Below are 115,343 nucleotides of genomic sequence, written 5' to 3' on the forward strand. Positions count from 1 at the left end.
CCTTTGACGTCGCCTACACCTCCGTGCTCAAGCGCGCCATTCACACCCTGTGGCACGTACTGGATGAGATCGATCAGCCGTGGCTTGCGGTTGAAAAATCATGGAAGCTCAATGAGCGCCACTACGGCGCCCTGCAGGGGCTGAACAAGGCGGAGACCGCGCAGCAGTACGGCGACGAACAGGTCAAGCTGTGGCGCCGCGCCTTTGCCATCACCCCACCGGCTCTGACGCCGGACGATCCCCGCTATCCCGGCCACGATCCGCGCTATGCGGCCCTAAGCGCCGACGAGCTCCCGCTGACGGAGAGCCTGGCCACCACCATTGAGCGGGTGATCCCCTATTGGCAGCAGCAGATCGCGCCGCGCATCGCCGCCGGCGAGCGGATCATCATCGCCGCCCACGGCAATTCGCTGCGCGCGCTGGTCAAGCATCTGGATCATCTGAGCGAAAGTGAGATTATCGAGCTGAATATCCCGACCGGGGTTCCGCTGGTGTATGAGTTTGACGCCGATATGCAGCCGCTGCGCCACTACTACCTTGGCGACGCCGACGAGATTGCCGCCCGCCAAAACGCCGTCGCCAATCAGGGCAAGGCGGGCTAACCGCCTCCCCCGCTTACGCCGCCGCGGTGCGCTGAGCCCCGCGGCGGTCAACGCGCCTTAGGCGGTCAGCCGGGCCCGGCGCGCGCGTACCGCGTCGGCCAGCTGGCGCAGGGCGCGCTCGCTGTCCTCCCAGCCGATGCAGGCGTCGGTGACGCTCTGCCCGTAGCGCAGCGCCTCGCCGCCGTCCGGGTTCTGATTTCCCTCCACCAGGTGGCTTTCGATCATCACCCCCATGATAGCCCGCTCACCAGCGGCCATCTGGGCGCAGACATCCTCGCATACCGCCATCTGACGCTTGAACTGCTTGCTGCTGTTCGCATGGCTGAAGTCGATCATCACCTGCGGCGGCAAACCGGCCTGACGTAAACCCGCCGTCACCGCCTGTACGTCGGCGGCGCTGTAGTTGGGGGTCTTGCCGCCGCGCAGAATGATATGGCAGTCGCCGTTACCGCTGGTATTGACGATGGCCGAGTGTCCCCACTTGGTCACCGACAGGAAGCAGTGCGGGGCCCCGGCGGCGTTGATGGCGTCGATAGCCACCTTGATGGTGCCATCGGTGCCATTTTTAAATCCCACCGGGCAGGAGAGCCCCGAGGCCAGCTCGCGGTGCACCTGCGATTCGGTGGTCCGCGCCCCAATGGCGCCCCAGCTCATCAGATCGGCCAGGTACTGCGGGGTGATCATGTCGAGAAACTCCCCGGCGGTTGGCATCCCGCTGTCGTTGATCTCCAGCAGCAGGCGGCGGGCGCTGCGCAGACCGTCGTTGATGCAGTAGCTGCCGTCCATGTGCGGATCGTTGATCAGCCCCTTCCAGCCCACGGTGGTCCGCGGCTTCTCAAAGTAAACTCGCATCACAATCTCCAGCTCGCCGGCCAGCGCGCTGCGCAGCGCCAGCAGGCGGGAGGCATACTCCTTCGCCGCCTGCGGATCGTGGATGGAGCAGGGACCGATGATCACCAGCAGGCGATCGTCCTGCCCCTGTAAGATTCGGTGAATGGCGCTACGGGTCTGCGACACCGTGCTGGCCGCGCAGGCGGTAGCTGGAAAGGCCTCCAGCAGCGCCACCGGCGGCAGCAGTTCCTTGATCTGTGTAATCCGTAAATCGTCGTTCTGATAGCTCATAGTGCATCCATCGTGTCGTAGAAAAGGCGTATAGCGATACTTTTCAATCTATCCGCTTTCTCACGCCGTTGTAAACGATGAGGCCTATCGCCGCCTTTTTATATAATTAATTGATATATATAAATAAAAAAATAACTCCGAAATATCACTCTACGTTTATCGGTGCATTTGACATATCAAAATGATGAAAGCGCTGAGCGACAGACTAATTCACTGGCGCCATCGCCGCCGCGCCGGTATCGAAGCACGATGGACATTCGGGAAATAAAGGCTGGCCGAGCGCGCTCGGTGAAGCGTGGTGCCAGAATGGAAAATGTGCGCGGCGTAAGCAAACCCAGGGTAACGGACGGTCTGGCACGGAGCAGGATCGGGGGAGCATCATGGAGGTGCAGGATGACGCGGCTCACGCCTGCCCAGAATGGGCATCGCTAGGCGAGATTATCCGTCACGCTAAACATCGATTTTTTATCGCGGAGAATGGTGGGTCGTGCAGGATTCGAACCTGCGACCAATTGATTAAAAGTCAACTGCTCTACCAACTGAGCTAACGACCCGCGTCGTGAGGTACGACCTCGTGCAGAGTGTCGCTCGTCGTATGGGAAACGCGGAGATCGTGCGGAATGACGCGGCGGATGCCTCACCCTCGCGGGCCATCGCCAGGCGATGTTGTCCTTACACGCTGAATACCGGTTTCTCATCGCGAGAATGGTGGGTCGTGCAGGATTCGAACCTGCGACCAATTGATTAAAAGTCAACTGCTCTACCAACTGAGCTAACGACCCGCTCGACACGATAATGCTATTTAGTTGCCATTCGACACTGGAATGGACGCTACAGGAAACGGGACGTCTCCTGGACGGGATACACCGGTACGCATCAGGAATGATGGTGGGTCGTGCAGGATTCGAACCTGCGACCAATTGATTAAAAGTCAACTGCTCTACCAACTGAGCTAACGACCCGCTCGATGTGTCACCTTACTCTGTTTCGCCACCTAAAATCATGGTGGGTCGTGCAGGATTCGAACCTGCGACCAATTGATTAAAAGTCAACTGCTCTACCAACTGAGCTAACGACCCTTACAGAGTAGTGCCAACAGAAAAACCAGACGGCTAAGATAGCCTGAGAAATGCGTGTGTTACCACACCTTACTCGCCGTGCGTCACCCTCGAAATGGCGGCCGGTGCAGGATGATAATGCCATCGCTAAGCGACGTTATCCTTCACGCTGAATACCGATTTCTCATCGCGAGAATGGTGGGTCGTGCAGGATTCGAACCTGCGACCAATTGATTAAAAGTCAACTGCTCTACCAACTGAGCTAACGACCCGCACCGTGGTTTACTGCTCATTACAGAATGTCACTCACCAAAATGAGCGGTGGCAGTGCAGGATGATGCGGCTGACGCCTTGCCCTCACGGGCCATCGCTAAGCGATGTTATCCTTCACGCTAAACACCGTTATCTCATCGTGAGAATGGTGGGTCGTGCAGGATTCGAACCTGCGACCAATTGATTAAAAGTCAACTGCTCTACCAACTGAGCTAACGACCCATTCTGTAAGCCACCGCGACTCGGTTTACACTTTGTCTTGGCAACGGCGGCATATATTACCCATTTATCCGGACAGCGCAACCAAAAATTCTCAGAATCCGGTCAATTGCTTGCGCTTCATACACTCGGGCGCGGAAAACAGGCAATGCGCCTGATTTCCGTCCCGTTTAGGGCTATCCCATGCGTTTTTGCGCCAGCTTGGCCGCATCGCTGTTCGGATATTGTTTGATCACCTGCTGGTAGACGGCGTTGGCCTTATCGGTCTGCCCTTTCTCCTGCATGATCACGCCGACCTTATACATAGACTCCGCGGCCTTGGGCGATTTGGGGTAGTTTTTTACCACCACGGCATAATAATAGGCCGCATCGTCCTTTTTCCCCTTGCTGTAAAACAGCTGCCCCAGCCAATAGTTGGCGTTGGGCTGATAGGTAGAGTCCGGGTACTGTTTGATAAAGGTCTGGAAAGCCGAAATCGCCTGATCGTTCTGCTTCTTCACCAGAACCAGATCGACGGCGCGGTTATAGTCCGCGTTGGCGTCACCGCCGCTGGCGGCCGCCTGCGGGGTCGCCGTCGCCGGCGCGCTGGCCTCCGCCGCCGGGGCGGGTGCTGCCGCTGCCGTCGAAGACGCTGCCGCGCCCTGAGCCGCGCTGCCGCTGCTCAGACTGTCTATCTGCTGATAGATCTGTTTCTGGCGTTCCACGATCTGATTCAGTTGATATTGGTTTTCCTGGATCTGCCCGCGCAGGGTGTCAATATCACGCTGGTTGTCGGAAAGCTGTTGCTGAAGCTGAGTCAACAGCTGGCCCTGAGCGTTGGTAATACGCTCAAGGGAGGTCACTCGGTCTTCCACCGAGCCGGAGCCGACGCTACTGATTGGCGCTTGGGCAGTAGCGACCCAGGGGGCCGCTACGCCAACCAGTAACGACAGACCCATCATATGACGTCTGAAGTTACTGCTCATTCGCTACTCGTCTAGGTAACAGAATTAGTAGACCAGTACGGCACGACGGTTTTTAGCGTATGCCGCTTCGTCGTGACCCAGTACCGCAGGCTTCTCTTTACCGTAGGAAACGATATCGATCTGATCGGCGCTAACGCCTTTACCCTGCAGATACATCTTCACCGCATTGGCGCGACGTTCGCCCAGCGCGATGTTGTACTCCGGCGTACCGCGTTCGTCGGTATGGCCTTCTACGGTGACTTTGTAGGACGGGTTGCTGCGCAGGAACGCCGCGTGGGCATCCAGCTCCTGCATGTAGTCCGGGGTCACATCGTATTTATCCAGGCCGAAGTAAACGATGTTGTTTTTCTGCAGCTCCTGCATCTGCAAACGAGCCTGTTCATCAGAAGAGAGATTGCTGCTGCTGTTTTCCATACCGTTGGCGCCCATGCCCATACCGGACTGATCGTCATTGGTGTTTTTCTTTGAACTACAGGCAGCTACGGCCATGATCGGCAGTACCAGCATCAGCCCCTTGAGAACTTTGTTCAGTTGCATCTTATTGATCCTTTTAAATTTATATAAGTATAGTTTTATTCATGCATCACAGATACGGCGACCAGGCAGGGAACTTCACCTGACCATCGGTAGCCGGAAGACGCGCTTTAAAACGCCCGTCTATCGATACTAACTGCAGCACGGAGCCCAGTCCCTGGGTAGAACTGTAAATCACCATGGTGCCGTTCGGCGCGATACTCGGCGTTTCATCCAGGAACGTATCCGTCAGAACCTGAGTGGCATTCGTTCCAAGATCCAGTTTAGCGATATGCTGCGCGCCTGCATTGCTGCTCACCATGACCAGGAATTTCCCGTCAGGGCTCACTTCGGCATCCTGATTCTGGGAACCTTCCCAGGTCAGGCGCTGCGCGGCACCGCCGTTGATGTTCATTTTATAAATCTGCGGCCGGCCGGCCTGGTCAGAGGTAAAGGCCAGGTTTTGGCTGTCCGGGAACCAGGTCGGCTCCGTGTTGTTGCTGCGACCGTCGGTCACCTGACGGATGGCGCCGGAGGCCAGATCCATCACGTACAGGTTGAGGCTGCCGGTCTTGGAGAGCGCAAACGCCAGCTTGCTGCCGTCCGGAGAGAAGGCCGGAGAGCCGTTGTGACGCGGGAAGGAGGCCACCTGACGGATCGCACCGTTGGACAGGGTCTGGATCACCAGCGCCGAGCGACCGCTCTCAAAGGTCACGTAGGCCAGCTTGCTGCCGTCCGGCGACCAGGCCGGCGACATCAGCGGCTCAGCGGAGCGATGCACCACAAACTGGTTATAGCCATCGTAGTCGGCCACGCGCAGCTCATAGGGGAACTGACCGCCGTTGGTCTGCACCACATAGGCGATGCGGGTGCGGAAGGCCCCCTTGATACCGGTCAGCTTCTCAAACACCTCGTCGCTGGCGGTATGGGCGGCGTAGCGCAGCCACTGCTTGGTCACCTTATACTGATTCTGCGCCAGCACGCTGCCCGGATTCCCGGAGGTATCCACCAGCTGGTAGGAGACCAGATAGCTGCCGTCCGCGCCAGGCTGTACCTGACCGACCACCACGGCGTCGATCCCCAGCGCCGTCCAGGCCGCCGGGGTGACCTCGGCCGCCGTCGACGGCTGCTGCGGCATCCGGCTGGCATCGATCGGGTTAAACTTACCGCTGTTGCGCAGATCGGCGGCGATGATTCCGCCGATATTCTCCGGCGCCGCACCCGGCCCCATCCACTTAAAGGGAACTACGCCAATCGGGCGGGCAGAGTCTACCCCTTGGGTTATCACGATTCGGACTTCGGCATGGAGCACGCTGGCCCACAGGACGAGAAGCCCCACCATCAAACGAAACGCCTGCTTCATCTTATCTCCCTTATCCGACCCTCTGGCCACGATAAATTAGCAGAATTTTAACAAATCAATGTCAACAACACTACATGCCGCCGCAGAAGGCCATCGGCCGAATCCGATAACGATCCGCCGATTACCGCCGCGGCGCCGAGTTCATCACTGCGGCTGGAACACCACCGGCGCGTTTTTATACACCTGGTACACCGCGTCGCTGGGCGGCTTAGGATAGCGCGCCTGACGCGCGGCGGAGAGCGCCGCCTGGCACAGCGCCGGATCGCCCCCTTCCGCCTTCACATCGAGCAGCAGGCCATCGGGCGCCAGCTTGATGCGCAGATCGCAGGTTTTTCCAGCATAGCTTGGATCAGTATAAAACTTCGCCATGATTGCGCTTCTAATTTGATTCCCATAGCCGCTAATTTCTGCGCCGGAGGCGCCGGAAGCCTTGCTATTGCCTTTACCGTCCGGGCCCGCCTTACCGCTGTTGCCCGGCGTACCGCCGTTGGCGGTGCCTTTCGGCGCATTCTTCGACGACGCCAGGCCGCCAAACAGATCGTCCACCTCGTCAGCCTGCTTCGCGGCGGCGGCGGCGGCCGCTTTCTTCTTCGCCTCGGCGGCTTTCTTGGCATCCGCCTTGGCCTTGGCCTCAGTATCGGCCTTAGCCTTGGCTTCTGCCGCCGCTTTCGCCTTGGCCTCCGCCTTCGCGTCCGCCGCGGCCTTAGCCTCCGCCGCTTGCTTCGCCGCTTCCGCCGCCTGCTGCTTCGCGGCCTCGGCGGCCTTCTTCGCCTCTTCTGCGGCCTTCTTCGCCGCCTCGTCAGCCTGTTTCTTCGCGGCGAGAGCGGCTTTTTTCACCTCTTCCTCGGCCTGTTTCTTGGCCTCGGCGGCCGCTTTCGCCGCCTCTTCTTTCGCCTGCTGCACCGCCAGCGCGGCGGCCTTCTTCGCCTCTTCCGCCGCCTTCTTCGCCTCTTCCGCGGCCTGTTTTTTAGCCTGCTCTGCGGCCTGCTTGGCCTCTTCCGCCGCCTGCTTGGCATCTTCCTGCGCCTGCAGGCGCTCTTTCTCCAGCGCCTTCAGGCGCTGTTGCTCTTCCGCCTGCTTACGCTGCATCTCCTGCGCCTGCTTTTCCGCTTTCTGCTGACGCTGCTGCTCCGCGCGCTGGGCCGCGTTCTGCTGCTCCTGCTGGCGGTTGTACTGCTGCACGACCGCGTTCGGATCCACCATCACCGCGTCGATCGCCGAGCCGCCGCCGCCGCCGTCACCGCCCTCGCTCATCGGGTTATCCTGCATCAGGGAGCCCCAAATCAGCAGGCCGATCAGGACAATGTGCAAAATCACCGAGATGATGACAGAGCGATTCAGCTTATCTTTTTGCTCAGTTGCATTTCCCACAATTCGATTCCAACCGCTAGTCGCTTCCAAGATCCTGCCGTGCCGGGCCACTACCCGCCGCGCTGTAAAATAAAGACACGCAGCCCGTACAGGCTGCATGTCTGCTTACGCTACGCGGCGGCGAATCCCTTAAATCGGCTGCGTCATCAGTCCCACGGAGGTGACTCCGGCCTGATGTAATAAATTGAGCGCCTTAATAATTTCATCGTACGGCACCTCTTTGGCTCCCCCGATCAGAAACACCGTTTTCGGGTCGGCCTTGAGCTGCGCCTGCGCCTCGGCGATCACCTGCTCCGGCGGCAACTGCTCCATGCGATTATGATCCACCACCACCGCATACTGCCCTACGCCGGAGACCTCCACGATCACCGGCGGGTGATCGTTGGTGCTGACGGTTTTCGACTCCGTCGCATCCGGCAAATCCACCTCAACGCTTTGCGTAATAATCGGCGCCGTCGCCATAAAGATCAGCACCAGCACCAACAGCACGTCGAGCAGCGGAACGATGTTGATTTCCGACTTGAGATCGCGCCGTCCACCTAATCTTGCCATGCTATCCTCAACTTACTTGCCGTCAGCGGCAAAGGCCTGGCGGTGCAGAATGGCGATGAACTCTTCCATGAAGTTTTCATAGTTCTGCTCCAGCTTATTCACCCGCAGGCTGAGGCGGTTATAGGCCATCACGGCCGGGATCGCGGCGAACAGGCCGATCGCCGTCGCGATCAGCGCCTCGGCGATACCCGGTGCCACCATCTGCAGCGTTGCCTGCTTCACGGCGCCCAGACCGATAAAGGCGTGCATAATCCCCCAAACGGTGCCGAACAGGCCGATATACGGGCTGATAGAGCCGACGGTGCCCAGGAACGGAATGTGGTTCTCCATCGCCTCGATCTCCCGGTTGAGCGAAATGCGCATCGCGCGCGATGCCCCTTCGATCACCCCTTCCGGCGCATGGCTATTCATGCGGTGCAGGCGGGCAAACTCCTTAAATCCGGAGTAGAAGATCTGCTCGGAGCCACTCAGGGCGTCGCGCCGGGTCTGGCTTTCCTGATACAGGCGGGATAGCTCGATGCCGGACCAAAATTTATCCTCAAAAGCCTCGGCATCACGCGTAGCCGCATTCAGGATACGGGTGCGCTGGATAATGATCGCCCAGGAGGCAATCGAAAAGCATATCAATACCAGCATGATAAGCTTTACCAGCAGGCTTGCTTTCAGGAATAAATCCAGAATGTTCATGTCAGTCACTGCTTAAACTCCGCGACAATAGACTTTGGAAGCGCAATTGGCTTCATTAGATTTTGATCGATACATGCAATCAGCACATCGGCCCGGCTGAGAACCAGACCGTCAGAATTGACAATGCGCTGCGCAAACGTAAGGGAAGCCCCCCGCAGTGCGGAAATCTCGCTCTCCACCACCAACAGATCGTCCAGGCGGGCGGGAGCCAAATAGTCCACGGTCATGCGACGGACCGCAAAAGCGACATGCTCAGCCAGCAATTGTTGCTGACTAAAATGATGTTGACGCAGCATCTCCGTGCGCGCTCTTTCATAAAAGGCGATGTAGCGTGCGTGATAGACTACACCCCCGGCATCGGTGTCCTCAAAGTACACCCGTACCGGCCATTGGAATACCATATGACTCACTCTACATCCCAGTATAGCTAAACAACGCGGATACTATACGCAACTGAAATGGGGTTTGGAATGGGGGAGAAACCTGAGAGCTAAAATAATTATGGGTCGATGGATGACCCATAATGGAAGTGAACGATCACTGACGCATCGATAGGCGGGCGGCGCTAGAGGCGAGCCGACCAGCGCGCGCCCGATAGCGCCGTGCTCAGCGCGGCGTCGGCCGCATCGCCCCGATCGGGCGGCGCCGATCTCAGCGGAAAAAGAACAGCAGTCCGGCGATCAGAATGATCAGCGCCGGCAGCGGTGAAAAGAACGCACGCCAGCGCAGACGACGGGGACGGAATCCGACCCCGTGCACCACCCCGCTGCAGACGGCCCACATCAGCAGCAGCCCTTGCCAGATCGCCAGCGAGCTGGTTTTCGCCGCAAAGCGGGTCGGATCCCAAAAGATACAGCCCGCCAGCGCCAACGCCAGAATCAGGGAAAGGGCCCGCAGCGGGCCCTTATCCATCAGGCTATACAGCCTGTCTGCCAGTCCGGTCATCATTTACCGTCTTGTGCCGCCTTGGTCTCGCGATTCTCAATCGCCATCGCGGTGATGATAGCGAAAAAGCAGGCCATAAGCGTTCCCAAAATCCAGGCAAAATACCACATGCTTAAGCTCCCCAGCGGATCAGTACAGTGAGTGTTTATTGTCTTCGATAAAGTTTTTGTCCAGTCGGCCAAACATCTTGTAGTAGCACCACAGGGTGTACAGCAGCACGATAGGAACAAAAATGATCGCCACAATCGTCATCACCTTCAACGTCAGCAGGCTGGAGGTGGCGTCCCACATGGTCAGACTCATGTTCGGGTTGGTGATGGACGGCATCACGAACGGGAACATAGTCACACCGGCGGTCAGGATCACGCAGGCGATGGTCAGCGAGGAGAACAGGAATGCCCAGCCGCAGCGATCCAGACGAGAGGTCAGGATAGTCAGCAGCGGCAGCACCACCCCCAGCGCCGGAATCAGCCACAGGATCGGATGCGCATTAAAGTTCACCAGCCAAGCGCCGGCCTGATGCGCCACCTCTTTATGCAGCGGGTTGGACGGCGCCGCGTGGTCGAGAACCGAGGTGATGAGATAGCCATCGATCCCCTTCACCAGCCATACCCCGGCCAGTAGGAAGGCCACCATCATCACCAGCGCACAGATCTGCGTCGTGGCGCGGGCGCGCAGGCGCAGCTCGCCGGCGGTCTTCATCTGCAGATAGGCCGCACCCTGCACCAGCAGCATGGTCAGGCTGACCACGCCGGCCAGCAGGGCAAACGGATTGAGCAGCTGGAAGAAGTTGCCGGTATAGAACAGGCGCAGATACTCATCGATATGGAAGGGGACGCCCTGCAGCAGGTTACCGAACGCCACGCCAAAGACCAGCGCTGGTACGAAGCTGCCGATAAAGATGCCCCAGTCCCACATGTTACGCCAGCGCGGATCGGCAATCTTGGAGCGGTAGTCAAAGCCCACCGGGCGGAAGAACAAGGCGGCCAGCACCAGGATCATCGCCACATAGAAGCCGGAGAAGGCGGCGGCGTACACCATCGGCCAGGCGGCAAACAGCGCGCCGCCCGCGGTGATCAGCCATACCTGGTTACCGTCCCAGTGCGGCGCGATGGCGTTGATCATCACGCGCCGCTCGGTATCGGTTTTACCGAGGATGCGGGAGAGAATCCCGACCCCCATATCGAAACCATCGGTGATCGCAAATCCGATCAGCAGCACACCGACCAGCAGCCACCAGAGAAAGCGCAATACTTCATATTCGAACATAGTGTGGACTCCTGTTTACCGTGCGTCTACCGCATTCGTCTGTTCAAAGTGATAGCGGCCGGTCTTCAGGCTGCTCGGCCCCAGGCGGGCGAACTTGAACATCAGATACAGCTCAGCGACCAGGAACAGCGTATACAGACCGCAGATCAGAATGATCGAGAACCACAGATCGCCTGCGGTCAGCGACGAGTTGGCGACCGCCGTCGGCAGCACATCGTTGATCGCCCACGGCTGACGGCCATACTCAGCCACGAACCAGCCCGCCTCACAGGCAATCCACGGCAGCGGAATGCCCAGCAGAGCGCCGCGCAGCAGCCAGCGCTTCTCGCCGATGCGCCCGCGCACCACGCTGTAGAACGACGCCAGGATCAGCAGCATCATCAGCACGCCGCAGCCAACCATGATACGGAAGGCAAAGTACAGCGGTGCCACTTCCGGAATGGAGTCTTTGGTTGCCTTGGCGATCTGCTCATCGCTGGCCTGAGCCGGGTTATCGGTATAGCGCTTCAGCAGCAGACCGTAGCCCAGATCCTGCTTGCTGTGGTTAAAGGCATCACGCACCGCCGGATCGGTATTGCCGGTGCGCAGCTCCTGCAGCAGCTGGTAGCTCTTCATCCCGTTACGGATGCGCCCCTCGTTCTCCTTCATCAGATCTTTCAGGCCGATGACCTGCTGATCGAGAGAGCGGGTGGCGATCAGGCCCAGCAGATAGGGAACCTCAATCGCGTAGTGGTTGCTCTCCGTCTGCTGATCTGGGATGGCGAACAGGTTGAAGGAGGCCGGCGCTGGCTGGGTTTCCCACTCGGCCTCAATGGCCGCCAGCTTGGTCTTCTGCACGCTGCCCATCTCATAGCCAGACTCATCGCCCAGCAGGCTCACCGCGATCACCGACGCCATACCAAAGGCGGCGGCGATAGCGAACGAGCGCTTGGCAAAGGCAAAGTCACGGCCCTTCAGCAGATAGTAAGCGCTAACGCCCAGAATGAACATGGCACCGGTGACGTAGCCGGCGGAAACGGTATGCACGAACTTCACCTGAGCTACCGGGTTCATCACCAGCTCAGAGAAGCTCAGCATCTCCATGCGCATGGTTTCAAAGTTAAAGTCGGAGGCGATCGGGTTCTGCATCCAGCCGTTGGCCACCAGGATCCACAGCGCGGAGAGGTTAGAGCCCAGCGCGACCAGCCAGGTCACCATCATGTGCTGCACTTTGCCCAGGCGATCCCAGCCAAAGAAGAACAGCCCAACGAAGGTAGACTCAAGGAAGAACGCCATCAGCCCTTCGATGGCCAGCGGCGCACCGAAGATATCGCCGACGTAGTGAGAGTAGTACGACCAGTTGGTCCCGAACTGGAACTCCATGGTCAAACCGGTAGCGACCCCCAGGGCGAAGTTGATACCGAACAACTTACCCCAGAACTTGGTCATATCTTTATAGATTTGCTTGCCGGTCAGCACATATACCGTTTCCATGATGGCCAGCAAAAACGCCATCCCCAGCGTCAGCGGGACAAACAGGAAATGGTACATCGCCGTTAAGGCAAACTGTAAACGCGACAGTTCGACAATATCAAACATCTTGACTCCTTGCTCCTCGCAGGAAGACTCCGACTTGCGGCAACCCGGCTTCCGTTTTTACGGAAGTCACATAACAACCAGCAATGAATGCCCTTCACCCACAAATGCACCCTGTCCCAATTCTTAACGGCCTACGCTCTCCGCGGCAGCGCCGCTTTAGCAAGCATAGCGCAGAAAACGTTCGCAACTAAGAACCGAAAAAAGATAACAAATATAACAATAGGTCTGACCATGTATTACAGTCTGACAAATATTACCCTCACAGCCAGACACAATAAATCATTTTTTACGTGATGCTGATTGGATTTCCATTGTTAGGTCAATATTTGCCTACATATACAGCGCTCGCGAATATTGATCTGACGCAAGATTAACAAAAAATTACATTACAAGCATTATTTACAACGCCAAATGAGATCAAAGAGCGCAAAATTCAATCAATTAGTAGGCTGGGTGAAAATGTATTGATTGTGTTAAATAATATCGCGCTAATTGTTTAACTATCATCCTGGGTGATATATTCCGCTGCCGAGGATCTCTTTCCGGCGCGGTAATATTTCATTTGTCATCTATTAGGCCAATAAAAAAGGCCACCCGTCGGTGGCCCGTATTGGGTGGCGCGATACGTCAGGCCAGAGCCCGCAGCGCCGCTTGACCGATATCGGCCAGGCTGCGCACCGTCACGACTCCGGCGGCCTCCAGGGCGGCAAACTTCTCGTCTGCGGTGCCCTTGCCGCCGGCGATGATCGCCCCAGCATGCCCCATTCGCTTCCCCTTGGGCGCCGTCACCCCGGCGATATAGCCGATCACCGGCTTGGTCACATGTGCCTTGATATAGGCCGCCGCCTCCTCTTCCGCGTTGCCGCCGATCTCACCGATCATCACGATGGCCTCGGTCTGCGGATCGGCCTGGAACAGCGCCAGAATGTCGATAAAGCTGGAGCCGGGGATCGGATCGCCGCCGATACCGACGCAGGTGGACTGCCCCAGCCCGACGTCGCTGGTCTGCTTCACCGCCTCATAGGTCAGGGTGCCGGAGCGCGAGACGATGCCGATGCGTCCCGGACGGTGAATATGGCCCGGCATGATGCCGATCTTGCAGGCGCCCGGCGTGATCACCCCCGGACAGTTCGGACCGATCATCCGCACCCCGGGGCTCTGATCCAGCTTGGCCCGGATCACCAGCATGTCCTGCGTCGGGATCCCCTCGGTAATACAGATAATCAGCGAAATACCGCCGTCTATCGCCTCCAGAATGGAGTCTTTACAGAACGGCGCCGGTACATAGATCACGCTGGCGCTGGCGTCGGTCGCCAATACCGCCTCGCGCACCGTGTTGAACACCGGCAGGCCGAGATGTTCGCTGCCCCCTTTGCCCGGCGTTACCCCGCCCACCAGACGGGTACCGTAGGCCAACGCCTGCTCGGAGTGGAATGTCCCCTGGCTGCCGGTAAAGCCCTGGCAGATGACCCGGGTTTCGTGATTGATCAGTATCGACATTATTTCCCCTCCACGGCGCTAACCACCTGGCGCGCGGCATCCGTCAGACTGGTGGCCGCAATGATGTTCAGGCCGCTGTCGGCCAGTATTCGGGTGCCCAGCTCGGCGTTGTTGCCCTCCAGCCGTACCACCACCGGTACGTGAACGCCCACCTCCGCCACGGCGCCGATGATGCCGTCAGCGATCAGGTCGCAGCGCACGATACCGCCGAAAATGTTGACCAGCACCGCCCTCACGTGCTCGTCGGACAGGATGATCTTAAACGCCTCCGTCACCCGCTCCTTGGTAGCACCGCCGCCCACGTCCAGGAAGTTAGCCGGCGCACCGCCGTGCAGTTTGACGATATCCATGGTGCCCATCGCCAGACCGGCGCCGTTCACCATGCAGCCGATATTGCCCTCCAGCGCGACGTAGTTCAGCTCCCACTGCGCCGCATGCGCCTCACGCGCATCGTTCTGCTCGGGATCCTCCATTTCGCGCAGCGCCGGCTGACGGAACAGGGCGTTGCTGTCGACGTCCAGCTTACCGTCCAGGCACAGCAGATCCCCCTGCGGGGTGATCACCAGCGGATTGATCTCTGCCATGGTCAGATCGCACTGCAAAAACAGCGTCGCCAGCCCCATGAAAATCTGACCAAACTGCTGGGCCTGCTTACCGCTCAGCCCCAGCTTAAACGCCAGCTCGCGCCCCTGATAGGGCTGTGGCCCGGTCAGTGGATCGAGCGCCACCCGGTGGATCAGGTGGGGCGTCTTTTGCGCCACCTGCTCAATCTCCACGCCCCCCTCGGTCGACGCCATGAACACCACGCGCCGGGAGCTGCGATCGATCACCGCGCCCAGATACAGCTCGCGCGCAATCTCGGTCGCTCCCTCCACCAGAATCTGGCGCACCGGCTGCCCCTGGGCATCCGTCTGGTAGGTCACCAGCCGCTTACCCAGCCACTGTTCGGCGAAGGCGCGGATCGCCTCTTTACTCTCCACGCACTTTACGCCGCCCGCTTTACCTCGTCCGCCGGCGTGCACCTGACACTTGACCACCCAGGGGCCGCTGCCGATTTTAGAGGCCGCCTCTTCCGCCTGACGCGGCGTGCTGCAGGCGTACCCCACCGGCGTTGGCAGTCCATAGCGGGCAAACAGCTGTTTTGCCTGATATTCGTGTAAGTTCATGATGTTCTATCCCTATAGGGGCTGACTCTTATTGTTAGGAGCAGGCCCGCCGGCGCGGGCCTGTGCATAGCACGGATCACACGGAGTTACACATCCAGCAGCAGACGCGCCGGATCTTCCAACATCTCTTTGACCGTCACCAGGAAGCCCACGGACTCACGCCCGTCAATCTGACGATGGTCATACGAAAGCGCCAGGTACATCATCGGCAGGATCACCACCTGGCCGTTGACCGCCATCGGGCGATCCTTGATGGCATGCATGCCCAGGATCGCGCTCTGCGGCGGGTTGATAATCGGCGTGGACATCAGGGAGCCAAATACGCCGCCGTTGGTAATGGTAAAGTTGCCGCCGGTCAGCTCCTCGACCGTCAGCTTGCCGTCGCGCCCCTTCAGCGCCAGCGCCTTAATCTGTTTTTCAATATCCGCCATGCTCAGGGTATCGACATCGCGGATCACCGGCGTCACCAGCCCGCGCGGCGTCGACACCGCAATGCTGATATCGAAGTAGTTATGGTAGACCACCTCTTCGCCGTCAAGGGCGGCGTTCACCTCCGGATAACGCTTCAGCGCTTCCAATACCGCCTTGATATAAAAAGACATAAAGCCCAGGCGCACGCCGTGGCGTTTTTCAAACGCCTCACCGTACTGGCTGCGCAGATCCATGATCGGCTTCATGTTCACTTCGTTAAAGGTGGTCAGCATCGCGGTGCTGTTCTTCGCCTCCAGCAGGCGTTCGGCCACCCGCTTGCGCAGACGGGTCATGGGCACCCGCTTCTCACGCTCCGCGCTCAGCGGCGCGGCGGCCTGAGGCGGCGCGGCGACCGGCGCCGCGCTCGGCTGCCCAGCCAGATGCTTGGTCACATCCTCTCGCGTCAGACGCCCGCCGACGCCGCTGCCCTGCAGCGACGACGGATCCACGTCGTGCTCGGCGACCAGACGACGCACCGCGGGGCTCAGGGCATCGCTGCTGCCCGTCTCCAGGGCGGCGGTATGGCGCTCGGCCGGCGTCGCCTGCGCCGCCTGCGCACCGGCGCTAATCGCGACGCCGCTCACGTCGGCCGGACGCAGCCGTCCCAGCAGCTGGCGCGCCGTTACCGTTGCTCCCTCCGGTTCCAGAATAGCCTCCAACACGCCGGCCTCCGCCGCCGGCACCTCCAGGACCACTTTGTCCGTCTCGATCTCAACGATGACCTCATCGCGAGCGATGCTGTCGCCCACCTGCTTATGCCAGGTAGCGACCGTGGCGTCGGCGACGGATTCAGGCAGATCGGGAACCAGAATTTCTACGCTGCTCATTGTTTATCCTTGTATTAATGCGTGTCGCGAATGCGGGCGACAGCGCCCGCACCCTTTATTCCACATTCAGGGCATCGTCCACCAGCGCCTGCTGCTGCTCGCGGTGAACCGACAGATACCCCACCGCCGGTGAGGCCGACGCCGGACGGCCGGCGTAGCGCAGCACTGCGCCAAAGGGGATCACCTCACGGAAGTTATGCTGACTGCAGTACCAGGCCCCCTGATTGAGCGGCTCCTCCTGGCACCAGACAAAATCGCGCGCCTGGGTATAGGGCGCCAGCACCGCCTGCACCGCCTGATGGGGGAACGGGTAGAGCTGTTCGATACGGACGATCGCCACGTTGTCCTGGCCATTCTTCCGCCGCTGCTCCAGCAGATCGTAGTACACCTTACCGGAGCACATCACCACCCGCTTCACCCGCTGAGCATCGAGAGGATCGATCTCCCCGATCGCCGGCTGGAAGCAGCCCTGCGCCAGCTCATCCAGCGAAGAGACCGCCAGCGGATGGCGCAGCAGGGACTTAGGCGACATCACCACCAGCGGGCGGCGCATGGCGCGCAGCGCCTGACGGCGCAGCATGTGGTAAACCTGCGCCGGCGTCGAGGGAACGCAGACCTGGATATTCTGCTGGGCGCACAGCTGCAGGTAGCGCTCCAGGCGGGCGGAGGAGTGCTCCGGCCCCTGTCCCTCGTAGCCGTGCGGCAGCAGCATGACCAGGCCGCACAGGCGTCCCCACTTCTGCTCGCCGGAGCTGATGAACTGGTCGATCACCACCTGGGCGCCGTTGGCGAAGTCGCCAAACTGCGCCTCCCAAATCGTCAGGGTGCGCGGCTCCGCGCTGGCGTAGCCATACTCAAAGGCCAGCACCGCCGCCTCGGACAGGACCGAGTCCCACACCTTAAAATCCCCCTGGCCGTTGTGCACGTTCTCCAGCGGCACATACACCGCGCCATCCCTTTGGCTGTGGATCACCGCGTGGCGGTGGAAGAAGGTGCCGCGGCCGCAGTCCTCGCCGGAGATACGCACCGGAATGCCCTCGTCCACCAGCGTAGCATAGGCCAGATTTTCCGCCCCGCCCCAGTCGAAGGGCCGCTTGCCCTCGGCCATTTCGGCGCGATCGGCGTAGATTTTGGCAACCCGCGCCTGCATCTCTACCGCCTCCGGCACCCGGCTGATGCAGCGCGCCAGATCCTGCAGGCGCTGCGGCGCTACCGCATGGGGATAAGGCTCATCCCATTCGTGGTGCAGATAGGGATCCCAGGTCACGCTGTGCATGGTCATCGGGCGCCACTCCGCCACGACGCAGCCGCCGCCGTCCAGAGCATCGCGATAGAGGTTGACCATCTCGGTGGCGTCCTCCAGGGTGATCACCCCCTGCTCCGTCAGGCGATCGGCGTACAGCTTGCGCGGCGTCGGATGCTTTTTGATCTTCTGATACATCACGGGCTGGGTGGCGCTCGGCTCATCCGCCTCGTTATGGCCGTGGCGGCGGTAGCACACCAGATCGATAAAGACGTCGCGCTTAAAGCAGTTGCGGAAATCGAGCGCCAGCTGGGTGACAAAGGCCACCGCCTCCGGATCGTCGGCGTTGACGTGGAAGATCGGCGCCTGCACCATCTTGCCGATGTCGGTGCAGTACTGGGTCGAACGGGCGTCCAGCGGGTTTGAGGTAGTAAAACCGATCTGGTTATTGATCACGATGCGCACCGTGCCGCCCACCTCATAGCCGCGCGCCTGGGACATGTTCAGCGTCTCCTGAACGATGCCCTGACCGGCGACGGCCGCATCGCCGTGAATGGTGATCGGCAGCACGATGTCGCTGCGGGTGCGATCCAGGCGATCGCGGCGCGCGCGCACCGATCCCATCACCACCGGGCTGACGATCTCCAGGTGCGACGGGTTAAAGGCCAGCGCCAGGTGCACCGGGCCGCCCTCTGTTTCCATATCCGACGAGAAGCCCATGTGGTACTTCACGTCGCCGGTGCCCAGATGATCCTTGTGCTTGCCGGCAAACTCATCAAACAGCTCACCCGCGCACTTGCCCAGTACGTTGATCAGCACATTCAGACGTCCGCGGTGCGCCATCCCCAGCACCACTTCACGGGTGCCGTTGCGCCCGGCGTGGCGGATCAGCTCTTTCAGCATCGGGATCAGCGCATCGCCCCCCTCCAGCGAAAAGCGCTTGGCCCCCGGGAACTTGGCGCCCAGATAGCGCTCCAGCCCCTCGGCGGCGGTCAGCTCCTGCAGAAAGCGGCGCTTCTCCTGCGGGCTAAACGCCGGCTGCCCCATCACCGACTCCAGCCGCTGCTGCAGCCAACGCTTCTCGTCGGTGTTGGTCAGGTGCATATATTCTGCGCCGATGGTTCCGCAGTAGGTCTGCTGCAGCGCCCGGTAGAGATCCGCCAGGCGCAGGGTATCGCTGCCGATGGCGAATGAGCCGACGTTAAAGGTTTCGTTGAAATCCTCCGGCGTCAGATGATGAAACGCCGGGTCGAGATCGGCGACCGACTCCTGTTTCCACAGTCCGAGCGGATCGAGGTTGGCCTGCTGATGGCCGCGGAAGCGAAAGGCATTGATCAGCTGCAGCACCTTCACCTGCTTGGCGTCGGTCTGCGGATCGTTGAACGCGAGGCCGAAGCGCGTCGGATCTTTGGCCAGGCGGCGGAAGTACTCCCGGGTCTGGGAGTGCAGCTGATCCGGCGGCAGTCCATTGACCGGAAGTTGTTGAAAAAGGGTTTTCCAGCTCCCCTCCACTGAATCGGGGTCGGTCAAATAGTCCTCATACAGTTGTTCTATGTACGACTGGTTCGCGCCCGCCAGATAGGAGGAATCCAGCCAGGCCTTCATGGTGCCGTTCTGCATTGTGATCCCTTAAGCTTGTAAAGCCTGTTATTCGCCGTGGTGAATATCTTATTTTTAACAGATATTCTTGTATTAACTGAATGTTATTAAAAAAAATTATCGAGACAGCCAGCGCGGGCGTCACCCGGTGATAACCCCGCTGACATTCTGAGCACCTCTGTGGGTGCCTTATCGCTTTCCTGGCGCTCCCCGTCGCGATCGACCGGGATAGCGCGAGACCATTATCCGGCGTATCGCGCGGAATTCTATGCTTTTATGCCCCTCAGGCTCCGCGCTGCAGCAGCATAGATTTAATGTGACCAATCGCCCGCGTCGGGTTTAACCCCTTCGGGCATACGCTGACACAGTTCATGATGCCGTGGCAGCGGAATACGCTGAAAGCGTCGTCCAGCGCGTCGAGGCGCGGCGCCGTCGCCGTGTCGCGACTATCGATCAGGAAACGGTAGGCCGCCAGCAGTCCGGAAGGGCCGACGAACTTGTCCGGATTCCACCAGAAGGATGGGCAGGCGGTAGAGCAGCAGGCGCACAGGATACACTCATACAGCCCATCCAGCCTGGCGCGCTCCTCCGGCGACTGCAGATACTCGCGCGCCGGCGGCGTTCGACCATCGTTAATCAGGTAGGGTTTGATCTTCTCGTACTGGGCATAAAACTGGCCCATGTCCACCACCAGATCGCGCACCACCGGCAGCCCCGGCAGCGGGCGGATGACGATTTTCTTTCCCCCCCGGCGCAGGGCCGAGAGCGGAGTGATGCAGGCCAGGCCGTTTTGGCCGTTCATGTTGACCCCATCCGAACCGCACACCCCCTCGCGGCAGGAGCGGCGAAAGGCCAGGGTCGGGTCCTGCTCTTTCAGCTGGATCAGCGCATCCAGCAGCATCATGTCACGCCCCTCTTCCGCCTCCAGGGTGTAATCCTGCATGCGCGGCACGCTATCCACGTCCGGGTTGTAACGGTAAATAGAAAATTCGAGTTTCATTACCTGCTCCTCGGCAAATCAGTAAGTACGCACCTTCGGCGGGAAGGCCGCGCGCAGCCGGGGCTGCATGTTGACGCGGCGTTGCACCATGCTCTCACTCTCCGGCAGGTACAGGGTATGGCACAGCCAGTTGGCGTCATCGCGCTCCGGGAAGTCAAAGCGGCTGTGCGCCCCGCGGCTTTCTGTGCGGTAGTTGGCGGCCATCGCGGTGGCGAAGGCCGTCGCCATCAGGTTGTCCAGCTCCAGACACTCGATACGCTGGGTATTGAATTCACTGGAGGTATCGTCCAGACGGGCGTGATCCAGGCGCTCGCGGATCGTCTTCAGCTCGGCCAGGCCCTGCGCCATCGCCTCCCCTTCACGAAAGACGGAGAAGTTGTGCTGCATGCAGGACTGCAGATCTTTGCGGATCTGTACCGGATCCTCTCCGCTGCGGGTGCCGTTCCAGCGCTCAAGCCGCGCCAGGCTGGCCTCGATGTCTGACTCACCGGCGTCGCGCAGCGGCCCCTGCTCACGCAGGCTCTCCTCCAGATGCAGGCCGGCCGAGCGGCCAAACACCACCAGATCCAGCAGCGAGTTACCGCCCAGACGGTTGGCGCCGTGCACCGAAACACAGGCGATCTCACCGACGGCGAACAGCCCGGGGATCACCCGGTCGGCGCCGCTGGCGTCCAGGGTCAGCGCCTGTCCGCTGATGCGGGTCGGAATGCCCCCCATCATGTAGTGACAGGTCGGGATTACCGGTATCGGCTCCTTGACCGGATCGACGTGGGCAAAGGTGCGCGACAGCTCCAGGATCCCCGGCAGACGGGACTCCAGCACCTCTTTCCCCAGGTGGTCGAGCTTCAGCTTAGCGTGGGGCCCCCAGGGGCCATCGCAGCCGCGCCCTTCGCGGATCTCTATCATGATCGACCGCGCCACCACGTCGCGACCGGCCAGATCCTTGGCGTTGGGCGCATAGCGCTCCATAAAGCGCTCGCCGTGCTTGTTCAGCAGGTAGCCCCCCTCGCCGCGGCAGCCTTCGGTCACCAGCACGCCGGCGCCGGCGATCCCGGTCGGGTGAAACTGCCACATCTCCATGTCCTGCAGCGGCACCCCGGCGCGCAGCGCCATGCCGACGCCGTCGCCGGTGTTGATGTGGGCGTTGGTGGTCGACTGATAAATGCGTCCGGCGCCGCCGGTGGCCAGAATGGTGGCGCGCGCCTTGAAGTAGACCACCTCGCCGCTCTCGATGCACAGCGCCGTACAGCCGACGATGGCGCCATCCTGATTTTTCACCAGATCCAGCGCGTACCACTCGGAGAAGATCGTGGTGTGATTCTTCAGATTCTGTTGATACAGGGTATGCAGCAGCGCATGACCGGTGCGATCCGCCGCCGCCGCGGTGCGCGCGGCCTGCTCCCCGCCAAAGTTTTTCGACTGGCCGCCAAACGGCCGCTGGTAGATGCGCCCATCCTCCAGGCGTGAAAACGGCAGCCCCATGTGCTCCAGCTCCAGCACGGCATCCGGGCCAGTTTTACACATATATTCAATCGCGTCCTGATCGCCGATATAGTCTGACCCCTTCACGGTGTCATACATGTGCCATTCCCAGTTGTCTTCATGGGTATTGCCCAGCGCGACGGTGATCCCGCCCTGCGCCGAAACGGTATGGGAACGGGTCGGAAACACTTTGGACAGCAGGGCACAGCGAAACCCCGCCTGAGAAATCTGCAGCGCCGCACGCATGCCTGCTCCACCGGCGCCGATCACGACGGCGTCAAACTCTCTGACTGGCAGCTTCATCTATATCCCCCACACAACCAATGTTCCGTAAACCAGATAGACCACCAGGACCACCACGATCGCCAGCTGTAGCACCAGACGCAGCGCCAGCGGCTTGACGTAGTCGGTCAAGACCTGCCACATCCCGATCCAGGCATGGATCAGGATGCACAGCAGGGTCAGCAGGGTAAACACCTGGGTGATCCGCGAAGAGAAGAAATCAAGCCACAGCGTATAGGTGAGCGGGCCTGCGCCGACCACGAAGGCCAGCAGATAGATAACGTACAGCGTGATGATGATGGCGGATGCGCGCAGCAGCAGCCAGTCCTGAATACCGTTGCGCCCCAGCGCCGATGCGTTGCTTACCATACCAATACCCCCGCGCAAACGGAGAGCAGCACGGTCGCGGCAAACGTCAGCTGCGCCGAGCGGCAGCCCACGCTAAAGCTCTCCTCGAGATAACCAAAGTCCATCAGCAGGTGACGGATCCCGCCGCAGATGTGATAGGCCAGCGCTGTCAGGATACCCCACAGCACCAGCCTGGCCAGCGCGCTATCCAGCAGCGCCGCGGCCTGTGCAAATCCGTCGGCGGAGGAGAGGGAGAGCCCGAGCAGCCACAGTAGAATACCGATAGCGATGAAGACGGCGACGCCGCTGACGCGGTGCAAGATCGACGCAATCGCGGTGACAGGAAAGCGGATTGTTGGCAAATCCAGATTGACAGGTCTTTGTTTTTTCACAATTTTGCCCACATAGCTCTTATTATTTTCCTCCTCCGGACCTGGGGCGGTATCAAGCAGCGATGCCAATCCCACGGAACTAACGCAGCGGACCGACGGCGAACGGGCCTCACTGCAACGGGGGTTGGCTGCTGGGTGCTCCACTGCAGGTACGCTTACCCGAGGGTAAGTCCCGGAGACCTGGCGGCAGTATAGGGTCGATACAAATTGATTACAATTACAACACAAAATGATGAATAACATTTAACTAGAACAGTGACAACGGTCACGCATTCACCAGAGGTTAATAAATAAACTGGATTTATAGACAAAACAGTAACATTTTAGCAACAATGAAAGGATTAAAACTGTGCACTATGATTAGATGTTGCCCACGCGGCGTTCCTATGAGAAAACGTTAGGCGGTCGATCTGGAAACCCTTTTCCATACCGTCAACATAATAATCATAATCAGCACGCAGTTTTGGAAGCATATTTTTAACAACGAGTAACGGCAACAGCGTGGCTATCGTGACAGAGGCTGACCCCGCAGGGTCTGACGCCGTAGGGCCGGATGCCGATCATCACATGCCAGGAAAGCTTACCGCGCTGCACCCTGTGCATCGTTAATGAGTCTAAAAATAGCAGTACCCAAGGAGGCTGTATGGCAGAGAAGAAAGCAACGCTGACGGTGGGCGCAGAGCATATAGAGCTCGATGTCCTCGCGGGGACGTTAGGAAATGAGGAGATCGATATTCGCAAACTGGGTAGCCAGGGCTACTTCACCTTTGACCCGGGATTTACCTCCACGGCCTCCTGCGAATCCAAAATTACCTATATTGACGGCGATGAGGGGATCCTGCTGCACCGCGGCTATCCCATCGATCAGCTGGCCAAAAACTCCTCTTTCCTCGAGGTGTGCTACATTCTGCTGTACGGCGAGGCGCCTGAGCAGGCGGAATACGATGTCTTCAAGAGCACCGTCACCCGGCACACCATGATCCATGAGCAGATCACCCGTCTGCTGCAGGGGTTCCGCCGCGACTCCCACCCGATGGCCGTCATGTGCGGCGTTACCGGCGCGCTGGCCGCGTTTTACCATGACTCGCTGGACATCAGCAACGAGCGCCACCGTGAGATCGCCGCGTTCCGCCTGCTCTCCAAGATGCCGACCGTCGCGGCCATGTGCTACAAATACTCGCTGGGGCAGCCCTTTATCTACCCGCAGAATAACCTCTCCTACGCCGGCAACTTCCTGCGCATGATGTTCGCGACGCCGTGCGAAGAGTATGTGGTCAACCCGGTGCTGGAGCGCGCCATGGATCGCATCCTGATCCTGCACGCCGACCACGAGCAGAACGCCTCCACCTCGACCGTGCGCACCGCCGGCTCCTCCGGCGCCAACCCCTTCGCCTGTATCGCCGCCGGTATCGCCTCGCTGTGGGGACCCGCCCACGGTGGCGCCAACGAGGCCTGCCTGAAGATGCTGGAAGAGATCCGCAGCGTGGAACACATTCCAGCCTTCATCAAGCGCGCCAAGGATAAGAATGATGCGTTCCGCCTGATGGGCTTTGGCCACCGGGTCTATAAAAACTACGATCCGCGCGCCACCGTGATGCGCGAAACCTGCCATGAAGTGCTCAATGAGCTGGGTATGAATGACGATCTGCTGGAGGTAGCCCTGGAACTGGAGCACATCGCGCTGAACGATCCCTACTTCATCGAGAAAAAGCTCTACCCCAACGTCGACTTCTACTCCGGCATCATACTGAAGGCCATGGGGATCCCCTCCAGCATGTTCACCGTCATCTTCGCCATCGCGCGCACCGTCGGCTGGATAGCCCACTGGAATGAAATGCACGAGGACGGCCTGAAGATCGCCCGCCCGCGCCAGCTGTATACCGGCTATACGCGCCGCGACTTCAGCTCACGGCTGGACCAGCGTTAATCGCCTCCCCGGCGGGAGTCACTCCCGCCGGTTTCCCCCGCGTCCAGCCCCTCCTGGCAGCGCGGACAGCCGTAAAACGGACGCGACGCCGCCTGCGCGCGGACGAGCGTCGTCCCGCAGCGTTCACACGCCTCCCCCGCGCGGTGAAATACCCGAAAGCGGAACAGCGCCCCGTGGTGGCGCCCCTCATCGACCTGACCACGCGTTGCATAGGAGAGGCGCGGCAGCGCCAACAGCGCATGGCAGAGCGATGTCAGCTGCGCCGGACTCAGCTCCGTCGCCCGCCGCTGCGGCGACACGCCCGCCTGCCACAGGATCTCCACCCGCAGGTAGTTCCCCAGTCCGGCCAGAAAGCGCTGATCCAGCAGCAGGGCCCCCAGCTGACGACGGCAAAACGCCGGCGAGCACAGACGCTCGCGCACCTGCGCCTCCGTCAGGGCAGGATCCAGCACGTCGGGGCCGATGCGCAGTAAAAAGGGGTGGCGGAGGATCTGCGCCCGCGGCGCCAGCTGAATATCGGAGGCGCTGTAGAGCAGGATAGCCCGCTCGGCGGTCTCCAGACGCACGCGCAGCGAGCGCGACGTCGGCGGCGTCTCGCCGGCGGCGGCCACGCGCCAGACGCCGTACAGCTGATTATGGCTGTACATGCTCATGCCGTTGGAAAAGTGGATCAGCAGCGCTTTGCCCCGCGTCTCGATCGCCGTAATCTGGCAGCCAACCAGCCCGGCGGCGTAGCGCTGCAGCGACGGTGCGCCAAACCAGACCCGGGTCAGCGTCCCACCCCCGACCGCAGCGCGCAGTCCATCTGCCGCCCGGCGAATTTCTGGTCCTTCCGGCATAGATGCCCCCCTAATAGCGTATGCTTGGCCGCGAGGCCGAAAATGGATCTCCCCTTCCTGCGCAGGCGTGAGCGTCATATCGCCACGCCGCGGAGTCGGATCTACCTAAGTGGCGGCGCGGCGCTCGTTTTCAACCCCGCCGCACGGCGGCGCCTTTTGGTTGCCCCGATGCCGTCGGCAAGCGCTATACTGACAGGCCGACGGCGCGCCGCGCTCTGGCCGCGCCCCATACAGGAGCTCCCATGTATCACACCGTCCTGCAGGCCGGGCCCGATCTGGCGCTGATCCCGGCGCATCCGCGCTTTGCCCGCGCCCTCTTCGCGCTGGTCGATACCAACCGCGATCACCTCACTCGCTTTATGCCCTGGCCCCACAGTATGGTGCATATCGATAACACGCTGCAGACCCTGCGTGCCCAGGCCGATGCCCACCGAGCGGGCAGCGCGCGCCACTATGTCCTGGTTTACCGCCAGCGCTGCATCGGGCTCATCTCCCTTAACAGCATCGATCGCGAGCGCCGCTGTGCGCCGATCGGCTACTGGATCGATCGGACCCATCAGGGAAAAGGGCTCATGTCCGCCGCCCTGCAGGCCCTGATGTACCACTGCGTAGCGCAGGGACTGGTTACTCGCTTTGTCATTCAGTGCATGGTCATCAACCAGCGCAGCAACGCCGTCGCCCTGCGCAACGGCTTCACGCTGGTCGAGACGCGCCGCCGCGGCGAGGAGCTTGATGGCGTACGCTACGATCAAAATATCTACCTGCGACGCTTTGACTGATCAGGAAGCAGCGTATTTCGGCGTAATGAAGTGTAAAGCGAATATTTACACGGTAATTTGCAATTAATAAAAACAACATATTGATTTTAATATCAAAAAATATAAACCATCGCCATGGAAACAGACTTTCATCCAACGCATATAGGCTGGATGAAAAGATTTTCCAACAAAAATAATGATAAATGGGTTATAATACGGTCGTATCGTTTGTTTTCACTTCTTTTTACCGCCCGGCGCTCCTGTCACTCAGGCACTATTCCCGGCGGTTTTTACTTTTGCGAGGCCATAACATGCAACTGCCACACTGCCCGAAGTGCCACTCTGAATACACCTATCAGGACAATGATATGTATGTCTGCCCGGAGTGCGCCTATGAATGGAATGACGCCACCGCCGAAAGCGCGGAAGAAGAGACCCTGATCGTCAAAGACGCCAACGGCAACCTGCTGGCGGACGGCGACAGCGTCACCGTGATCAAAGATCTGAAGGTCAAGGGCAGCTCCTCAATGCTGAAGATCGGCACGAAGGTCAAAAACATTCGCTTGGTCGAAGGCGATCATAACATCGATTGCAAAATCGACGGCTTTGGCCCGATGAAGCTCAAGTCAGAATTCGTCAAAAAGAACTAAGTCAGTCCCGTGGTGAATAGCGGGCGATAATACCATTAGTAGACAATTAAATAAGATCATCCGTAAATGGGTGATCTTTTTTTGTACTTAATTAATAAAAATCATGATTTTTTACTATATCTTTACATCAAAGATGCAATATTTCATGGTGAATAACATGCAAATCATTCGCTGATTTTGATGACGAAAGCTGACACTTTTATTATTAAAGTCTTTTAATATCAAATAGTAATAATAACTATGTTCTAAAAATCGTCAGTGGAAAGGGGGATAATCGTAAGCTTTATTTCTGTTACTTTGTAAATTACAGAAAAAAAGATAGCGAGGGGTCTATATTCCGCAGCGGTTTTTATGTAAGCTATCTGTGACAGTGCAGAGCAGAGCAGAAACAGAATGAGGATATATTTCACGTAACTGAATATATATGCGTAGCGCTGATTGCGATATGCAGTGAGTCAATCAGGTGTACCTTCTCTCTTTATATGACACGGAAAGTATCAGCCTGATTGTATCGTTTTCCCTGGTGTTGGCCGAAATTGGCAACCTGATTCAGCGATGAATCAGGTTTTTTTTTACCTTTTCGGCCTGGTTCTAATTCTATTGACATCTGCCGATAGCGTCTAGTTAGACTAAGGTATAGCTATCATGCGGATACCGTTCAGTTACCTATGTAAAATTCCCGTTGACACGCAAGATAGAGGATGTAATTAGCCGCGGAACGTATTACTGTATATCTTTCGCGATAAGGTGATTGGGAGAAGGAACGAGCGTGTTTGCTGATAATGAGAGCCTGACAAGAGAGATCAAGCAATTTATCGATCGGTCACTGGTCGCTTACGGCCACACTCAGTTTGCCTATTTATTGCTCAATAAGAAAAACCCATCGGACATTATTATCATCTCCAATTACCCAGATGAATGGGTAACGCTGTATAAAGAACACCATTATCAGCACATCGATCCGGTCGTGATCTCTGCCCTGCGCCGGGTATCGCCCTTCCTGTGGGATGAGAAGATCACCGTCAACTCGAAGCTGAACCTCTCGAAAATTTTTAATCTTTCCAAGAAATACCAGGTGAGCCGAGGCTACACCTTTGTGCTGCATGATGCGGATAATCAGCTGGCGATGCTGTCTCTGATGGTCGACGATCGCGGACTGGCGGAGATTGAGCGCAGCAGAGGCGTCCTACAAATGCTGCTGATCGATGCCCATGAGCGCTTTATGAATGGCCAGCGCCACATTACCGCACAGCACTACTGCAGCAAAAAAGAGCCAATAGAGAATATTTTCTCCACGCGTGAAAATGAAATTCTTTACTGGGCCAGTATGGGGAAAACGTACCAAGAAATTGCGCTGATCCTCGGTATTAAAACCGGCACCGTCAAGTTTCACATTGGCAACGTTGTCAAAAAGCTGGGGGTATTAAACGCCAAGCACGCGATCCGGCTTGGCGTTGAGCTGCAGTTGATTAAGCCGATTGAGGGCTGAGCGTATCGGCCTTCAGTACCAGAGGCCAACTCTGCAGGGCCTCCTCATCAAAAGGCTGATCCTGATTAATACGCTCTATCAGCAGACGCTGGTTCGCCGCATCCGTCGGTAAATAGACTAGATAGATATCCTGCGCTTTCTCCGAGACGCCGCGCTCCACCACGGTAATATTCCAGCCGGAGCGGGTCAAAATCCGCAGCATCGAATGGCTGACAATCGTATAAATACCGCGGTGACCAGAGGCCATCGTATAGTTAATCATGGCGAGAAACAGGAGATGACACAGCGGATATTGATTGCCCAGCAGAGTTCGGGCGCGGCGCTTATCAACAAAGAAGCGGCTGGATTCAAAAAACTGGCTGCTGGCCGGGATCTCGCCTTTCTCAAAGTAGCGGAAAAACGTGCCGACAATCATGTTGTGATGACAGGTTTCAATTAAGCGTACGCTGCACACCACATCGTTATCCTTCACCCCCAACAGATAGGTTGTATGCTCGCTGTCATACTCATCGAACTCCATCCCATCGCTGCAGGTTACCGCCCAATTGAGCCGATCCTTAAACGTCCCCTTGCGCAGGGAAAATAGCTCTGTTGATGTCGTTCTTGACAGAGACTGGTAGTCAACATCAAAAATCTCAAACATTTTCTGTCCTTTAACGCCCCGCCTGTGTACACACCACCACGTAACCCAGCGTAAGCCAAACGGTGCCTTACCCTACGCTGACGCGTGCCACTATAATCCTATATTTCATTTACTAAGAAAATATCCGAATACAGTCCAGCGGAGAGATTAACTCCGCTGCGAATCCATGTTATTGACCATAACATAATAACCCCGCCCAATATACTGAGATTTTATCATCTGCGACGGTACGTAAGGCTGAAAGCGCGGCGGCAGTGCGTTCGTCTGACGGGGAAAATAAACACTTTTTTGTTTATCGACAGAAGGTTAAGCGGGACATGGATTCTTTGGATTATGCTTCAGCGTCAGCGGAAATGCAACGATGAGGCTCTAGGAATAACCTAACGTCATACGCGTAATCATTGGGAAAATAATAACTCTCATAATGTTATTTTTATCATCCTGACGATACTCTCAGGCGCCGTCGCTGCCTGCATCGGGCGATCGGCTAGCACCGTTTACGCTAATGACGGAATAGCGCGGCCGATTATATTAGGGCACGGCGCTATGGTATTGGTTTGGTATTATGGCGGCGATCGCGCGGCGAGAGCCCCCCACCGCGCAGCCCCGCTAGGCGGGATTGGCAATATCGATAAAGGTGACGTCCAGATCATGCTCTCGGGCCAGCCACTCCCCTAGCGCCCGAACGCCGTCGCGCTCGGTGGCGTGATGGCCGGCGGCAAAGAAGTGAATCCCCATCTCGCGGGCAACGTGGATCGTCTGCTCCGACACCTCACCGCTGATAAACGCATCCACGCCAAAGGTCGCCGCCTGCTCAATAAAGCCCTGCCCACCGCCGCTGCACCAGGCCACCCGCCGGATCAGCGCGGGCCCGCTATCGCCGCAGTGCAAAACGCCGTGGTGCAGCTTACGCTCCAGACGCCCCGCCAGCTCTCCGGCGCTGCAGGGCGTTTGGAGCTCGCCATAGGGCAACAGCGGCGCAATCAGCCCATGCGGAGTGATCTTTAGCCTCTGCGCCAGCTGGGCGTTATTGCCCAGCTCGGGATGGGCGTCCAGCGGTAGATGGTAGGCGTATAAATTGATGTCGTTAGCCAGCAGCGTTTTCAGACGCTGCCGCCGCATCCCGCGCACCGTCGGTGCCTCGCTCTTCCAAAAGTATCCGTGGTGAACCAGCACCGCGTCGGCCTCGGCCGCCACGGCGGCATCCAGCAGCGCTTGGCAGGCGGTCACGCCGGTAACGATGCGCCGCACCTCACGACGCCCCTCCACCTGCAGGCCGTTGGGGGCGTAATCCTGCATACTGTCTACGTCAAGCAATCGGTTAATCCGCTGCTCCAAAACCAAATTATCCATGGGGTCTCCCGGGCAGGTCGCCTGCCGCCGTCATCGATCGTGCTGCGGATAATACGCTACTCGTCTCCTCCGGCAAACAGCGTCCGCTCCCCCTGACGCAGATGGCGAAACGCCACGCCGCTGCGGTTCCCGGCCGCCAGCTGTGCCATGATCTGCTGCTCCGCCGCGACGCCGGCCCGCAGCGACGGCTTGATATGCGATATCACCACCGGCAGTCCCGCCAGCGCCGCCGTACCGCCGCTGTAGCGGGACAGATTGATCATCTCCTGGTTCAGCAGCGCCGGGGTCAGGTGCCCAAACAGCTGCGTCTCGGGCACCTCATCGCTGAAGGAGGTCTCTATGATGATCCCCTTTAGCGCCCTACTGGCCACCAGCGGCCCCAGTCGGCGCCAGACGCTGTCCAAGCGCTGGCTGTTCTCTACCCGATCGGCGCCGGTATCGCCAAAGTACGCCACGTATTCTCCCTCTCGCTCCAGCAGGATCATCGACGACGTCTCTCCGCCGTGGCTGAGCGGGTAGACAACCCCGCTCAGACCGCTGACGCCCAGCGTAAAGCGCTGCCCCGGGCGGACGCTGTGGATGCGGTAGGTGCCCAGCCGCTGCCCTTGCCCGGCATCGCTGAAGTTAGGCCAGCTCTTCCAGTTAAAATAGTGATTGCGCAGGGTGTCGGCGCTGTCCGCCAGGGTGTAGATCGGCTTACGGCTATCCTCCGGCGCCGCCAGCAGCAGGCCGGCGACGTGATCCAGATGGGGATGGCTGATGAAATAGGCGGCGATGAGCTCTCTCAGCACATAGCCCTGTGGCGTCCAGGGCGCGGCGCGCTCCGCGCTCACCGTAGGAAACGCTCCCTGCTCAAGCGCTCGAGCGATCCCCGGCAGGGTGGTACCAGCGTCCAGCGCAACATAGCGCGTATCGCGCTCATGGCGGATAAGATAGGCGTTCAGATTATCGCCGCTCAGCCCACCGCCGCTGCCCAGCGCCACCAGCTCAAACGCGGCCTGCGCGGGACACATCGCCAGCCCGCACAGCAGCGCGCCGCCGGCCACCCATCTACGCCACATCCTCTGCGTCATGTACCACTCTCCCTGTCTTTGCCATGTTTTCGGCGCCAGCGCCTTATGCCGCGCCGTCGTCCCCTGCGCGGGCGCGGGCAAAGGCCAACAGCGTGTCCTGCCGCGCGCGGGCGTGATCGACCAGCGGGTCGGGATAGTCTAGCACGCGACGCTGCCGCAGCGCCCAGCGCTGAGGGTGATGAATGTCACTGTCCGGAACCTCTCGCAGTTCAGGGAGCCAGCGGCGGATAAACTGCCCCTGCGGATCATAGCGCTGCCCCTGTACACGCGGATTAAAGATGCGGAAATAGGGCGCGGCATCGCTGCCCGTAGAGGCGGCCCACTGCCAGCCGCCGTTGTTCGCGGCCAGATCGCCGTCGATCAGCTGACGCAGAAAATAACGCTCGCCCAGACGCCAGTCGATCAGCAGATCCTTGACCAGAAAGCTGGCCGTCAGCATGCGCAGCCGATTATGCATCCAACCGCAGCGGTTCAGCTGGCGCATGGCGGCATCCACCAGCGGAAAGCCGGTCATCCCCTGCTGCCAACGCTGCAGTCCCGCCGGATCGTCCCGCCAGCGGATCCGCGCCGTCCAGGGAATAAAGGGACGATGGCGGCAGAGATCCGGCCAGGCCACCAGCAGATGGCGGTAAAACTCACGCCAGATCAGCTCATTTAACCAGGCCTCGGCACCGCTGGAGGGGCTGGGGGAGGCCAACGCCTGCGCCTGCAGCGCCGCCAGACACTGGCGCGGCGATAGCACTCCCAGCGTCAGGTAGGGGGAGAGCTGACTGGTTCCCGCCTGCGCCGGAAAATCGCGCCGCGCCGCATACGTCGCCAGCGCCCCGTGACAAAACTGCGCCAGGCGCACCTGGGCCGCCGTCTCACCGGCGGGAAACAGCGCGCTATCCACCGCGGCGTCCGGATAATCGACGCGCGCGACCGGCGTCGGGGCCGCCGCGATCGGCTGACGCGGCGACGGCGCGGGTAGCACGCGCAGATCGGCCGAGGCCAGACCGCGCAGAAAGGCGCGCTTAAACGGCGTAAAAACCTTAAACATCGCGCCCGCGCCGGTCAGCACCGCCCCCGGCGCCAGCAGCAGCGCGTCGTCAAAAAAATGGCAGGGAAAGGGCAGCGCGGCGGCCAGCGCATCGTCGCGGCGGCGCTCATTCAGCTCATACTGACGGTTAGCAAACAGCGCATCGGCGCGCTCGCGCAGGCACACCTCGCGCACCGTCCGCGCCTGGGCCGCATAGTCGTCCACGCTCAGGCAGTACAGCGGGATCTGGCGCTGCCCCAGCGCCTCCTGCAGCGCCGACAGATTCTGCCAGATAAACTGCGCCTGACGCGGCGCCATCTCCTGCGCCAGCCACTGACGCGGCGTCGCCACATACAGCGCCACCACCCGCGCTCGGGCATCGGCACAGGCCGCGTGCAGCGCTCGGTTATCCGTCATGCGCAGATCGCTGCGCAGCCACACCACGTGCGTCCTCATCGCACCCCCTAATGGCCATAGCGCAGACGCAGAGCGTCCGGATAGGGGGAGAAATAGCGCTGCGACGCCAGGTAGTCGTCCGGGTACTCCCGCAGGTAGTGGTTGATCAGCGTCAGCGGCGCCAGCAGGGGCTGTACCCCCTGGCGATACTGTAGGATCAGCTGGCTCAGCTCGGCACGCTGGGCAGGATTGAGGCGTGGGCTGAAGTAGCCCTGTACGTGCTGCAGCACATTGGTATGGTTACGGCGTGAGGCGGGCTGTCGCATCAGCGCCATCAGCCGGTGACGGTATTCTGTGGCAAACGCCGTCGTCGAAGGCCACTGGCCTATCTCCGCCACCATCCGCCCCAGCGCGCGGTAGGCGGGCTGAGAGTGGGCCAGCAACAGCAGCTTATAGCGGCTGTGGAACGCCACCAGCGCCCCGCGGCTCAGCCCCGACGGCCACAGTTGGTTAAACTCGTGCAGCGCGTATACTCGGGCAATAAAGTTCTCCCGCAGCGCGCCGTCGCTCAGGCGCCCATCCTCCTCGACCGGCAGCCAGGGCATCACCGTCATCAGGGCGGCGGCGAACAATCCCACTCCGTTTTTACGCGCCTCGTGCGACGTATACACCTTCACCCGCTCCATGCCGCAGCTGGGCGAGCGGGCGCAGAGGATAAACCCGCACAGCGACTGCAGCTGCGGCAGCTGACGCGCGGCGAAATCCTCCATCGCCGCCGTATAGTCCAGCGTCGGATCCCGGCTGTTGACCAGCGCCACCGACGACGACGCATCGTGGCGAATCAGGCGCAGCGCTGGGCGCGGCGACGGCAGGCCGATGCCCATCTCGGGGCACAGCGGCAGGAAGTGGAAAAACGGCGCCAGGGTATCGGCGGCGAAGGCAAAGCGCCGGTGACCGCCGTCAAAGCGCACCGTCTGACCGAGCAGGCAGGCGCTGATCCCGACGGGAATGGCAGAAGACATGGCGTACCCTCCGTTGTTCTATCCCCGTGACCACGAGGAGTCGGTACGCCAAGTGTAGATTGCCGAATGGGGTTTGCCAGGTATCGTGACGCGCACGGGCTCAGAAGAAGTCGGGCCGAACCTTTTCTGACTCCGCCAGCCACACCGGCTTGTCGCTGGTTTTCGACCAGACCCGGTGCAGATAGCTATAGAAGCGTGCCCGATCGTGACGCAGCAGCATCACGGGAAAGGCCAGGGTACCCACCAGAATCACGCCGCTGCGGCGCAGCCAGATACGCGGCCAGGAATAGCGCTGATACATCGTGACCTCCTTGCAAATACGTCCGCTGGCGCCGGCGCCGGGAGCGTCAAAAAACGGCCGAAAACGGTGGCCGAAACAGCCCCAACATAGCCCCTGAGCGCACAAAGATCAAGCACACCTCCGACCACTTGTTGCGTCAGCGTACGCCGCAATGCGATAGAGGACAGCAACGATAATGCCGATCGCGCTGGCGCATCGTCAGGCGTGACGAGCGTTCACGACATGGGCGAGAGTCTCCTGGCTATCCTCCCCTTTCCCGCCGCGCATCTAACGCACGGCGCGCCCCACGCCAGCCCCGCCATTTTTATACTTTTTTTACAGCGATGACGCCGCTTTTTGCCTCATTTATACCCGAGAGCGCCTATCTTGATACTGTCATCGCGCTAAAGGAGATAAAAAATGACGCTGGGACTGATCGCCTGTGCCGTACTGGTGCTACTCCTGTTGGTTTATCTGGTGTATGCACTGTGGCATGCGGAGGACTTCTGATGTTTACCCATGCCTTGATGCTAATCGGTCTGCTGATGCTGCCGCTGCTGATTCTGGCCCCACCGCTGGGCAGCCTGCTGAGCCGCCTGATCGACGGCGAGCCGTACCGCGCCATGGCGCGTACGGAGAACGCCCTGTGGCGCCTGTGCGGCGTGACGCCCCATGAAATGGACTGGCGTCACTATCTGCTGGCCATCCTCGCCTTTAACCTGTTGGGGATCGTGCTGCTGTTCGCGCTGCTGATGGCGCAGGGGCTACTGCCCCTCAACCCCCAGGGATTCCCCGGCCTGCGCTGGGATCTGGCCCTCAATACCGCCGTCAGCTTTGTCACCAATACCAACTGGCAGGCCTACAGCGGCGAGAGCAGCCTGAGCTACCTCAGCCAGATGGCCGGACTCGGCGTACAAAACTTTCTGTCGGCGGCCAGCGGCATCGCCGTTTTGTTTGCCCTGATCCGCGCCTTCGCCCGCCACGCCGATCCGATGCTGGGCAATGCCTGGGTCGATCTGTGGCGCATCACCCTGTATGTCCTGCTGCCGCTGTCGCTGCTGCTGAGCCTATTTTTTGTCAGTCAGGGCGTGCTGCAGAATTTTAGCGCCTATGTCAGCGTGGCACCGCTGGAGGGGGGCACACAGCTGCTGCCGATGGGACCGGTCGCCTCCCAGGAGGCCATCAAGCTGCTCGGCACCAACGGCGGCGGCTTTTTCGGCGCGAACTCCGCTCACCCGTTTGAAAACCCGACCGCGCTGAGCAACCTGCTGCAGATGGTGGCGATCCTTCTGCTACCGACCGCCCTGTGCTTCGCCTTTGGTCGCAGCGTCGGCGACAGCCGTCAGGGCCACGCCCTGCTGTGGACCATGTCGCTGATCTTTATCGTTGCCGCGGGCTCGGTGATGTACGCCGAGCTGCAGGGTAACCCGCACTTGATAGCGCTGGGCGCCGACGACAGCGCCAACATGGAGGGTAAGGAGAGCCGCTTCGGCATCCTCTCCTCCGCCCTGTATGCCGTGGTCACGACGGCGGCCTCCTGCGGCGCGGTGAACGCCATGCACGACTCCTTCACCGCCCTGGGCGGCATGGTGCCGATGTGGCTGATGCAGATAGGCGAGGTGGTCTTCGGCGGCGTAGGCAGCGGCCTGTACGGCATGCTGCTGTTCGTCCTGCTGACCGTCTTCATCGCCGGGCTGATGATCGGTCGCACCCCGGAGTACCTGGGGAAAAAGATCGGCGTCTATGAAATGAAAATGACCGCCCTGGCCATTCTGATCCCGCCGGCCCTGGTGCTCACCGGCAGCGCCATCGCGCTGCTGTGCGACGCCGGACGCAGCGCGATCCTCAACCCGGGCGCCCACGGCTTCAGCGAGGTGCTGTACGCCTTCTCCTCCGCCGCCAACAACAACGGCAGCGCCTTCGGTGGCCTGAGCGTCAATACGCCGTTTTACAACCTGCTGCTGGCGCTGACCATGCTGCTGGGACGCTTCGGGGTGATCGTGCCGGTCATGGCGATCGCCGGCGCGCTGGCGCTGAAAAAGCGTCAGCCGGCGGGCAACGGCACGCTGCACACCCACGGCGCGCTGTTCGTCGGCCTGCTGGTGGGCACCATTTTGCTGGTGGGCGCCCTGACCTTTATTCCGGCGCTGGCCCTCGGCCCGCTGGCGGAACAGTTACAGATGACGCTGAGCGGCGTACGGCCATAAGGGAAGAGAGAGTTATCATGAGTCATAAACAGCGTGCACTATTCGAACCGGCCCTGCTGAAAACGGCGCTGCGCGATGCGCTGCGCAAGCTGGACCCCCGCGTCCAGTGGCGCAACCCGGTGATGTTCGTGGTCTACCTGGGCAGCCTGCTGACCAGCTTTATCTGGCTAATGATCCTGTGCGGCCAGACCGACGGCAGCGCCGTCTTCACCGGCAGCCTGGCCCTGTGGCTGTGGTTTACCGTGCTGTTTGCCAACCTGGCCGAGGCGCTGGCCGAAGGACGCAGCAAGGCGCAGGCCGAGAGCCTGAAAGGGGTGAAGAAGAGCGGCTGGGCCAAACAGCTGTCGCAGGCGCAGTACGGCGCCCCGTGGCAGAAGGTGGCCGCCGAAAGCCTGCGCAAAGGCGACCTGGTTCTGGTCGAGGCGGGCGATACCCTGCCCTGCGACGGCGAGGTGCTGGAGGGCGGTGCATCGGTGGACGAAAGCGCCATCACCGGGGAGTCGGCGCCGGTGATCCGCGAGTCCGGCGGCGACTTCTCCTCGGTCACCGGCGGCACGCGAGTACTCTCCGACTGGCTGGTGGTGCAGTGCAGCGTCAACCCCGGCGAAACCTTCCTTGACCGGATGATCGCCATGGTTGAAAGCGCCAAGCGGCGCAAGACGCCCAACGAAATTGCGCTAACCATCCTGCTGATCGCCCTGACGATAATCTTTTTACTGGCCTGCGCCACTCTGTACCCCTTTTCGCTGTTCAGCGCACAGGTCAGCCAGATGGGAAGCCCAGTGACCGTGACCGTGCTGGTGGCGCTGTTAGTCTGCCTGATCCCCACCACCATCGGCGGCCTGCTGTCCGCCATCGGCGTCGCCGGCATGAGCCGGATGCTGGGCGCTAACGTGATCGCCACCAGCGGCCGGGCGGTCGAGGCCGCCGGGGATGTCGACGTCCTGCTGCTGGACAAGACCGGCACCATCACCCTGGGCAACCGCCAGGCCTCCGAGTTTCTGCCGGTCAGCGGCGTCAGCGAGCAGGCGCTGGCCAGCGCCGCGCAGCTGGCCTCCCTGGCGGACGAAACCCCGGAGGGACGCAGCATCGTAGTGCTGGCCAAGCAGCGTTTTAACCTGCGCGAGCGCGACCTGAACAGCCTGAACGCCACCTTCGTCCCCTTCTCCGCCCAAACCCGCATGAGCGGGGTCAACATCCAGGGCCGCATGATCCGCAAAGGCTCCGTCGACGCTATCCGCCGCTACGTCGAGTCCGCCAGCGGCCACTTCCCCCGCTCGGTGGAGGAGGCCGTCGAGCGCGTGGCGCGCAGCGGCGCCACCCCGCTGGTGGTGGCGGAGGACGCCCGCATCCTCGGCGTCGTCGCGCTGAAGGATATCGTCAAGGGGGGGATCAAAGAGCGCTTCGCCGAGCTGCGGCGCATGGGGATCAAAACGGTGATGATCACCGGCGATAACCGCCTGACCGCCGCCGCCATCGCCGCCGAGGCGGGGGTAGACGACTTCCTGGCCGAGGCGACGCCGGAGGCCAAGCTGGCGCTGATCCGCCAGTATCAGGCCGAAGGGCGTCTGGTCGCCATGACCGGAGACGGCACCAACGACGCCCCGGCGCTGGCCCAGGCCGACGTGGCGGTGGCGATGAACTCCGGTACCCAGGCGGCCAAAGAGGCCGGCAACATGGTCGATTTGGACTCCAACCCGACCAAGCTGATCGAGGTGGTGCACATCGGCAAGCAGATGCTGATGACGCGCGGTTCGCTGACCACCTTCAGCATCGCCAACGACGTGGCCAAGTACTTCGCCATCATCCCGGCCGCCTTTGCCGCCACCTACCCGCAGCTCAACCAGCTCAACGTGATGCACCTGAGCTCACCGGCATCGGCCATCCTGTCGGCGGTGATCTTCAACGCGCTGATCATCGTCTTCCTGATCCCGCTGGCCCTGCGCGGCGTCAGCTACCGCCCGCTGAGCGCCGGCGCGCTGCTGCGGCGTAACCTGTGGATCTACGGCGCCGGCGGCCTGCTGGTCCCCTTCGCCGGGATCAAGATTATCGATCTGTTTTTAACGCTGTGCGGCCTGGTCTAAACGCCGCTCCAAGGAGAAGATGATGGCGCTATCGCTGTTACGCCCCACCCTGATGATGATGCTGATCCTGACGCTGATCACCGGCGTCGCCTACCCGCTGCTGAGTACGGCGCTGGCGCAGCTGATGTTCCCCCAGCAGGCCAACGGCTCCCTGCTGCTGCGCGATGGCCATCCGGTGGGCTCTGCGCTGATCGGTCAATCATTCCAGCGCGACGACTACTTTTGGCCGCGCCCGTCGGCCACCGCCGAGCGTCCCTACAACGCCATGGCGTCGGGCGGTAGCAATCTGGCGGTCAGCAACCCGCTGCTGACCCAGACGCTGGCCGCGCGCGCCGAACGCCTGCGCCAGCGCGACGCGCAGGAGCCCGTCGGCGAGCCGATACCGGTCGATCTGCTCACCAGCTCCGCCAGCGGCCTCGACCCGGATATCTCGCCGCAGGCCGCCCATTATCAGGCGGCGCGGATCGCCGCGGCGCGCGGCGTGCCCCCGGCGCTGATCGATGTCCTGATAGCCCAGAACACCGAGCCGCGCTGGCCGGCCTTTATCGGCCAGCCGACGGTGAACGTATTGAGGCTGAATCTGGCGCTGGATCGGCTATCATCGGATCCGGCGCTACGCCACCCCTCATCGCCCTCTCAATAAGGATACGTCATGGTCGACGACGAACAACGCCCGGATCCGGACGCCCTGCTGGCCCAGGTCAACGAACCCGCGCGCGGCAGGCTCAAGGTCTTCTTCGGCGCCTGCGCTGGCGTCGGTAAAACCTACGCCATGCTGCAGGAGGCGCAGCGCCTGCGCGCTCAGGGGCTGGACGTGGCGGTCGGCGTCGTGGAAACCCATGGCCGCAGCGAAACCGCCGCCCTGCTCGACGGGCTGGAGCTGCTGGCGCAAAAGCGGATCCACCACCGGGGACGCCAGATCCGCGAATTCGACCTCGACCGGGCGCTGGCGCGCGCCCCGGCGCTGATCCTGATGGATGAGCTGGCGCATACCAATGCCCCCGGCTCGCGCCACCCCAAGCGCTGGCAGGACGTCGAGGAGCTGCTGTCGGCCGGCATCGACGTGCTGACCACCGTCAACGTACAGCATCTGGAGAGCCTGAACGATATCGTTGGCAGCGTGACCGGCGTACAGGTGCGCGAAACGGTGCCGGACCGGCTGTTTGACGCCGCCAGCGAGGTCGTGCTGGTCGACCTGCCGCCGGACGACCTGCGCCAGCGTCTCAAGGAGGGCAAGGTCTATATTCCGGGTCAGGCCGAGCGCGCCATCGAGCACTTTTTCCGCAAGGGAAACCTGATCGCCCTGCGTGAGCTGGCCCTACGCCGCACCGCCGATCGGGTCGATGATCAGATGCGCGCCTTTCGCAGCGGCCCCGGCGGCAGCCGGGTCTGGCACACCCGCGATGCCCTGCTGCTGTGCATCGGCCAGTACGCCGACAATGATAAGCTGGTGCGCACCGCCGCCCGCCTGGCCGGTCGACTGGGCTGCGTCTGGCACGCCGTCTACGTGGAGACGCCGCATCTGCACCGCCTGCCGGAAAACGAGCGGCGCACCATCCTGCGCAGCATGCGCCTGGCGCAGGAGCTGGGGGCGGAGACGGCCACCCTCTCCGATCCCGCCCCGGAGCGCGCCATCCTACGCTACGCCCGCGAACACAATCTGGGCAAAATTCTGCTGGGTCGCCGCCAGCGCGAGTCCCGGCGTCTACGCTGGCCCGGCGCCAGCTTCGTCGACCGTCTGGCCCGCCTGGGCCCCGACCTCGACCTGCTGATCGTCGCCGTCGAGGATCGCCCCAGCGGCCCGCGGGAAAACGATCCGCGCCCGTTCGGCGAAAAGTGGCGGGTGCAGATCCAGGGGTTCCTGGTGGCCGCGGCGCTGTGCGCGCTGATCTCGCTGTGCGGCAAGCTGATGCTGCCCACCTTCGATCAGGTCAACCTGGTGATGGTCTACCTGCTCGGCGTGGTGGTGGTGGCGCTGTTTTTTGGCCGCTGGCCGTCGGTTTTCTCCGCCTGCATCAGCGTCGCCAGCTTCGATCTGTTCTTCGTGCAGCCGCAATGGTCTTTCGCCGTCAGCGATGTTCAGTACCTGGTCACCTTTGGCGTGATGCTGATCGTCGGTATTCTGATCGGAAACCTCACCGCCGGCATGCGCTATCAGGCGCGGGTGGCGCGCTACCGCGAACAGCGCGCCCGCCACATGTATGAAATGTCCAAGGCGCTGGGCAACGCGTTGAATCACGACGCGGTGGTACACAGCGCCTGCGCCTCCCTGAATCACAGCTTTGGCGCCCGCACCACGCTGCTGCTGCCGGACGGCGACGGCCTACTGCGTCCCCGCCACGGCGATGAGGCCGGGGTCACCAACGTCGATCTGGCCATCGCCCAGTGGTGTCTGGATCGCCGCCAGCCCGCCGGCGCCGGCACCGATACCCTGCCCGGCGTTCCCTATCAGCTGCTGCCGCTCTCCAGCGCCCAGAACACCTTTGGCGTACTGGCCATTGAGCCGACCAACCTGCGCCAGCTGATGGTGCCGGAGCAGCAGCGCCTGCTGCAAACCTATACCGTCATGATCGCCAACGCGCTGGAGCGCCTGCACCTGGCCCACAGCGCGGCGGCGGCCCGTCTGGAGGCCGAGCGAGAGCAGCTGCGCAACTCGCTGCTGGCCGCCCTCTCTCACGATCTGCGCACTCCGCTGACGGTGCTATTCGGGCAGGCGGAGATACTGACGCTGGATCTGGCCAGCGAACGCTCGGCCCACGCCCCGCAGGCGGAGGAGATCCGTCAGCAGATCCTCAACACCTCCCGCCTGGTCAACAACCTGCTGGACATGGCCCGCATCCAGTCCGGCGGCTTCCGTCTGCGCAAGGCGTGGCAGTCGCTGGAGGAGATCGTCGGCAGCGCCATCCATACGCTGGAGCCGATGCTGGCCGGCCATCCCCTCGCCCTCAGCCTGCCGGCGGATCTGCCGCTGGTGAACTGCGACGGGGCGCTCATCGAGCGCGTCCTGCAGAATCTGCTGGAGAACGCGGGGAAATACGCCGGCAGCGCGGCCCGCATCGCCATCGGCGCGCGGGTCGGCGCCGATGGGCTCGAGGTGGAGATCAGCGACAGCGGGCCGGGGATTCCCGCCGACCAACTGCCGCATATCTTCAACAAGTTTACCCGCGGCGATAAAGAGTCCGCCATTCCCGGCGTCGGCTTGGGGTTAGCGATTTGCCGTGCCATTATTGATATACACGGTGGTAGAATCTGGGTCGAAAGCCCACCGCAGGGCGGCGCCCATTTTCACTTCACCCTGCCGCTGGAAACCGTGCCGGAGATCGACCCGGAAACCGATGAGGAGATGACAGACAACCCGTGACAGCCGCCCCCATCACTATTCTGATCGTCGAAGACGAACAGGCTATTCGCCGCTTTGTGCGCGCCGCCCTGGAAAACGAAGGCTGGCGCGTCGCGGACGCCGATGGCCTGCAGCGTGGCCTGATCGAGGCCGCAACCCGCCAGCCGGATCTGATCATCCTCGATCTGGGGCTGCCGGACGGCGACGGCGTGGAGTTTATCCGCGATCTGCGCCGCTGGAGCGCCATTCCGGTGATCGTGCTCTCGGCGCGCTGCGATGAGGCCGACAAAGTTGAGGCCCTCGACGCCGGCGCCGAGGATTTTCTGAGCAAACCCTTCGGCGTCGCGGAGCTGCTGGCGCGAGTGCGGGTGGCGCTGCGGCGCCATACCCGCCAGCAGCAGGAGAGCCCGCTGGTCTGCTTCGCCGACGTCCAGGTGGATCTGCTGGCGCGCAGCGTCACCCGGCGCGGCGAGCGGCTGCACCTCACGCCGATCGAGTTTCGCCTGCTGGCCGAGCTTATCGCCAACAGCGGTAAGGTGCTGACCCAGCGCCAGCTGCTCAGCAGCGTCTGGGGACCCAACTACGTCGAGCACAGCCACTACCTGCGTATCTATATGGGACACCTGCGCCAGAAGCTGGAGGCCGAACCGGCCCGTCCGCGCCATCTACTGACCGAAACCGGCGTCGGCTACCGCTTTATGCCGTAGAGGACGAGTTCGCTTCTCCCCGGCGTTCCCCCATAAAAAACGCCGCGCAGTGCGCGGCGTTGCGGAGGGGAATGGCGCGTTTACGCGTTAGCCAGTACGGCGCTCACGATATCAACCGCCTCTTTCTCGATACGCTGGCGATGCTCCGCACCCAGGAAGCTTTCACAGTAGATCTTGTAGGCCTCCTCGGTGCCGGACGGACGCGCGGCGAACCAGCCGTTGTCGGTCATGATCTTCAGCCCGCCGATCGGCGCGTCGTTGCCCGGGGCGCGGGTCAGACGGGCGGTGATCGGATCCCCCGCCAGCCGGTCCGCCTGCACCATCTCCGGAGAGAGACGGGAAAGCGCCGCCTTCTGGGCATGGGTCGCCGGCGCCTGCAGACGGTTATAGCTCGGGGAGCCAAAGCGCGCCGCCAGCGCATCGTAATGCTGCTGCGGGTTCTTACCGGTCTGGGCGGTGATCTCTGCCGCCAGCAGGCACAGGATGATGCCATCCTTATCGGTAGACCACGGCGTGCCGTTGAAGCGCAGGAACGATGCCCCGGCGCTCTCTTCGCCGCCAAAGCCAAGGCTGCCGTCAAACAGACCATCGACAAACCACTTGAAGCCGACCGGCACCTCCACCAGGCGGCGATCCAGCGCCTTAACCACCCGATCGATCATCGCGCTGGAGACCAGCGTCTTACCCACGGCCACCTCGGCCCCCCACTGCGGGCGGTGGCGGAACAGGTAGTCGATGGCCACGGCCAGATAGTGGTTCGGGTTCATCAGCCCGGCCGGCGTTACGATGCCGTGACGGTCATAGTCCGGGTCATTGGCAAAGGCCAGGTCGAAGCGATCGCGCAGCGCCAGCAGCCCCGCCATGGCGCTCTCCGAGGAGCAATCCATGCGGATCACGCCGTCGTGGTCCAGATGCATAAAGCGGAAGGTCTGATCGATATGGTCGTTGACCAGCGTCAGATCCAGGCCGTAATGCTCACCGATGCGCTGCCAGTATTCGATACCGGAGCCGCCGAGCGGATCCACGCCGAGCTTCAGACCGGCGCGCTGAATCGCCGGCATATCGACGATATCGCGCAGATCTTCAACGTAGGGCTGCACCAGGTCGCGCGCGTGGATATGGCCGCTGCGCCAGGCCGCGTCCAGCGTCAGACGCTTCACGCCGGCCAGATCCTGCGCCAGCAGCTGGTTGGCACGCTGCTCGATAACGCAGGTCAGATTGGTATCCGCCGGGCCGCCGTTGGTCGGGTTGTATTTGATGCCGCCGTCTTCGGGCGGGTTATGGGAGGGCGTAATCACGATACCGTCGGCCAGCGCGCCGCCGCGACGGTTATGGGTCAGAATGGCGAGTGACACCGCCGGCGTCGGGGTAAAGCCATTGTTCTCCTGCACCACCACCTCAACGCCGTTGGCGCTCAGCACCTCCAGCACGCTGACGAAGGCCGGCTCAGAGAGCGCATGGGTATCTTTACCGACAAAGCAGGGCCCCTCGACGCCGTTGGCCTTGCGCACCTCGGCGATCGCCTGGGCGATCGCCAGAATGTGCGCCTCATTGAAGCTTTGGCGCTGCGCGCTGCCGCGGTGACCGGAGGTGCCGAACTTCACGGCGTGGGACGGATTATCCGCCTGCGGACGCAGGCTGTAATACTGTGCAACCAGCTGAGCCACATTGATCAAATCGCTCTGCCGGGCAGGCTGCCCGGCGCGCGGGTGATTTGCCATCTGCGCTTCTCCCTAACGCTTGTTATTTATCAAATGGTGCCGCAAACCTTCTCGATCAGCTCCACGGGGAACTGCATCGCCAGCATGATGTGTTCGATCATCGCGCGCTTGCGGCCTGAGTTGGTATTGGTGATCACCCAATAAGGGGTGCCGGGTACCTGCTTGGGCTTGGTGTGATTGCCACTCTGCAGCAGCGTATTGCGATCGCCGGCAAAGTAGACGCGGGTGCGCCCGTGCAGGGCATCCGTTGCCGCCGCAAACCCATCGGCGTCAATGGCGTACAGCGTGGTCAGAATCAGCATAAAGCGACTGACCGCCCTGTTCTGTTCAGCATACTCATCCGACAGCAGCAGTTCGCGCATGGTGCGCACGCGATCCTGCGGCCGGGATACCGCCGCGGCGGGAGGGGTTACCAGCGCAGGAAGCGCCGCGCCAGCGACGGCGGCCGTCTTGCTCTCCATACCGACTTTCAGCAGCCGGCGCAGAATGTCGGAAGCACTCTCGCCAATCCGCTGAGTGTGGCTGGCAATATAGCGGTAGAGCTCCTCGTCGACTTCAATCGTTTTCATCGTTATCCAGTACTTTTGCTACTTGGTCAGATTGGATTATAAGGTTAAACGCCCTGAGCGGATAGCGTTTAGCGCCACGGTGGGGTGATTAACGTCCATTTTGGCGCCTCCGTCGGTGCGGCGCCAACGCGGCGCGGGCGCTTAAGCGTCGGCGCTGACGGCCAGCCCGAGGGGGTCACCCTCGCCGGCCCCTGCGCAGGCGCTCGGCCGGCGGACACGTCGCCGCCGCCGTGGTAACCTGTACATAACATTAGCTGAACAATTTATCTCACCATGATCCTGACCCTGAATCATCTGCTGCTGCGGGCGCCGCAGCCGCCGAGCCAGCCGCCGCTGCTGCTGATCCACGGCCTGTTCGGTTCGCTGGACAACCTGGGCCAGCTCGCCCGTGCGCTCAACGCCCAGCGCGACGTGCTGCTGGTCGATCTGCGCAACCACGGCCAATCCCCCCATACCCCCGAGATGGACTATGATCTGCTCGCCGGGGATCTCATCGCGCTGATCGACGCCTACAACCTGGCGCCGCTGGACATCATGGGCCACTCCATGGGCGGCAAAGCGGCGATGCGTCTGGCGGCGCTCGCCCCGCAGCGTCTACGCCGCCTGGTGGTGCTGGATATGGCGCCGGTGGCCTATCCCACCCGCCGTCACGACGCGGTCTTTGCCGCCCTGAACGCGGTGCAGACGGCGGCGGTGCCGACGCGCCCGCAGGCCGCGCAGATCCTGCGCCGCTTTCTGCAGCAGGAGGGGGTGGTGCAATTTCTGCTCAAGTCCTTTCACCAGGGACGCTGGCGCTTTAATCTCGCGGCCCTGCAGCAGCATTACCCGCAGATCCTCGGCTGGCAGCCGCAGGCGCCTCATCTGGGGGAGACGCTGTTCATCAAGGGCGCGAACTCACCCTATATTCTCGATGACTATCGAGAGGCGATCGCCCGCCAGTTTCCCCGCGCCCGCGCCCACGTGGTCAGCGGCAGCGGCCACTGGCTGCACGCTGAACAGCCAGATAACGTCCTGCGCGCGGTGCGCCGCTTTCTCGATACCCCCTCCGGCGCCGCGGCATAAAGATCCGAGCGCCGCGGATCGAACCCGCGTCGGTGCGGGAACGCGCGCCGACGCCGATAAGGGATTGTCGCTGCTCCACTCCCTGGGGTATGATGGCGCGCTAAAATGGGCGGCGCGTCCCCGTACGGTGCCGTCGGGGGAAATCCCGTATATATGTTAATCGGAGTCCGGGGTTCCCGTGCTCCCTTCTCCTTGCAGTACCGCTACCTGAATATGGCCAAAGAACAAACGGACCGCACGACGCTCGATCTGTTCGCGGAAGAACGTCGTCCAGGTCGTCCCAAAACCAACCCGCTTTCCCGGGAAGAGCAGCTGCGGATTAACAAGCGTAACCAGCTGCGGCGCGATCGGGTTAAAGGGCTGCGTCGCGTCGAGCTGAAGATGAATGAAGAGGCGGTCGATCTCCTCAACCGTCTGGCGCAGGAGCGCAACATCAGCCGCAGCGAGCTGATCGAGCAGATGCTGCTCAGTCAGCTACCGCTGGATACCTGACCCGCCCGGCGCAGCGCACAATGACGATAAAGCCGCGACGCCAAAGATGTTATAGTATTCGACTGGTAGGTAGGCTGGGTGTGTGACCGCGCCCCGTTGGGCTCAGCGCCTATCCCGTCCGTCGCCCGCGGCGGTCGGGGCACAGCCTGATTTAATTTCTGAGATAAAAGGTAAATTCGCGATATGGCAATCGTAGGTATTTTCTTTGGCAGCGACACCGGCAACACGGAAAACATTGCTAAGATGATCCAGAAGCAACTGGGTAAAGACGTTGCTGAAGTTCATGACATTGCCAAGAGCAGCAAGGAAGACCTTGAGGCGTTTGATATTCTTCTGCTGGGTATCCCCACCTGGTACTACGGCGAAGCGCAGTGCGACTGGGATGACTTCTTCCCCTCCCTGGAGGAGATCGACTTCTCCGGTAAGCTGGTAGCGCTGTTCGGCTGCGGCGATCAGGAAGACTATGCCGAGTACTTCTGCGATGCAATGGGCACCATCCGCGAGCTGGTTGAAGCGCGCGGCGCGACCATCGTCGGCCACTGGCCGACCGCCGGATACCACTTTGAAGCCTCCAAGGCGCTGGTCGACAGCAACACCTTCGTCGGCCTGGCCATCGATGAGGATCGCCAGCCAGAGCTGACCGCCGAGCGCGTAGACGCCTGGGTCAAGCAGCTCAGCGCAGAGATGCATCTGGCCGATATCCTGGGCTAATGCCTATCGCCTGCCGGCGCGGATCCCCGTTTAATAGCCGGCAGGTATTTCAGCCATCAATAAAAACGATAGTGCGCAGTTCGCTGCGTCATTTGTTTCTATCTTCCTCATTATTCGCGAGTTATATCAGATCTGCGCCGCAGACACCCCGCGCTGACCACGCCGCGCCACGGTTCCCATTTAGGGATATCGGCCTTATAATGAATCTCACTATTATTTTCCGTTCGGTAACGGCCCCAGGGCGCTGCCGGGCGCTGTGACAGGACAGAATCCGAATGACTGACAACAACACCGCGTTAAAGAAAGCTGGCCTGAAAGTCACGCTTCCCCGTCTCAAGATTCTGGAAGTACTGCAAGATCCTACGTGCCATCACGTCAGTGCTGAAGACTTGTACAAGAAGCTGATCGACATGGGCGAGGAGATCGGTCTGGCGACCGTATACCGCGTGCTCAACCAGTTTGACGATGCCGGCATCGTTACCCGCCATAACTTTGAGGGCGGTAAATCGGTCTTTGAGCTGACCCAACAGCACCACCACGATCACCTGATCTGCCTGGACTGCGGCAAGGTCATCGAGTTCAGCGATGAGTCCATCGAGAAGCGTCAGCGTGAAATCGCCAAAAAACACGGCATCCAGCTGACCAACCACAGCCTGTATCTCTACGGCCACTGCGCCGAGGGCGACTGCCGCAGCGATGAGGCCCTGCACGACGAAAAGGCCTAAGCGGCCCGACCTCCAGCGTCAGCGAAGCGGCCCATCGGGGCCGTTTTTTTTACCCGCGCGCCGACGAACAAAAAAAAGCCCTCAGAGACCGAGGGCAATTACTGCTCACTACTACTCAGATCGAAACCGGAAGAGGGAGAGGATGAGGCCGCGCCGCGGACGCTCATCCTAAGGCCCCCGCGCGGGGCGGGGGAAAATGAGGGTAATGCCCCGTCAGGACTTGACGGACTCCACGCGGCTAAAGCGCTTGCCGTCCGGCGATGCGGTACGCACCTGTACCTCACCGTTCACGCTCGGCTTCGCCTTGGCATCATAGCGCTGCCACTGCTTACCGCCGTCGACGGAGTACTCCACGATCAGGCCCGGCATCGCAACGTTGGTCTCCAGCGTGCCGTTCACGACGCGGGCACCCGGCTGCGGTACGCGGTAGGCCACGCCAGACTTGTCCATCTTGGCCAGCTCACGCTGCCCCATCAGGTTGGCAAAGCGCTGCCAGTCCTGCAGCAGGGCCTGCTGATCGACCAGGTGGGTTTCGCCGCCCTTGTATTCACGCCCGGCCTGATACGGCTGTTCCCAGCCCGCCTGATGCCACGCACGCTCAGCGACGGCCATGATGCGCGGATAGATCTTGTACTCCATCATCTCATCGGTACGCACCACTTCGCTCCACAGCTGAGCAGAGAGGCCATAGGCGCCCGGCCACGGCTTGTCGCTCTTGGCGCTGAAGTAGTTACCGTCGCGATCGACCGACGTTTCGGCGTTCTGCGGCAGGTTGTCCGGCGCGAAGGCAAAGATCTTGCGCTCATCGCTGAAGCGGGTGCCCCAGTAGTAGCCGTTCTCCTGCGGATTGACCTCGTACGGGAAGTCCATATAGACGTAATCCGGGTTGGAGATCACCACCTCATAGCCTTTATTGGCCCAGTCGTTGGCCGAGTCAAAGCCACCCCAGTACAGGGTATCCCAGAAGTTAACCCCGACGCGCGGCGTCGCAAATGCCTTGGCATCCTTGGCATCCTTCAGGCCATCCTGCCAGGCCTGCATCTTGCCGATGCCGTGGTCCTTGACCATCTTGCTGACTTCGACCGCGAAGTAGCTCGGCAGGTGCTCCATGTCGGCAACCTTGCCCTCTTTGATCATCGCCTGGCACATCTGAGACTTCGCCCACGGCTTGTCCTCTTTGCTCAGGTCGATCATCCCCTTGCCCGGCTCCGGCTTGTTCACGTCGGTATAGCCCGGCCCTAAGCGGATGTTCTTCGCCTCATCGCCGCCAAAGTGCCAGGTGGTGAGCGGCTGACCGGCTTCGCGGTGCATCTGGGCCATCTCGCCAATCACTTTGTCGACAAAGCGCTTGGAGGAGTCCAGGCACGGGTTGAGGTAGCTGTGACGATCGTAGAACTGCACCGAGGTGGTGTTAGAGTCATCGGTCGGATCCAGCAGGCGGTACTCGTTGGCGCCCTTCTCGTTACCGGCGGCCTTCAGCTTGTTGTAACGCGCCTCCATCGCCACCACCGCCGCACGGGCGTGGGCCGGCATGTCGATCTCGGGGATCACCTCAATGTGGCGCGCCTGGGCATACTTCAGCAGCTTGATATAGTCGGCGCGGGTAAAGTAGCCGCTGCCGTTGTTGTTGCTGTCCGGGCCAGAGCCCAGCTGCGGCAGCAGGCACTGCTGCTCGCTCAGGTCATGACAGCGCTTGCCGCCGACTTCGGTCAGCTCCGGCAGGCCCGGGATCTCAATACGCCAGCCCTCATCGTCGGTCAGATGGAAGTGGAACTTGTTCAGCTTGTACGCCGCCATCTGATCCAGCAGGCGCTCGACAGCGGCCAGGGAGTGGAAGTTACGGCCCACGTCCAGCTCAATGCCGCGGTACTGGAAGCGCGGCGCATCTTCGGCGTCCAGCGTGGCTATCTTAGCGCTGCCGTTGGCCGGCAGCAGCGACAGGATAGACTGCAGACCGTAGAACACCCCGGCCTGATCGTAACCGGTCACCTCCGCGCCCTTGGTGCCGATCTTCAGCTGGTACGCGCCCGGTACCGCCATATCGCCTTTAAAGGCTTTAGTGGCGATCTGCGTCTTGATCGGGTAGCCCTTCTGGGCCTGCTTCACGCCCAGCTGGCCCAGACGCTGCTTGATAACATCGGCGCTGGCGGTGTTCAGCACCGTCAGATCCAGGCTAACGCCGCGCGCCAGATCGGCGTCCTGCTGATGCACTTTCAGCTTCAGCGGCGTCGGCATGATCTGGCCGCGCAGGCTGGCCGCCGACAGGGTCTTCACATCGGCGTTCTTGGCAAAGCGGTTCTCCGGCGTCATCAGAACGTTTTTATCGTCCTTGATACGCTTCCACAGGTCGCCCGCAAACGGCGTCACGAACTGACGCAGATCTTCGGTATCGGTGTTGGCGATCACCTTCGGCTTAGCGTCCCGCGAGGTCACGTACCAGCGCGGCATCACGTCGCTTTCAAACAGCTGCCAGTATTCGCCGACGATGGGGATCTCGATGCGCTCACCCGCGGCAAAGCCCTTGAACTTATCCGTCGGCTCAATCTTGTGCAGATCGCCGGTCACAAAGGTGATCTTGAACTGATCGTTGCCGCTCTTCAGGATCTGACGGATGTTATGGAAGTAGATGGCCCAGTCTTTCCCCTCGATGGCGCTGCCATCGTTGGTCAGGCTGATCACCGCCTGGTTGCAGGAGGCCCAGTCGGCGCCCAGCGCCGCACAGTTGACGCCGTTCTCCGCGCCGCGGTTGTCGGTGACGGCGTAGTTCACCTTCACCTGGCTGCTGATGCTGTCCACCAGCTGCTGATCGGCCTGCGCTACGCCGGAAACGCCCAGCATACCCAGTGCCGTGGCGACTACGCTCAGTTTATATCCTTTCATCATCTCGCTTCCCTTTTCTCAGTTCGCGTTACTGGCGCGGATTTCCTGCCACAGTTTGCCGCAGCGGGCCGTATAGTTGTCACCGGCGCCGCTCATCGCCGCCTCAATACACTGCTGGTAATTCAGCACGCTCACGCTCTCTTTCTGCGCGAACGCGGCGTGAGCCTTGCTCTGCTTCATTACCTCTAGAATGGTCTGGCAGGACGCCACCTTGTCATGTTTGCCGTCGGCATCCTGAATACACTTGCTGTAGGCCTGCTTCAGCAGCTGACCTTCCTGAGACGGCGCGCTCGGCTGCGCACAGCCGGTCAGTACGATGGCGGCCATGGCCACACCCAGAATCGCTTTCATATTCTCTCTCCCTTGATTCGCTTAGCGCCCCTCCGCGCGTGCGGAGGGGGCGATAACTCAGAACACGGTGAACGGGGCGATAACGATAAACTTCACGTCGCGCTCATCCTGGAACATGTTGTTGTAGCCGCCGCCCCAGCTCGGGTTGTCGGAGTGGTTGTCATACTGGGTGTAGTGCAGCTTAAACAGGGTGCCCTTGGCACGGCCGTCCTGAATCACGTACATCGCATCCAGACTGTAGGCGCTCTCTTTAACCCGCTCGCTCTGGTCAGCCCAGGTGCTGTTCGGCTTGGCATCCCAGGCATAGACATAGGAGGCACCGACGCCCCAGCCCGGCATGTTCCACTTGCTCAGGTCATACATCACGCCGGCAAAGACGGCCTTTTCACCGTTGGCGTTGAAGTCGGAGCGGTTATCCCACCAGATATCCAGGCGACCGTTAGAGGAGGCGTAGGCCGGCGTCATACGCTGCAGGAAGTAGCCCTGCTTGCCTTCCGCCTTCACCCAGGTGCCTTCCAGACGCAGATCGAACTGACCGGCCTTGTAGCCGAAGGTCAGCGCCTGCAGCCAGGCGGTGCCGTCATAGATATTGGCGCTGCTGTTGGCGTCGGAGACGCGATCGTGCGCACCGTAGAACTGGTAGCTGGTGGTCAGCGGGCTGCCGGCGACGTCAAACTTGTAGGTCCCCTTGGCGAAGTACTGATTCATAAAGCCTTGGGCCTGACCAAAGGCCGCTTCCAGCACCAGGCCGTTCTTGAAGTCATACTTCCCGCCCAGGGAGTGCAGGTAGGAGACCTCCTCCCCGCGGTTATCGCCCAGGCCGCCCTGGTAGAACTTGTCCATCTCCAGATGCCACGGCGCCTTATAACGGTCGGTCCACATATAGGAGAAGCTCAGCGCACCGGCGGTATCAAAGTCAAAGTTGGCGCCGGTCTCGACCCCCTGATAGGTCCCCGGCATGAAGCTCCAGTGCGGGGCAATCAGGGTCTGGCCGGTCGGCTGGATCCAGCCGACACGCGCCCACATCGGCCCCATTTTCAGCTTGGCCGCCGCCTTGTACAGGCTGATGCCGCTCTTATCGCCGCTGTAGTTTTCGTCGTAGCCCTTGTTGATGGAGGAGAAGGCGATTTCGTTCGGGTGGCTGCTCTCCGCCGATTCGGCCATCTCAATGGCGGTGAAGGCGCCGACGTCCAGACCGATAAAGTCGGCGGCGTAGCCGGAGGAGAAGTCAAGGCTGGCATTCCAGGTGGAGTGAGACAGGTTGGTCTTATACTGACCGGTCTCCACGTCCTTGCGATCGCGCTCGCGCTGCCAGTAGTAGATCCCACCGGTCATGGTTGAATCGTCGATGAACCCTTCAGCCTGCGCCTGTGAAGGCGCCATGAAGCCGCTGCCTAGCGTTGCTGCGGCAACAGCGAGCGCCAGCACGCTGCGCTTAGCACGATGCGTAACCATAGAAAAATTCCTCTTTGACTGAAAAATGCGGCTGGCGGAACAGCGCCCGACCAGGTCGCCAATATCCCCATTGGGGTAAAAGTTATTGGGTGTCTGGGTAAAAAACCCGTTCACTTACTGCACTATTAGACTATTTTTCGCGACGCGAATTATCAAATGAAAAGTAAAAAAGATGTATCAATTTTTGACCGAGTGCACATATTCTTATATTTAGTTACATTGCGGTATAGTTGGCATTATTAATGAAAAATACCATTAAAAAACAGAGATATATTTGTAATACCATTAGTGATACTGGGGATGTTTATGGCGGGGAGTACGAGGCGACTTACTTCATTAATGAATAATTATTACATTACAACACCTTATTAATTTGCAACGCGAAATCATCATTTACTATACCCTTAAGCGCACGGCGCCGGCGCGGGCGTACGCCGCCGCCGAAGACGACGCGCTAGCGCGGGAAGCGTCCCGTCAACGCAGACAAAAAAACGCCACGGACCCGCGGCCCGTGGCGTTGATATTGACAAGCTATCGGCGTACTACGCCGCGCTCCCTATCGTTCAGAGCGCCGCTTTGGCCCAGGTATCGCGCAGGCCAACGGTACGGTTAAACACCAGATGTTCGGCGGAGGAGTAGCGACTGTCGGCGCAGAAGTAGCCCTCACGCTCAAACTGGTAGGTCACCCCCGGCACCGCTGCGGCCAGCGTCGGCTCGACGAAACCGCGACGAATAACCAGAGACTCAGGGTTAATGGTGGAGAGGAAATCCTCCGCCGCCCCCGGGTTCGCCACGCTGAACAGGCGATCGTACAGGCGGAACTCCGCCGGCAGCGCATGGCTGGCGGACACCCAGTGGATCACCCCTTTCACCTTGCGGCCATCCGCCGGATCCTTGCTCAGGGTATCCGCATCGTAGCTGCAGTAAATGGTGGTGATCTCGCCGTCGGCGTCTTTCTCTACGCGCTCGGCGCGGATCACGTAGGCGTTGCGCAGACGCACCTCTTTGCCCAGCACCAGACGCTTGTACTGTTTGTTGGCCTCTTCACGGAAGTCGGCGCGATCGATGTACAGTTCGCGGGCAAACGGCACCTCACGGCTGCCCATCTCCGGATTGCTCGGATGATTCGGCATGGTCAGCAGCTGTACGCTGTCGGCCGGCAGGTTTTCGATCACCAGGCGCACCGGATCCAGCACCGCCATCGCGCGCGGGGCGTTTTCATTGAGATCGTCGCGGATACAGGACTCCAGCGCCGCCATCTCCACGTTGTTGTCCTGCTTGGTCACCCCGATACGGCGGCAGAACTCGCGCACGGCGGCGGCGCTATAGCCGCGGCGACGCAGACCCGAAATGGTCGGCATACGCGGATCGTCCCAGCCCTCGACAATCTTCTCGCTCACCAGCAGGTTCAGCTTACGCTTGGACATGATGGCGTATTCCAGGTTCAGGCGCGAAAACTCATACTGACGCGGATGGCACGGAATCGAGATATTATCCAGCACCCAGTCGTACAGGCGACGGTTGTCCTGGAACTCCAGGGTGCACAGGGAGTGCGTGATGCCCTCCAGCGCATCGGAGATGCAGTGGGTAAAGTCGTACATCGGGTAGATGCACCACTTGTTGCCGGTCTGGTGGTGATCTGCAAACTTAATCCGGTACAGCACCGGATCGCGCATCACGATAAACGGCGACGCCATATCGATCTTGGCGCGCAGGCAGGCGCTGCCTTCGGCGAACTCGCCCAGACGCATTTTTTCGAACAGCGCCAGGTTCTCCTCAACGCTGCGATCGCGGAACGGGCTATTTTTCCCGGGCGAGGTCAGGGTGCCGCGGTATTCGCGGATCTGCTCGGCGCTCAGCTCATCCACATAGGCCAGCCCTTTGCCGATCAGCTCCAGGGCGTACTGATGCAGCTGGTCAAAGTAGTCAGAGGAGTAACGCACCGCGCCGCTCCACTCAAAGCCCAGCCACTGAACGTCGCGCTTGATGGACTCAACGTATTCGATGTCTTCTTTGACCGGGTTGGTATCATCGAAGCGCAGGTTGCACAGCCCTTGATAGTCTCTGGCGATGCCGAAATTCAGACAGATGGACTTGGCGTGGCCAATGTGCAGGTAGCCGTTTGGCTCCGGCGGGAAACGGGTATGCACGCTGGTGTGTTTACCGGACGCCAGATCTTCATCGATGATCTGACGGATAAAGTTGGTTGGGCGGGCTTCAGCCTCACTCATCTTCTGTTCCTCTATGCCAAAAAACGCGTTCTCATTGTTCCATGATCTAACAACCCTCGGGCGGAAACAACCGTTCTATCGGTAAAATACCGACGTTTTTTTTGTGATCTCCGCTGACGTGGCGGATAACCGCACCGCGCCACCCCCTTCTCCGGGCGATAAAAAACGGGGAGCCCTTTCGGGCCCCCCGCCGTATGATGCTGCCGTGTGACGGCGCGTTACTTGTTCAGAATGGTATACAGCTTGCTCTGACCGGCGACCACCTGCCCAGAGGCCAAGGCCCCCACGCCGCCAAAGTCATCGATATTGCTGACCACCACCGGGCTTATCATGGAGCGCGCATGGGCGTTCAGGTAGTCCAGATCCATCTCCAGCACCGGCTGGCCGACCTTCACCACATCCCCCTCTTCCACCAGGCGCTTAAAGCCCTGCCCGTTCAGCGCCACGGTATCGATCCCCATGTGCACCACCACTTCCACACCGTCATCGCTCTCCAGGCAGAAGGCGTGGTTGGTGTTGAAAATCTTCACCACGGTGCCGCTCGCCGGCGCCACGACCATCTTATCCGTCGGGCGCACCGCCAGACCGTCGCCGACGGCTTTACTGGCAAACGCCTCGTCCGGCACCTCGCTCAGGGCCACCACCTCACCGGTGATCGGTGATACCAGCGTCGAGTGGACACCGGCGGCGGCGTTTGGCGTCGCCTGTGCCTTCGCCGCGGGCGCGGTCGAGGCGGCGGCGCTTGCCGCGGCGGCAGGCACCGTGCCCACCGTGCGCATCGCGTTGGCGATCTTCTCGGCCACGAAGCCGACGATGATCTGTACGCTGGTCTTGTTCAGGCGGATCACGCCGGAGGCGCCCAGCTTCTTCGCCATCGCTTCGTTGACCAGCGAGGAGTCCTTCACCGTCAGACGCAGACGGGTGATACAGGCATCGATACCGGTCAGGTTAGCGGAGCCGCCGACGCAGGCGATATACTGGCGAGCCAGCTCGCTGACGTCCGCATCTTTGGTCAGATCCAGATCTTCATCGTTGCCATCGGCCTCTTCACCCGCGCCGCTCAGCTCACGCCCCGGCGTCATCAGGTTGAATTTGGTGATGGTGAAACGGAACACCACGTAGTAGATAACGAAGAAGACCAGCCCCTGCGGGATCAGCATATACCAGTGCGTCGCCAGCGGGTTACGGGACTGCAGCGCCATATCCACCAGGCCGGCGCTGAAGCCGAAGCCGGAGATCCAGTGCATGCTGGCCGCGATAAAGACGGAGATACCGGTCAGGATGGCGTGCAGCACGTACAGCACCGGCGCCACGAACATGAAGGAGAACTCCAGCGGCTCGGTGATCCCGGTAAAGAAGGCGGCAAACGCGGCGGCCAGCATGATACCGGCGACCTTCGCCTTGTTCTCCGGACGGGCGCAGTGATAGATGGCCAGCGCCGCACCCGGCAGACCGAACATCATGATCGGGAAGAAGCCAGCCTGATAGCGACCGGTGATACCGACCACCGCCTTGCCGCTCTCGATGGACTGGGCGCCGCCCAGGAAGTTCGGAATATCGTTAATGCCGGCGACGTCAAACCAGAACACGGAGTTCAGGGCATGGTGCAGACCGACCGGGATCAGCAGACGGTTAAAGAAGGCATACACGCCGGCCCCCACGGAGCCCAGCTTCTGGATATGCTCACCGAAGTTCACCAGACCGTTAAAGATTACCGGCCAGATATACATCAGGATAAAGGCCAGAATGATCATCAGGAACGAGGTCAGGATCGGCACCAGACGGCGGCCGCTGAAGAAGGAGAGCGCCTTGGGCAGCTCAACGCTGCTATAGCGGTTATACAGTTCGGCCGAGATGATACCGACCAGGATACCGATAAACTGGTTATTGATCTTACCGAAGGCGGCAGGAACCTGATCCACTGGAATCTTCTGGATCATCGCCACCGCGGCGGGTGAACACAGGGTGGTCACCACCAAGAAACCGACAAAGCCGGCCAGCGCCGCCGCGCCGTCTTTATCTTTGGACATACCGTAAGCGACACCAATGGCAAACAGCACCGACATATTATCGATGATGGCTGAGCCCGACTTGATGAAGAACGCCGCCAGTGCGTTGTCTCCCCCCCAGCCGACCGGGTCGATCCAATAACCGACGCCCATTAGTATTGCTGCGGCCGGTAGCGTCGCTACCGGCACCATCAGCGCGCGGCCTACCTTTTGCAAATAACCGAGAATACTCACATTTCCCCCTATTGGACCTACAATGCAAAGGGCACTGCCGGTCTCATCATCACTGATTTGGCTATATTGTTAACTGTATGAACTACAGTTTGGAGTGTAAAAAAATTATTTTTCTCCGCAAATTAAAACCTCCTGATTTGTGATAACTATCACCAATAACTGGTGAAAAGTTGTCTGTATGCTGGCTATCCCTGAAAACTTATTTTATCATTCGAAAAATCGATCGGCGCGGTAGACTCCTTCGCAGGAGAGCCGGGAGCCAATGGGTCATCACCGGCGCCGAACCCGCTTTTCGTTCAGTTTCCCGTTTTGTAAAAGGTGCCCTATGAGACTTATTCCGCTGCATAACGCGACCGACGTTGGCCTGTGGTCTGCCCGCCATATCGTTAAGCGCATCAACGCGTTCAAGCCTACCGCCGAGCACCCGTTTGTTCTGGGTCTGCCGACCGGTAGCACCCCCCTGCAAACCTATAAGCGCCTGATCGAACTCTATCAGGCCGGTGAAGTGAGCTTCCGCCACGTCGTCACCTTTAATATGGATGAATACGTTGGTCTGGCAGAATCACACCCGGAAAGCTATCACAGCTTTATGTATAATAACTTCTTCAACCACATTGATATTCAGAAAGAAAATATCAATTTGTTAAATGGTAACGCGCCGGACGTGGACGCCGAGTGCCGCCGCTACGAAGAGAAGATCCGCGCCTATGGCAAGATCAATCTGTTCATGGGCGGCGTTGGCAACGACGGACATATCGCCTTCAACGAACCGGCCTCTTCGCTGGCTTCGCGCACCCGGATCAAGACCCTGACCGAAGATACCCGCATCGCCAACTCCCGCTTCTTCAACGGCGACATCAGTCTGGTACCGAAGTATGCGCTGACCGTCGGCGTGGGCACCCTGCTGGACGCGGAAGAGGTGATGATCCTGGTAACCGGTCACGCCAAATCCCTGGCGCTGCAGGCCGCTGTCGAGGGCAGCGTCAACCATATGTGGACCATCAGCGCCCTGCAGCTGCATCCCAAGTCCGTGGTGGTCTGCGATCAGCCGGCGACCATGGAGCTGAAGGTTAAAACCGTTAACTATTTCCGCGAGCTCGAAGCGGAAAATATGAAAGATCTCTGATAATTACGTCCGGGGGGAATGTGATGTACGCCTTAACTCACTGTCGGATTTATACCGGCCACGATATTCTTGACGACCATGCTGTGGTGATCGCCAATGGTTTAATTGAAAAAATCTGTCCCGAGGCTGCGCTCGCACCGGATATCGCCACCCGCGATCTGGGCGGCGCCATCCTGGCCCCCGGCTTTATCGACGTTCAGCTCAACGGCTGCGGCGGCGTGCAGTTTAACGACAGCGAAGAGGCCGTCAGCGAGCAGACGCTGGAGATCATGCAGCGCGCCAACGAACGCGCCGGCTGCACCAGCTACCTGCCGACGCTGATCACCTGCAGCGACGCCATGATGCAGCGCGGCATTACGGTGATGCAGTCCTACCTGCGTCGCCACCGTAACCAGGCACTGGGGCTGCATATTGAAGGGCCCTATATCAGCCTGGAGAAAAAGGGCACCCATAACCCGCGCTATATCCGCCGCCCGGATAGCGCCATGCTCGACTTTATCTGCAGCCACGCCGAGGCCGTCGTCAAGGTGACCATGGCACCGGAGATGAGCGACGACGCGGCCATTCAACAGCTGCGCGCCGCCGGGATCGTGGTCTCCGCCGGCCACTCCAACGCCAGCTACGAAGAGGCGCGCCGCGGCTTCGCCGCCGGAATGCGCTTTGCCACCCACCTCTACAATGCGATGCCGGCGATCAGCGGCCGCGCGCCGGGGCTGATGGGCGCCATCTTCGACACCCCAGAGGTGTATACCGGCATCATCGCCGACGGCCACCACGTGGCCTGGCCGAACATCCGCATGGCGAAAAAGCTCAAGGGCGACCACCTGGTGCTGGTCACCGACGCCACCGCGCCGGCGGGTTCAGACATTGACAGCTTCATTTTCGCGGGGAAAACAGTATATTACCGCAATGGGCTGGTAGTAGATGAAAATGGTACGCTGAGCGGATCGGCGCTGACCATGATAGAGGCGGTGCAAAACAGCGTTGAGCACGTCGGCATTGCGCTGGATGAAGCCCTGCGCATGGCCACCCTCTATCCGGCGCGCGCCATCGGCGTCGCGCAGCGACTGGGCAGCATCGAACCGGGTAAGGTCGCCAACCTGACGGCGTTTACCCGCGACTTCCAGGTAACCACGACCATCGTTAACGGCGAAACCGTCTACCAACGCGGCGGTTGAATGACAACACACAGGTGAGAGAGTGATGGCCACTGGCGGACAGGGACAAATTGGTAACGTCGATCTGGTAAAGCAGCTGAACAGCGCGGCGGTCTACCGCCTGATCGATCAGCAGGGGCCGATCTCTCGAATTCAGATTGCTGAATACAGCCAGCTGGCCCCCGCCAGCGTCACCAAGATCACCCGCCAGCTGCTGGAGCGCGGGCTGATCAAAGAGGTCGATCAGCAGGCCTCCACCGGCGGGCGGCGTGCCATCTCCATCGTCACCGAGACGCGCCGCTTCCAGGCGATCGCCATTCGCCTGGGCCGCTATGACGCCACCATCACCCTGTATGACCTCAGCGGCAAGGCGCTGGCGGAGACCCACTACCCGCTGCCGCAGCGCACCCAGGAGACCGTCGAGCACGCCCTGTTTCAGGCCATCGACCACTTCATTAACGATTACCAGCGCAAAATCCGCGAGCTTATCGCCATCGCCCTGATGCTGCCCGGCCTGGTCGATCCGGATCTCGGTATCGTCCGCTACATGCCGCACATCACGGTCAGCGACTGGCCACTGGTTGAACGCCTAGAGGCGCGCTTCCGCCTGGCCTGCTTTATCGGTCACGATATTCGCAGCCTGGCGCTGGCCGAACACTACTTCGGCGCCAGCCGCGACTGCCGGGACTCGATCCTGGTGCGACTGCACCGCGGCACCGGCGCCGGGATCATCGTCGATGAGAACATCTTTCTCGGCAGCAACGGCAACGTCGGGGAGATCGGGCATATCCAGATAGATCCGCTGGGAGAGCGCTGCCACTGCGGCAACTTTGGCTGTCTGGAGACCGTAGCGGCCAATGCGGCTATCGAACAGCATACCCGCCGCCTGCTGGAGCAGGGCTACCCCAGCAGCCTGACGGTCGACGGCTGCACCATCAACGCCATTTGTCGGGCCGCCAACCGCGGCGATAGCTTAGCCGTCGAGGTGATTGAACGGGTCGGACGCTACCTGGGGCGCGCTATCGCCATCACCATCAACCTGTTCAATCCCCAGAAGATCGTCATCGCCGGTGAGATAACCGACGCGAGCAAGATCCTGCTGCCGGCCATCGCGCGCTGCATTCAAACCCAGACGCTGAAAAACTTTCGCCATAATCTGCCGGTGGTCACCTCCGAGCTCGACCACCGCTCCGCCATCGGCGCCTTTGCGCTGGTCAAGCGCGCCATGCTGAACGGCGTGCTGCTGCAGCGTCTGCTGGAGCATCACCACTGAGCCGCGTACGACGCGTACGACGCGTCGGTTATACCAGGGGCTGCAGCGCGATAGCGATCCGGCTACGCTCGCGGCCGGTGCTCTTTTTATGGAAAAAGATCGCCGCGTCGCTGACCTCGGACAGCGCCTGCACGTGTGTGCCGCCGCAGGGGATCAGCGTCTCACCATAGCGCCAATAGAAAAGGCTGTCCGTCTCCGGCGCCGACTCTACCGCCAGAGGGTGCGCCTGCGCCAGCAGGTCGCGGGTATGGGCCTGAATAGCGCAGAAGTCATCCTCGCTCAGCTTTTTATCCAGCGAGAACACCGCCTTCTGCGCATCGATGGTGCACCCCTTAATGCCGATGCCGGCGCTGAAGTAGCGGTTAACGGCGGAGAACAGAAAGTGCGCCAGCGTATGGTGACGCATGATGGCGTAGCGCCGCGGCCAGTCGATCTGCATGATAACGCGGTCGCCGGGCTGCAGATCCGGCGCATAGGCCAGGCGGTGGACGATCCGCGTCTCCACGGCCACCAGCGGTACGTTGACCCCCTCACGCTTGATATACAGCTTATGCCCCAGCTTGTGCTGCACATCGACCACCGGGCAAGGCGTCCCGCCCGCGGCGGAGACGATCGCCCCAACGTCGCACACCTGTCCCCCCGACTCGGCGTAGAAGATGGTCCTATCGAACACCGCCAGATCGTTTTCAAGGTACAGCAGCGTGGCTTCCAGGCGGGTCAGGTAGGGCTCCTGGTTATATACCCGCTGCGTCGCCGGCTGCGCATAGACGCGGTCACGGTCATAGTGAAATTCCATATTCGTCCTCATTTATCCTGATCAGGGTATCCCCGCACGTACCTCCCTCTGACTCTACCCCAGTGGACCGGCGACTGCACCCCCTGATTGCCGCCATCCGGCCCAGCGTGAAGCAGGCGATAATGCGCTCAGCCGTGGTATAGTCTTTAGCTGCATTAACTGCATTATCAACGAGAAGCTCTCAGCTATGACAATAAAAAGCGTTATTTGCGATATTGACGGCGTCCTGATGCACGACAATACCCCGGTTCCCGGCGCCCGTGAGTTTTTACAGCGACTGCAGCAGCAGGAGATGCCGCTGGTGATCCTGACCAACTACCCCTCGCAGACCGGGCAGGATCTGGCCAACCGTTTTGCCTCCGCCGGCATCGACGTTCCTGAGCAGGTGTTCTATACCTCCGCCATGGCGACCGCCGACTTCCTCAAGCGGCAGGAGGGCAAGAAGGCCTACGTCATCGGCGAGGGGGCGCTGATCCACGAGCTGTACAAAGCCGGCTTCACCATTACCGACATCAACCCGGACTTCGTGATCGTCGGCGAGACCCGCTCCTATAACTGGGAAATGATCCACAAGGCGGCCTACTTCGTCGCCCACGGCGCGCGCTTTATCGCCACCAACCCCGACTCCCACGGCCGCGGCTTCTTTCCCGCCTGCGGCGCCCTGTGCGCGCCCATCGAACTGATCGCCGGCCGCGCGCCGTTTTACGTCGGCAAACCCAGTCCGTGGATTATCCGCGCCGCGCTGAACAAGATGCAGGCCCATTCGGAAAGCACCGTCATCATCGGCGATAACCTGAAAACCGATATTCTGGCCGGCTTCCAGGCCGGGCTGGAGACGATCCTGGTGCTCTCCGGCGTCTCCACTCTGGAAGACGTGGACACCATGCCCTTCCGCCCCAGCTATATCTACCCGTCGGTGGCCGACATCGACATTCTGTAATCGCCCCTCCGGCGGCTGCGGCCGCCTTTTTTAGATATTTTTCAACAAAAGCGTGTTTTTTTTATCCTCCATCTAAAAATAATCGCGCGTACAAAACTTTTTTACCCCGCCAGAGCAAAATGCTTGATTTCCATTCAACGGATGACGCATGTTGATGTCATCCGCCGCGCCGCAGGGCGCCGCGCCACCTGATACCGTCAATGTCGTAGGGGAAACGCTATGTGTTCGATCTTTGGAGTGCTCGACCTAAAAACCGATCCGCAGGCGCTGCGCAAGACAGCGCTGGAGATGTCCCGTCTAATGCGCCACCGCGGCCCGGACTGGTCCGGCATCTATGCCGGTGAACGCGCCATTCTGGCCCATGAGCGCCTGTCTATCGTCGATGTCAACACCGGCGCCCAGCCGCTGTACAACGCGCAGCGCACCCACGTTCTGGCGGTCAACGGTGAAATTTATAACCACCAGGCGCTGCGCGAGCGCCTGGGCGATCGCTATGCGTTTCAGACCGGATCCGACTGTGAGGTGATCCTGGCGCTGTACCAGGAGTACGGCCCGGACTTCCTCGACCAGCTGCGCGGTATGTTTGCCTTTATTCTGTATGACGCCGAGCGGGACGCCTATCTGATCGGCCGCGATCACCTGGGGATCATCCCGCTGTACATGGGGCACGATGAACACGGTAACCTGTTTGTCGCCTCCGAGATGAAGGCGCTGGTGCCGGTATGCCGGACGCTGCGCGAATTCCCCGCCGGCAGCGCCCTGTGGAGCCGCGACGGCGAGATCCGCCGCTACTACCAGCGCGACTGGTTCGACTACGCCGCCGTAGAGCACAACCCTAGCGACACCGCCGCGCTGCGCGGTGCGCTGGAGGAGTCGGTCAAGAGCCACCTGATGTCCGACGTCCCCTACGGGGTACTGCTCTCCGGCGGACTGGATTCGTCCATTATCTCCGCCATCACCAAAAAATTTGCCGCCCGCCGCGTCGAAGACGACGAGCGCAGCGCCGCCTGGTGGCCGCAGCTGCACTCCTTTGCCGTCGGCCTGTCGGGAGCGCCGGATCTGAAGGCCGCCCGAGAGGTCGCCGACCACCTCGGCACGGTACACCACGAGATCCACTTCACCGTCCAAGAGGGCATGGACGCCATTCGCGACGTGATTTACCACATCGAAACCTACGACGTCACCACCATCCGCGCCTCGACGCCGATGTACCTGATGGCCCGTAAAATTAAAGCGATGGGGATCAAAATGGTGCTCTCCGGCGAAGGCGCCGACGAGGTGTTCGGCGGCTACCTCTATTTCCATAAGGCCCCCAACGCCAAAGAGTTCCACGATGAGACGGTGCGCAAGCTGCTGGCGCTGCATATGTACGACTGCGCGCGCGCCAACAAGGCGATGGCCGCCTGGGGCGTCGAGGCCCGAGTACCGTTCCTCGACAAGGCGTTTTTAGACGTGGCCATGCGCCTCAACCCGCGCGACAAGATGTGCGGCAGCGGGCGCATCGAAAAGCAGCTGCTGCGCGAATGCTTCGAGTCCGATCTGCCGGCCAGCGTCGCCTGGCGTCAGAAGGAGCAGTTCTCCGACGGCGTCGGCTACAGCTGGATAGACTCGCTGAAAGCGGCCGCCGCCGTCCAGGTCAGCGACCAGGCGCTGGCCAACGCCCGCTTCCGCTTTCCCTACAACACGCCGACCAGCAAAGAGGCCTACCTGTACCGCGATATCTTTGAGCAGCTGTTCCCGCTGCCGAGCGCCGCGGAGTGCGTGCCCGGCGGCCCCTCCGTCGCGTGCTCCTCCGCCAAGGCCATCGAGTGGGATGCGTCCCTGCGTAAAATGGACGACCCCTCTGGCCGCGCCGTCGGCGTACACCAGTCCGCCTACTAACCCCCCGCGGCGCGCCCGTTTCCCGGCGAGCGCGCCGCGCCGACTCCCCCTGCCAGACCGGCGTTAGCCTACTTTTCACCGACTTTTGCTGCTTTTCGCGCCGACCTGTATAATCAATCGGCAAACGTGCGCGGCGATGGCGTTTCTGCTAAAAAAGGGGTTGACGCTTCCCCCCCATATCCGCATAATGCGCCCCGCAACGCCGATGAAGGCTAGCGAATAAAGAACGGCTACGTAGCTCAGTTGGTTAGAGCACATCACTCATAATGATGGGGTCACAGGTTCGAATCCCGTCGTAGCCACCACTCTTTATTACGCAAGTGGGCGGGAGTGGCGAAATTGGTAGACGCACCAGATTTAGGTTCTGGCGCCGCAAGGTGTACGAGTTCAAGTCTCGTCTCCCGCACCATTTCAACCCGGCTTGCGTCGGATGGGGTATCGCCAAGCGGTAAGGCAGCGGGTTTTGATCCCGCCATCCCCAGGTTCGAATCCTGGTACCCCAGCCATATTTTCTGTCTCGATGGAGACTGGATACAGTCCCTGATGGGGTATCGCCAAGCGGTAAGGCAGCGGGTTTTGATCCCGCCATCCCCAGGTTCGAATCCTGGTACCCCAGCCACAGAAAATAACGTTTGCAATTCAATAAGTTGTATGATTTACTAGTAACACATTGATGGCTACGTAGCTCAGTTGGTTAGAGCACATCACTCATAATGATGGGGTCACAGGTTCGAATCCCGTCGTAGCCACCACTTTTGGGGTATCGCCAAGCGGTAAGGCAGCGGATTCTGATTCCGCCATCCCGAGGTTCGAATCCTCGTACCCCAGCCAAATTTATTCGGTTCGCCACGGCGGGCCGCGCATCGAAAGATGCCACCCAACAATTGGGGTATCGCCAAGCGGTAAGGCAGCGGATTCTGATTCCGCCATCCCGAGGTTCGAATCCTCGTACCCCAGCCAATAAGAGAGCTCACCTTCGGGTGAGCTTTTTTTTTGCCTGTCGTGTGCCCGCGCCTTTGGCCCCGCGGCGCGCCATACGACGCACCGCCCGTCACCATCGCCTACAGCCCGATAGCGTAGCGCAGCGCGCGCGCCTTGAGCCCTCCGGCGCGCTCCGCCGCCATCAGCCCCAGATTACGCAGCAGCGTCAGCGGCGGCAGACGGTTGCTGAAGGCGCCGTAAAAGAGATCCATCCCGCTCTGCATCAGCAGGTTGTCACCCAGGCGACGGCGCTGATAGCGCTGCAGCACCGCCTGCGTCTGCCACGCCTCACCGCGCGCCGCGGCCGCCGGCACCACCTCCAGCAGCGCCGACACGTCGCGATAGCCCAGATTAACCCCCTGCCCGGCGAGCGGGTTAATGGTGTGCGCCGCATCGCCCAGCAGCAGCAGTCCCTGGTCCACGTAGCGCAGCGCGTGGCGCCGAATCAGCGGAAACGCCGCCGCGGCCACCGCCTGCACCGGCCCCAGACGGGCGGGAAACGTACGCAGGATCGCCTCATTCAGCTGCGCCAGCGGCATCGCCAGCAGTTGACGGATACGCGCCGGGCTGTCATACCACACCAGCGAGCCCCAGCCGGGCCACAGCGGAAGAAAGGCCCGCGGGCCATCCGGGGTAAACTGCTGCCAGGTGACATCCTGCGGCACCGGCGACGTCTTCACGCTGATCAGCATGCAGTCGTGGCGATACTGCCAGCCGTGAACGCCGATGCCGGCCTGGCTGCGCACCCGGGACTCGGCGCCGTCCGCCGCAATGACCAATCCGGCATAAAGCCGTTCGCCGTTATCCAGTGCCAGCCGCCACCCCTGCCTGTCGCGCTGTAACTGCTGCAGCGCCGCCCCGGTATACAGCGTGACGCCCTCGCAGGCCTCCAGCGCCTGCCACAGCGCGCGCTGCAGCACCCGGTTCTCCAGCATAAAGCCCAGGCACGGCAGACCGAGCGTCTCGGCGCGAAACGAAACCGTTGACGACGCCCACTCCCAGGTCTCCAGCCCGCGGTAGGGCACCGCGCGCATCGCGCACACCGCTGACCACACCCCGAGCTGCTCCAGCAGGCGCACGCTGGCCATACTGATGGCAGAGATGCGCAGATCGGGATCGCTGTCCGCGACAAACGGCGGCGGCGGGCTGTTTTCCAGCACCGTCACCCGCAGACCGGCCTGCGCTAGCCCCAGGGCCGCCGCGGCGCCCACCATCCCACCGCCGACCACCACAATACCGCCCGCGTCCTGAACCATCTCCACTCCCCTGTCGCCGCACGTTTTGCGCTAGTGTAGCGGATTTCAGCCCCCTTGCCCCCCGCTATCTGACTGGTCACGACAGCGCCAAGCGATTACAATAGCCGCCCTGCCGCGGACGCAACGGTCACCGCCGGCACGGCGCCTGAGGGCGTCTGCGCGTCCCTGATCCACCTGCACTGAGCAATAGCAAGTCGATGACAAAAAAACTGCATATTAAAACCTGGGGCTGTCAGATGAATGAGTATGACTCATCCAAGATAGCCGATCTGCTGGGCAGCACGCATGGCCTTGAGCTGACGGATAATGCCGAGGACGCCGATGTCCTGCTGCTGAATACCTGTTCGATCCGTGAAAAGGCGCAGGAAAAAGTGTTCCATCAGCTTGGCCGCTGGAAGATGCTCAAAGAGGCCAAGCCGGATCTGATCATCGGCGTCGGCGGCTGCGTCGCCTCCCAGGAAGGTGAGCATATCCGCGAGCGCGCCAGCTGCGTCGACATCATCTTTGGCCCGCAGACGCTGCACCGTCTGCCGGAGATGATCGACAGCGCGCGCAGCAGCCACGGCCCGGTGGTTGACGTCAGCTTCCCGGAGATCGAAAAGTTCGACCGTCTGCCGGAGCCGCGCGCCGACGGTGCCACCGCCTTTGTCTCCATCATGGAAGGCTGCAACAAATACTGTACCTACTGCGTGGTGCCCTATACCCGCGGCGCCGAAGTCAGTCGCCCGTGCGACGACGTGCTGTTTGAAATCGCCCAGCTGGCCGCCCAAGGCGTGCGCGAGGTCAACCTGCTGGGGCAGAACGTCAACGCCTACCGCGGCGCCACCTTCGACGGCGGCATCTGCTCCTTTGCCGAGCTGCTGCGCCTGGTGGCCGCCATTGATGGCATCGACCGTATCCGCTTCACCACCAGCCACCCAATAGAGTTCAGCGACGACATCATCGCCGTTTATGAGGATACGCCGGAGCTGGTCAGCTTCCTGCACCTGCCGGTGCAGAGCGGCTCCGATCGCGTTCTCAACCTGATGAAGCGCACCCATACCGCGCTGGAGTACAAGGCGATTATCCGTAAGCTGCGCAGAGCGCGCCCGGATATTCAGATAAGCTCCGACTTTATCGTCGGCTTCCCCGGCGAGACTCAGCAGGACTTCGAACAGACCATGCAGCTGATCGCCGAGGTGGACTTCGACATGAGCTACAGCTTTATCTTTTCCGCCCGTCCGGGCACCCCGGCCGCCGATATGGTGGACGACGTAGCGGAAGAGGAGAAAAAGCAGCGTCTGTACATTCTGCAGGAGCGCATCAACCAGCAGGCCATGCGCTACAGCCGCCGCATGCTGGGCACGGTACAGCGCATTCTGGTCGAGGGCACCTCGCGCAAAAACGTGATGGAGCTGTCCGGACGCACCGAAAACAACCGGGTGGTCAACTTTGCCGGTCAGCCGGAGATGATCGGGCGCTTTGTTGACGTCGAGATCACCGAGGTGCTGCCCAACTCCCTGCGCGGCGTCGTGGTTCGCAGTGAAGAGGAGATGGGGCTGCGCATCAGCGAATCACCGCAGTCGGTGATCGCCCGCACCCGCAAAGAGGACGATCTGGGCGTCGGCAGCTACCAGCCGTAACCCCCTCAACGCCCGGCCCCGCGCCGGGCGTGCGGGTAGCGCCCCGCCGACGCCCTACGGGTAGTGATACCCTCCCTGGATCCCCAGCGGCACGCCCGCCCACCACATCGTCAACAGCAGCGCGCACCAGCACACCGCCAGCAGCAGCGAATAGGGCAGCATCAGCGCCGCCAGCGACCCGATCCCCGTCGATGAGACATATTTACGGCAGTAGACCACCACCAGCGGGAAATACCCCAGCAGCGGAGTAATAATATTCGAGGTGGAGTCACCGATGCGATAGGCCGCCTGCGCCAGCTCCGGCGACAGCTGCACCGCCATCAGCATCGGCACCAGGATCGGACTGAGCAGCGCCCACTTGGCCGACGCCGAGCCCACCAGCAGGTTGATCAGAAACACCAGCAGCACCACCCCGATCACCGTTCCCGCGCCAGGGACGCTCAGGGCCTTGAGCCCGGCGGCGCCGGCCAGCGCCAGCAGCGTGCCCAGATTGGAGGTGTTAAAAATCGCGATAAACTGGGCGGCAAAGAACACGATGACCAGATAGTAGCCCATCGCGCGCATGTTGTGGCTCATCGCCTCGATGACATCCTTCCCCTGGGTAAAGCGCCCGCTGACAACGCCATACACCGTCCCCGGGATAACAAACAGGATGAAGATCAGCGGCACGATGGCCTGGATCGCTGGCGCCGACGAGGCGCTCAGCGTCCCCGTCGGGCTGCGAAAGGGCGAGGCGTCGGGGTACATCAGCACGCCCAGCCCCGCCAGCATCAGCAGCATCACCGTCAGCGCCCGACGAAACGCCCGGTTCTCCCGAGGGGTAAAGCCGTCGATAGCCTCCTCCGCCGCCTCGACGGGCATGTCCACCGCCTGCTGGCGCAGGCGCGGCTCGATGATGCGATCCGTCACCAGCCACACCAGCAAGATCACCATCAGCGAAGAGAGGGAGGTAAACACGAAATTGCACAGCACATTCACCGTGTAGTCCGGCGCCAAAAGGCGCGCCGCCGCCTCGCTGAACCCGGCCAGCAGCGCATCGTTGCCAGAGGGAATGAAGCTGGCGGAGTAGCCACCGGACACCCCGGCGAAGGCGGCGCAGATCCCCGCCAGCGGATGGCGCCCCACGCGCTGGAACACCACGCCCGCCAGCGGGATCACCAGCACGTAGCCCACGTCGGCCGCCACATGGCTGATCAGCGCCACCAATACCACCATCGGCGTCAGCAGGCGCGCGGGGGTGATCCGCACCAGCTTTTTCACCGCCGCATCGATAAAGCCGGCGCGATCGGCGACCCCGACCCCGAGCAGCGCCACCAGCACGATGCCCAGCGGCGGAAACGCGGTAAAGGATGAGGTCATCTTGCTAAGGAAATCCACCAGCGCCGTCAGGGTCATCATATTGACCACCTGTACTGCCTCGCCGCTGCGGGGATTGATAAGGTCAAAGGAGACCTGCGACAGCGCCGCCGACAGCAGTAGCAGCAGGGCCATCAGATAGATAAACAGCAGCGCCGGATCCGGTACCCGGTTCCCCAGGCGCTCGACGGCGCCGAGAAAGCGCGCCATGCCTCCGTGAGCCGCCCCTGCAGGGGCGGGCGTGTTCTGAGGTGAAGCCATTGTCTAAGCCCTCCATGTCTGCGTCACCGCGGGCCATGGTATCAGTCACCTGCGCCGTTTTTTTTGCGCCGCCCCTCAGTTAAAAAAACGTTAAATCAGACATAACAGTGATATATTAATAAAATAAAATATAATGATTACATAGCATTAAAATAACAGGAGCTATTCCCCTGGCGCGCCGCCGCCGCCGCGCGCGAAGATTGGCAATTGCTACCCCGTGGCATGTATGATGTGCATAACCGCTGTATACCGCGTGGCCATCGCATGGCCCGTATCCCTGCGTCCCCCGCGCCGCGGGCGGCGCAATGCACACACGAATCCAGAGGATTGATTTGAACGTCACAACCGAAGAACTCTTGCTTGAGCCCGCTGACAATCAGCGGTTGAACAGTCTGTGCGGCCCGTTTGATGGCAACATTAAGCTGCTCGAACGCCGCCTGGGGATCGAAATCAATCACCGTGACAATCACTTTACGCTGGTCGGACGGACGCCCTGCGTGCGCGCCGCCGTGGACATTCTCAAGCGCCTGTATGTGGATACCGCGCCGGTGCGCGGCCAGACGGGCGATATCGACCCCGAGCAGATCCATCTGGCCCTCAAGGAGAGCCGGGTGCTGGAGCAGGCCGCCGAGCACGTGCCGGACTACGGCAAAGCGATCCACATCAAGACCAAGCGCGGGCTGATCAAGCCGCGTACCCCGAATCAGGCGCAGTACATCGCCAATATTCTCGACCACGATATCACCTTCGGCATCGGCCCGGCCGGTACCGGCAAGACCTACCTGGCGGTAGCGGCGGCGGTGGATGCCCTGGAGCGTCAGGAGATCCGCCGCATTCTGCTGACCCGCCCGGCGGTGGAAGCCGGTGAAAAGCTGGGCTTCCTGCCGGGCGATCTCAGCCAAAAGGTCGACCCGTACCTGCGTCCGCTGTACGATGCGCTGTTTGAAATGCTCGGCTTCGAACGGGTCGAGAAGCTGATGGAGCGCAACGTCATCGAAGTGGCGCCGCTGGCCTATATGCGCGGACGCACCCTGAACGATGCCTTTATCATTCTGGATGAGAGCCAGAACACCACCATCGAGCAGATGAAGATGTTCCTCACCCGCATCGGCTTTAACTCCAAGGCGGTGATCACCGGTGACATCACTCAGGTGGATCTGCCGCGCAGCCAGAAGTCCGGCCTGCGCCACGCCATTGAGGTGCTGTCGCCGGTGCAGGAGATCAGCTTTAACTTTTTCCACAGCGAAGACGTGGTGCGCCACCCGGTGGTCGCCCGCGTGGTGATGGCCTATGAGGCCTGGGACGCCGCGGAACAACAACGTAAAGAGGCCCTGGCCGCCGAGCGTAAACGCGAGGCGCAGGCCGCGCAAACACAGGAATAACCATGAGCAATATCATTCTCGATCTGCAGATCGCCTGCGTAGAGACCCCGGGGCTGCCCGCCGAAGGCGACTTTCTGCGCTGGCTAGAGGCGGTGCTGCCGCGCTTTCGCGATGAGGCCGAGGTGACCATCCGCCTGGTGGACGAGGCCGAAAGCCACGAGCTTAACCTCACCTACCGCGGCAAGGATCGCCCGACTAACGTCCTCTCCTTCCCGTTCGAAGCCCCGCCGGGCATCGAGCTGCCGCTGCTCGGCGACATGGTAATCTGTCGCCAGGTGGTAGAGCGCGAGGCGCAGGAGCAGAACATTGCTCCGCTCTCACATTGGGCGCATATGGTTGTGCACGGCTCGCTTCATCTGCTAGGGTATGACCACATCAGCGACGAAGAGGCTGAGGAAATGGAGTCTCTGGAAGCCGACATCATGCAGGCGCTGGGATATCCCGACCCCTACGCGGCGGAAAAAGAGTCCGACTGAACGACCCCCTCGGGGTCACGTTTGCGGTGGGCGATGACGCCCGCCGTTAAGATTGACCAGACAAAGAGTAACCATACATACACGCTATGAGCGACGACCATTCTCAGAATAGCGACAGCCCCAGTCCCCATAAGAAAGGCTTCTTTTCCCTTTTGCTCAACCAGCTGTTTCACGGTGAACCCAAGAACCGCAGCGATCTGGTGGAGCTTATCCGCGACTCCGAGCAGAACGATCTGATCGATCCCGATACCCGCGACATGCTGGAAGGGGTGATGGACATCGCCGAGCAGCGCGTGCGTGACATCATGATCCCGCGCAGCCAGATGGTGACCCTGAAACGCAACCAGACCCTGGACGAGTGCCTGGACGTCATCATTGAGTCGGCCCACTCGCGTTTTCCGGTGATCAGCGAAGACAAAGATCATATTGAAGGGCTGCTGATGGCCAAGGATCTGCTGCCCTTTATGCGCAGCGACGCCGAGCCGTTCCGCATCGATAACGTGCTGCGCCAGGCCGTGGTCGTACCGGAAAGCAAGCGCGTTGACCGCATGCTCAAGGAGTTCCGCTCCCAGCGCTATCATATGGCCATCGTCATCGACGAGTTCGGCGGCGTCTCCGGGCTGGTCACCATTGAAGATATTCTGGAGCTGATCGTCGGCGAGATCGACGATGAGTACGATGAGGTGGAAGATCGCGACGTGCGCCAGATCAGCCGCCATCTTTACACCGTTCGTGCGCTGACCCAGATCGAGGATTTCAACGACATCTTCGGCACCCGCTTCAGCGACGACGAGGTCGATACCGTCGGCGGCCTGGTGATGCAGGCGTTCGGCCATCTGCCGTCGCGCGGAGAGAGCATCGACATCGACGGTTACCAGTTTAAAGTCGCTATGGCCGACAGTCGACGTATCATACAGGTTCATGTCAAAATTCCGGATGCATCACCTCAACCGCAACTGGACCTGGAACCCTGAATAACCGATGACCATCGCCGCTTTACTGCAACGCCAGCGGGTACGCGCCCCGCTGGCGCTGATAACCGGTGCCTGTGGCACCCTGGCCTTTTCGCCCTACGACTTTTGGCCCGCCGCGCTTCTCTCTCTGTGCGGCCTGCTGGCCGTCACCCTCAATCGCACCACCCGTCAGGCCATGCTGCTGGGCTTCCTGTGGGGGCTCGGACTGTTCGGCAGCGGCGTCAACTGGGTCTACGTCAGCATTGAACAGTTCGGCGGTATGCCGACGCCGGTCAGCGTGTCGCTGGTTGTGCTGCTGGCGGCCTACCTAGCGCTCTACCCGCTGCTGTTCTGCGCCGTGCTTAACCGCCTGTGGCCAAAAACCACCGTCTGGCGCCTGGCGATCGCCGCCCCGGCGCTGTGGCAGGCGACGGAGTTCCTGCGCGGCTGGGTGCTGACCGGCTTTCCCTGGCTGCAGTTCGGCTACAGCCAGCTCAACGGTCCGCTGAAGGGCATCGCCCCGCTGGCCGGCGTGGACACCATCACCTATCTGCTGGTTATCATCAGCGGCCTGCTGGTGCTGGCCGCCGTCCAGCGCCGTCCCCTGACGCTGGCGCTGGCGCTGGTGCTGCTGTGCGCCCCCTGGCCGCTGCGACAGATGCACTGGTATCAGAGCCTGCCGCAGAAAGCGGTCAACGTGGCCATGGTACAGGGCGATATCGCCCAGTCGATGAAGTGGGATCCCAACGCGCTGATCGCCTCGCTGCAGACCTACCTGGAAGCGACTCGCCCCTACCTGGGTAAGGCGCCCATCATCATCTGGCCCGAATCGGCCATCGCCGATACCGAAGCCAACGAGCAGCCGTTCCTGACCATGATGGATCGCCTGCTGCGCGCCCACCACAGCAGCCTGATCACCGGGCTGGTGGACGAGCGCCCGGGAGCACGCGGCATGGATTTCTACAACTCCGTGATCGTGCTGGGGGGCGAGAGTCCCTACCAGTACCCGGCGCACCAGCGCTACAGCAAGCACCACCTGGTGCCGTTTGGCGAATTTGTCCCGATGGAGGATCTGCTGCGTCCGCTGGCGCCGTTCTTCAACCTGCCGATGTCCGCCTTCAGCCGCGGCGACTATGTGCAGCCGGCGCTGCGGGTGCAGGGATACAATCTGACCACCGCTATCTGCTATGAGATCGTGCTGGGCGAACAGGTGCGGGCCAACTTCCGCCCGGATACCGACTTCCTGCTCACCGTCTCTAACGACGCCTGGTTCGGCCACTCTATCGGTCCGTGGCAGCACTTCCAGATGGCGCGCATGCGGGCCTTGGAGCTGGGCCGACCGCTGCTGCGCGCCACCAATAACGGCATCACCGCCGCCGTGGACGCCTCCGGCAACGTCATCGCCCGCCTGCCGCAGTTTACCCGCGGCGTGCTGGAGGTGAACGTCACGCCGACCCGCGGCGAGACCCCCTATGCCCGCCTGGGCAGCACACCGCTGTGGCTGCTGAGCGCCGTAATGGGTGCGCTGGCGCTGATCTACGCCCTGCGCCGCCGCTAAGGCTCGCCTCCCCGAGTGCAGCCTTCGGGCTGCACTCGCTCACCGTTGGCACAGCGTTTGCAATCCTTTCCCCTGCGACGCCTCGCCGCCGGGTTTTCTCCCCCGCGACCCCGGGTGTTGCACCCTGATAGCGCATCTTCACGCACACAGGCTGTGCAAACCCCCTGTTTTGCCATAAAACGGTGCGCTTTTGATCTCATTTTGAAAACATATTGATATCATTTTATTTACATTAAGCTATGTTTTCTCCATAACGCCGCGCGCCTTCGTTCGGTGCGCGTATGATAAAAATAATATATAAAACATATAGATAAACACAACACCCCCACGATGGAAGGAGCAATGCATGCGTAAGTCTGTGTTATCACTAGTTCTTCTGGGCCTGTCTTTCCCCCTGTTTGTCGCCGCGCAGGACGCTACCGACGGCTCGCCGACCCTGCAAAAAATCAAAGACAGCGGCGTGATCGTGGTCGGCCACCGCGAATCCTCGGTCCCCTTCTCCTACTATGACAATCAGCAGCGGGTGGTCGGCTACTCCCAGGACTACGCCAACGCCATCGTCGACGCGGTGAAGAAACAGCTCAACCTGCCCGCGCTGCAGGTCAAACTGCTGCCAATCACCTCACAGAACCGCATCCCGCTGCTGCAAAACGGCACCTATGACGTCGAGTGCGGCTCCACCACCCACAACGCCGAACGCCAGCAGCAGGTCGCCTTCTCCAACACCCTGTTTATCGTCGGCACCCGCCTGCTGACGGCCAAGGAGAGCGGAGTACATGACTTCCGCGACCTGGCCGGTAAGCCGGTGGTGGTCACCTCCGGCACCACATCGGAAATCATGCTCAACCGCATGAACGAAAAGGATGACATGAAGATGCGCATCATCAGCGCCAAGGATCACGGCGACGCCTTCCGCACCCTAGAGAGCGGGCGGGCGGTGGCCTTCATGATGGACGACGCGCTGCTGGCGGGGGAGCGCGCCAAGGCCAAGCAGCCTGAGCGCTGGGTGATTGTCGGCACCCCGCAGTCCTATGAGGCCTACGGCTGTATGCTGCGCCGGGACGATCCGGCCTTCAAAAAGCTGGTCGACGACACCATCGCCCACGTGCAGACCTCCGGCCAGGCCGCCGACGGCTATCGGCGCTGGTTCGAACAACCCATTCCGCCGAAGAACATGAACCTGCAGTTCGCCCTCTCCGATGAGATGAAGACGCTGTTCGCCACCCCCAACGATCGCATCGCCGAATAATCAGCCCGGCGCCACCCCCTGTGCGCGGGGGTGCGCGTCTGCGGCGCGCCCCGCACGGCGGAGCGCCGGCTAACCGGAGTCACCTATGTCTATCGATTGGAACTGGGGCATCTTTCTGCAGCCGGCCCCCTTCGGCGGCACCACCTACCTGGGCTGGATTTGGTCCGGCATGCAGGTCACCGTCGCTCTGTCGCTGGCGGCCTGGGTCATCGCCTTTCTCCTCGGCTCACTGCTGGGGATCCTGCGCACCCTGCCCAGCCGTCCGCTGGCCATGATTGGCGCTCTCTATGTCGAGCTGTTCCGCAACGTCCCGCTGATCGTCCAGTTTTTTACCTGGTATCTGGTGGTGCCGGAGCTGCTGCCGACCGACTGGGGCAACTGGTTCAAAGGCGAGCTGGACCCGTCGATCCAGTTTTTTGTCTCCTCGCTGCTGTGCCTGGGGCTGTTTACCGCCGCCCGGGTCTGCGAGCAGGTGCGCGCCGCCATTCAGTCTCTGCCGGCCGGGCAGAAGAGCGCCGGACTGGCCATGGGCTTCACCCTGCCGCAGACCTACCGCTATGTCCTGCTGCCCAACGCCTATCGGGTGATCGTACCGCCGCTGACCTCTGAGATGCTCAATCTGGTCAAGAATTCGGCCATCGCCTCCACGATCGGGCTGATGGAGATGGCCGCTCAGGCCGGCAAGCTGCTGGACTACTCGGCGCATGCCTATGAATCCTTCACCGCCATCACTCTGGCCTATATCGCCATCAATGGCCTGCTGATGCTGGCCATGCACCTGCTGGAGCGGCGACTGCAGCTGCCGGGCAGCATGGGGAGCCGCTAATGTACGCATTCGACTGGAGCTCCATCGCCCCCAGCCTGCCCTATCTGCTGGACGGCATGGTGATCACGCTAAAAATAACGCTGACGGCGGTGGTGGTCGGCATTCTGTGGGGCACCCTGCTGGCGGTGATGCGGCTATCGCGCTGGAAGCCCCTCGCCTGGCTGGCCGCCCTGTATGTCAATCTGTTCCGCTCGGTACCGCTGGTGATGGTGCTGCTGTGGTTCTATCTGGTGGTGCCCAGCCTGCTGCAGCGCTTTCTCGGCCTGTCGCCCCAGAGCGATATCCGCCTGATCTCGGCGATGGTGGCCTTTGCGCTGTTCGAGGCCGCCTACTACTCCGAGATCATCCGCGCCGGCATCAAAAGCGTCGCCCGCGGGCAGAACGCCGCCGCGCTGGCCCTGGGAATGACCCCGTGGCAGTCCCTGTACCTGGTGGTGCTGCCGCAGGCGTTCCGCGCCATGGTGCCGCTGCTGCTCACCCAGGGCATCGTCCTGTTTCAGGATACCTCGCTGGTGTACGTGCTGAGCCTGGCGGACTTCTTCCGCACCGCCTCCACCATCGGCGAGCGCGACGGCACCCAGCTGGAGATGATCCTGTTTGCCGGCGCCGTCTACTTTATCATCAGCCTCAGCGCCTCGCTGCTGGTCAGCCATCTCAAGAAAAGGAGCGCCCTATGATCTCCCTGCAACAGGTCAGTAAATGGTATGGACAGTTTCAGGTGCTGAGCGACTGCAGCACCCACGTCGACAAGGGCGAGGTGGTGGTGGTCTGCGGCCCCTCGGGATCCGGCAAATCGACCCTGATCAAAACCGTCAACGGGCTGGAGCCGATCCAGCAGGGGCAGATCTGTGTCAACGGCACCGCGGTGCACGATCGCCGCACCGATCTGGCGCGTCTGCGCTCGCGGGTAGGCATGGTCTTTCAGCACTTCGAGCTGTTTCCGCACCTGTCGATCATCGATAACCTGACCCTGGCCCAGGTCAAGGTGCTGGGACGCGCCGCGCCGCTGGCGGTCAGCAAGGGGCAAGCGCTGCTGGATCGCGTCGGCCTGGCGGCGCACGCCGCCAAGTTTCCCGCTCAGCTCTCCGGCGGCCAGCAGCAGCGCGTCGCCATTGCCCGGGCGCTGTGCATGGATCCGGTGGCGATGCTGTTCGACGAGCCGACATCGGCCCTCGATCCGGAGATGATCAACGAGGTGCTGGACGTGATGGTCTCCCTGGCAAGAGAGGGGATGACCATGATGGTGGTCACCCATGAGATGGGATTCGCCCGCAAGGTGGCCAACCGGGTGATCTTTATGGATGAGGGACACATCGTCGAAGATCGCGAGAAAGATGCCTTCTTCAGCCAGCCCCACTCGGCGCGGGCGCGCGATTTTCTGGCCAAGATCATCCACTAGGCGAGCGCCTCGCCCGCCGATGGCCGGAGTGCGCCCCGCCTCACGCTTTGCCGTCCGGCGGCTGTTCGTCCGCCCATCGCAGGGGTATGGTGCCAGAACGAATCCGTCAATTACCTGGAGCGTTTCATGGCGTTACCCCTGATTATCGACTGCGACCCCGGCCACGACGATGCCATCGCCCTGATCCTAGCGCTGGCCAGCCCGGAGCTGGAGGTGCGTGCCGTCACCACCAGCGCCGGCAACCAGACCCCGGAAAAAACCCTGCGCAACGCCCTACGCATTCTCACCCTGCTGCGCCGCGGCGATATCCCGGTGGCCGGCGGCGCCGCCAAACCGCTGATGCGCGACCTGATCATCGCCGACAGCGTTCACGGCGAAAGCGGCCTCGACGGCCCCCGTCTGCCGGAGCCGGACTTTGCCCCTCAGCCCTGCGGCGCGCTGGCGCTGATGGCCCAGGTGCTGCGCGACGCGGCGCAGCCGGTCACCCTGGTGGCCACCGGCCCGCTGACCAACGTGGCGCTGCTGCTGGCCGCCCACCCGGAGCTGAAGCCGCGCATTGAACGCATCGTCATCATGGGCGGCAGCGCCGGCGCGGGGAACTGGACCCCTGCCGCCGAATTCAACATCTACGTCGACCCCGAGGCCGCCGAAATGGTGTTCCAGAGCGGGCTACCCATCGTCATGGCTGGCCTGGACGTGACCCACCGGGCGCAGATCCTCGACGCCGATATCGAGCGCCTGCGCGACATCGGCAATCCGGTGGCGCGCACCGTCGCCGAGCTGCTCGACTTTTTCATGCGCTATCACCGCCAGGAGCGATGGGGCTTTCAAGGGGCACCGCTGCACGACCCCTGCACCATCGCCTGGCTGCTGCGTCCGCAGATCTTTACCTGCGCCGAACGCTGGGTGGGGGTGGAGACCCGCGGGCGCTACACCACCGGGATGACGGTGGTGGATGACTACGCCCTGAGCGGCAACGCTCCCAATGCCACCGTGCTGCTGGACGTCGATCGCCAGGCCTTTGTCGATCTGCTGGCTGAACGGATCGCCGCCTATGGCGACATGGCGCAGGAGACCCCCGGCGTCGGCTGATGAGCCGCCCCGCGGGGAAAGGTGCCCGCCGCACGCGGCGGGCAAGCCCTCAGGGGCGGAAGGGACGGCGGTGAAACTGATCGTGACCGCAGCGCGGACAGCGCGGCAGGATCTCTGGGGTATACACATCCAGGTTAAAGTGGCACTTCTCGCACACCAGATGTCCCAGGCCAACCACCTCGCCGCTGTGATAAACGCCGTGGTGGTTCACATCCTGCAGCACCTCGCGCCACTCCAGCTGGGTTTTGTCGGTAATATCGGCCAGCTCCTGCCACAGGCTCTCCTTGATGACGCGCATAAACACGCTGTCTTCCATCTCATCGCGGCTATCCTGATAGGCGCGGGCAAACTCTTCCAGATCGCGGCGCATCGCCTGACGGATCTGTTCAATATCGGCCTCGCTCAGATCGCTGGCGTGGCGGAGCTGCTGCTCCGCGCTCTCCAGCAGCGCATCGATATCGCGCTCCCCCTTCTCCAGGCGTTTAGTCAACGCCGCCAGCCACTGCTGATAATAGTGCGTTACTTTGCTCATATCCTACCTCCGTTCAGCACCGCGTCAGAACATCTCTGGCCGGCCCCCTGCGGTGGCCCGCGTGAAAACTGCCTCTATAGCGTATATCAGGACGATCTGGGATCCCGCTTACCGTGCGCGGACAAGCGCTATCCCCGTTATATTTTAGCCGTAATTCATTGACAGACTGTGATCTTCACGTAGCGTATGTAACAAAACGGCACCAAGGGTAAGCCGACGGGGGGAAAGAATTCACCGCCGGCGCGCTCGGCGGTTGTTGCCCGCGACGCTTATCGGCTATCCTATGCCGATCACCATCACATATCAGGCTACAGGTGTAGCTGTTTTACTAACAGGACTTCCAGCTGCCATGCAAGAGCAATATCGTCCAGAGGACATTGAATCCCACGTCCAGCGCCATTGGGATGAACAGAAAACCTTCCAGGTCACCGAAGATGACAGCAAAGAGAAATACTATTGCCTCTCCATGCTGCCGTATCCCTCCGGCCGACTGCATATGGGCCACGTCCGTAACTACACCATCGGTGATGTGATTTCCCGTTACCAGCGCATGCTGGGCAAAAACGTGCTACAACCCATCGGCTGGGACGCCTTCGGCCTGCCGGCAGAGGGCGCGGCGGTGAAGAACAACACCGCGCCGGCCCCCTGGACCTATGCCAACATCGATTACATGAAGAACCAGCTGAAGCTGCTGGGCTTCGGCTACGACTGGAGCCGCGAAATCGCCACCTGTAAGCCGGATTACTACCGCTGGGAACAGTGGTTCTTCACCAAGCTGTATGAAAAGGGTCTGGTCTATAAGAAGACCTCTGCGGTCAACTGGTGCCCGAACGATCAGACCGTGCTGGCCAACGAGCAGGTCATCGACGGCTGCTGCTGGCGCTGCGACTCCAAGGTCGAGCGCAAAGAGATCCCGCAGTGGTTTATCAAGATCACCGACTACGCCGATCAGCTGCTCAACGACCTCGACAAGCTGGAAGACTGGCCGGAGCAGGTTAAGACCATGCAACGCAACTGGATCGGCCGCTCTGAAGGGGTAGAGATCACCTTCCGCGTCGCCGATCGCGACGACACCTTCGCCGTCTACACCACCCGCCCGGACACCTTCATGGGCGTCAGCTACCTGGCGATCGCCGCCGCGCACCCGCTGGCCCAACAGGCCGCCGCCAACAACCCGGCGCTGGCGCAGTTCATCGACGAGTGCAAGAACACCAAGGTTGCCGAGGCTGACATGGCGACCATGGAGAAGAAAGGCATGGCCACCGGCCTGTACGCCATCCACCCGCTGAGCGGCGAACGCCTGCCTATCTGGGTCGCCAACTTTGTGCTGATGGACTACGGCACCGGTGCGGTGATGTCCGTTCCGGCCCACGACCAGCGCGACTGGGAGTTCGCCGCCAAGTACCACCTGCCGATGAAGCCGGTGATCCTGGCCGCCGACGGCCAGGCGCCGGACATCAGCGCCGCCGCCATGACCGACAAGGGCGTGCTGTTCAACTCCGGCGAATTTGACGGTCTGGACTTCAGCGCCGCCTTCGACGCCGTCGCCAACCGCCTGATCGCCGCCGGCGTCGGCGAACGCAAGGTAAACTACCGCCTGCGCGACTGGGGGGTTTCCCGCCAGCGTTACTGGGGCGCACCGATCCCGATGGTGACCCTGGAAGACGGCAGCGTGATCCCGACGCCGGAAGACCAGCTGCCGGTGATCCTGCCGGAGGACGTGGTCATGAACGGCATCACCAGCCCGCTCAAGGCCGATCCGGCCTGGGCGAAGACCACCGTTAACGGTCAGCCGGCGCTGCGCGAAACCGACACCTTCGACACCTTCATGGAGTCCTCCTGGTACTATGCGCGCTACACCTGCCCGCAGTACGATCAGGGGATGCTGGATCCGCAGGCCGCCAACTACTGGCTGCCGGTCGATCAGTACGTCGGCGGTATCGAGCACGCCATCATGCACCTGATGTACTTCCGCTTCTTCCACAAGCTGATGCGTGACGCGGGCCTGGTGGACTCCGACGAGCCGGCCAAGCGCCTGCTGTGCCAGGGCATGGTGCTGGCGGACGCCTTCTACTACACCGGCGCCAACGGCGAGCGTAACTGGGTCTCTCCGGTGGATGTCATCGTAGAGCGCGACGACAAGGGCCGCATCACCAAGGCGACCGACCGCGACGGCCGCGAGCTGGTCTACGCCGGCATGAGCAAGATGTCCAAGTCGAAGAACAACGGCATCGACCCGCAGGTGATGGTAGAGCGCTACGGCGCCGACACCGTACGCCTGTTCATGATGTTCGCCTCCCCGGCGGAAATGACCCTGGAGTGGCAGGAGTCCGGCGTTGAGGGGGCCAACCGCTTCCTGAAGCGCGTCTGGAAACTGGCGTTCGATCACCAGCAGAAAGGGCCGACCGTCGCGCTCGACCTGACGGCGCTGAACGATGACCAAAAAGCCCTGCGCCGCGATCTGCACAAGACCATCGCCAAGGTGAGCGACGACATCGGTCGCCGTCAGACCTTCAACACCGCCATCGCCGCCGTGATGGAGCTGATGAACAAGCTGACCCGCGCCCCGCAGGAGAGCGAGCAGGATCGCGCCCTGATGCAGGAAGCCCTGCTGGCCGTGGTGCGCATGCTGTATCCGTTTACCCCGCACGTCTGCTTCACCCTGTGGAGCGCGCTGGGCGGCGTGGGCGACATCGACGTCGCGCCGTGGCCGGTCGCCGATGACGCGGCGATGGTCGAAGATAGCAAGCTGATCGTGGTACAGGTCAACGGCAAGGTGCGCGGTAAGATCACCGTTGCCGCCGACGCCAGCGAGGAGCAGGTGCGCGCGCTGGCGGCGCAGGAGCCGCTGGTCGCTAAGTACCTCGACGGGGTCACCGTACGCAAGGTGATCTTTGTGCCGGGCAAACTGCTCAACCTGGTTGTCGGGTGAGCCTAGGAGGACGTGTGCAACACCGTATTACTGCGCTGTTGCTGGGATTGGCGGTGCTGGTCACCGCCGGATGTGGATACCACCTGCGCGGCAGCGCGCAGGTTCCCAGCGAGTTTCATCAGCTGATCCTCGACAGCAACGACCCGTATGGCCCCTTCACCCGCGCGGTGCGCGAGCAGCTGCGCCTGAACGACGTCACCATCGTCGAGGCACAGAGCCTGCCGCCGCAGGACAGCGCCGCCAAGGCGGACCCGGCGGCCACGCCGCTGCCCTCTCTGCGGCTGCTCGGCGTCAGCCAGAGCCAGGACACCGTCTCTATCTTTAAGGACGGGGTCACGGCGGAGTACCAGATGGTGATGACCGTCAGCGCCCAGGTGCTGGTGCGCGGCCACGACCTCTACCCGCTGACGGTGCGCGTCTACCGCAGCTTCTTCGACAACCCGCTGGCCGCGCTGGCCAAGGATGCCGAACAGGCGATGCTGGTGCAGGAGATGTACCAACAGGCGGCGCAGCAGCTGGTGCGTAAGCTGATGAGCGTTCAGGCCGCCGAACTGCAAAATAACGACCGCAAAATGCGCGAAGCGGTCAGCGCACCCAAGGTACAGGGCAGCAACGACTTTGACCGGGTCAACACCGGCGTTATCGCTACGCCGGCCGCTCAGGCCGGACAGCCGGTGAAATGAGCCGGATTTACCCCGAACAGCTCGGCGCACAGCTGCAGGATGGGCTGCGCGCCTGCTACTTCATTCTGGGCAACGAGCCGCTGCTGATCCAGGAGAGCCTGGACCTGATCCGCCAGCGCGCCCGCGCCCACGGGTTTGACGAGCAGTTCAGCGTCACCCTCGATCCCCACACCGACTGGGATGCGCTGTTCAGTCAGTCCCAGTCGATGAGCCTGTTCGCCAGCCGCCAAATCCTGACCCTGACCCTGCCGGACAACGGTGTCAATGCGGCGATGGGCGAACGCCTGAGCCAGCTTGCCGCCCTGCTCCACCCGGATCTGCTGCTGCTGCTGCGCGGTCCACGCCTGACCCGTACGCAGGAAAACGCGGCCTGGTATAAACTGCTCAGCCCACAGGCCACCCTGGTCAGCTGCCAGACGCCGGAGCAGACCCAGCTACCGCGCTGGGTCGCTAACCGCGCGCGCCAAATGCAGCTGCAGCTCGACGAGGCGGCGCTACAGCTGCTCTGTTACTGCTACGAGGGCAACCTGCTGGCGCTCTCCCAGGCGCTGGGGCGACTCTCCCTGCTCTACCCCGACGGACGGCTGACCCTGCCGCGCGTCGAGCAGGCGGTCAACGATGCCGCCCACTTCTCGCCGTTCCACTGGCTGGACGCCATGCTGGCGGCGCGCGGCAAGCGTGCCTGGCACATTCTGAACCAGCTGCGCCAGGAGGGCTGCGAACCGGTGGTGCTGGTGCGCACCGTACAGCGCGAGCTGCTGCTGCTGCTGCAGCTCAAGAGTGGCGCGACGCAGACGCCCCTGCGCACGCTGTTCGATAAGCATAAGGTGTGGCAAAACCGCCGCCCGCTGCTGACCCAGGCGCTGCAAACCCTATCGCTGACCCAACTGCATCAGGCCGTGGCGCTGCTGAGCCAGTGCGAACAGATAATCAAACAGGATTTCGGCCAATCCGTATGGCCTCAGCTGGAGTCCCTGACCCTACTACTGTGCGGCAAGACGCTGCCGGAGAGTATGCTGCATGCCGAGTGAATCCCAACCGGCGGCGCCGTCCCTACTGGCGCTGTTCGGAGGCACCTTCGATCCTATTCATTATGGCCATCTCAAGCCGGTCACGGCGCTGGCGCAGGAGGTGGGGCTCGGCCACATCACCCTGCTGCCCAACCACGTTCCCCCGCACCGACCACAGCCAGAGGCCTGCGCCGCCCAGCGCCTGGAGATGGTGCGTCTGGCCATCGCCGACGATCCGCTGTTCTCCGTCGACGATCGCGAGCTGCGCCGCGACAGCCCCTCCTACACCATCGATACCCTGGAGGCGCTGCGCGCCGAGCTGGGCCCACAGCGACCGCTGGCCTTTATCATCGGCCAGGACTCCCTGCTGACCCTGCACAAATGGCAGCGCTGGCAGGACATTCTGCGCTGCTGCCACCTGCTGGTCTGCGCCCGCCCCGGCTATCCCGATCGGCTGGACACCCCGGCGCTGCAGGCCTGGCTGGAGCAGCACCGCACCCGCGACGTTCAGCGTCTACACCGCCAGCCCCACGGCTTTATCTATCTGGCCGACACGCCGCTGCTGTCGGTCTCTGCCACCGACATCCGTCAGCGCCGCCATCTAGGGATCAGCTGCGACGATCTGCTGCCGCGCGCGGTACAGCGCTACATTGAGCTACAGGGGCTCTACCGCTGAAGCGGCCCCTTTCGCCCCTTCGGTGATTGACAGGGATTTGCAGACTGATATCCTCCGCAGCAACGTATTCTCGCCCCGCTCGCCGGCGTGCGTCCCTCGCGGAACGCATCGGGCGCCGCGTGGGGAATCATGCTTGATATAACAGCATAAATTTAAGACCTATTGATTAGGGGGAACCTTTGCAAGGTAAAGCACTCCAAGATTTCGTTATTGATAAGATCGATGATCTGAAAGGCCAGGATATCGTCGCCATCGACGTCTGCGGCAAATCCAGCATTACTGACTGCATGATCATCTGCACCGGCACCTCCAGCCGTCACGTGATCGCCATCGCCGACCACGTGGTACAGTCGTCTCGCGCCGCCGGCCTGCTGCCGCTGGGCGTAGAAGGCCAGAACGGTGCCGAATGGGTGGTGGTCGATCTCGGCGACGTCATCGTGCACGTGATGCAGGAAGAGAGCCGTCGTCTGTACGAACTGGAAAAGCTGTGGAGCTGATGCGGTGAAACTGCAGCTGGTGGCGGTCGGCACCAAAATGCCCGACTGGGTACAAACCGGTTTTCTCGACTATATTAAGCGCTTTCCCAAGGATATGCCGTTTGAACTGACCGAGGTTCCGGCCGGGAAACGCGGTAAGAATGCCGATATTCGCCGCATTCTGGAGCGAGAAGGCGAGCTGATGCTGGCCGCGGTCGGCAAAGGCAACCGTATAGTCACCCTGGATATTCCCGGCAAACCCTGGGATACCCCAACGCTGGCCGGTCAGCTAGAGCGCTGGAAGCAGGACGGACGCGACGTCAGCCTGCTGATCGGCGGTCCCGAGGGGCTGGCGCCCGCCTGCAAGGCCGCCGCCGAGCAGAGCTGGTCTCTGTCGCCCCTGACCCTGCCGCACCCGCTGGTGCGCGTGCTGGTGGCCGAAAGCCTCTACCGGGCCTGGAGCATTACGGCCAATCACCCTTATCATCGTGAGTAATCGCCTGCCGGCCACGCCGGCAATGATGTTAATCCCGGCAGTACGCCTGAGCATGACGGAACGGAATGAAACTAGATCGTAACCCCTTTCGTGACTATTCGGCAGAGTCCGCCCTGTTCATCCGTCGTGCGCTGTTCGCTTTCGTCGGCGTACTGCTGCTGACCGGCGTGCTGCTCGCCAATCTGTACCACCTGCAAATTCTGCGTTTTGAAGACTACAAGACGCGCTCTAACGAAAACCGCATCAAGCTGGTGCCCATCGCCCCCAGCCGCGGCATGATCTACGATCGCAACGGCACGCCGCTGGCGTTTAACCGCACCATCTACCAGCTAGAGGTGATCCCCGAAAAGGTCGACGGGATGAAAGAGCAGCTCGATGCGCTGCGCCCGATCGTCGATCTGAGCGACGAGGATCTCGACAGCTTCCAGAAGGAGCGTAAGCGCTCGCGCCGCTTCACCTCGATTCCGCTGAAGACCGCCCTCAACGAGGTGCAGGTGGCCCGCTTCGCCGTCAACCAGTTCCGCTTCCCCGGCTTTGAGGTCAAGGGCTACCAGCGCCGCTACTACCCCTACGGTTCCGCCCTGACCCACGTCATCGGCTATGTCTCCAAGATCAACGACAAAGACGTCGAGCGTCTGGACAAAGAGGGGAAGCTGGCCAACTACGCCGCCACCCACGATATCGGCAAGCTGGGCATCGAACGCTACTATGAGGACGTGCTGCACGGCAAAACCGGCTATGAAGAGGTCGAGGTCAACAACCGCGGGCGGGTGATCCGCCAGCTGCACGAACAGCCGCCCCAGGCGGGCAAAGATATCTACCTGACGCTGGATCTCAACCTGCAGCGCTATATCGAACAGTTGCTGGTCGGCAGCCGCGCCGCCGTGGTGGTCAGCGATCCGCGCAGCGGCGGGATCCTGGCGCTGGTCTCCACCCCCAGCTACGACCCCAACCTGTTCGTCGACGGCATCTCCGGCAAGGATTACCGCGGCCTGCTCAACGACCCCAACCGGCCGCTGATCAACCGCGCCACCCAGGGGGTCTATCCCCCCGCTTCGACGGTAAAACCCTACGTCGCGGTCTCGGCGCTCAGCGCTGGCGTTATCTCCCGCAATACCACCCTCTTCGACCCCGGCTGGTGGCAGCTGCCCGGGTCAGAGAAGCGCTTCCGCGACTGGAAAAAGTGGGGCCATGGGCGGCTGAACGTCACCAAGGCACTGGAGGAGTCGGCGGACACCTTCTTCTACCAGGTGGCCTATGACATGGGGATCGACCGCCTGAGCGAGTGGCTGTCCAAGTTCGGCTATGGCCAGTATACCGGTATCGATCTGTCCGAGGAGCGCTCCGGCCTGATGCCGACCCGCGAATGGAAGCTCAAGCGCTACAAGAAACCCTGGTATCAGGGCGACACCATTCCGGTCGGCATCGGCCAAGGCTACTGGACCGCGACGCCGATCCAGATGGCTAAGGCGCTCAACACCCTGATCAACGACGGCAATGTCAAGGTGCCGCATCTGCTGATGAGCACCCGCATCAACGGTCAGCAGGTGCCGTTTCGTCAGCAGGAAAGCCAGCAGATAGGGGATATTCACTCCGGCTACTGGGAGATCGCTAAAGATGGCATGCTCGGCGTGGCCAACCGTCCCAATGGCACCGGCTACAAGTATTTTGGCAACGCCCCGTATAAAATCGCCGCCAAGTCCGGTACCGCCCAGGTCTTCGGCTATGAGACCTACAACGCGCATACCATCGCCGAACATCTGCGCGACCATAAGCTGATGACCGCCTTCGCCCCCTATGACAACCCGCAGGTGTCGGTGGCCATCATTCTGGAGAACGGCGGCGCCGGTCCGGCGGTGGGCACCATCATGCGCCAGATCCTGGATCACATCATGCTGGGCGACAACAATACCCAGCTTCCCAATGCAGCCCCCACGCCGCCCGGCGTGGAGGGCGACTGACAGGCATACGGATTCACCATGACTGAGAATCAACAAAAACGCTCAATCTGGGCCAAGATGCACATCGACCTGCCCTTCCTGCTCTGCATTCTGGCGGTGCTGGTCTACAGCGCCGTCGTTATGTGGAGCGCCAGCGGCCAAGATGTCGGCATGATGGAGCGCAAGATCGGCCAAATCGTCATGGGCCTGCTGGTCATGATCGTCATGGCGCAGATCCCGCCGCGCGTCTACGAACACTGGGCGCCCTATCTGTATATCCTCTGCGTCATCCTGCTGATCCTGGTGGACGCCTTCGGCCAGATCAGTAAAGGGGCCCAGCGCTGGCTTGACCTGGGCTTCGTGCGCTTTCAGCCCTCGGAGATCGCCAAGATCGCCGTGCCGCTGATGGTGGCGCGCTTTATCAACCGCGACGTCTGCCCGCCGTCGCTCAAGCACACCGGCATCGCGCTGATCCTGATCTTCCTGCCGACCCTGCTGGTCGCCGCCCAGCCGGACCTGGGCACCTCGATCCTGGTCGCCGCCTCCGGGCTGTTCATTCTGTTCCTGGCGGGCATGAGCTGGCGCCTGATCGGGCTGGCGGTGCTGCTGGTGGCCGCCTTTATTCCGGTGCTGTGGTTCTTCCTGATGCACGACTATCAGCGCGACCGGGTGATGATGCTGCTCGATCCGGAAAGCGACCCGCTGGGCGCCGGCTACCACATCATCCAGTCAAAAATCGCCATCGGCTCCGGCGGCCTGAGCGGCAAGGGGTGGCTACACGGCACCCAGTCGCAGCTGGAGTTTCTGCCGGAGCGCCACACCGACTTTATCTTCGCCGTGCTAGCCGAGGAGCTGGGGCTGTTCGGCGTACTGCTGCTGCTGGCGCTGTACCTGCTGATCATCATGCGCGGACTGTATATCGCCGCCCGCGCCCAGACCACCTTTGGCCGGGTGATGGTCGGCGGTTTAATGTTGATTCTATTCGTTTATGTTTTCGTTAATATCGGCATGGTTAGTGGCATTTTACCGGTGGTTGGCGTACCTTTGCCTCTGGTCAGCTACGGTGGCTCGGCGCTGATCGTACTGATGGCCGGGTTTGGCATCGTGATGTCGATCCATACCCATCGCAAAATGTTATCCAAGAATCTATAGAGGTCGCGATGAGAATGGCGCACAACTCCTGGCTCAGCCTGAGCCTGGCCTGTCTGATCCTGGCAGGCTGTTCCACCAACGACAGCGGCGAGACCCAGGCGCCGCCGCAGCCGGCCTACAGCGGCCCGATCGAAGAGATCCCCGGCGTTGAACCGCGCTATGAGCCCGCCATTCCCAGCGCCAATCAGGATTACAGCCGTAACGGCCAGCGCTACACCATCGTCAAGGATCCGTCCAACTTCTCCCAGATAGGCCTGGCGGCCAGCTACGGCGAAGAAAACCGCGGCAACGTCACCGCCAGCGGCGAACAGTTCAACCCGGAGGCGATGAGCGCCGCCCACCCGACGCTGCCGATCCCCAGCTACGTGCGGGTCACCAACCTGGCTAACGGGCGCCGCATCGTGGTGCGGATTAACGACCGCGGCCCCTATACCCCGGGACGCATCATCGATCTCTCCAGCGCCGCCGCCAACCGCCTGAACATCACTCAGCATACCAAGGTGCGCGTCGACTTTATCAACGTTGCGCCGGACGGCAGCCTGTCCGGGCCGGGCACCATCGGCACCCGGGTCGCCAAGCAGAGCTATGCCCTGCCCGCCCGCCCGGAGATCGGCATGGAGAGCCCGCAGCTCACCGTAAGTCCCTCCGCCGCGCCAAGCCAGCCGGCGGTCCGCGCCATCGAGAACCCGACGCCGGCAAGCCTGGCGCCGACGGCAGAGGCCGCGCAGGGACAGAGCATGCCGGTCAGCGCCCCCGCCAACCATAGCGGCAGCTTCCTCGGCGCGCCTCAGCCGTTGCGCAGCGGCGTGCTGGAAGAGAGCGCCCCGGTCGCACCGGTCGCCCCCCCGGCCCCCGCCAGCGCAGCGGCAGCTCCGGCAGTCGTCGCCAGCCACGCCGTGGCCAGCGGCCACTATCTGGTGCAGGTCGGCGCCGTCAGCAGCAGCTCGCGCGCCGCCCAGTGGCAGCAGCAGCTGAGCCAGCGCTTCGGCGTCCCCGGCAAAGTCGAGGCAAACGGCGCCCTCTACCGCGTCCAGCTGGGGCCGTTTACCCACCGGGCGCAGGCCAGCGCGCTGCAGCAGCGGCTGAGCAGCGAGGCCGGGCAACAGTCGTTCATTACCATGGCGCCCTGAGCCCGTTGACGCGGGCCCGCCCGTCGCGGGCCATGCAACACTTATACACATATTGATTGTGTAAAAAACCATTGCCACGCTATGCCTTAGCGTACCATCTGCTATAGTGTGGCTCGTTTGTCACTGTTTAATTCACGGATGTTGTAGTCCCCATCATGAAACGCAAAGTTGCTTCCCAAACACTGAAATACGCTGTCGCCGGCGGTCTGCTGGCCGTGGCGCTCACCGGTGCGGCCCGCGCCGACGACGTTAACCTGAAGACCATGATCCCGGGCGTGCCGCAAATCGATGCCGAAGCCTATATTCTGATCGACTACAACTCCGGCAAGGTGCTGGCGGAGCACAACGCCGACGAGCGACGCAACCCGGCTTCGCTGACCAAGATGATGACCAGCTATGTCATCGGGCAGGCGATGCGCGCGGGCAAGTTCGGTGAGAACGACGTCGTCACCGTCGGTAAAGACGCCTGGGCGACCGGAAACCCGGTGTTCCAGGGCTCCTCGCTGATGTTCCTCAAGCCGGGCGATCAGGTCTCCGTGGGGAACCTGATCCGCGGGATCAACCTGGTCTCCGGTAACGATGCCTGCGTCGCCATGGCCGACTATGTCGCCGGTAGCCAGGACGCCTTCGTCGGCCTGATGAACAGCTACGTGAAGGCGCTGGGTCTGCAGAACACCCACTTTGAGACGGTACACGGCCTGGACGCGTCGGGGCAGTTCAGCTCCGCCCGCGACATGGCGCTGATCGGCCAGGCGCTGATCCGCGACGTTCCCCATGAGTACGCCATCTACAAAGAGAAAGAGTTCACCTATAACAACATCCGCCAGACCAACCGTAACGGTCTGCTGTGGGATACCAGCATGAACGTGGACGGCATCAAAACCGGCCATACCGCCTCTGCCGGCTATAACCTGGTGGCCTCGGCGACCGAGGGCAACATGCGCCTGATCTCCGCCGTCATGGGCGGCCGTACCTTTAAGGGGCGCGAGACCGAGAGCAAGAAGCTGTTGACCTGGGGCTTCCGCTTCTTTGAAACCGTCTCGCCGCTGAAGGCCGGGCGTGAGTTCGCCTCTGAGCCGGTCTGGTTCGGTGACACCGACCGCGCCCAGCTGGGGGTGGATAAAGACGTCTACCTGACCATTCCGCGCGGACGGATGAAAGATCTCAAGGCCAGCTACGTGCTGAACAGCAACGAACTGGATGCCCCGCTGGCCAAAGATCAGGTGGTCGGCACGATCAACTTCCAGCTGGACGGCAAGACTATCGAACAGCGCCCGCTGGTGGTGCTGAACGAAGTGAAAGAGGGTGGCTTCTTCAGCCGGATGATCGATCATATCAAGCTGCTGTTTCATCGCTGGTTTGGTTAATCTGTGGCCAGCCCCTTGAAAAGGGCGTCATCGGCCCCATTTAATCAGTAAGCAAGACTCCCGCTACGGCGGGAGTTATAATTTGTAGATAGTGCAATACGCTGGAGCTCACATGAAAACCAAACTGAATGAACTGCTCGAATTCCCGTGCGAGTTTACCTATAAAGTCATGGGACTGGCACAGCCTGAGCTAGTTGATCAGGTTGTCGAAGTGGTACAGCGCCATGCGCCGGGTGACTACACCCCGCAGGTTAAGCCGAGCAGCAAAGGAAACTACCACTCCGTTTCCATCACCATCAATGCGACGCACATTGAGCAGGTTGAGACGCTGTATGAAGAGCTGGGCAACATTGAAATCGTTCGCATGGTTCTGTAATCACAGTTAATTAACTAAAATACAGCATTTATCGCGGCCCGGTATGGCATCACAGCCTACCGGGCCGCGCTTTTTTGCCGATTCGGCACTGGTGAGGAGGGGCGACAGTCGGTATAATGGCCTTACCAATTTTTTAACCTGAAGATGACGCCATTGCAACAAGATAGCCTCATACTGCGTCAGCTGGGGTTGCAGCCCTACCTCCCCGTCTCGCAGGCTATGCATCGATTCACCGATCGTCGTGACGCCGAGACGCCTGACGAGCTGTGGCTGGTAGAGCACCCCGCCGTATTTACCCAGGGGCAGGCCGGTAAGGCTGAGCATCTGCTCAATCCCGGCGACATTCCGGTTATCCAGAGCGATCGCGGTGGCCAGGTCACCTATCACGGCCCCGGACAGCAGGTGATGTACGTTCTGCTCGATCTGCGCCGCGGCCACCACGGCGTGCGCGAGCTGGTCAGTTGGCTTGAAGAGAGCGTAGTACGTACCCTGTCAGAGCTGGATATTCAGGCCTATCCGCGTCCCGATGCGCCGGGCGTCTACGTTGACGGGCAGAAAATCTGCTCCCTCGGCCTGCGCATCCGCAAGGGGTGTTCGTTCCACGGCCTGGCGCTGAATATCGCCATGGATCTCTCCCCTTTCCAGCGTATTAATCCCTGTGGCTACGCCGGCCTGCAGATGACCCAGGTCAGCGCGCTGTGCCCGGGGGCGACCCTAACGCAGGTTCAGCCCCGCCTGGTGCACCATTTTACCCAACTGCTCGGCTATACCCGGCTTGAGCACAGCCAGTGGAATCCGCAAGACTATGAGTAAACCAATTCAGATGGAACGCGGCGTGAAATACCGCGACGCAGACAAGATGGCCCTGATCCCGGTGAAATCCGTCGCCGTTGAGCGTGAGCAGATGCTGCGCAAGCCGGAGTGGATGAAGATCAAGCTGCCGGCCGATTCCAGCCGAATTCAGGGTATCAAGGCGGCGATGCGCAAGAATGGCCTGCACTCCGTGTGCGAAGAGGCCTCCTGCCCCAACCTGGCCGAATGTTTCAACCACGGCACCGCCACCTTTATGATCCTGGGCGCCATCTGCACCCGCCGCTGTCCGTTCTGTGACGTGGCCCACGGTCGTCCGCTGGCGCCCGACGCCAACGAACCGGAAAAGCTGGCGCAGACCATCGCCGACATGGGACTGCGCTACGTGGTGGTCACCTCCGTTGACCGCGACGATCTGCGCGACGGCGGCGCCCAGCACTTTGCCGACTGTATCCGCGCCATTCGCGCCAAAAGCCCGCAGATCCGCATCGAAACCCTGGTGCCGGACTTCCGCGGCCGCATGGATCGCGCCCTGGCGCTGCTGCAGGACAATCCGCCGGACGTGTTCAACCACAACCTGGAAAACATTCCGCGGCTGTACCGCCAGGTGCGCCCCGGCGCCAACTATGAGTGGTCTCTGCGCCTGCTGCAGCAGTTCAAGCAACAGCATCCGCAGATCCCGACCAAGTCAGGGCTGATGGTAGGGCTCGGCGAGACCAATCAGGAAATTATTGAAGTGATGCGCGATCTGCGCGCGCACGGCGTCACGATGCTGACCCTGGGGCAATACCTGCAGCCGAGCCGCCACCATCTGCCGGTGCAGCGCTACGTCAGCCCAGAGGAGTTTGCCGAAATGAAGGCCGAGGCGATGGCCATGGGCTTTACCCACGCCGCCTGCGGCCCCTTTGTCCGCTCCTCTTACCATGCCGACCTACAGGCTCAGGGCATGGAGGTCAAGTAAGCGCGTACAAACGCAGCGCAGGGCCGATCGGATCAGCCCTGCGCTACCGCCGTTGACAAAACTGGTTACAACTTAGGGATGTTCCTTCTTCCCCCGATTCCGGAGTGCGCCCCCTCGGCCCGCTCCCCGAATATCCGGATTATTCTTTATTCTCTACCCGGGGCGCCGCCTCTGCGCCGTCACTTTTTTTGGCCGCCGGCGTCTCGTCGTTCATCGCTTTTTTGAACCCCTTCAGCGCCGCCCCGAGATCGGACCCCAGCGTACGCAGCTTATTGGTACCAAACAGCAATACGATCAGCACAGCAATGACCAGAAGCTTGGTAATACTAATACCTTCCATAAATACCTTCTTATGTTGTATACCGCACCGCCCAGGCGGCCGAAGAAACATCGCTTGCAGTAAGCAAGGGTTATTAACCGTAAAAACGGCTAACGGCGCAAAAACAAGATGTAACAGAGTTAAACGAACTGTTCTCAGTCCGCGAACCGCGGCAGGCGAGGAGAGAGGAAAGAAACGGGGGAAAGGGGCCGACCGCAGACGCGGCCCGGCATGGTGACCCGTCGCTCAGGGACGGTCGCTGCTCTGCGCGCCCAGCGTGGCCAGATACGCATTAAACGCCGCCGCATCGCGCGCCAGCGCCTCGATATGTCCGCCCACGATCTTGAACTGGCGCAGCAGGCCGTTGTTCTCCGGCAGCGAGCCCAGATCGACCAGCTTACGGGTCAGCTGCTCATTCTGCTGCAGCAGGGCCGCCTCGCGCTGACGCGCCTGCGCCAGCTGCAGCTGCATGCCTTCACACTCCTGCTGCCACGCCAGGCGCTGCTGTTCAAAGCTTGATTTCAGATCGTCCAGCGCTGCCAACGAATTCCGCAGCTGTACTTCCAAGTCAGACATTGCACCTTCCCCCGGACGGTACGGCGCAGCGCGCCGCACATCGCCGATACATTAACTACGTCACATGACACCCGATACACCGGCCTTTTCTTCTTACGCCAGTCATCATAATTAGCTTGCTGGATAAATGCGACCCTTTGCCGGGGGTTACCCAAGAATTCAAGCAAAATCCTATACGTCCGTCAGCCGTCGTACGGCATCCACGCCTGTGCAGACCCACCGCGCGGCGGTGGGTCGCACGCTTACGGCAGCGGGTTGCCCGCCGCCAGATAAATCTGATACCACTCCTCGCGGCTCAGGCTCACCTCGCACGCCTGCGCAATCTGCGCCAGCCGCTCCGCATTCATGCTGCCGGCCACCACCTGCATCTGCGCCGGATGGCGCAGGATCCAGGCCGTCGCCAGCGTGGTCTTACTGACGCCGTGGCGGGCGGCGATCGTCTCCAGCGCCTGATTCAGCGGCGCAAAGTCCGGATGATCCAGGAACACCCCGCTGAACATGCCGAACTGGAACGGCGACCAGGCCTGCAGGGTAATATCATGCAGGCGGCAGTAGTTCAGCGTATCGCCGTCGCGATCGACGGCGGCGTCGCTCTGCACATTGACGTTGATCCCGCTGCGCACCATGCCGCAGTGGGCGATGCCAAACTGCATCTGGTTCACCCGCAGCGGCTGCGTCAGAACCTTCTGCAGCAGCGCCATCTGCAGCGGCGCGTGGTTGGATACCCCAAAGGCCCTGACCTTGCCGCTCACCTGCAGGCGGTCGAACGCCTCGGCCACCTCCTGCGGCTCCACCAGCGCATCGGGGCGGTGCAGCAGCAGCATATCCAGATAGTCACACTGCAGGCGCTGCAGGATATCGTCCACCGACGCCATAATATGGCGGAAGGAGAAATCATAGTAGCCGCGGCGGATCCCGCACTTGGACTGAATAAAGACCCCCTCTCGCCGCGCGCCGCTCAGGCGGGCCGCGCGGGCAAAGCGACGCTCGCACTCCCCGCCGCCGTAGATATCGGCGTGATCGAACGCGCTGATCCCCAGCGCCAGCGCGTGGTCGATCAGGCTGGCGGCCTGGCGGTCGTCCAGTTCGGTCAGGCGCATGCAGCCCAGCGCGATGGCCGAGACCTGCGGGCCGTCGGCGCCCAGTGTCATCTGTTTCATCTTCACTCCTCTCTGTGCTAAACCCGCGGCGGCGGGCGTCGGTGGGTGTCCCCGAGTATGACGCTCACTATGCCATAGGCGGCTGACCGCAGGCCGTCGGCGGCGTAACATTTATCACGCCGGCTGTAACAAACTTATACGTTTATGGGTATGACAATTTCATGAAAAGATCATACATTCCCCTTCCGTAACGGACGGTCTGCGAATATTCCCCACCGCCTGCCCCTCATCAGATCGACGCCGTCGGCGCCACGGGAGAACACAGCACATGACAGGGTACTCGGACAAACAACGGGGGCTGGCGCTGCTGGCCCTGCTGATCGCGGCCAATCTCGCCGCCTGGATCTGGGCCTTTTGCGTCTTTCGCCAGCACGCCGTCATGATGAGCGCAGCGCTGCTGGCCTACGGCTTTGGCCTGCGCCACGCGGTGGACGCCGACCATATCGCCGCCATCGATGCCGTCACCCGCAAGCTGATGCAGCAGGGGAAAAAACCGCTCGGCGTCGGCGCCTTCTTCTCCCTGGGCCACTCCACCATTGTGATTCTGGCCTGCCTGGCCATCGTGCTGACGTCGATGGCGTTTCGCGATCGCATCGATGCCCTGCACCAGTACGGCGGGCTGATCGGCACCGCCGTCTCGGCGCTGTTCCTGCTGGCGATGGCCCTGCTCAACCTGCTGATCCTGCTGGGTGTCTGGCGCCAGTTTCGCCGCCTCACCCGCCCCGGCGCCGCGGCAAACGAGGCGCCGTGGGACGATGAGCTGCCCGGTGGCCTGATGACCCGTCTATTCCGCCGCACCTTTCGTCTGGTCACCCGCAGCTGGCATATGTACCTGGTGGGATTTCTGTTCGGCCTCGGCTTTGATACCGCCACCGAGGTCGGCCTGTTGGGCATCTCCGCCTCGGCGGCCAGCCACGGCCTCTCCCTGTGGTCGCTGATGGTCTTTCCGGCGCTGTTCACCGCCGGCATGGCGCTGGTGGACTCGCTGGACAACTTTGTGATGGTCGGCGCCTACGGCTGGGCCTTTTCCCACCCGATCCGCAAGCTGTACTACAACCTGACCATCACCGCCGCCTCGGTCGCCGTCGCGCTGATCATCGGTGGCCTGGAGGCGCTGGGGCTGATCGCCGACGGGCTGCAGCTGCAGGGGGCGTTCTGGCAGTTCATCGGCCAGCTCAACGATCGGATGGGCAACGCCGGCTTCTGGGTCATCGGCGGCTTCATCCTGTTCTGGCTGCTGTCGCTGCTCAACTACCGCTGGCGCGGCTACGACCGCATCGCCCTGCGCGTCGGTTGAGTAAAGTTACAATTCGCACCGTGATCTGCTGCGGCGTTAACGCTATGATCGTCCCATCCGGCCCGCCGAGCTCCCCGCCCGGCGCCCGGTCACAGGGAGAACAGGCCGCGGCGGCGGCGGACGATACGTGAAAACGCCAGGCGATCCCGCCACCGTTCACGCTGCGCGCGAGCCGTCATCAGGCGGCGCCGGCGACGCACGGTCAGCGCGGCGGGCGTCGACCCCGCGTGACGCGTACACTTGCGGAACACAGCCTCATGACTCAGACCTCACAGCGCATTTATCTTCTTTGCGGCAGCCTGCTATTGCTGCTGATGGCCGGCTGCTCCAGCCGTCACCACCGCCCGGCGGCCAGCTATAATCCCCAGGCCTACGACGGCATCATCCAGACGGCGGCGGCCCAGTACAATCTGGATCCCAAGCTTATCAAGGCGATAATCCAGGTCGAATCCAGCTACAATCCCCGCGCCGTCAGCCCCTCCAACGCCATCGGCCTTATGCAGATCAAGGCGGACGGCGCCGGCTGCGACGCCTATCGCTATCAGGGCAAGCGCGGCTGTCCGGACAGCGACGACCTGTACGATCCGGTCACCAATATCCGGCTGGGCGCCGCCTACCTCAGCGCGCTGCAAAACCAGCAGCTCTACTGGATCAACGATCCCCTGACCCGCCGCTACGCCACCGAGGTGGCCTACGCCAACGGCGCCGGAGCCCTGCTGCGCACCTTCTCCGCCAACCGCCAGACCGCCATCGCCATAATCAACAGCCTGACGCCGGCGGCCTTTCACTGGCACGTCCGCCGTCATCACCCGGCACCGCAGGCGCCGCGCTACATGCTCAAGGTCGAAACCGCCTATAACCATCTGTAGGAGGCTCAGCCTCCGTTGCACAGCGGTACGTTTTTACGGCAAAACGGGCACCAGGTATGACAGCGGCTCAGCACGCTGTGTAGCCGGACGCGGATTCGCCGCTGACACGCCGGACAGGTGGCATAGCGCATGTCCAGCAGCCCCTGTACCGCGCCGTCCGCAACGCGCTCCTCGTCATCATCGTCCGCCTGACGGCGGGCGCTCTGCATTCCCTGTGGCATAGATCCTCCTCCTGCACCGTCGTCCTCAGCCGCAGCACAGCCGCAGCCGCTTCTTATCCACCTTGCCGGAGCAGGTGCGCGGAAACTCCGCCACAAACTCCAGCAGCGTGGGAACCTTAAAGGCGGCCAGATGCGCCGCGCAGTGGGCGATCAGCGTCTCGGGGCGCACCTCGGCGCCCGGCGTCAGCTGCACTATCGCCTTCACCGCCTGATCGCGCAGCGGATCGGCCACGCCGATAACCGCCGCCTCTGACACCGCCGGGTGGGTCTCCAGTACCCCCTCCACCTCGCTGGAGGCCACATTCTCCCCCGACCGCTTGATCAGATTGACCGCCCGATCGACAAAGTAGAACCACCCCTCCTCGTCGCAATAGCCGGTATCGCCGCTGTGCAGCCAGCCATCACCGCGCAGCAGGCGGGCGGTTGCCGCCGGATCGTCATAATAGCCTTTAAACAGGGTTCGCCCGGCGACGCCGCGGATACAGATCTCCCCTACCTGCCCCGGCGGCAGCGGATTGCCCTGCGCGTCGACGATCCGCGCCTGGTATCCCATGCCGGGACGCCCAATCGAGGGGTAGCGCCGCGCCTGCCCCGGCGTATCGCCGATCGCCCCCACCACCGTCTCCGTCATACCGTAGGAGTTAAACAGACGCACGCCAAAGCGCCGCTCAAAGGTCTGCTTCTCGGCGTCGGTAATATTGAGGTAGAAAAACAGATCGCGCAGACAGTGGTTGCGCTCCCAGGCGCGCGGCGGCTGCAGCATCAGGGTACGCACGATCAGCGGCATGGCGTGGCTAAGGGTGGCGCGGTGCAGGCAAACCTGGCGCCAGAAACGGCGCGCGCTGTACTTCTCCAGCAGGATAAGCGTACCGCCGGTCATCAGCATCGGCATCGCCGCGCTGCACTGAAAGTCGATATGAAAGTTGGGCATGCAGCTCAGGTAGCGATCGCTGGCCGTCATCTGCCCTTGCCAGGCGGTATAGTGGCCGCCGAACAACAGGTTGGCGTGGGTCAGCTCGACCCCCTTGGGACAGGCGGTGGTGCCAGAGGTAAACAGGATCTCCGCCACGTCGTCCGCGCTGAGCGGCACCTGCTCCCGCAGCTGGCACGGCTGGACGGCGCAGGCGCGCTGAAAATCGATCGTTCCCGTCGTCTCGCCCTCGCCCTCGCCCTCGCCCTCGCGCAGGATAACACGATGGCGCAGGGGGTGGGACAGGCGCCGGTACAGCGGTAAAAACGCCGCCTGACAGACCAGCAGGCTGACGCCGCAGCGGCCGAGCAGATAGTCGCACTCCTGTTCGGTATAGCCGGTATTGACCGGGACGGCGATGGCGCCAATGCAGGCCAGACCAAACCAGCAGAACAGAAACTCAGGGCAGTTACGCATCTGCAGCGCGACCCGATCGCCCTTGCGTACCTCCAGCGAAAGGAACAGGTTAGCCGCTTTAATGATTTCATCGTGCATCTGGCGGTAGCTATACTCCCGCGTATCACCGGCCAGATCCTCATACACCAGCGCACACTGCGCACCCTGATGGCGCGCCCGCGCCTGCCACACGTCCCTCAGCGTGGCATTGCCGATCATATCCATAGCCCCTCATCGTGCAATTGTCATCCTTGGCCATGCCGTCAGGCCGCAGTTCCATACTGGCGAATATAATGCTCACGTAGTTTTAATTTCTTATAATTATGTGTGCTTGTGCCAAGTAAAAGCGCAAATTTTGGACTTAGTCACATTACCAAAAATAAAGATGTAAAGGTCTCCACCGAGATGCGAGCCGAATCGCCGAAAAAAGCGCCCAGACGATACAAATAGCAAACATTGCCATAACACGGCGCCGCCGCCGGCCGCATCCGCCCTGTACAGCCCGCGCGCGAAGACCCATCAGCCGCGCTTATATGGCGCAACGCGGCGTCATCGGGCATCCCGCCGCCCCAGCGCTCTTTTTCTGTTCAATAAGGCAGGATTAAAGGAGGGAACATATTATGGAATATAATGTTCCTTGGGAGCATTGCCGGCGAAATTAGAAAAACCGATAAAGGTTATTTTTTGGCTTTGGCTATTTCAGCAGAGAATATTTTAATTCAATAAATAGGGGAACAATAAAATCCCGCGCTATTTCGTCATAGAAAGGCGTGAACCGCGATACGCCATTCCCCACCGGCGCCCTCGACGTCCGCGCATCGCCGGCGCGCCTGCGGCGCAGGGGATTAACAACAAAAAAAGACGGAGGGGGCAACCCTCCGTCCACGGTCTCGATCACGCCGTTGCGTCGCGCGCCGGCGCGCGGGGCTTAGCGCCCCTTCCAGACCGGCTCACGTTTTTCGGCAAAGGCCTGCGGCCCCTCCAGCGCATCTTCCGAGTGCAGCACGGCCGGGTAGTGCTTCAGGGCGCCGCTGCGGATCAGGCGATAGCCCTCCTCGACGGACAGCGTGGCGGTAGCGCGGACGATCTCCTTCAGCGCCGCCAGCGCCAACGGCGCACTTTCCGCCACCTGCTGGGCCAGCGCCCGCGCCGTCTCCATCAGCCGATCGCCCGGCACCACCTGATTGACGATCCCCCAGCGCAGCGCCTCCTTGGCCTCCATGCGACGCCCGCTCATCATCATCTCGTTGGCGATCGCCGGCGGGATGCACTTGGGCAGACGCAGCATGCCGCCGCTGTCCGGTACGATGCCCAGCTTGGCCTCCGGCAGGGCGAAACAGGCATTGTCGGCGCAGACGATCATGTCTGCCGCCAGCGCCAGCTCAAAGCCGCCGCCAAAGGCGTAGCCGTTGACCGCTGCAATCACCGGCTTATCCAGGTTGAACAGCTCCGTCAAACCGGCAAAACCGCCCGGGCCAAAATCGGCGTCCGGCGCTTCGCCCTCTGCCGCCGCCTTCAGATCCCAGCCGGCGGAGAAAAAGCGTTCGCCGGCGCCGGTAATGATGGCGACCCGCAGCGTCGGATCGTCGCGGAAAGCGATAAACGCCTCCCCCATGGCCAAACTGGTCTTGGCATCGATGGCATTGGCCTTGGGGCGATTCAGCGTAATTTCCAGAATTCCACCGTTGCGCGCTATCTGTAATGACTCGCTCATCCTCATACTCCATTCCGATTCAACAGGGTGATCGCACCGGCGCATAGCCACAGGGCTGGCGGCGTACGCCGGCCCCCGGTGCGGCTTAACATAAACTTTTTTTGATCACTTTCCCCGAACAGCTGCGCGGCAGACTGTCGCGGATCTCCAAAAAAGAGGGCACTTTAAACTTGGCCATCCGAGCGCTGCAAAAGGCGAAGAACGCCTCTTCGCTCAGCTGTTCCCCGGGGTTCAGCACCACGACCGCCTTGATCGCTTCATCGCGGATAGAGTCTTTCAGGCCAACCACCGCCACATCCATAATTTTGGGGTGGGTCGCCAGAATATTTTCAATCTCCACGCAGGAGATATTCTCTCCGCAGCGTTTGATCATGTTGCAGCTGCGTTCGACAAAGTAGAAGTAGCCCTCGTCATCGCAGTAGGCGTAGTCGCCGGTGCGCAGCCAGCCGTCGGGCGTCAGCACGCGCGCCGTCTCCTGCGGCAGACCGTAATACTCCTTAAACAGCGTTTTGCCGGGGATCCCGCGCACCCACAGCTCGCCGGTCTCGCCGACGCTCAGCGGATGGCCGTCGACGCTGCGGATCTCCGCCTCATAGCCAATGCCCACTCGGCCAATGGAGGGCCAGCGCCGCTTGTCGCCCGGCCGGTCGCCAATCAGGCCGACGATGGTCTCCGTCATGCCGTAGGAGGTCAGCAGACGGACGCCGAAGCGCTGCAGAAAGGCCTCTTTCTCCTCCGTCGAGAGGTTGAGATAAAACAGCACCTCGCGCAGGCAGTGGCTGCGCTCCCACGGCATCACCGGCTGCATCATCAGGGTTTTGATCATCAGCGGGATACACTCCGTCAGCGTGGCGCGGTACCTGCAAACCTGCCCCCAGAAGGCGCGGGCGCTGTACTTTTCCAGCAGCACCAGCGTCGCCCCGACGCTAAAGGCGGCCATGGCGACGGTGCACTGACAGTCAATGTGGTAGGCGGGCATCGGCGTCAGGTAGACATCATCGGCGCGCAGCGCACACTGCCAGGCGGTGTAGTAGCCGGCGAACAGCAGGTTGTAGTGGGTGATCACCACCCCCTTCGGCGCCGAGGTGGTGCCGGAGGTAAACAGGATCTCGGCGGTATCCAGCGCACTGAGCGCCGGCGCATGTAACAGCTGCGCCGGCTGCTGCGCCTTCAGGCGCTGAAAATCCTTTATACCGTCGACGTCGGCCGCGGGGGACGCCCCGACATCGATCAGCAGAATCCCCTGCAGCGGCGCATCCGCCTCGCGGCGCAGCGACGCATAGGCGGGCGCCGCGGCGGCCGTGGTCACCACCAATCGGGCCGCGCACTGACGAATGATAAACGCGCATTCGTCATGCAGCAGGTTGGCGTTGACCGGCACCACGACGGCGCCGATCTTGGCCAGGCCAAACCAGCAGAAGATGAACTCGGCGCAGTTGTTCAGGTGCAGCGCCACCCGATCGCCCTTTTCGATCCCCAGGGTCAGAAACAGGTTGGCCGTGCGGTTGATCTCCTCGTTCAGCCGGGCGTAGCTATAGCTGCTGGCCTCGCCCCGCAGATTTTCGACGATCAGCGCCGTTTTCTCACCGTGCATCGCCGCCAGATCGTCCCACGCCTGGCGCAGATGGCGTTCCCCTATCATGTCCATGCTCTACCGCCGTGTAATGGTGCCATGCCGTTGTCCGTCGACGCGGACAACGGCGGTACGGCCTTACTGACCGGTCTTGGCCAGCCCTTTCGCCACCAGGGCGTCGATCGCCGTCTGGTCATAGCCGATGCTGTTCAGGATGGCGGCGGTATCCATGCCGTGCTCCGGCATGCCGCGCCAAATCTGCCCCGGGTGATGTTTAAACTTCGGCATCACGTTGGGGCCTTTGCAGGTGTGCCCGTCAACGGCCTTCCAGGTGGTGATCGATTCGCGCGCCACGTACTGCGGGTTGCTTTCCAGCTCATCCACGTTCAGCACCTTGGCGCAGGCGATCTTCAGCTCGGCAAAGCGGGCCTGCACCTCGGCGATGGTGTGCTGCGCCAGCCAGGCGTCCAGCTTCTCCTCTACCAGCTCGCCGTGCGGGCATTCGATGCGGTGGATAAGCTGGGTGCCCTCCGGCACCTCCGGCGTATCCAGCAGATGCGCCAGGCCGATATCGTTGAACATCTCGCGGATCTGGGTGATCCCCACCAGCTCCATCACGATATAGCCGTCGCTGCACCGGTACAGACCGCAGCCGGCGTAGTAAGGATCCTTGCCTTTGGTCATGCGCGGGCACATTTCGCCGCCGTTGAAGTAGTCCATCATGAAGTACTGCCCCATGCGCAGCATGACTTCATACATGGCGACGTCGATGCTCTCGCCCACGCCGGTCTGCTGTGCCTTGTGCAGGGCGGCCAGGGCGGCGGTGGTCACCGTCATACCGGAGAAGTAGTCGGCGGTATACGGGAAGGCTGGCATCGGCTGATCTTTATCGCCGTTCTGGATCAGATAGCCGCTGAACGCCTGGGCGATGGTGTTATAGGCGGCCAGGTTGGTGTACTCCGGCGTGCCGTACTGGCCAAAGCCGGACAGATGAGCGATCACCAGTTTTTTATTGCGCTCCCACAGCACCTCGTCGGTGATGCCGCGGCGGGCGAAGGCCGGGCCCTTACTGGCCTCGATGAAAATATCGGTGGTTTCCATCAGGCGTAGGAAGGCTTCGCGTCCCTCATCCTTAAAAATATTCAGCGACAGCGCGTGCAGGTTGCGGCGCGACAGCTGGGGGTAGTTGGGCTGTACCCGAATCGTATCCCCGTAGGCGACGTTTTCGATCCAGATAACTTCGGCGCCCCATTCGGCAAACATTTGCCCGGCAAAGGGACCGGCGATCTCGATGCCGGAAAACACGACGCGCAGGCCGGAGAGCGGGCCAAACTTGGGCATGGACAGACGGTCAGACATAACGTGATCCTTCTTAACAAAATCAGCGGACCCGGGGCCGGGCGCACAGGCTGACCCCGGGTGTCATGGCAGACAGACGGTCGCCGCGGCGGCCGTCTGCGGCCCTTAGCGGTACTGCTTCAGCACCGCGCGGCCCAGGGTCAGGATCTGCATCTCGTCGGAGCCGCCGGAAACGCGGTCCACGCGCAGGTCGCGCCAGAAGCGGGTGATGCGGTGATCGCCGGCGATCCCGACCCCACCCAGCACCTGCATGGCGGTGTCCACGACCTCGAAGGCGGCGTTGGCGCAGAAGTATTTACACATCGCCGCATCGCCGGAGGTCATCAGACCGTTGTCGCTCTTCCAGGCAGACTCCAGCAGCATGTTCTTCATGGAGTTCAGCTTGATCGCCATGTGGGCGAACTTCTCCTGGATCAGCTGGAAGCGGCCGATGGTTTCACCGAACTGCACGCGCTGGTTGGCGTAGCGCGCGGCGTCCTCAAAGGCGCACAGCGCGGTGCCATAGTTGGTCAGCGCCACCAGGAAACGTTCATGATCGAACTCTTCTTTCACCCGGTTGAAGCCGTTGCCTTCGCGACCGAACAGATCCTTCTCCTCCAGCTCGACGTTGTCGAACACCACCTCACAGCAGCTGTCCATACGCAGGCCCAGCTTCTCCAGCTTGTTGACCTTGATACCCGGCAGGCTCATATCGACAAACCACTCGGAGTAGACCGCTTTCTCCGGCGAGGCGCCGTCGCGCGCCATCACCACCAGATACGGGGTGTAGGCGCTGCTGGTGATGAAGCACTTGCTGCCGTTGAGGTAGACCTTGCCGTTTTTGCGCGTATAGGTGGTCTGCAGGCTGCCCACGTCGGAGCCGGCGCCCGGCTCGGTGATCGCAGAGTTCCACATTTGCTTGCCGGTGCCGCGGAAGGCCATGATGCGGTCGATCTGCTCCGCGGTCCCCTCGCGCAGGACGGTGTTAAACCCGCCCGGCAGCTGGTACAGCACATAGGTCGGCGCCCCCAGGCGGCCCAGTTCCATCCAGACCGCGGCCAGGGTGACGAACCCGGCGTCCAGCCCACCCTGATCCTCCGGCAGCAGCAGCGAGTCGATGCCCATATCCGCCAGTGCCTTAACAAAACGTTCAGGGTATTCGCTGTTGCGATCGCACTCGGCAAAGTAGGCTTCCCAGTTTTCCTGCGCCATCAGATCGCGAATCCCGGCAACGAACAGCTCCTGCTCGTCAGTCAGTGTAAAATCCATGTGTCAGACCTCTTGTTTGGCAAATTAACGGTTTAATATTTCCAGTACGTGGACTTGGCATCTTTCAAGAACGATATAGTTATCAATATGTTGACAAAGAACAGTGGGCAGCCGCCGGCGATGATCGCCGTCTGAATCGGCTTCAGTCCGCCCAGGGCCAACAGGATGATGCCGATGATCCCCACCAGTACGGACCAGCCGACGCGAACCCAGATCGGCGGCTCCTGATAGCCGCTGGCCTCTTTACAGGTCGACATCGCCAGGGTGTAGGAGCAGGCGTTTATCAGGGTCACGGTGGCGATGAAGCACAGGATGAAGAACGCCCACATGGTCGCCGTACTCATCGGTAGCGCGGCCCAGGTTTCGATGATGGCGCGGGCAACGCCGTGGGTCTCGATGGTCTTCGGCAGATCGACCACGCTGTTAGTCATCAGAGAGAGGGTGTTGCTGCCCAGAATGGTCCACAGCAGCCAGGTCGACGCCGTCAGACCGCCAACCATCCCCAGGCACAGCTGGCGCACGGTACGGCCTTTAGAGATACGGGCCAGGAAGATACACATCTGGATGCCGTACACGATCCACCATGCCCAGTAGAACACGGTCCAGGCCTGCGGGAAGCCGCTCTTGCCGACGGCGTCGGTGTAGAACAGCATGCGGCCGACGTTCATCAGCAGCACCCCGACGGAGTCGGTGAAGTAGTTCACGGTGAAGCTGGTGGCGCCGATGATCAGTACCCAGGCCAGAACGATGATGCTCAGGTAGTTACGCACGTCACTGGCCATCTTGACCCCTTTCTGCAGGCCAAAGGCGACGCATACGGCGTTAAAGACGATCCAGCAGCAGATGATCAGCGCATCCAGCTCCAGCGTATGCGGCACGCCGAACAGGTACTGGATACATTCGGTCACCAGCGGCGTCGCCAGCCCCAGGCTGGTCCCCATCGCCAAGATCAGCGCAACCAGGTACAGGTTATCGACCACCACGCCGAACAGGCCGTTGCAGCGCTTCTCGCCCATCAGCGCGACCAGGGTGCCGCTGGGGCGGACTACGCTGATTTTGCGCACGAACAGGAAGTAACCAAAGGCCACGGCCAAGAAGCTGTAGGTCGCCCACGGCAGCGGTCCCCAGTGGAACAGGCTATAGGCCAGCCCCATCTCTTTGGCGGCGTTGGAGAACGGCGTCAGGCCAAACGGCGGCGTGGCGACATAGTAATAAATTTCGATGGAGCCCCAGAACAGGACCGCCGCAGAGGTACAGGAGGCGAACATCATGAAGATCCAGCTGACGGTGCTGAACTCCGGCGCCTCATCCCCCAGACGGCGTTGCGCAAAGGGGCCAAAGATCAGCCAAAACCACCCGCCCAGCATCACCACCATGTACCACTCGAAGGCCCAGCCCCATGAGTAGGTGATGTAGTTAAATACCGAGTTGATCACCGCGTTGGAAGCATCCAAATCGCGAATGGTCAGGTAGCAAAGTAACGCAACAATAATCAAGGACGGGAAAAAGACTTTGGGCTCTATCCCTGTTTTCCTGCTGCTATTTTCAGTCTTCATTTACGTATCTTCCCTCATGGAAAGGCATACCTCGCCATGATCACGTTAAGTGTAAAGGTTCTGAATAAGCCACGTTAGCGTATATAAAAAACACGTTGGCGCGACATGAGTCTCTATATCATTTGAAATAAAAAAGCAATTAATAACAAAACTACAATAATGACATTTATCCACATGCCTTATCCCGTGGGATAAGCAAGGACGCATGATTAATGTGTGATTATAATGAAATTTGACTGTTCAATAATCCGTGATCTTAATCAAACAATTTCTCAGGTCTCGCGCCGCCGCCGCTGCCGTCGTCGCATTCATCGCGACAACCAATCAAAAAAATAAATTCAAAAACAATAAGATACAAACAAAAAGGCGATATATCTCGCTATGCAAAAGCGATGTAACACCTTCAATATTGGTGATCTATGTATTATTTTAGCATTGTGAATCATGGTATTTCTATTGGCGTCAGAATGATTTCAGCGCAAGGATGCGAGATGAGGAAATATTAAATTACGCGGTTTGATTGGCGGTTAATTTATTTATAGACCAGGTGAATCAATTTTAACAAGCGTATTACCAAAAACACAATTTAATTTTTCTTCCTTGTGTATAGCCTGATTCAGGACAGTTTCGCTACACCTAAATTTTATATTGCCTATCGGAGAAGTGATGAAAATTATCGCATGTTATAAACTCATCCCCGAGGAGCAGGATATCACGGTCAACAGTGATGGCTCCCTGAACCTCAGTAAGGCGGATGCCAAAATCAGCCAGTTCGATCTGAATGCGATCGAAGCGGCGAATGCCTTAAAACAGCAGAACAGCGATATTCATATCGTCGCCATGAGCGTGGGCGGCGACGCCCTGACCAACGCCAAGGCGCGCAAGGATGTGCTGTCTCGCGGCCCGGATGAGCTGATCGCCGTCTCGGCGGCGGGGCTGGAAAACAGCCTGCCGCACCAGACGGCCTCTCTGCTGGCCGCCGCCGCGCGCAAAAATGGCTTTGACCTGATCCTGTGCGGCGATGGCTCGGCGGATCTGTATGCACAGCAGGTTGGTCTGCTGCTGGGCGATGCGCTCTCCGTCCCGGCGATCAACGGCGTCAGCCGTATTCTTAGCCTCTCCGATGGCCAGATCGAGATCGAACGCACCCTGGAAGATGAAGTCGAAACCCTCACCCTGTCCCTGCCGGCGGTCATTGCCGTCTCCACCGACATCAATGCCCCGCAGATCCCGTCCATGAAGGCCATCCTCGGCGCCGCCAAAAAACCGGCGCAGACCTGGTCTTGTGACGATCTGGACGCCGGTGACGCCCACGCCTACACCACCCTGCTCAGCGTTCAGGCGCCGCAGCAGAAGGCACGTGCGCGGGTGATCATCGAAGGGGACGGCGAAGAACAAATCGCCGAGTTTGCAGAACATCTGCGCAAAATCGTGCGTTAATGGGGAACAACATGAGCAAATATGCAACCGTATGGGTATTCAGCGACAGCGAATCGCGTCTGGCAGAGCTGATGGGCGGCGCACTCGCGCTGGGTGACAACGTACAGGCCGTGGTTCAGGGCGATGCCCAGGCGGCGCTGGCCTTCCGTCTCGGCGCCGACGCCGTTCACGATCTCGGCGCCCTGCCGAGCGACCGCATCGTCGAAGACTACGCGGATACCCTGGTGCAGGCCATCTGCGCCCACGGCGAACGAGCGCTGGTGCTGCTGCCGGCCAGCCGCCGCGGCAAAGCGCTGGCCGCCCGCCTCGGTGCCCGACTGCAGGGCGGCGTGGTCAACGACGCCAGCGAAGTGACCCTGGAAGCGGGTCAGCCCATCGCCACCCACATGGTGTACGGCGGTCTGGCGCTGGGTAAAGAGCGCATCGATACCCCCTACGCGGTCATCACCCTGGCCAGCGGCGCCTTTGCCGCCGCCGCCGAAGACGCCGCCCGCAGCGGCAGCGCCGCCGCGCTGGCCTTTGTGGCACCGGCGCAGCCTATCACCTGTCTCTCCCGTCGCGCCAAGCAGGGCGAAAACGTCGATCTGGGCAAGGCGCGCTGGGTCGTCAGCGTCGGGCGCGGCATCGGCAACCAGCAGAACATCGCGCTGGCGCAGGCCTTCAGCGACGCCATCGGCGCCGAGCTGGGCTGCTCACGCCCGGTGGCAGAAAACGAGAAGTGGATGGAGCGCGAACGCTACGTCGGTATCTCCGGCATCATGATCAAGCCGGATCTGTATCTGGCCCTGGGGATCTCCGGGCAGATCCAGCACATGGTCGGCGCCAACGGCGCACAGACCATCATGGCGATCAACAAAGATAAGAATGCCCCGATCTTCCAGTATGCCGACTACGGTATCGTCGGCGATCTGGTGAAAATCGTCCCCGCCCTGACCGAAGCCCTGAAACGCTAGCCGTATGGCCGGCGCCGTCACCCCGGCGCCGGCCGCATTATCTGCCACTGGAGACACCATGTCTGAAGATGCATTTGACGCGATTATCGTCGGCGCCGGTCTGGCCGGTTGCGTAGCCGCGCTGGTTCTGGCGCGCGCCGGAGCCAACGTGCTGGTGATTGAGCGCGGCAACTACGCCGGCGCCAAAAACGTCACCGGCGGCCGACTGTATGCCCACACTCTGGAGCGTATCATTCCCGGATTCGCCGAACAGGCGCCGGTTGAGCGCCGCATTACCCACGAGAAGATCTCCTTCCTCACCGCCGACAGCGCCGTCACCCTGGACTACCACAACGCCCGCGACGGGGCGGCCGAGGCGGCCTCCTATTCGGTGCTGCGCGGTAAATTTGATACCTGGCTGATGGAGCAGGCCGAAGCGGCCGGCGCCCAGTTTATCCCCGGCATCCGCGTCGATCGTCTGATCCAACGCGATGGCCGGGTCGTCGGCGTAGAGGCCGACGGCGACGAGCTGGAGGCCAACGTCGTGATCCTGGCGGAAGGGGTCAACGCCCTGCTGGCCGAGCAGATCGGCATGGTACAGCCGCGGGTCGAGGCCAAAAACGTCGCCGTGGGGGTCAAAGAGCTGATCGAACTGCCGCGCGAGCTGCTGGAGGCGCGTTTTGCCCTGCAGGGGAACGACGGCACCGCCTGGCTGTTCGCCGGCACCCCCTCCGACGGCCTGATGGGCGGCGGTTTCCTCTACACCAACGGCGACTCTCTGTCGCTGGGGATCGTCTGCGGTCTGCACCACATTGAGCAGGCGGGGAAATCCATCCCCCAGATGCTGGAAGACTTTAAACAGCACCCGACGGTGCGCCCGCTGATCGAAGGCGGCAAAACCGTCGAGTACGCCGCCCACGTGGTGCCGGAAGCCGGCATCAACATGCAGCCGAAGCTGGTGGCCGACGGCGTCCTGCTGGCCGGCGATGCGGCAGGCATGTGCCTTAACCTGGGCTTTACCATTCGCGGAATGGATCTGGCCATCGCCTCCGGTGAAGCCGCGGCGCGCGCCGTACTGGCCGCCCGAGAAAAGAACGACTTCAGCGCCGCCGGACTGGCCGAGTATCCGCGTCTGCTGGAGAGCCTGCCGGTGATGAAAGAGCTGCGCCACTACCGCAAGGTACCGCAGATGATGGATAACCCGCGCATGTTCACCCAATACCCACAGCTGGCCGCCGACATCATGTCTGCGCTGTTCACCGTCGACGGGCGCCCGCCGCAGCCGCTGCGTAAGACCCTGCTGCAGCACTGCAAACAGGTCGGCTACCTGAATCTGCTCAAAGACGGCATTAAAGGAGTGACAGCACTATGAGCGAACCGGTTAACGTCGATGTCAAACTGAGCATCAATAAGTTCCATGTCGATGAGGGACACCCGCATATCATCATCCGCGAACACCCGAACATGGCGGCGTTCCATACCTTGACCCTGGCCTGTCCGGCGGGGCTGTACAAGCTACAGGACGACGGCACGATTCAGTTCGACTACGCCGGCTGTCTGGAGTGCGGCACCTGCCGCATCCTGGGCGTCGATGACGTCCTGGAGCAGTGGAACTACCCACGCGGCACCTTCGGCGTCGAATACCGCTACGGCTGACCCTCCGGCGGAGACGGCACACCGTTTCCGCCGTATCACAATAATAAGCCGCCTGCCGGCGCCCCGCCTGTCGCGGGGCTTGCATCGCCACTTTTACAGATACCAGGATTATGGAACAGCATAAAAGATTCGATGACATCCGTTTTACACCGGTGCACCGCAAGATCATGCTGTGGGGGAGCGGTGGCCCGTTCCTCGATGGCTACGTTCTGGTGATTATCGGCATCGCCCTTGAGCAGCTGACCCCCCTGCTGCAGCTGGACGCCAATTGGATAGGGATGGTCGGCGCCGCCACGCTGGTCGGGCTGTTCATCGGCACCTCGCTGTTCGGCTATGTGGCGGATCGGGTCGGGCGCCGCCTGATGTTTCTGATCGACATCATCGCCATCGGCGTGATCTCTGCCGCCACCATGTTTGTCACCTCGCCACTGGAGCTGGTGATCCTGCGCTTTCTAATCGGCATCGTTATCGGCGCCGACTACCCCATCGCCACCTCGATGATCGCCGAATTCTCCTCCACCAAACAGCGCGCCTTCACCATGGGGTTTATCGCCGCCATGTGGTATATCGGCGCCACCGCCGCCGATCTGGTGGGCTATCTGCTGTACGATGTGGAAAACGGCTGGCGCTGGATGCTGGGCAGCGCGATCGTCCCCTGTATCATCATCTTACTGGGCCGGGTCGAGCTTCCGGAGTCGCCGCGCTGGCTGATCCGCAAAGGGCGCCACGCCGAATGCCGCGCGCTGATGATCAAGCTGTTCGGCCAGCCGGTGACCTTTGATGACGAAGCCCCCCAGGAGACCCGCTACCGCGATATCTTCAGCCGCCGTCATCTCTCCTCGATCCTGTTCGTCGCCGCCATCTGGACCTGCCAGGTGATCCCCATGTTCGCCATCTACACCTTTGGCCCGCAGATCGTCACCCTGCTGGGGCTGGAGCAGGGGCGAGAGGCGGTGCTGGGCAACGTGGTGATCAGCCTGTTCTTCATGCTCGGCTGCCTGCCGGCCATGTACTGGCTCAACAGCGTTGGCCGTCGTCCGCTGCTGATCGGCAGCTTCGCCATCATGACCCTGTCGCTGCTGATGCTGGGGTTGGTCGATCAGCCCGGCATCCTGCTGATCGTCAGCGCCTTCGCCCTGTACGCCTTCTTCTCCGGCGGCCCGGGGATCCTACAGTGGCTCTATCCTAATGAGCTGTTTCCCACGGCGATCCGCGCCTCGGCGGTCGGCGCCGCCATGTCGCTGAGCCGCATCGGCACCGTGGTCTCAACCTATGCCCTGCCGCTGTTCATGCAGCAGCACGGGATCTCCGCCACCATGCTGGTCGGCGCCGGCATTTCGCTGTTCGGTCTGCTGATCTCGGTGATGATGGCGCCGGAGACTCGCGGGCTGTCGCTGGAGCAAACCAGCCGGATGAAACTGTTTTAACGCCATTCCGCCCCGTGGGCGGGAGCATCGGCCGCGAATCGGCGGGTAGCCCTAAGGCTACCCGCTGCGCATCAGGCAATCTGAAGCTGACGGTAAAAATAGTCGGCGCCGTCGCGCAGGGCGCAGTCGGCGCTCTCCATCATGCGGGAGTAGTGCAGAAAGGCGTGCATCACGCCGGGATACATGTGGTAGCTGCAGGGCTGGCGGTGTTCGCGCAGCGTCTGGTACAGCGCCACGCTGTCGTCCAGCAGCGGATCGAACTGTGCCCCGGCGATAAAGCAGGGGGGAATGCCATAGGTGAGATCGTTGTTAAACAGGCAGTAATAGGGCGACTCCCGCGACGCCGCATCCGGCAGGTAGGCCTGCTCATAGCTCTGCAGATCCGCCTGGGTAAGTCCATCCCAAACGCCGCCGTACAGGCGACGGCTGGCTGAATCCTGCAGACCATACAGACCGTAGTAGAGCAGCACCCCGCGCACCTCGCCGCAGTCGATCCCGCGATCGCGCATCCACAGCACCGTCGCCATCGCCAGCATGGCCCCGGCGGAATCACCGGCAAAGCCAATCCGCGCCATCGGCAGCCCGAACTCATCGGCGCGGCGATGAAAGAACTCACAGACGGCGACGCTCTCCTCGATGGCCTGCGGGAAGCGCGCCTCCGGCGACAGGCTGTAATCGATACCGATCACCGCGCAGCGACTGTAGTCGGCCAGCAGGCGCATAATGCGATCGTGGGTATCCAGATTGCCCACAATAAATCCGCCGCCGTGCAGATAAAACAGCACCGCCTGCGCCGGGTGACGCGGAAAGTAGATACGCGTCGCAACCGGGCCATGGGGCGTCTCCACGTTGACCTGCTCACAGCGGGCCATTTCGGCGCCGCCCTGATTCCAATACTGCCGCTCCTGAATATAGGCCTGACGCATCGACGAATAATCTGAACAATTCTGTTCATCCGTTGTATTCTGCTGCTGAAATTGCAGAACCCGCTTCATTTCATCAGAAATGCGCTCAGGTACATTTACTTTATTCTTTTGTTGCATACCGTTCTCCCAATCAACTAACTGATATTTTATGACATACAGAAATGGGTTCTGTGAGCTACGCCATAAGCAGAAAAAACCATTATAAATAATAGAATTACCAGAGTATTTCACGCGAAATACGCCCGGCACCGAGCATCAAAAAATGTAATAAAATAACATCGACAATAATATTCATGATCACCATCACCCCCTCTGCGAGAGCATCATGTTAATGCACCGCGCGATAAGAAATACGAACAATCACATATTACACACCTAAGCAAAACATTGTTTTAACAACAGTGTCGCGGCGACATTTTTATCAAAAAGATATAAAAATTCATTGTGATTAGCGGCAGCCGTTGGGTATATTCAAATATATCCATAGCCTGTGTGCACAGACGTCAGCGATGCTGTCAGGATGCCTCACGAATATTGCACGACAGGTTACAGAATACTGTTAATTGGATTAATCATTCTGGTTAAATGGGTGGGAATATGTGTAGAGAGTATGCTCAGGAACCTTTATATCTGTCCGTTGCACGCTGGGTGATGCAACAGCAGCGTTGGGTCAGCGCCCGCGAGATAGCCCAACAGTTCGACCTTTCTCCCTGCAAAGCCATCAACACCGTATCCTATATTTTATCCGGCGTGGAGGAGATTACCTGTCAGACCAAGACGGTCCCCAATCAGTTGGAGGGCCGCGGCTGCCAGTGCCAACGCCTGATTCAGGTCAGCCACATCGATGAGCTGATCGCCGCGCGGATCCGCAACGCCATCAACACGGAGAGCGAAGGCACCCCCGCCGATGCAGAGCAGAAGGCAGCGGAGGCCGAGGCCGTCGCGCGCATGGCCATTCGCGTCCCCCCCGATGAGCTCAACCGCGAACAAAAATGGCAGTGGATGCTCTCTAAGGCACAGCGTAAATAAGGGTAGGATCATACCGAGAAAGTTTACCCATCCGCACCATTCCACCCGGCCACCGACGCCCAGAGGGTGGCAGAATCAGTCCGGTGCGGACGGGTAATCATTCAAGATGTCATAGGAGAATATAACGCAAAATACCGCCTGCGTATCGACTCCTGCGACATAAGCCTTGCCTTTCCGTTATACAATAAATAACGCATTCAGCGATATATTTATTTATTAGCTAACGTCCGATTTGGCTAATTGCTAAATTTTCCGTGCCGCATGACGCATTATTGGCTCTCCGCCATCCCCTCCGCCCCGTTTTATTCTGCCGCAGGTCGCCGCGCCCCGGCGTCGAACGCTCGCCTGTCCGCATGGGCTGTCGACGTCGGATAAAAAGCGCGTAATATCTTCGTGAGACCACCGGCGTCGGTATCACGCGGCGCTTGACGTCACGCTCGCCGCTTTTCATTATATAAACAAATATATAGCGATGGCGATATCTGCGCCAGCCAACCGCGCTGGCGCGGACGCCCCGCCAAGGAGAAGGGTTATGCTGATCGATGAAATAGACTTCGCCGCGCTGTACCGCCAGCAGCTGAAGCAGGCGCAGCGTTCCACCAAACCGCCGGCGCACTGGGATCGCCGGGCGCAGGCCATGTCAGTCACCTGCGCCGCGCCGCAGGATCCCTACCTGCAGCAGCTGGTGGCGGCGATGGATCTCAGCCGGGCGCAGACCCTGCTGGACGTCGGGTGCGGCCCCGGCAGCGTCTGTCTGGCGACGGCGCCGCGCCTGCGTCAGACCTATGGCCTGGACTACAGCCAGGGTATGCTGGCGGTCGCGGCCCAGCGCGCCGAACACCTGCGCCTGGACAACGTCACGCTGATACAGCGCGCCTGGGAGGAGCCCTGGGACGATATTCCCCGCTGCGACGTCGTCGTCGCCTCGCGCTCGACCCTGGTCGACGATCTGCGCCCGGCGCTGGCCAAGCTTAATCGCCACGCTCGTCAGTGGGTCTACACCACTCATCCGGTCAGCGGCAGCTTCGTTGATCCGCACATCCTACAGGCCATCGGCCGCCCGATCCGCGAGCTACCCAACTATATCTATGCCGTCAATATTCTCTACCAGATGGGGATCCACGCCAGCGTGAGCTTTATCGGCGCGCCCGCCTGCCAGCAGCACGCCGCGACGGCGGCGCAGTTTGCCGATGCCATCGCGTTGGCGCTGGGCGAGATCAGCCCGCAGGAGCGTCAGGCGCTGGAGGCCTATTATCATCACTGCCGGCAGCGGGGACGCGCGCCGGCCGGAGCGCGACGTGACTGGGCGCTGATCGCCTGGCAGCCGCAGCCATTAACGGAGGATCGGGAATGATTTTTATCAGCGACAGCCAGCTGGATGCCTGGCTGCAGGAGGATATCCAGGGGGGGGATATCACCACCCGCGCGCTGGGGATCGGCGAACAACGCGGTGAGATGCATTTTTACCACCGTCAGGGGGGCTGCATCAGCGCCATC

102 protein-coding genes and 13 tRNA genes (2 of these 115 only partly in view) are annotated in these 115,343 nt (G+C 61.3%); 60 read left to right on the top strand and 55 right to left on the bottom strand.

Annotated features, from left to right (window positions below; translation table 11 throughout):
* A protein-coding gene (gene gpmA / locus L1P05_RS12250; RefSeq protein WP_012849396.1) for a 2,3-diphosphoglycerate-dependent phosphoglycerate mutase crosses the window boundary here: on the top strand, nt 1-602 show its 3' portion. The gene continues 151 nt to the left of window position 1, outside the view; only the last 602 of its 753 coding nucleotides appear in the window; its start codon lies beyond the left edge, outside the window; it ends in the stop codon at nt 600-602.
* A 57-nt stretch (nt 603-659) separates the two neighbouring features.
* Here gpmA and aroG read toward each other — a convergent pair whose 3' ends face one another.
* The 26 genes from aroG to sdhC form a co-directional block, all read right to left on the bottom strand.
* Entirely contained in the window at nt 660-1,724 is a 1,065-nt protein-coding gene (gene aroG, locus L1P05_RS12255) for a 3-deoxy-7-phosphoheptulonate synthase AroG (RefSeq protein ID WP_012849397.1), read from the bottom strand.
* 478 nt (nt 1,725-2,202) lie between these two features.
* Nucleotides 2,203-2,278, bottom strand: a tRNA-Lys gene (locus L1P05_RS12260).
* Between the two features lie 152 nt (nt 2,279-2,430).
* A tRNA-Lys gene (locus L1P05_RS12265) sits at nt 2,431-2,506 on the bottom strand.
* Nucleotides 2,507-2,610: 104 nt separating this feature from the next.
* Nucleotides 2,611-2,686, bottom strand: a tRNA-Lys gene (locus L1P05_RS12270).
* 41 nt (nt 2,687-2,727) lie between these two features.
* Nucleotides 2,728-2,803 (bottom strand) — tRNA-Lys (locus L1P05_RS12275).
* Nucleotides 2,804-2,978: 175 nt separating this feature from the next.
* A tRNA-Lys gene (locus tag L1P05_RS12280) sits at nt 2,979-3,054 on the bottom strand.
* Between the two features lie 147 nt (nt 3,055-3,201).
* Nucleotides 3,202-3,277: transfer RNA gene (locus L1P05_RS12285), tRNA-Lys, on the bottom strand.
* 173 nt (nt 3,278-3,450) lie between these two features.
* Nucleotides 3,451-4,239 carry a cell division protein CpoB gene (cpoB, locus tag L1P05_RS12290; protein ID WP_034168832.1) on the bottom strand — a complete coding sequence of 263 codons (789 nt, stop codon included), beginning with the start codon at nt 4,237-4,239 and terminating at the stop codon, nt 3,451-3,453.
* Nucleotides 4,240-4,263: 24 nt separating this feature from the next.
* Nucleotides 4,264-4,776 carry a peptidoglycan-associated lipoprotein Pal gene (gene pal, locus L1P05_RS12295; protein WP_012849399.1) on the bottom strand — a complete coding sequence of 171 codons (513 nt, stop codon included), beginning with the start codon at nt 4,774-4,776 and terminating at the stop codon, nt 4,264-4,266.
* A 46-nt stretch (nt 4,777-4,822) separates the two neighbouring features.
* The gene (tolB, locus tag L1P05_RS12300) at nt 4,823-6,115 is read right to left on the bottom strand and encodes a Tol-Pal system beta propeller repeat protein TolB (RefSeq protein WP_012849400.1); all 1,293 of its coding nucleotides are present in this window, start codon (nt 6,113-6,115) and stop codon (nt 4,823-4,825) included.
* Between the two features lie 144 nt (nt 6,116-6,259).
* Entirely contained in the window at nt 6,260-7,486 is a 1,227-nt protein-coding gene (gene tolA / locus L1P05_RS12305; RefSeq protein ID WP_012849401.1) for a cell envelope integrity protein TolA, read from the bottom strand.
* A gap of 129 nt (nt 7,487-7,615) precedes the next feature.
* Entirely contained in the window at nt 7,616-8,038 is a 423-nt protein-coding gene (gene tolR / locus L1P05_RS12310) for a colicin uptake protein TolR (RefSeq protein WP_012849402.1), read from the bottom strand.
* Between the two features lie 12 nt (nt 8,039-8,050).
* Nucleotides 8,051-8,734 carry a Tol-Pal system protein TolQ gene (gene tolQ / locus L1P05_RS12315; protein ID WP_015462073.1) on the bottom strand — a complete coding sequence of 228 codons (684 nt, stop codon included), beginning with the start codon at nt 8,732-8,734 and terminating at the stop codon, nt 8,051-8,053.
* On the bottom strand, nt 8,731-9,126 hold the full coding sequence (gene ybgC, locus L1P05_RS12320) for a tol-pal system-associated acyl-CoA thioesterase (protein ID WP_012849404.1): 396 nt from the start codon (nt 9,124-9,126) through the stop codon (nt 8,731-8,733). The genes tolQ and ybgC overlap by 4 nt, the downstream gene beginning before the upstream one ends.
* A gap of 250 nt (nt 9,127-9,376) precedes the next feature.
* Complete coding sequence (gene ybgE / locus L1P05_RS12325; protein WP_015462074.1) at nt 9,377-9,670, bottom strand: cyd operon protein YbgE; 294 nt, start codon at nt 9,668-9,670, stop codon at nt 9,377-9,379.
* Nucleotides 9,670-9,780 (bottom strand): cytochrome bd-I oxidase subunit CydX, encoded by a 111-nt coding sequence (gene cydX / locus L1P05_RS12330; RefSeq protein WP_015462075.1) that lies wholly within the window; start codon nt 9,778-9,780, stop codon nt 9,670-9,672. The genes ybgE and cydX overlap by 1 nt, the downstream gene beginning before the upstream one ends.
* A gap of 19 nt (nt 9,781-9,799) precedes the next feature.
* A complete protein-coding gene (cydB, locus tag L1P05_RS12335; protein ID WP_012849406.1) occupies nt 9,800-10,939 on the bottom strand; it encodes a cytochrome d ubiquinol oxidase subunit II in 1,140 nt (379 codons plus the stop codon).
* A 15-nt stretch (nt 10,940-10,954) separates the two neighbouring features.
* Nucleotides 10,955-12,517, bottom strand: a complete 1,563-nt coding sequence (gene cydA / locus L1P05_RS12340; protein ID WP_012849407.1) for a cytochrome ubiquinol oxidase subunit I — start codon at nt 12,515-12,517, stop codon at nt 10,955-10,957.
* Between the two features lie 627 nt (nt 12,518-13,144).
* Entirely contained in the window at nt 13,145-14,017 is an 873-nt protein-coding gene (gene sucD / locus L1P05_RS12345) for a succinate--CoA ligase subunit alpha (RefSeq protein ID WP_012849408.1), read from the bottom strand.
* Entirely contained in the window at nt 14,017-15,183 is a 1,167-nt protein-coding gene (sucC, locus tag L1P05_RS12350; protein WP_012849409.1) for an ADP-forming succinate--CoA ligase subunit beta, read from the bottom strand. Before sucC ends, sucD begins: the two co-directional genes overlap by 1 nt.
* Before the next feature lie 86 nt (nt 15,184-15,269).
* Nucleotides 15,270-16,481: a 2-oxoglutarate dehydrogenase complex dihydrolipoyllysine-residue succinyltransferase gene (gene odhB, locus L1P05_RS12355; RefSeq protein ID WP_012849410.1), complete on the bottom strand. Its 1,212-nt coding sequence runs from the start codon at nt 16,479-16,481 to the stop codon at nt 15,270-15,272.
* Between the two features lie 55 nt (nt 16,482-16,536).
* Complete coding sequence (gene sucA, locus L1P05_RS12360; protein WP_012849411.1) at nt 16,537-19,344, bottom strand: 2-oxoglutarate dehydrogenase E1 component; 2,808 nt, start codon at nt 19,342-19,344, stop codon at nt 16,537-16,539.
* A 262-nt stretch (nt 19,345-19,606) separates the two neighbouring features.
* Nucleotides 19,607-20,323, bottom strand: coding sequence for a succinate dehydrogenase iron-sulfur subunit (locus L1P05_RS12365; protein ID WP_012849412.1), 717 nt, complete (start codon nt 20,321-20,323; stop codon nt 19,607-19,609).
* An 18-nt stretch (nt 20,324-20,341) separates the two neighbouring features.
* Nucleotides 20,342-22,108, bottom strand: coding sequence for a succinate dehydrogenase flavoprotein subunit (gene sdhA, locus L1P05_RS12370; RefSeq protein ID WP_012849413.1), 1,767 nt, complete (start codon nt 22,106-22,108; stop codon nt 20,342-20,344).
* The gene (gene sdhD / locus L1P05_RS12375; protein WP_012849414.1) at nt 22,109-22,456 is read right to left on the bottom strand and encodes a succinate dehydrogenase membrane anchor subunit; all 348 of its coding nucleotides are present in this window, start codon (nt 22,454-22,456) and stop codon (nt 22,109-22,111) included.
* Nucleotides 22,450-22,839 carry a succinate dehydrogenase cytochrome b556 subunit gene (gene sdhC, locus L1P05_RS12380; RefSeq protein ID WP_012849415.1) on the bottom strand — a complete coding sequence of 130 codons (390 nt, stop codon included), beginning with the start codon at nt 22,837-22,839 and terminating at the stop codon, nt 22,450-22,452. The genes sdhD and sdhC overlap by 7 nt, the downstream gene beginning before the upstream one ends.
* Before the next feature lie 631 nt (nt 22,840-23,470).
* Here sdhC and L1P05_RS12385 point away from each other — a divergent pair.
* Nucleotides 23,471-24,754 (top strand): citrate synthase, encoded by a 1,284-nt coding sequence (locus L1P05_RS12385; protein ID WP_012849416.1) that lies wholly within the window; start codon nt 23,471-23,473, stop codon nt 24,752-24,754.
* Here L1P05_RS12385 and nei read toward each other — a convergent pair.
* The gene (nei, locus tag L1P05_RS12390; RefSeq protein ID WP_012849417.1) at nt 24,751-25,593 is read right to left on the bottom strand and encodes an endonuclease VIII; all 843 of its coding nucleotides are present in this window, start codon (nt 25,591-25,593) and stop codon (nt 24,751-24,753) included. The genes L1P05_RS12385 and nei overlap by 4 nt on opposite strands.
* A 242-nt stretch (nt 25,594-25,835) precedes the next feature.
* Here nei and L1P05_RS12395 point away from each other — a divergent pair, with 242 nt between their 5' ends.
* From L1P05_RS12395 to L1P05_RS12405, 3 genes are all read left to right on the top strand, one after another.
* On the top strand, nt 25,836-26,372 hold the full coding sequence (locus L1P05_RS12395; protein ID WP_012849418.1) for a GNAT family N-acetyltransferase: 537 nt from the start codon (nt 25,836-25,838) through the stop codon (nt 26,370-26,372).
* Nucleotides 26,373-26,662: 290 nt separating this feature from the next.
* Nucleotides 26,663-27,001 carry a zinc ribbon domain-containing protein YjdM gene (locus L1P05_RS12400; protein WP_012849419.1) on the top strand — a complete coding sequence of 113 codons (339 nt, stop codon included), beginning with the start codon at nt 26,663-26,665 and terminating at the stop codon, nt 26,999-27,001.
* A 769-nt stretch (nt 27,002-27,770) separates the two neighbouring features.
* On the top strand, nt 27,771-28,490 hold the full coding sequence (locus tag L1P05_RS12405) for a LuxR family transcriptional regulator (protein WP_012849420.1): 720 nt from the start codon (nt 27,771-27,773) through the stop codon (nt 28,488-28,490).
* Here the strand turns inward: L1P05_RS12405 and L1P05_RS12410 are convergent.
* The 6 genes from L1P05_RS12410 to L1P05_RS12435 form a co-directional block, all read right to left on the bottom strand.
* A complete protein-coding gene (locus L1P05_RS12410; protein WP_012849421.1) occupies nt 28,471-29,133 on the bottom strand; it encodes an acyl-homoserine-lactone synthase in 663 nt (220 codons plus the stop codon). The genes L1P05_RS12405 and L1P05_RS12410 overlap by 20 nt on opposite strands.
* Before the next feature lie 609 nt (nt 29,134-29,742).
* Nucleotides 29,743-30,486, bottom strand: coding sequence for a type 2 GTP cyclohydrolase I (locus tag L1P05_RS12415; RefSeq protein WP_012849422.1), 744 nt, complete (start codon nt 30,484-30,486; stop codon nt 29,743-29,745).
* A 56-nt stretch (nt 30,487-30,542) separates the two neighbouring features.
* The gene (locus tag L1P05_RS12420) at nt 30,543-31,547 is read right to left on the bottom strand and encodes an MBL fold metallo-hydrolase (protein ID WP_015462083.1); all 1,005 of its coding nucleotides are present in this window, start codon (nt 31,545-31,547) and stop codon (nt 30,543-30,545) included.
* A 55-nt stretch (nt 31,548-31,602) separates the two neighbouring features.
* A complete protein-coding gene (phrB, locus tag L1P05_RS12425; RefSeq protein ID WP_041692537.1) occupies nt 31,603-33,033 on the bottom strand; it encodes a deoxyribodipyrimidine photo-lyase in 1,431 nt (476 codons plus the stop codon).
* An 8-nt stretch (nt 33,034-33,041) separates the two neighbouring features.
* A complete protein-coding gene (locus L1P05_RS12430) occupies nt 33,042-33,995 on the bottom strand; it encodes a YbgA family protein (protein ID WP_012849425.1) in 954 nt (317 codons plus the stop codon).
* A 100-nt stretch (nt 33,996-34,095) separates the two neighbouring features.
* On the bottom strand, nt 34,096-34,296 hold the full coding sequence (locus L1P05_RS12435) for a YbfA family protein (protein WP_012849426.1): 201 nt from the start codon (nt 34,294-34,296) through the stop codon (nt 34,096-34,098).
* A gap of 399 nt (nt 34,297-34,695) precedes the next feature.
* On the opposite strand from L1P05_RS12435, the gene L1P05_RS12440 reads away from it, so the two are divergent.
* From L1P05_RS12440 to kdpE, 6 genes are read left to right on the top strand one after another with little or no spacing between them, the layout of a single operon-like run.
* Complete coding sequence (locus L1P05_RS12440) at nt 34,696-34,785, top strand: ATPase (RefSeq protein WP_034164201.1); 90 nt, start codon at nt 34,696-34,698, stop codon at nt 34,783-34,785.
* Nucleotides 34,785-36,482 carry a potassium-transporting ATPase subunit KdpA gene (gene kdpA, locus L1P05_RS12445; RefSeq protein ID WP_012849427.1) on the top strand — a complete coding sequence of 566 codons (1,698 nt, stop codon included), beginning with the start codon at nt 34,785-34,787 and terminating at the stop codon, nt 36,480-36,482. The genes L1P05_RS12440 and kdpA overlap by 1 nt, the downstream gene beginning before the upstream one ends.
* Nucleotides 36,483-36,499: 17 nt before the next feature.
* A complete protein-coding gene (gene kdpB, locus L1P05_RS12450) occupies nt 36,500-38,566 on the top strand; it encodes a potassium-transporting ATPase subunit KdpB (protein ID WP_012849428.1) in 2,067 nt (688 codons plus the stop codon).
* Between the two features lie 22 nt (nt 38,567-38,588).
* Nucleotides 38,589-39,209, top strand: a complete 621-nt coding sequence (gene kdpC, locus L1P05_RS12455; RefSeq protein ID WP_012849429.1) for a potassium-transporting ATPase subunit KdpC — start codon at nt 38,589-38,591, stop codon at nt 39,207-39,209.
* Nucleotides 39,210-39,218: 9 nt separating this feature from the next.
* Nucleotides 39,219-41,927, top strand: a complete 2,709-nt coding sequence (gene kdpD, locus L1P05_RS12460) for a two-component system sensor histidine kinase KdpD (RefSeq protein ID WP_012849430.1) — start codon at nt 39,219-39,221, stop codon at nt 41,925-41,927.
* Nucleotides 41,924-42,613 carry a two-component system response regulator KdpE gene (gene kdpE, locus L1P05_RS12465; protein WP_012849431.1) on the top strand — a complete coding sequence of 230 codons (690 nt, stop codon included), beginning with the start codon at nt 41,924-41,926 and terminating at the stop codon, nt 42,611-42,613. Before kdpD ends, kdpE begins: the two co-directional genes overlap by 4 nt.
* Before the next feature lie 80 nt (nt 42,614-42,693).
* Here kdpE and pgm read toward each other — a convergent pair whose 3' ends face one another.
* Nucleotides 42,694-44,334 carry a phosphoglucomutase (alpha-D-glucose-1,6-bisphosphate-dependent) gene (gene pgm, locus L1P05_RS12470; RefSeq protein WP_012849432.1) on the bottom strand — a complete coding sequence of 547 codons (1,641 nt, stop codon included), beginning with the start codon at nt 44,332-44,334 and terminating at the stop codon, nt 42,694-42,696.
* A gap of 29 nt (nt 44,335-44,363) precedes the next feature.
* Nucleotides 44,364-44,903, bottom strand: a complete 540-nt coding sequence (gene seqA, locus L1P05_RS12475; protein ID WP_012849433.1) for a replication initiation negative regulator SeqA — start codon at nt 44,901-44,903, stop codon at nt 44,364-44,366.
* Between the two features lie 273 nt (nt 44,904-45,176).
* Between seqA and L1P05_RS12480 the strand changes: the two genes are divergently transcribed.
* From L1P05_RS12480 to fur, 4 genes are all read left to right on the top strand, one after another.
* Nucleotides 45,177-45,965 carry an alpha/beta fold hydrolase gene (locus tag L1P05_RS12480; protein ID WP_012849434.1) on the top strand — a complete coding sequence of 263 codons (789 nt, stop codon included), beginning with the start codon at nt 45,177-45,179 and terminating at the stop codon, nt 45,963-45,965.
* A 213-nt stretch (nt 45,966-46,178) separates the two neighbouring features.
* The gene (ybfE, locus tag L1P05_RS12485; RefSeq protein WP_015462092.1) at nt 46,179-46,457 is read left to right on the top strand and encodes a LexA regulated protein; all 279 of its coding nucleotides are present in this window, start codon (nt 46,179-46,181) and stop codon (nt 46,455-46,457) included.
* 183 nt (nt 46,458-46,640) lie between these two features.
* Entirely contained in the window at nt 46,641-47,168 is a 528-nt protein-coding gene (fldA, locus tag L1P05_RS12490) for a flavodoxin FldA (RefSeq protein WP_012849436.1), read from the top strand.
* 275 nt (nt 47,169-47,443) lie between these two features.
* The gene (fur, locus tag L1P05_RS12495) at nt 47,444-47,893 is read left to right on the top strand and encodes a ferric iron uptake transcriptional regulator (protein WP_034168655.1); all 450 of its coding nucleotides are present in this window, start codon (nt 47,444-47,446) and stop codon (nt 47,891-47,893) included.
* Between the two features lie 213 nt (nt 47,894-48,106).
* Here fur and L1P05_RS12500 read toward each other — a convergent pair whose 3' ends face one another.
* The 5 genes from L1P05_RS12500 to nagE form a co-directional block, all read right to left on the bottom strand.
* On the bottom strand, nt 48,107-50,773 hold the full coding sequence (locus tag L1P05_RS12500) for a beta-N-acetylhexosaminidase (RefSeq protein WP_034168656.1): 2,667 nt from the start codon (nt 50,771-50,773) through the stop codon (nt 48,107-48,109).
* An 18-nt stretch (nt 50,774-50,791) separates the two neighbouring features.
* A complete protein-coding gene (chiQ, locus tag L1P05_RS12505) occupies nt 50,792-51,124 on the bottom strand; it encodes a ChiQ/YbfN family lipoprotein (RefSeq protein WP_012849439.1) in 333 nt (110 codons plus the stop codon).
* Nucleotides 51,125-51,181: 57 nt separating this feature from the next.
* Entirely contained in the window at nt 51,182-52,579 is a 1,398-nt protein-coding gene (chiP, locus tag L1P05_RS12510) for a chitoporin ChiP (protein WP_015462095.1), read from the bottom strand.
* A gap of 563 nt (nt 52,580-53,142) precedes the next feature.
* Nucleotides 53,143-54,810: a glutamine--tRNA ligase gene (glnS, locus tag L1P05_RS12515; RefSeq protein ID WP_012849442.1), complete on the bottom strand. Its 1,668-nt coding sequence runs from the start codon at nt 54,808-54,810 to the stop codon at nt 53,143-53,145.
* A gap of 218 nt (nt 54,811-55,028) precedes the next feature.
* The gene (nagE, locus tag L1P05_RS12520; protein ID WP_012849443.1) at nt 55,029-57,053 is read right to left on the bottom strand and encodes an N-acetylglucosamine-specific PTS transporter subunit IIBC; all 2,025 of its coding nucleotides are present in this window, start codon (nt 57,051-57,053) and stop codon (nt 55,029-55,031) included.
* 325 nt (nt 57,054-57,378) lie between these two features.
* Here nagE and nagB point away from each other — a divergent pair, with 325 nt between their 5' ends.
* From nagB to nagC, 3 genes are read left to right on the top strand one after another with little or no spacing between them, the layout of a single operon-like run.
* Entirely contained in the window at nt 57,379-58,179 is an 801-nt protein-coding gene (gene nagB / locus L1P05_RS12525; RefSeq protein WP_012849444.1) for a glucosamine-6-phosphate deaminase, read from the top strand.
* A gap of 23 nt (nt 58,180-58,202) precedes the next feature.
* On the top strand, nt 58,203-59,357 hold the full coding sequence (nagA, locus tag L1P05_RS12530) for an N-acetylglucosamine-6-phosphate deacetylase (RefSeq protein ID WP_012849445.1): 1,155 nt from the start codon (nt 58,203-58,205) through the stop codon (nt 59,355-59,357).
* A gap of 25 nt (nt 59,358-59,382) precedes the next feature.
* Nucleotides 59,383-60,609 (top strand): DNA-binding transcriptional regulator NagC, encoded by a 1,227-nt coding sequence (gene nagC / locus L1P05_RS12535; protein ID WP_012849446.1) that lies wholly within the window; start codon nt 59,383-59,385, stop codon nt 60,607-60,609.
* A 28-nt stretch (nt 60,610-60,637) separates the two neighbouring features.
* Here the strand turns inward: nagC and L1P05_RS12540 are convergent, their stop codons facing one another.
* Complete coding sequence (locus tag L1P05_RS12540) at nt 60,638-61,405, bottom strand: alanyl-tRNA editing protein (protein ID WP_012849447.1); 768 nt, start codon at nt 61,403-61,405, stop codon at nt 60,638-60,640.
* Between the two features lie 187 nt (nt 61,406-61,592).
* Between L1P05_RS12540 and L1P05_RS12545 the strand changes: the two genes are divergently transcribed.
* The 9 genes from L1P05_RS12545 (at nt 61,593) to L1P05_RS12585 (ending at nt 65,186) form a co-directional block, all read left to right on the top strand.
* Complete coding sequence (locus tag L1P05_RS12545; protein ID WP_012849448.1) at nt 61,593-62,345, top strand: HAD-IIA family hydrolase; 753 nt, start codon at nt 61,593-61,595, stop codon at nt 62,343-62,345.
* Between the two features lie 219 nt (nt 62,346-62,564).
* Nucleotides 62,565-64,226 (top strand): asparagine synthase B, encoded by a 1,662-nt coding sequence (gene asnB, locus L1P05_RS12550; RefSeq protein WP_012849450.1) that lies wholly within the window; start codon nt 62,565-62,567, stop codon nt 64,224-64,226.
* Between the two features lie 228 nt (nt 64,227-64,454).
* A tRNA-Met gene (locus L1P05_RS12555) sits at nt 64,455-64,531 on the top strand.
* A 19-nt stretch (nt 64,532-64,550) separates the two neighbouring features.
* Nucleotides 64,551-64,635, top strand: a tRNA-Leu gene (locus L1P05_RS12560).
* Between the two features lie 22 nt (nt 64,636-64,657).
* A tRNA-Gln gene (locus tag L1P05_RS12565) sits at nt 64,658-64,732 on the top strand.
* Between the two features lie 38 nt (nt 64,733-64,770).
* Nucleotides 64,771-64,845: transfer RNA gene (locus L1P05_RS12570), tRNA-Gln, on the top strand.
* Nucleotides 64,846-64,901: 56 nt separating this feature from the next.
* Nucleotides 64,902-64,978: transfer RNA gene (locus tag L1P05_RS12575), tRNA-Met, on the top strand.
* 4 nt (nt 64,979-64,982) lie between these two features.
* Nucleotides 64,983-65,057: transfer RNA gene (locus L1P05_RS12580), tRNA-Gln, on the top strand.
* A 54-nt stretch (nt 65,058-65,111) separates the two neighbouring features.
* Nucleotides 65,112-65,186, top strand: a tRNA-Gln gene (locus L1P05_RS12585).
* A gap of 101 nt (nt 65,187-65,287) precedes the next feature.
* On the opposite strand, the gene ubiF is transcribed toward L1P05_RS12585, so the two are convergent.
* Nucleotides 65,288-66,463 (bottom strand): 3-demethoxyubiquinol 3-hydroxylase, encoded by a 1,176-nt coding sequence (gene ubiF, locus L1P05_RS12590; RefSeq protein ID WP_012849451.1) that lies wholly within the window; start codon nt 66,461-66,463, stop codon nt 65,288-65,290.
* Between the two features lie 197 nt (nt 66,464-66,660).
* Here ubiF and miaB point away from each other — a divergent pair, with 197 nt between their 5' ends.
* The gene (miaB, locus tag L1P05_RS12595; protein ID WP_012849452.1) at nt 66,661-68,085 is read left to right on the top strand and encodes a tRNA (N6-isopentenyl adenosine(37)-C2)-methylthiotransferase MiaB; all 1,425 of its coding nucleotides are present in this window, start codon (nt 66,661-66,663) and stop codon (nt 68,083-68,085) included.
* A gap of 54 nt (nt 68,086-68,139) precedes the next feature.
* Here miaB and L1P05_RS12600 read toward each other — a convergent pair whose 3' ends face one another.
* Nucleotides 68,140-69,651, bottom strand: coding sequence for an AbgT family transporter (locus L1P05_RS12600; protein ID WP_012849453.1), 1,512 nt, complete (start codon nt 69,649-69,651; stop codon nt 68,140-68,142).
* A 383-nt stretch (nt 69,652-70,034) separates the two neighbouring features.
* On the opposite strand from L1P05_RS12600, the gene L1P05_RS12605 reads away from it, so the two are divergent.
* The 9 genes from L1P05_RS12605 to rihA all read left to right on the top strand — a co-directional run bounded on the left by L1P05_RS12605 (nt 70,035) and on the right by rihA (nt 78,637).
* On the top strand, nt 70,035-71,084 hold the full coding sequence (locus tag L1P05_RS12605; RefSeq protein ID WP_012849454.1) for a PhoH family protein: 1,050 nt from the start codon (nt 70,035-70,037) through the stop codon (nt 71,082-71,084).
* Nucleotides 71,085-71,086: 2 nt separating this feature from the next.
* Entirely contained in the window at nt 71,087-71,560 is a 474-nt protein-coding gene (gene ybeY, locus L1P05_RS12610) for an rRNA maturation RNase YbeY (protein WP_012849456.1), read from the top strand.
* Nucleotides 71,561-71,646: 86 nt separating this feature from the next.
* Nucleotides 71,647-72,534 carry a CNNM family magnesium/cobalt transport protein CorC gene (gene corC, locus L1P05_RS12615; protein WP_012849457.1) on the top strand — a complete coding sequence of 296 codons (888 nt, stop codon included), beginning with the start codon at nt 71,647-71,649 and terminating at the stop codon, nt 72,532-72,534.
* Nucleotides 72,535-72,541: 7 nt separating this feature from the next.
* Nucleotides 72,542-74,071 carry an apolipoprotein N-acyltransferase gene (lnt, locus tag L1P05_RS12620; RefSeq protein ID WP_012849458.1) on the top strand — a complete coding sequence of 510 codons (1,530 nt, stop codon included), beginning with the start codon at nt 72,542-72,544 and terminating at the stop codon, nt 74,069-74,071.
* A gap of 346 nt (nt 74,072-74,417) precedes the next feature.
* Nucleotides 74,418-75,320: a glutamate/aspartate ABC transporter substrate-binding protein gene (locus L1P05_RS12625; RefSeq protein ID WP_012849459.1), complete on the top strand. Its 903-nt coding sequence runs from the start codon at nt 74,418-74,420 to the stop codon at nt 75,318-75,320.
* An 85-nt stretch (nt 75,321-75,405) separates the two neighbouring features.
* The gene (locus L1P05_RS12630) at nt 75,406-76,146 is read left to right on the top strand and encodes an amino acid ABC transporter permease (protein WP_012849460.1); all 741 of its coding nucleotides are present in this window, start codon (nt 75,406-75,408) and stop codon (nt 76,144-76,146) included.
* Entirely contained in the window at nt 76,146-76,823 is a 678-nt protein-coding gene (gene gltK, locus L1P05_RS12635) for a glutamate/aspartate ABC transporter permease GltK (protein ID WP_012849461.1), read from the top strand. Before L1P05_RS12630 ends, gltK begins: the two co-directional genes overlap by 1 nt.
* A complete protein-coding gene (locus L1P05_RS12640; RefSeq protein ID WP_012849462.1) occupies nt 76,820-77,545 on the top strand; it encodes an amino acid ABC transporter ATP-binding protein in 726 nt (241 codons plus the stop codon). Before gltK ends, L1P05_RS12640 begins: the two co-directional genes overlap by 4 nt.
* 126 nt (nt 77,546-77,671) lie before the next feature.
* Nucleotides 77,672-78,637: a pyrimidine-specific ribonucleoside hydrolase RihA gene (rihA, locus tag L1P05_RS12645; protein ID WP_012849463.1), complete on the top strand. Its 966-nt coding sequence runs from the start codon at nt 77,672-77,674 to the stop codon at nt 78,635-78,637.
* Nucleotides 78,638-78,686: 49 nt separating this feature from the next.
* Here the strand turns inward: rihA and L1P05_RS12650 are convergent, their stop codons facing one another.
* The gene (locus tag L1P05_RS12650) at nt 78,687-79,169 is read right to left on the bottom strand and encodes a zinc ribbon-containing protein (protein WP_012849464.1); all 483 of its coding nucleotides are present in this window, start codon (nt 79,167-79,169) and stop codon (nt 78,687-78,689) included.
* A 349-nt stretch (nt 79,170-79,518) separates the two neighbouring features.
* On the opposite strand from L1P05_RS12650, the gene leuS reads away from it, so the two are divergent.
* The 13 genes from leuS to lipA all read left to right on the top strand — a co-directional run bounded on the left by leuS (nt 79,519) and on the right by lipA (nt 93,178).
* Nucleotides 79,519-82,101 carry a leucine--tRNA ligase gene (gene leuS, locus L1P05_RS12655; RefSeq protein WP_012849465.1) on the top strand — a complete coding sequence of 861 codons (2,583 nt, stop codon included), beginning with the start codon at nt 79,519-79,521 and terminating at the stop codon, nt 82,099-82,101.
* 14 nt (nt 82,102-82,115) lie between these two features.
* Nucleotides 82,116-82,784: an LPS assembly lipoprotein LptE gene (gene lptE / locus L1P05_RS12660; protein WP_012849466.1), complete on the top strand. Its 669-nt coding sequence runs from the start codon at nt 82,116-82,118 to the stop codon at nt 82,782-82,784.
* A complete protein-coding gene (gene holA, locus L1P05_RS12665) occupies nt 82,781-83,815 on the top strand; it encodes a DNA polymerase III subunit delta (RefSeq protein ID WP_012849467.1) in 1,035 nt (344 codons plus the stop codon). The genes lptE and holA overlap by 4 nt, the downstream gene beginning before the upstream one ends.
* Nucleotides 83,805-84,470: a nicotinate-nucleotide adenylyltransferase gene (nadD, locus tag L1P05_RS12670; RefSeq protein ID WP_012849468.1), complete on the top strand. Its 666-nt coding sequence runs from the start codon at nt 83,805-83,807 to the stop codon at nt 84,468-84,470. The genes holA and nadD overlap by 11 nt, the downstream gene beginning before the upstream one ends.
* A gap of 179 nt (nt 84,471-84,649) precedes the next feature.
* Nucleotides 84,650-84,967 carry a ribosome silencing factor gene (gene rsfS / locus L1P05_RS12675; RefSeq protein ID WP_012849469.1) on the top strand — a complete coding sequence of 106 codons (318 nt, stop codon included), beginning with the start codon at nt 84,650-84,652 and terminating at the stop codon, nt 84,965-84,967.
* A 4-nt stretch (nt 84,968-84,971) separates the two neighbouring features.
* Nucleotides 84,972-85,442 carry a 23S rRNA (pseudouridine(1915)-N(3))-methyltransferase RlmH gene (gene rlmH / locus L1P05_RS12680; protein ID WP_012849470.1) on the top strand — a complete coding sequence of 157 codons (471 nt, stop codon included), beginning with the start codon at nt 84,972-84,974 and terminating at the stop codon, nt 85,440-85,442.
* Between the two features lie 65 nt (nt 85,443-85,507).
* Nucleotides 85,508-87,403: a peptidoglycan DD-transpeptidase MrdA gene (gene mrdA, locus L1P05_RS12685; protein ID WP_012849471.1), complete on the top strand. Its 1,896-nt coding sequence runs from the start codon at nt 85,508-85,510 to the stop codon at nt 87,401-87,403.
* Between the two features lie 18 nt (nt 87,404-87,421).
* Entirely contained in the window at nt 87,422-88,534 is a 1,113-nt protein-coding gene (gene mrdB, locus L1P05_RS12690; protein ID WP_012849472.1) for a peptidoglycan glycosyltransferase MrdB, read from the top strand.
* An 8-nt stretch (nt 88,535-88,542) separates the two neighbouring features.
* Entirely contained in the window at nt 88,543-89,664 is a 1,122-nt protein-coding gene (gene rlpA, locus L1P05_RS12695) for an endolytic peptidoglycan transglycosylase RlpA (RefSeq protein WP_012849473.1), read from the top strand.
* Between the two features lie 155 nt (nt 89,665-89,819).
* On the top strand, nt 89,820-91,031 hold the full coding sequence (dacA, locus tag L1P05_RS12700) for a D-alanyl-D-alanine carboxypeptidase DacA (RefSeq protein WP_012849474.1): 1,212 nt from the start codon (nt 89,820-89,822) through the stop codon (nt 91,029-91,031).
* Nucleotides 91,032-91,143: 112 nt separating this feature from the next.
* Nucleotides 91,144-91,407 carry a DUF493 family protein YbeD gene (gene ybeD / locus L1P05_RS12705; RefSeq protein WP_012849475.1) on the top strand — a complete coding sequence of 88 codons (264 nt, stop codon included), beginning with the start codon at nt 91,144-91,146 and terminating at the stop codon, nt 91,405-91,407.
* A gap of 144 nt (nt 91,408-91,551) precedes the next feature.
* Nucleotides 91,552-92,220, top strand: coding sequence for a lipoyl(octanoyl) transferase LipB (lipB, locus tag L1P05_RS12710; protein ID WP_071818530.1), 669 nt, complete (start codon nt 91,552-91,554; stop codon nt 92,218-92,220).
* Nucleotides 92,213-93,178 carry a lipoyl synthase gene (lipA, locus tag L1P05_RS12715; RefSeq protein ID WP_015462113.1) on the top strand — a complete coding sequence of 322 codons (966 nt, stop codon included), beginning with the start codon at nt 92,213-92,215 and terminating at the stop codon, nt 93,176-93,178. The genes lipB and lipA overlap by 8 nt, the downstream gene beginning before the upstream one ends.
* A 139-nt stretch (nt 93,179-93,317) precedes the next feature.
* On the opposite strand, the gene tatE is transcribed toward lipA, so the two are convergent.
* The 3 genes from tatE to L1P05_RS12730 all read right to left on the bottom strand — a co-directional run bounded on the left by tatE (nt 93,318) and on the right by L1P05_RS12730 (nt 95,233).
* Nucleotides 93,318-93,518 carry a twin-arginine translocase subunit TatE gene (gene tatE / locus L1P05_RS12720; RefSeq protein ID WP_012849478.1) on the bottom strand — a complete coding sequence of 67 codons (201 nt, stop codon included), beginning with the start codon at nt 93,516-93,518 and terminating at the stop codon, nt 93,318-93,320.
* 225 nt (nt 93,519-93,743) lie between these two features.
* Nucleotides 93,744-94,073, bottom strand: a complete 330-nt coding sequence (locus tag L1P05_RS12725) for a hypothetical protein (RefSeq protein ID WP_015462114.1) — start codon at nt 94,071-94,073, stop codon at nt 93,744-93,746.
* A gap of 242 nt (nt 94,074-94,315) precedes the next feature.
* Entirely contained in the window at nt 94,316-95,233 is a 918-nt protein-coding gene (locus L1P05_RS12730; RefSeq protein ID WP_012849480.1) for an aldo/keto reductase, read from the bottom strand.
* 268 nt (nt 95,234-95,501) lie between these two features.
* Here L1P05_RS12730 and L1P05_RS12735 point away from each other — a divergent pair, with 268 nt between their 5' ends.
* Both L1P05_RS12735 and L1P05_RS12740 read left to right on the top strand, forming a co-directional pair.
* Nucleotides 95,502-96,530, top strand: coding sequence for a HoxN/HupN/NixA family nickel/cobalt transporter (locus L1P05_RS12735; protein ID WP_012849481.1), 1,029 nt, complete (start codon nt 95,502-95,504; stop codon nt 96,528-96,530).
* 257 nt (nt 96,531-96,787) lie between these two features.
* The gene (locus tag L1P05_RS12740) at nt 96,788-97,399 is read left to right on the top strand and encodes a transglycosylase SLT domain-containing protein (RefSeq protein WP_012849483.1); all 612 of its coding nucleotides are present in this window, start codon (nt 96,788-96,790) and stop codon (nt 97,397-97,399) included.
* Nucleotides 97,400-97,404: 5 nt separating this feature from the next.
* On the opposite strand, the gene L1P05_RS12745 is transcribed toward L1P05_RS12740, so the two are convergent.
* The 7 genes from L1P05_RS12745 to caiT all read right to left on the bottom strand — a co-directional run bounded on the left by L1P05_RS12745 (nt 97,405) and on the right by caiT (nt 106,436).
* On the bottom strand, nt 97,405-97,620 hold the full coding sequence (locus L1P05_RS12745) for a hypothetical protein (protein WP_012849484.1): 216 nt from the start codon (nt 97,618-97,620) through the stop codon (nt 97,405-97,407).
* 25 nt (nt 97,621-97,645) lie between these two features.
* Nucleotides 97,646-99,211 (bottom strand): crotonobetaine/carnitine-CoA ligase, encoded by a 1,566-nt coding sequence (caiC, locus tag L1P05_RS12750; RefSeq protein ID WP_012849485.1) that lies wholly within the window; start codon nt 99,209-99,211, stop codon nt 97,646-97,648.
* A 703-nt stretch (nt 99,212-99,914) separates the two neighbouring features.
* Nucleotides 99,915-100,700: a crotonobetainyl-CoA hydratase gene (gene caiD / locus L1P05_RS12755; RefSeq protein WP_012849487.1), complete on the bottom strand. Its 786-nt coding sequence runs from the start codon at nt 100,698-100,700 to the stop codon at nt 99,915-99,917.
* Between the two features lie 85 nt (nt 100,701-100,785).
* Nucleotides 100,786-102,348, bottom strand: coding sequence for a crotonobetaine/carnitine-CoA ligase (gene caiC, locus L1P05_RS12760; protein ID WP_012849488.1), 1,563 nt, complete (start codon nt 102,346-102,348; stop codon nt 100,786-100,788).
* A 63-nt stretch (nt 102,349-102,411) separates the two neighbouring features.
* Nucleotides 102,412-103,632 (bottom strand): L-carnitine CoA-transferase, encoded by a 1,221-nt coding sequence (gene caiB / locus L1P05_RS12765; protein ID WP_012849489.1) that lies wholly within the window; start codon nt 103,630-103,632, stop codon nt 102,412-102,414.
* A gap of 105 nt (nt 103,633-103,737) precedes the next feature.
* Nucleotides 103,738-104,880 (bottom strand): crotonobetainyl-CoA dehydrogenase, encoded by a 1,143-nt coding sequence (gene caiA / locus L1P05_RS12770; protein ID WP_012849490.1) that lies wholly within the window; start codon nt 104,878-104,880, stop codon nt 103,738-103,740.
* A gap of 32 nt (nt 104,881-104,912) precedes the next feature.
* On the bottom strand, nt 104,913-106,436 hold the full coding sequence (gene caiT, locus L1P05_RS12775; protein WP_012849491.1) for an L-carnitine/gamma-butyrobetaine antiporter: 1,524 nt from the start codon (nt 106,434-106,436) through the stop codon (nt 104,913-104,915).
* A 666-nt stretch (nt 106,437-107,102) separates the two neighbouring features.
* On the opposite strand from caiT, the gene L1P05_RS12780 reads away from it, so the two are divergent.
* The 5 genes from L1P05_RS12780 (at nt 107,103) to L1P05_RS12800 (ending at nt 111,891) form a co-directional block, all read left to right on the top strand.
* Complete coding sequence (locus L1P05_RS12780; RefSeq protein ID WP_012849493.1) at nt 107,103-107,876, top strand: electron transfer flavoprotein FixA; 774 nt, start codon at nt 107,103-107,105, stop codon at nt 107,874-107,876.
* An 11-nt stretch (nt 107,877-107,887) separates the two neighbouring features.
* Nucleotides 107,888-108,829 carry an FAD-binding protein gene (locus tag L1P05_RS12785; RefSeq protein ID WP_012849494.1) on the top strand — a complete coding sequence of 314 codons (942 nt, stop codon included), beginning with the start codon at nt 107,888-107,890 and terminating at the stop codon, nt 108,827-108,829.
* 58 nt (nt 108,830-108,887) lie between these two features.
* On the top strand, nt 108,888-110,180 hold the full coding sequence (gene fixC, locus L1P05_RS12790; protein ID WP_015462125.1) for an FAD-dependent oxidoreductase FixC: 1,293 nt from the start codon (nt 108,888-108,890) through the stop codon (nt 110,178-110,180).
* Nucleotides 110,177-110,464, top strand: a complete 288-nt coding sequence (locus L1P05_RS12795) for a ferredoxin family protein (protein WP_012849496.1) — start codon at nt 110,177-110,179, stop codon at nt 110,462-110,464. The genes fixC and L1P05_RS12795 overlap by 4 nt, the downstream gene beginning before the upstream one ends.
* A gap of 110 nt (nt 110,465-110,574) precedes the next feature.
* On the top strand, nt 110,575-111,891 hold the full coding sequence (locus L1P05_RS12800; protein ID WP_012849497.1) for an MFS transporter: 1,317 nt from the start codon (nt 110,575-110,577) through the stop codon (nt 111,889-111,891).
* 71 nt (nt 111,892-111,962) lie between these two features.
* Here L1P05_RS12800 and aes read toward each other — a convergent pair whose 3' ends face one another.
* The gene (gene aes, locus L1P05_RS12805; RefSeq protein ID WP_015683433.1) at nt 111,963-112,934 is read right to left on the bottom strand and encodes an acetyl esterase; all 972 of its coding nucleotides are present in this window, start codon (nt 112,932-112,934) and stop codon (nt 111,963-111,965) included.
* Nucleotides 112,935-113,414: 480 nt separating this feature from the next.
* Between aes and caiF the strand changes: the two genes are divergently transcribed.
* The 3 genes from caiF to modD all read left to right on the top strand — a co-directional run.
* Nucleotides 113,415-113,846, top strand: a complete 432-nt coding sequence (gene caiF / locus L1P05_RS12810; protein WP_034167980.1) for a carnitine metabolism transcriptional regulator CaiF — start codon at nt 113,415-113,417, stop codon at nt 113,844-113,846.
* A 532-nt stretch (nt 113,847-114,378) separates the two neighbouring features.
* Entirely contained in the window at nt 114,379-115,200 is an 822-nt protein-coding gene (locus tag L1P05_RS12815) for a class I SAM-dependent methyltransferase (RefSeq protein WP_012849500.1), read from the top strand.
* Nucleotides 115,197-115,343, top strand: partial view of a ModD protein gene (modD, locus tag L1P05_RS12820; protein WP_012849501.1) — the start only. Its footprint extends 702 nt past the window's final position; the window shows 147 of its 849 coding nt (coding positions 1-147); its start codon is at nt 115,197-115,199; its stop codon lies off the right edge, out of view. The genes L1P05_RS12815 and modD overlap by 4 nt, the downstream gene beginning before the upstream one ends.

It is taken from the genome of Edwardsiella piscicida, from assembly GCF_021733145.1.
Taxonomy (GTDB): Bacteria; Pseudomonadota; Gammaproteobacteria; order Enterobacterales; family Enterobacteriaceae; genus Edwardsiella; species Edwardsiella piscicida.

Excerpts from the sequence above, each read along its gene's own strand:
- pal (WP_012849399.1), bottom strand. The coding sequence starts at position 4,776 with ATGCAACTGAACAAAGTTCTCAAGGGGCTGATGCTGGTACTGCCGATC.
- caiT (WP_012849491.1), bottom strand. The coding sequence starts at position 106,436 with ATGAAGACTGAAAATAGCAGCAGGAAAACAGGGATAGAGCCCAAAGTC.
- tolR (WP_012849402.1), bottom strand. The coding sequence starts at position 8,038 with ATGGCAAGATTAGGTGGACGGCGCGATCTCAAGTCGGAAATCAACATC.
- L1P05_RS12730 (WP_012849480.1), bottom strand. The coding sequence starts at position 95,233 with ATGAAACAGATGACACTGGGCGCCGACGGCCCGCAGGTCTCGGCCATC.
- ybeY (WP_012849456.1), top strand. The coding sequence starts at position 71,087 with ATGAGCAATATCATTCTCGATCTGCAGATCGCCTGCGTAGAGACCCCG.
- L1P05_RS12430 (WP_012849425.1), bottom strand. The coding sequence starts at position 33,995 with ATGTCTTCTGCCATTCCCGTCGGGATCAGCGCCTGCCTGCTCGGTCAG.
- L1P05_RS12625 (WP_012849459.1), top strand. The coding sequence starts at position 74,418 with ATGCGTAAGTCTGTGTTATCACTAGTTCTTCTGGGCCTGTCTTTCCCC.
- holA (WP_012849467.1), top strand. The coding sequence starts at position 82,781 with ATGAGCCGGATTTACCCCGAACAGCTCGGCGCACAGCTGCAGGATGGG.
- lnt (WP_012849458.1), top strand. The coding sequence starts at position 72,542 with ATGACCATCGCCGCTTTACTGCAACGCCAGCGGGTACGCGCCCCGCTG.
- odhB (WP_012849410.1), bottom strand. The coding sequence starts at position 16,481 with ATGAGCAGCGTAGAAATTCTGGTTCCCGATCTGCCTGAATCCGTCGCC.
- caiF (WP_034167980.1), top strand. The coding sequence starts at position 113,415 with ATGTGTAGAGAGTATGCTCAGGAACCTTTATATCTGTCCGTTGCACGC.
- caiB (WP_012849489.1), bottom strand. The coding sequence starts at position 103,632 with ATGTCTGACCGTCTGTCCATGCCCAAGTTTGGCCCGCTCTCCGGCCTG.
- cydA (WP_012849407.1), bottom strand. The coding sequence starts at position 12,517 with ATGTTTGATATTGTCGAACTGTCGCGTTTACAGTTTGCCTTAACGGCG.
- L1P05_RS12385 (WP_012849416.1), top strand. The coding sequence starts at position 23,471 with ATGGCAGAGAAGAAAGCAACGCTGACGGTGGGCGCAGAGCATATAGAG.
- seqA (WP_012849433.1), bottom strand. The coding sequence starts at position 44,903 with ATGAAAACGATTGAAGTCGACGAGGAGCTCTACCGCTATATTGCCAGC.
- sdhA (WP_012849413.1), bottom strand. The coding sequence starts at position 22,108 with ATGAAGCTGCCAGTCAGAGAGTTTGACGCCGTCGTGATCGGCGCCGGT.
- L1P05_RS12785 (WP_012849494.1), top strand. The coding sequence starts at position 107,888 with ATGAGCAAATATGCAACCGTATGGGTATTCAGCGACAGCGAATCGCGT.
- L1P05_RS12780 (WP_012849493.1), top strand. The coding sequence starts at position 107,103 with ATGAAAATTATCGCATGTTATAAACTCATCCCCGAGGAGCAGGATATC.
- L1P05_RS12630 (WP_012849460.1), top strand. The coding sequence starts at position 75,406 with ATGTCTATCGATTGGAACTGGGGCATCTTTCTGCAGCCGGCCCCCTTC.
- caiC (WP_012849488.1), bottom strand. The coding sequence starts at position 102,348 with ATGGACATGATAGGGGAACGCCATCTGCGCCAGGCGTGGGACGATCTG.
- nei (WP_012849417.1), bottom strand. The coding sequence starts at position 25,593 with ATGCCGGAAGGACCAGAAATTCGCCGGGCGGCAGATGGACTGCGCGCT.
- chiQ (WP_012849439.1), bottom strand. The coding sequence starts at position 51,124 with ATGAAAGCGATTCTGGGTGTGGCCATGGCCGCCATCGTACTGACCGGC.
- L1P05_RS12400 (WP_012849419.1), top strand. The coding sequence starts at position 26,663 with ATGCAACTGCCACACTGCCCGAAGTGCCACTCTGAATACACCTATCAG.
- nagA (WP_012849445.1), top strand. The coding sequence starts at position 58,203 with ATGTACGCCTTAACTCACTGTCGGATTTATACCGGCCACGATATTCTT.
- lipB (WP_071818530.1), top strand. The coding sequence starts at position 91,552 with ATGACGCCATTGCAACAAGATAGCCTCATACTGCGTCAGCTGGGGTTG.
- rlpA (WP_012849473.1), top strand. The coding sequence starts at position 88,543 with ATGAGAATGGCGCACAACTCCTGGCTCAGCCTGAGCCTGGCCTGTCTG.
- L1P05_RS12435 (WP_012849426.1), bottom strand. The coding sequence starts at position 34,296 with ATGTATCAGCGCTATTCCTGGCCGCGTATCTGGCTGCGCCGCAGCGGC.
- kdpB (WP_012849428.1), top strand. The coding sequence starts at position 36,500 with ATGAGTCATAAACAGCGTGCACTATTCGAACCGGCCCTGCTGAAAACG.
- cpoB (WP_034168832.1), bottom strand. The coding sequence starts at position 4,239 with ATGAGCAGTAACTTCAGACGTCATATGATGGGTCTGTCGTTACTGGTT.
- cydB (WP_012849406.1), bottom strand. The coding sequence starts at position 10,939 with ATGTTCGAATATGAAGTATTGCGCTTTCTCTGGTGGCTGCTGGTCGGT.
- nagB (WP_012849444.1), top strand. The coding sequence starts at position 57,379 with ATGAGACTTATTCCGCTGCATAACGCGACCGACGTTGGCCTGTGGTCT.
- aroG (WP_012849397.1), bottom strand. The coding sequence starts at position 1,724 with ATGAGCTATCAGAACGACGATTTACGGATTACACAGATCAAGGAACTG.
- caiC (WP_012849485.1), bottom strand. The coding sequence starts at position 99,211 with ATGGATATGATCGGCAATGCCACGCTGAGGGACGTGTGGCAGGCGCGG.
- L1P05_RS12480 (WP_012849434.1), top strand. The coding sequence starts at position 45,177 with ATGATCCTGACCCTGAATCATCTGCTGCTGCGGGCGCCGCAGCCGCCG.
- mrdB (WP_012849472.1), top strand. The coding sequence starts at position 87,422 with ATGACTGAGAATCAACAAAAACGCTCAATCTGGGCCAAGATGCACATC.
- dacA (WP_012849474.1), top strand. The coding sequence starts at position 89,820 with ATGAAACGCAAAGTTGCTTCCCAAACACTGAAATACGCTGTCGCCGGC.
- L1P05_RS12795 (WP_012849496.1), top strand. The coding sequence starts at position 110,177 with ATGAGCGAACCGGTTAACGTCGATGTCAAACTGAGCATCAATAAGTTC.
- caiA (WP_012849490.1), bottom strand. The coding sequence starts at position 104,880 with ATGGATTTTACACTGACTGACGAGCAGGAGCTGTTCGTTGCCGGGATT.
- L1P05_RS12740 (WP_012849483.1), top strand. The coding sequence starts at position 96,788 with ATGACTCAGACCTCACAGCGCATTTATCTTCTTTGCGGCAGCCTGCTA.
- L1P05_RS12640 (WP_012849462.1), top strand. The coding sequence starts at position 76,820 with ATGATCTCCCTGCAACAGGTCAGTAAATGGTATGGACAGTTTCAGGTG.
- L1P05_RS12540 (WP_012849447.1), bottom strand. The coding sequence starts at position 61,405 with ATGGAATTTCACTATGACCGTGACCGCGTCTATGCGCAGCCGGCGACG.
- lipA (WP_015462113.1), top strand. The coding sequence starts at position 92,213 with ATGAGTAAACCAATTCAGATGGAACGCGGCGTGAAATACCGCGACGCA.
- phrB (WP_041692537.1), bottom strand. The coding sequence starts at position 33,033 with ATGAGGACGCACGTGGTGTGGCTGCGCAGCGATCTGCGCATGACGGAT.
- ybeD (WP_012849475.1), top strand. The coding sequence starts at position 91,144 with ATGAAAACCAAACTGAATGAACTGCTCGAATTCCCGTGCGAGTTTACC.
- asnB (WP_012849450.1), top strand. The coding sequence starts at position 62,565 with ATGTGTTCGATCTTTGGAGTGCTCGACCTAAAAACCGATCCGCAGGCG.
- L1P05_RS12365 (WP_012849412.1), bottom strand. The coding sequence starts at position 20,323 with ATGAAACTCGAATTTTCTATTTACCGTTACAACCCGGACGTGGATAGC.
- L1P05_RS12650 (WP_012849464.1), bottom strand. The coding sequence starts at position 79,169 with ATGAGCAAAGTAACGCACTATTATCAGCAGTGGCTGGCGGCGTTGACT.
- ybgC (WP_012849404.1), bottom strand. The coding sequence starts at position 9,126 with ATGGTATTCCAATGGCCGGTACGGGTGTACTTTGAGGACACCGATGCC.
- L1P05_RS12440 (WP_034164201.1), top strand. The coding sequence starts at position 34,696 with ATGACGCTGGGACTGATCGCCTGTGCCGTACTGGTGCTACTCCTGTTG.
- rihA (WP_012849463.1), top strand. The coding sequence starts at position 77,672 with ATGGCGTTACCCCTGATTATCGACTGCGACCCCGGCCACGACGATGCC.
- mrdA (WP_012849471.1), top strand. The coding sequence starts at position 85,508 with ATGAAACTAGATCGTAACCCCTTTCGTGACTATTCGGCAGAGTCCGCC.
- tolB (WP_012849400.1), bottom strand. The coding sequence starts at position 6,115 with ATGAAGCAGGCGTTTCGTTTGATGGTGGGGCTTCTCGTCCTGTGGGCC.
- glnS (WP_012849442.1), bottom strand. The coding sequence starts at position 54,810 with ATGAGTGAGGCTGAAGCCCGCCCAACCAACTTTATCCGTCAGATCATC.
- fldA (WP_012849436.1), top strand. The coding sequence starts at position 46,641 with ATGGCAATCGTAGGTATTTTCTTTGGCAGCGACACCGGCAACACGGAA.
- L1P05_RS12410 (WP_012849421.1), bottom strand. The coding sequence starts at position 29,133 with ATGTTTGAGATTTTTGATGTTGACTACCAGTCTCTGTCAAGAACGACA.
- sucD (WP_012849408.1), bottom strand. The coding sequence starts at position 14,017 with ATGTCGATACTGATCAATCACGAAACCCGGGTCATCTGCCAGGGCTTT.
- pgm (WP_012849432.1), bottom strand. The coding sequence starts at position 44,334 with ATGGCAAATCACCCGCGCGCCGGGCAGCCTGCCCGGCAGAGCGATTTG.
- fur (WP_034168655.1), top strand. The coding sequence starts at position 47,444 with ATGACTGACAACAACACCGCGTTAAAGAAAGCTGGCCTGAAAGTCACG.
- L1P05_RS12500 (WP_034168656.1), bottom strand. The coding sequence starts at position 50,773 with ATGAAAGGATATAAACTGAGCGTAGTCGCCACGGCACTGGGTATGCTG.
- fixC (WP_015462125.1), top strand. The coding sequence starts at position 108,888 with ATGTCTGAAGATGCATTTGACGCGATTATCGTCGGCGCCGGTCTGGCC.
- L1P05_RS12800 (WP_012849497.1), top strand. The coding sequence starts at position 110,575 with ATGGAACAGCATAAAAGATTCGATGACATCCGTTTTACACCGGTGCAC.
- gltK (WP_012849461.1), top strand. The coding sequence starts at position 76,146 with ATGTACGCATTCGACTGGAGCTCCATCGCCCCCAGCCTGCCCTATCTG.
- L1P05_RS12395 (WP_012849418.1), top strand. The coding sequence starts at position 25,836 with ATGTATCACACCGTCCTGCAGGCCGGGCCCGATCTGGCGCTGATCCCG.
- cydX (WP_015462075.1), bottom strand. The coding sequence starts at position 9,780 with ATGTGGTATTTTGCCTGGATTTTGGGAACGCTTATGGCCTGCTTTTTC.
- kdpA (WP_012849427.1), top strand. The coding sequence starts at position 34,785 with ATGTTTACCCATGCCTTGATGCTAATCGGTCTGCTGATGCTGCCGCTG.
- ybgE (WP_015462074.1), bottom strand. The coding sequence starts at position 9,670 with ATGACCGGACTGGCAGACAGGCTGTATAGCCTGATGGATAAGGGCCCG.
- L1P05_RS12815 (WP_012849500.1), top strand. The coding sequence starts at position 114,379 with ATGCTGATCGATGAAATAGACTTCGCCGCGCTGTACCGCCAGCAGCTG.
- tatE (WP_012849478.1), bottom strand. The coding sequence starts at position 93,518 with ATGGAAGGTATTAGTATTACCAAGCTTCTGGTCATTGCTGTGCTGATC.
- L1P05_RS12735 (WP_012849481.1), top strand. The coding sequence starts at position 95,502 with ATGACAGGGTACTCGGACAAACAACGGGGGCTGGCGCTGCTGGCCCTG.
- L1P05_RS12415 (WP_012849422.1), bottom strand. The coding sequence starts at position 30,486 with ATGGATAATTTGGTTTTGGAGCAGCGGATTAACCGATTGCTTGACGTA.
- kdpC (WP_012849429.1), top strand. The coding sequence starts at position 38,589 with ATGGCGCTATCGCTGTTACGCCCCACCCTGATGATGATGCTGATCCTG.
- L1P05_RS12745 (WP_012849484.1), bottom strand. The coding sequence starts at position 97,620 with ATGCCACAGGGAATGCAGAGCGCCCGCCGTCAGGCGGACGATGATGAC.
- sucC (WP_012849409.1), bottom strand. The coding sequence starts at position 15,183 with ATGAACTTACACGAATATCAGGCAAAACAGCTGTTTGCCCGCTATGGA.
- miaB (WP_012849452.1), top strand. The coding sequence starts at position 66,661 with ATGACAAAAAAACTGCATATTAAAACCTGGGGCTGTCAGATGAATGAG.
- ubiF (WP_012849451.1), bottom strand. The coding sequence starts at position 66,463 with ATGGTTCAGGACGCGGGCGGTATTGTGGTGGTCGGCGGTGGGATGGTG.
- kdpD (WP_012849430.1), top strand. The coding sequence starts at position 39,219 with ATGGTCGACGACGAACAACGCCCGGATCCGGACGCCCTGCTGGCCCAG.
- L1P05_RS12725 (WP_015462114.1), bottom strand. The coding sequence starts at position 94,073 with ATGTCTGACTTGGAAGTACAGCTGCGGAATTCGTTGGCAGCGCTGGAC.
- chiP (WP_015462095.1), bottom strand. The coding sequence starts at position 52,579 with ATGGTTACGCATCGTGCTAAGCGCAGCGTGCTGGCGCTCGCTGTTGCC.
- leuS (WP_012849465.1), top strand. The coding sequence starts at position 79,519 with ATGCAAGAGCAATATCGTCCAGAGGACATTGAATCCCACGTCCAGCGC.
- sdhD (WP_012849414.1), bottom strand. The coding sequence starts at position 22,456 with ATGGTAAGCAACGCATCGGCGCTGGGGCGCAACGGTATTCAGGACTGG.
- L1P05_RS12420 (WP_015462083.1), bottom strand. The coding sequence starts at position 31,547 with ATGTGGCGTAGATGGGTGGCCGGCGGCGCGCTGCTGTGCGGGCTGGCG.
- corC (WP_012849457.1), top strand. The coding sequence starts at position 71,647 with ATGAGCGACGACCATTCTCAGAATAGCGACAGCCCCAGTCCCCATAAG.
- nadD (WP_012849468.1), top strand. The coding sequence starts at position 83,805 with ATGCCGAGTGAATCCCAACCGGCGGCGCCGTCCCTACTGGCGCTGTTC.
- nagC (WP_012849446.1), top strand. The coding sequence starts at position 59,383 with ATGGCCACTGGCGGACAGGGACAAATTGGTAACGTCGATCTGGTAAAG.
- aes (WP_015683433.1), bottom strand. The coding sequence starts at position 112,934 with ATGCAACAAAAGAATAAAGTAAATGTACCTGAGCGCATTTCTGATGAA.
- L1P05_RS12600 (WP_012849453.1), bottom strand. The coding sequence starts at position 69,651 with ATGGCGCGCTTTCTCGGCGCCGTCGAGCGCCTGGGGAACCGGGTACCG.
- L1P05_RS12545 (WP_012849448.1), top strand. The coding sequence starts at position 61,593 with ATGACAATAAAAAGCGTTATTTGCGATATTGACGGCGTCCTGATGCAC.
- caiD (WP_012849487.1), bottom strand. The coding sequence starts at position 100,700 with ATGAGCGAGTCATTACAGATAGCGCGCAACGGTGGAATTCTGGAAATT.
- ybfE (WP_015462092.1), top strand. The coding sequence starts at position 46,179 with ATGGCCAAAGAACAAACGGACCGCACGACGCTCGATCTGTTCGCGGAA.
- sucA (WP_012849411.1), bottom strand. The coding sequence starts at position 19,344 with ATGCAGAACGGCACCATGAAGGCCTGGCTGGATTCCTCCTATCTGGCG.